The organism is Alloalcanivorax balearicus MACL04 (genome assembly GCF_025532145.1).
GTDB classification, from domain to species: Bacteria; Pseudomonadota; Gammaproteobacteria; order Pseudomonadales; family Alcanivoracaceae; genus Alloalcanivorax; species Alloalcanivorax balearicus.
Map to the genome: position 1 here is coordinate 57,672 of NZ_ARXS01000007.1, position 114,303 is coordinate 171,974.

The 114,303-nt window shown below is 61.0% G+C and carries 106 protein-coding genes and 1 tRNA gene (2 of these 107 running past the window's edge); 67 read left to right on the forward strand and 40 right to left on the reverse strand.

What is annotated here, in order from left to right; genetic code table 11:
• Together MA04_RS08035 and MA04_RS08040 are read right to left on the reverse strand one after the other, a co-directional pair.
• Positions 1–1,728, reverse strand: partial view of an alkaline phosphatase D family protein gene (locus tag MA04_RS08035; protein ID WP_262460051.1) — the 5' portion only. Its footprint begins 30 nt before the window's first position; 1,728 of the gene's 1,758 nt are visible here — the first part of the coding sequence; it begins with the start codon at positions 1,726–1,728; the stop codon falls past the left edge of the window.
• A 305-nt stretch (positions 1,729–2,033) separates the two neighbouring features.
• Positions 2,034–2,120 (reverse strand) — tRNA-Leu (locus MA04_RS08040).
• 240 nt (positions 2,121–2,360) lie between these two features.
• Between MA04_RS08040 and rnr the strand changes: the two genes are divergently transcribed.
• From rnr to MA04_RS08095, 11 genes are all read left to right on the forward strand, one after another.
• Positions 2,361–4,787, forward strand: coding sequence for a ribonuclease R (gene rnr, locus MA04_RS08045; RefSeq protein WP_262460052.1), 2,427 nt, complete (start codon positions 2,361–2,363; stop codon positions 4,785–4,787).
• Positions 4,784–5,593, forward strand: coding sequence for a 23S rRNA (guanosine(2251)-2'-O)-methyltransferase RlmB (gene rlmB / locus MA04_RS08050; RefSeq protein ID WP_394356145.1), 810 nt, complete (start codon positions 4,784–4,786; stop codon positions 5,591–5,593). Before rnr ends, rlmB begins: the two co-directional genes overlap by 4 nt.
• A 116-nt stretch (positions 5,594–5,709) precedes the next feature.
• Entirely contained in the window at positions 5,710–6,051 is a 342-nt protein-coding gene (gene rpsF, locus MA04_RS08055) for a 30S ribosomal protein S6 (protein WP_163123445.1), read from the forward strand.
• A complete protein-coding gene (gene priB / locus MA04_RS08060) occupies positions 6,051–6,362 on the forward strand; it encodes a primosomal replication protein N (RefSeq protein WP_035451201.1) in 312 nt (103 codons plus the stop codon). Before rpsF ends, priB begins: the two co-directional genes overlap by 1 nt.
• Before the next feature lie 17 nt (positions 6,363–6,379).
• Positions 6,380–6,610 carry a 30S ribosomal protein S18 gene (rpsR, locus tag MA04_RS08065; protein WP_014993157.1) on the forward strand — a complete coding sequence of 77 codons (231 nt, stop codon included), beginning with the start codon at positions 6,380–6,382 and terminating at the stop codon, positions 6,608–6,610.
• Between the two features lie 15 nt (positions 6,611–6,625).
• Positions 6,626–7,078, forward strand: coding sequence for a 50S ribosomal protein L9 (gene rplI, locus MA04_RS08070; RefSeq protein ID WP_014993158.1), 453 nt, complete (start codon positions 6,626–6,628; stop codon positions 7,076–7,078).
• A gap of 151 nt (positions 7,079–7,229) precedes the next feature.
• Positions 7,230–8,621 carry a replicative DNA helicase gene (gene dnaB, locus MA04_RS08075; RefSeq protein WP_163123447.1) on the forward strand — a complete coding sequence of 464 codons (1,392 nt, stop codon included), beginning with the start codon at positions 7,230–7,232 and terminating at the stop codon, positions 8,619–8,621.
• An 18-nt stretch (positions 8,622–8,639) separates the two neighbouring features.
• A complete protein-coding gene (gene alr / locus MA04_RS08080; protein WP_262460053.1) occupies positions 8,640–9,704 on the forward strand; it encodes an alanine racemase in 1,065 nt (354 codons plus the stop codon).
• A 46-nt stretch (positions 9,705–9,750) separates the two neighbouring features.
• The gene (radA, locus tag MA04_RS08085; RefSeq protein ID WP_262460054.1) at positions 9,751–11,118 is read left to right on the forward strand and encodes a DNA repair protein RadA; all 1,368 of its coding nucleotides are present in this window, start codon (positions 9,751–9,753) and stop codon (positions 11,116–11,118) included.
• A gap of 52 nt (positions 11,119–11,170) precedes the next feature.
• On the forward strand, positions 11,171–11,821 hold the full coding sequence (locus tag MA04_RS08090) for a potassium channel family protein (protein ID WP_163123456.1): 651 nt from the start codon (positions 11,171–11,173) through the stop codon (positions 11,819–11,821).
• Positions 11,818–13,188 carry a TrkH family potassium uptake protein gene (locus tag MA04_RS08095; RefSeq protein WP_262460055.1) on the forward strand — a complete coding sequence of 457 codons (1,371 nt, stop codon included), beginning with the start codon at positions 11,818–11,820 and terminating at the stop codon, positions 13,186–13,188. Before MA04_RS08090 ends, MA04_RS08095 begins: the two co-directional genes overlap by 4 nt.
• 57 nt (positions 13,189–13,245) lie before the next feature.
• On the opposite strand, the gene MA04_RS08100 is transcribed toward MA04_RS08095, so the two are convergent.
• From MA04_RS08100 to MA04_RS08125, 6 genes are all read right to left on the reverse strand, one after another.
• Positions 13,246–14,331 carry a PepSY-associated TM helix domain-containing protein gene (locus tag MA04_RS08100; RefSeq protein WP_262460056.1) on the reverse strand — a complete coding sequence of 362 codons (1,086 nt, stop codon included), beginning with the start codon at positions 14,329–14,331 and terminating at the stop codon, positions 13,246–13,248.
• Positions 14,332–14,346: 15 nt separating this feature from the next.
• Positions 14,347–16,470, reverse strand: coding sequence for a TonB-dependent receptor (locus MA04_RS08105; protein WP_262460057.1), 2,124 nt, complete (start codon positions 16,468–16,470; stop codon positions 14,347–14,349).
• A gap of 144 nt (positions 16,471–16,614) precedes the next feature.
• Positions 16,615–17,397 (reverse strand): DUF547 domain-containing protein, encoded by a 783-nt coding sequence (locus MA04_RS08110; protein WP_262460058.1) that lies wholly within the window; start codon positions 17,395–17,397, stop codon positions 16,615–16,617.
• A gap of 22 nt (positions 17,398–17,419) precedes the next feature.
• Positions 17,420–19,576 carry an FAD-dependent oxidoreductase gene (locus MA04_RS08115; RefSeq protein ID WP_262460059.1) on the reverse strand — a complete coding sequence of 719 codons (2,157 nt, stop codon included), beginning with the start codon at positions 19,574–19,576 and terminating at the stop codon, positions 17,420–17,422.
• Positions 19,577–19,595: 19 nt separating this feature from the next.
• Complete coding sequence (locus MA04_RS08120) at positions 19,596–20,639, reverse strand: methyltransferase domain-containing protein (protein ID WP_262460060.1); 1,044 nt, start codon at positions 20,637–20,639, stop codon at positions 19,596–19,598.
• 203 nt (positions 20,640–20,842) lie between these two features.
• Entirely contained in the window at positions 20,843–21,664 is an 822-nt protein-coding gene (locus tag MA04_RS08125; protein ID WP_262460061.1) for a YiiX/YebB-like N1pC/P60 family cysteine hydrolase, read from the reverse strand.
• Between the two features lie 58 nt (positions 21,665–21,722).
• On the opposite strand from MA04_RS08125, the gene MA04_RS08130 reads away from it, so the two are divergent.
• Positions 21,723–22,631 (forward strand): helix-turn-helix transcriptional regulator, encoded by a 909-nt coding sequence (locus MA04_RS08130; protein ID WP_262460062.1) that lies wholly within the window; start codon positions 21,723–21,725, stop codon positions 22,629–22,631.
• On the opposite strand, the gene MA04_RS08135 is transcribed toward MA04_RS08130, so the two are convergent.
• From MA04_RS08135 to ettA, 4 genes are all read right to left on the reverse strand, one after another.
• Positions 22,599–23,291, reverse strand: a complete 693-nt coding sequence (locus MA04_RS08135; RefSeq protein ID WP_262460063.1) for an HvfX family Cu-binding RiPP maturation protein — start codon at positions 23,289–23,291, stop codon at positions 22,599–22,601. The two genes, MA04_RS08130 and MA04_RS08135, sit on opposite strands and share 33 nt — an antisense overlap.
• Positions 23,292–23,361: 70 nt before the next feature.
• Positions 23,362–23,598: an anti-sigma factor family protein gene (locus tag MA04_RS08140; RefSeq protein WP_262460064.1), complete on the reverse strand. Its 237-nt coding sequence runs from the start codon at positions 23,596–23,598 to the stop codon at positions 23,362–23,364.
• Entirely contained in the window at positions 23,592–24,206 is a 615-nt protein-coding gene (locus MA04_RS08145) for an RNA polymerase sigma factor (protein WP_262460065.1), read from the reverse strand. Before MA04_RS08145 ends, MA04_RS08140 begins: the two co-directional genes overlap by 7 nt.
• A gap of 54 nt (positions 24,207–24,260) precedes the next feature.
• Entirely contained in the window at positions 24,261–25,928 is a 1,668-nt protein-coding gene (gene ettA, locus MA04_RS08150) for an energy-dependent translational throttle protein EttA (protein ID WP_163123499.1), read from the reverse strand.
• A 203-nt stretch (positions 25,929–26,131) separates the two neighbouring features.
• Here ettA and MA04_RS08155 point away from each other — a divergent pair, with 203 nt between their 5' ends.
• From MA04_RS08155 to paaZ, 13 genes are all read left to right on the forward strand, one after another.
• Complete coding sequence (locus tag MA04_RS08155; RefSeq protein WP_262460066.1) at positions 26,132–27,709, forward strand: methyl-accepting chemotaxis protein; 1,578 nt, start codon at positions 26,132–26,134, stop codon at positions 27,707–27,709.
• A 149-nt stretch (positions 27,710–27,858) separates the two neighbouring features.
• Positions 27,859–29,115 carry a serine hydroxymethyltransferase gene (gene glyA / locus MA04_RS08160; RefSeq protein WP_262460067.1) on the forward strand — a complete coding sequence of 419 codons (1,257 nt, stop codon included), beginning with the start codon at positions 27,859–27,861 and terminating at the stop codon, positions 29,113–29,115.
• A 52-nt stretch (positions 29,116–29,167) separates the two neighbouring features.
• Positions 29,168–29,524 carry a four helix bundle protein gene (locus MA04_RS08165; protein WP_262460068.1) on the forward strand — a complete coding sequence of 119 codons (357 nt, stop codon included), beginning with the start codon at positions 29,168–29,170 and terminating at the stop codon, positions 29,522–29,524.
• Between the two features lie 46 nt (positions 29,525–29,570).
• Positions 29,571–30,056, forward strand: coding sequence for a transcriptional regulator NrdR (gene nrdR / locus MA04_RS08170; RefSeq protein WP_163123511.1), 486 nt, complete (start codon positions 29,571–29,573; stop codon positions 30,054–30,056).
• Positions 30,053–31,171, forward strand: coding sequence for a bifunctional diaminohydroxyphosphoribosylaminopyrimidine deaminase/5-amino-6-(5-phosphoribosylamino)uracil reductase RibD (ribD, locus tag MA04_RS08175; protein ID WP_262460069.1), 1,119 nt, complete (start codon positions 30,053–30,055; stop codon positions 31,169–31,171). The genes nrdR and ribD overlap by 4 nt, the downstream gene beginning before the upstream one ends.
• A gap of 110 nt (positions 31,172–31,281) precedes the next feature.
• Positions 31,282–31,728, forward strand: coding sequence for a VOC family protein (locus MA04_RS08180; RefSeq protein WP_063140347.1), 447 nt, complete (start codon positions 31,282–31,284; stop codon positions 31,726–31,728).
• 131 nt (positions 31,729–31,859) lie between these two features.
• Positions 31,860–32,477, forward strand: a complete 618-nt coding sequence (locus MA04_RS08185; RefSeq protein WP_063140346.1) for a hypothetical protein — start codon at positions 31,860–31,862, stop codon at positions 32,475–32,477.
• Between the two features lie 414 nt (positions 32,478–32,891).
• On the forward strand, positions 32,892–33,887 hold the full coding sequence (paaA, locus tag MA04_RS08190; protein WP_262460070.1) for a 1,2-phenylacetyl-CoA epoxidase subunit PaaA: 996 nt from the start codon (positions 32,892–32,894) through the stop codon (positions 33,885–33,887).
• Between the two features lie 25 nt (positions 33,888–33,912).
• A complete protein-coding gene (gene paaB, locus MA04_RS08195) occupies positions 33,913–34,194 on the forward strand; it encodes a 1,2-phenylacetyl-CoA epoxidase subunit PaaB (RefSeq protein WP_262460071.1) in 282 nt (93 codons plus the stop codon).
• Positions 34,195–34,205: 11 nt separating this feature from the next.
• On the forward strand, positions 34,206–34,976 hold the full coding sequence (gene paaC, locus MA04_RS08200) for a 1,2-phenylacetyl-CoA epoxidase subunit PaaC (RefSeq protein WP_262460072.1): 771 nt from the start codon (positions 34,206–34,208) through the stop codon (positions 34,974–34,976).
• Positions 34,963–35,502: a 1,2-phenylacetyl-CoA epoxidase subunit PaaD gene (gene paaD, locus MA04_RS08205; RefSeq protein WP_262460073.1), complete on the forward strand. Its 540-nt coding sequence runs from the start codon at positions 34,963–34,965 to the stop codon at positions 35,500–35,502. The genes paaC and paaD overlap by 14 nt, the downstream gene beginning before the upstream one ends.
• 17 nt (positions 35,503–35,519) lie before the next feature.
• A complete protein-coding gene (gene paaE / locus MA04_RS08210; RefSeq protein ID WP_262460074.1) occupies positions 35,520–36,596 on the forward strand; it encodes a 1,2-phenylacetyl-CoA epoxidase subunit PaaE in 1,077 nt (358 codons plus the stop codon).
• Between the two features lie 124 nt (positions 36,597–36,720).
• Entirely contained in the window at positions 36,721–38,778 is a 2,058-nt protein-coding gene (gene paaZ / locus MA04_RS08215; RefSeq protein WP_262460075.1) for a phenylacetic acid degradation bifunctional protein PaaZ, read from the forward strand.
• Between the two features lie 274 nt (positions 38,779–39,052).
• Here paaZ and MA04_RS08220 read toward each other — a convergent pair whose 3' ends face one another.
• Positions 39,053–39,448, reverse strand: a complete 396-nt coding sequence (locus MA04_RS08220; protein WP_262460076.1) for a VOC family protein — start codon at positions 39,446–39,448, stop codon at positions 39,053–39,055.
• A 30-nt stretch (positions 39,449–39,478) separates the two neighbouring features.
• Entirely contained in the window at positions 39,479–39,679 is a 201-nt protein-coding gene (locus MA04_RS08225) for a hypothetical protein (protein WP_262460077.1), read from the reverse strand.
• A 146-nt stretch (positions 39,680–39,825) separates the two neighbouring features.
• Here MA04_RS08225 and MA04_RS08230 point away from each other — a divergent pair, with 146 nt between their 5' ends.
• The 4 genes from MA04_RS08230 (at position 39,826) to MA04_RS08245 (ending at position 44,216) form a co-directional block, all read left to right on the forward strand.
• Positions 39,826–40,710 carry an AraC family transcriptional regulator gene (locus MA04_RS08230; protein ID WP_262460078.1) on the forward strand — a complete coding sequence of 295 codons (885 nt, stop codon included), beginning with the start codon at positions 39,826–39,828 and terminating at the stop codon, positions 40,708–40,710.
• Positions 40,711–40,887: 177 nt separating this feature from the next.
• Entirely contained in the window at positions 40,888–42,597 is a 1,710-nt protein-coding gene (locus tag MA04_RS08235) for a tannase/feruloyl esterase family alpha/beta hydrolase (protein ID WP_262460079.1), read from the forward strand.
• 48 nt (positions 42,598–42,645) lie between these two features.
• Positions 42,646–43,113: an OsmC family protein gene (locus MA04_RS08240; RefSeq protein WP_262460080.1), complete on the forward strand. Its 468-nt coding sequence runs from the start codon at positions 42,646–42,648 to the stop codon at positions 43,111–43,113.
• Between the two features lie 290 nt (positions 43,114–43,403).
• Positions 43,404–44,216, forward strand: coding sequence for a helix-turn-helix transcriptional regulator (locus MA04_RS08245; RefSeq protein WP_262460081.1), 813 nt, complete (start codon positions 43,404–43,406; stop codon positions 44,214–44,216).
• 20 nt (positions 44,217–44,236) lie between these two features.
• Here the strand turns inward: MA04_RS08245 and MA04_RS08250 are convergent, their stop codons facing one another.
• Complete coding sequence (locus tag MA04_RS08250; RefSeq protein ID WP_262460082.1) at positions 44,237–44,914, reverse strand: GntR family transcriptional regulator; 678 nt, start codon at positions 44,912–44,914, stop codon at positions 44,237–44,239.
• A gap of 206 nt (positions 44,915–45,120) precedes the next feature.
• Here MA04_RS08250 and MA04_RS08255 point away from each other — a divergent pair, with 206 nt between their 5' ends.
• The 3 genes from MA04_RS08255 to MA04_RS08265 are packed head-to-tail and all read left to right on the forward strand — an operon-like array spanning position 45,121 to position 47,442.
• Positions 45,121–45,891: a glucose 1-dehydrogenase gene (locus tag MA04_RS08255; protein ID WP_262460083.1), complete on the forward strand. Its 771-nt coding sequence runs from the start codon at positions 45,121–45,123 to the stop codon at positions 45,889–45,891.
• Positions 45,892–45,936: 45 nt separating this feature from the next.
• Complete coding sequence (locus MA04_RS08260; RefSeq protein ID WP_262460084.1) at positions 45,937–46,707, forward strand: SDR family NAD(P)-dependent oxidoreductase; 771 nt, start codon at positions 45,937–45,939, stop codon at positions 46,705–46,707.
• Between the two features lie 45 nt (positions 46,708–46,752).
• Positions 46,753–47,442: a histidine phosphatase family protein gene (locus tag MA04_RS08265; RefSeq protein WP_163125472.1), complete on the forward strand. Its 690-nt coding sequence runs from the start codon at positions 46,753–46,755 to the stop codon at positions 47,440–47,442.
• Between the two features lie 73 nt (positions 47,443–47,515).
• Here MA04_RS08265 and MA04_RS08270 read toward each other — a convergent pair whose 3' ends face one another.
• The 5 genes from MA04_RS08270 to MA04_RS08290 all read right to left on the reverse strand — a co-directional run bounded on the left by MA04_RS08270 (position 47,516) and on the right by MA04_RS08290 (position 53,218).
• Positions 47,516–48,535: a phosphotransferase family protein gene (locus tag MA04_RS08270; RefSeq protein ID WP_163125470.1), complete on the reverse strand. Its 1,020-nt coding sequence runs from the start codon at positions 48,533–48,535 to the stop codon at positions 47,516–47,518.
• A gap of 22 nt (positions 48,536–48,557) precedes the next feature.
• Positions 48,558–49,766, reverse strand: a complete 1,209-nt coding sequence (locus tag MA04_RS08275; RefSeq protein ID WP_262460085.1) for an acyl-CoA dehydrogenase family protein — start codon at positions 49,764–49,766, stop codon at positions 48,558–48,560.
• Positions 49,767–49,798: 32 nt separating this feature from the next.
• A complete protein-coding gene (locus MA04_RS08280) occupies positions 49,799–50,959 on the reverse strand; it encodes a C4-dicarboxylate TRAP transporter substrate-binding protein (protein ID WP_163125466.1) in 1,161 nt (386 codons plus the stop codon).
• Between the two features lie 97 nt (positions 50,960–51,056).
• Positions 51,057–51,887 (reverse strand): SDR family NAD(P)-dependent oxidoreductase, encoded by an 831-nt coding sequence (locus MA04_RS08285; RefSeq protein WP_262460086.1) that lies wholly within the window; start codon positions 51,885–51,887, stop codon positions 51,057–51,059.
• On the reverse strand, positions 51,884–53,218 hold the full coding sequence (locus MA04_RS08290; RefSeq protein ID WP_262460087.1) for a hypothetical protein: 1,335 nt from the start codon (positions 53,216–53,218) through the stop codon (positions 51,884–51,886). Before MA04_RS08290 ends, MA04_RS08285 begins: the two co-directional genes overlap by 4 nt.
• 299 nt (positions 53,219–53,517) lie before the next feature.
• Here MA04_RS08290 and MA04_RS08295 point away from each other — a divergent pair, with 299 nt between their 5' ends.
• Positions 53,518–54,150: a hypothetical protein gene (locus MA04_RS08295; protein WP_262460088.1), complete on the forward strand. Its 633-nt coding sequence runs from the start codon at positions 53,518–53,520 to the stop codon at positions 54,148–54,150.
• Between the two features lie 43 nt (positions 54,151–54,193).
• Here MA04_RS08295 and MA04_RS08300 read toward each other — a convergent pair whose 3' ends face one another.
• Positions 54,194–56,017: a bifunctional metallophosphatase/5'-nucleotidase gene (locus MA04_RS08300; protein WP_262460089.1), complete on the reverse strand. Its 1,824-nt coding sequence runs from the start codon at positions 56,015–56,017 to the stop codon at positions 54,194–54,196.
• A gap of 219 nt (positions 56,018–56,236) precedes the next feature.
• On the opposite strand from MA04_RS08300, the gene MA04_RS08305 reads away from it, so the two are divergent.
• The 5 genes from MA04_RS08305 (at position 56,237) to lepB (ending at position 61,607) form a co-directional block, all read left to right on the forward strand.
• Entirely contained in the window at positions 56,237–56,689 is a 453-nt protein-coding gene (locus MA04_RS08305) for a GNAT family N-acetyltransferase (protein ID WP_262460090.1), read from the forward strand.
• Between the two features lie 19 nt (positions 56,690–56,708).
• The gene (locus MA04_RS08310) at positions 56,709–57,683 is read left to right on the forward strand and encodes a hypothetical protein (RefSeq protein WP_262460091.1); all 975 of its coding nucleotides are present in this window, start codon (positions 56,709–56,711) and stop codon (positions 57,681–57,683) included.
• Positions 57,683–58,750: a hypothetical protein gene (locus MA04_RS08315; protein WP_262460092.1), complete on the forward strand. Its 1,068-nt coding sequence runs from the start codon at positions 57,683–57,685 to the stop codon at positions 58,748–58,750. Before MA04_RS08310 ends, MA04_RS08315 begins: the two co-directional genes overlap by 1 nt.
• Before the next feature lie 12 nt (positions 58,751–58,762).
• Entirely contained in the window at positions 58,763–60,712 is a 1,950-nt protein-coding gene (locus tag MA04_RS08320; RefSeq protein WP_262460093.1) for a hypothetical protein, read from the forward strand.
• A gap of 70 nt (positions 60,713–60,782) precedes the next feature.
• Positions 60,783–61,607 carry a signal peptidase I gene (gene lepB, locus MA04_RS08325; protein ID WP_262460094.1) on the forward strand — a complete coding sequence of 275 codons (825 nt, stop codon included), beginning with the start codon at positions 60,783–60,785 and terminating at the stop codon, positions 61,605–61,607.
• A gap of 346 nt (positions 61,608–61,953) precedes the next feature.
• On the opposite strand, the gene MA04_RS08330 is transcribed toward lepB, so the two are convergent.
• From MA04_RS08330 to MA04_RS08350, 5 genes are all read right to left on the reverse strand, one after another.
• On the reverse strand, positions 61,954–62,700 hold the full coding sequence (locus tag MA04_RS08330; RefSeq protein WP_163125446.1) for an ABC transporter ATP-binding protein: 747 nt from the start codon (positions 62,698–62,700) through the stop codon (positions 61,954–61,956).
• Positions 62,697–63,491: an ABC transporter ATP-binding protein gene (locus tag MA04_RS08335; RefSeq protein WP_262460095.1), complete on the reverse strand. Its 795-nt coding sequence runs from the start codon at positions 63,489–63,491 to the stop codon at positions 62,697–62,699. Before MA04_RS08335 ends, MA04_RS08330 begins: the two co-directional genes overlap by 4 nt.
• Positions 63,488–64,474, reverse strand: a complete 987-nt coding sequence (locus MA04_RS08340) for a branched-chain amino acid ABC transporter permease (protein ID WP_240342732.1) — start codon at positions 64,472–64,474, stop codon at positions 63,488–63,490. The genes MA04_RS08335 and MA04_RS08340 overlap by 4 nt, the downstream gene beginning before the upstream one ends.
• A gap of 17 nt (positions 64,475–64,491) precedes the next feature.
• On the reverse strand, positions 64,492–65,367 hold the full coding sequence (locus tag MA04_RS08345) for a branched-chain amino acid ABC transporter permease (protein WP_055099762.1): 876 nt from the start codon (positions 65,365–65,367) through the stop codon (positions 64,492–64,494).
• A gap of 73 nt (positions 65,368–65,440) precedes the next feature.
• Entirely contained in the window at positions 65,441–66,598 is a 1,158-nt protein-coding gene (locus MA04_RS08350; RefSeq protein ID WP_262460097.1) for an ABC transporter substrate-binding protein, read from the reverse strand.
• A gap of 313 nt (positions 66,599–66,911) precedes the next feature.
• Here MA04_RS08350 and paaX point away from each other — a divergent pair, with 313 nt between their 5' ends.
• The 5 genes from paaX (at position 66,912) to paaK (ending at position 72,084) form a co-directional block, all read left to right on the forward strand.
• Positions 66,912–67,838 carry a phenylacetic acid degradation operon negative regulatory protein PaaX gene (gene paaX, locus MA04_RS08355; protein ID WP_163125439.1) on the forward strand — a complete coding sequence of 309 codons (927 nt, stop codon included), beginning with the start codon at positions 66,912–66,914 and terminating at the stop codon, positions 67,836–67,838.
• A 396-nt stretch (positions 67,839–68,234) separates the two neighbouring features.
• A complete protein-coding gene (gene paaG / locus MA04_RS08360; protein ID WP_262460098.1) occupies positions 68,235–69,026 on the forward strand; it encodes a 2-(1,2-epoxy-1,2-dihydrophenyl)acetyl-CoA isomerase PaaG in 792 nt (263 codons plus the stop codon).
• 26 nt (positions 69,027–69,052) lie between these two features.
• A complete protein-coding gene (gene paaI / locus MA04_RS08365) occupies positions 69,053–69,523 on the forward strand; it encodes a hydroxyphenylacetyl-CoA thioesterase PaaI (protein WP_262460099.1) in 471 nt (156 codons plus the stop codon).
• Positions 69,520–70,728, forward strand: a complete 1,209-nt coding sequence (gene pcaF / locus MA04_RS08370; protein ID WP_262460100.1) for a 3-oxoadipyl-CoA thiolase — start codon at positions 69,520–69,522, stop codon at positions 70,726–70,728. Before paaI ends, pcaF begins: the two co-directional genes overlap by 4 nt.
• Before the next feature lie 60 nt (positions 70,729–70,788).
• Positions 70,789–72,084: a phenylacetate--CoA ligase PaaK gene (gene paaK, locus MA04_RS08375; protein ID WP_262460101.1), complete on the forward strand. Its 1,296-nt coding sequence runs from the start codon at positions 70,789–70,791 to the stop codon at positions 72,082–72,084.
• 48 nt (positions 72,085–72,132) lie between these two features.
• On the opposite strand, the gene MA04_RS08380 is transcribed toward paaK, so the two are convergent.
• Entirely contained in the window at positions 72,133–73,017 is an 885-nt protein-coding gene (locus MA04_RS08380) for a LysR substrate-binding domain-containing protein (RefSeq protein WP_262460102.1), read from the reverse strand.
• Between the two features lie 137 nt (positions 73,018–73,154).
• Between MA04_RS08380 and MA04_RS08385 the strand changes: the two genes are divergently transcribed.
• The 8 genes from MA04_RS08385 (at position 73,155) to MA04_RS08420 (ending at position 79,001) form a co-directional block, all read left to right on the forward strand.
• Entirely contained in the window at positions 73,155–73,850 is a 696-nt protein-coding gene (locus tag MA04_RS08385) for an FMN-dependent NADH-azoreductase (protein WP_262460103.1), read from the forward strand.
• Positions 73,851–74,080: 230 nt separating this feature from the next.
• Positions 74,081–74,488 carry a GFA family protein gene (locus MA04_RS08390; RefSeq protein ID WP_163125425.1) on the forward strand — a complete coding sequence of 136 codons (408 nt, stop codon included), beginning with the start codon at positions 74,081–74,083 and terminating at the stop codon, positions 74,486–74,488.
• Between the two features lie 125 nt (positions 74,489–74,613).
• Positions 74,614–75,276 carry a riboflavin synthase gene (locus MA04_RS08395; protein WP_163125423.1) on the forward strand — a complete coding sequence of 221 codons (663 nt, stop codon included), beginning with the start codon at positions 74,614–74,616 and terminating at the stop codon, positions 75,274–75,276.
• 79 nt (positions 75,277–75,355) lie between these two features.
• Positions 75,356–76,468: a bifunctional 3,4-dihydroxy-2-butanone-4-phosphate synthase/GTP cyclohydrolase II gene (gene ribBA / locus MA04_RS08400; RefSeq protein ID WP_163125421.1), complete on the forward strand. Its 1,113-nt coding sequence runs from the start codon at positions 75,356–75,358 to the stop codon at positions 76,466–76,468.
• Positions 76,469–76,606: 138 nt separating this feature from the next.
• On the forward strand, positions 76,607–77,077 hold the full coding sequence (ribH, locus tag MA04_RS08405; protein ID WP_014993227.1) for a 6,7-dimethyl-8-ribityllumazine synthase: 471 nt from the start codon (positions 76,607–76,609) through the stop codon (positions 77,075–77,077).
• A complete protein-coding gene (nusB, locus tag MA04_RS08410) occupies positions 77,077–77,556 on the forward strand; it encodes a transcription antitermination factor NusB (RefSeq protein WP_055099755.1) in 480 nt (159 codons plus the stop codon). Before ribH ends, nusB begins: the two co-directional genes overlap by 1 nt.
• A 40-nt stretch (positions 77,557–77,596) precedes the next feature.
• On the forward strand, positions 77,597–78,508 hold the full coding sequence (thiL, locus tag MA04_RS08415) for a thiamine-phosphate kinase (protein ID WP_262460104.1): 912 nt from the start codon (positions 77,597–77,599) through the stop codon (positions 78,506–78,508).
• A gap of 16 nt (positions 78,509–78,524) precedes the next feature.
• The gene (locus MA04_RS08420; protein ID WP_262460105.1) at positions 78,525–79,001 is read left to right on the forward strand and encodes a phosphatidylglycerophosphatase A family protein; all 477 of its coding nucleotides are present in this window, start codon (positions 78,525–78,527) and stop codon (positions 78,999–79,001) included.
• A 139-nt stretch (positions 79,002–79,140) separates the two neighbouring features.
• Here the strand turns inward: MA04_RS08420 and dxs are convergent, their stop codons facing one another.
• The 4 genes from dxs to MA04_RS08440 all read right to left on the reverse strand — a co-directional run bounded on the left by dxs (position 79,141) and on the right by MA04_RS08440 (position 82,760).
• A complete protein-coding gene (gene dxs / locus MA04_RS08425; protein ID WP_063140328.1) occupies positions 79,141–81,063 on the reverse strand; it encodes a 1-deoxy-D-xylulose-5-phosphate synthase in 1,923 nt (640 codons plus the stop codon).
• A 98-nt stretch (positions 81,064–81,161) separates the two neighbouring features.
• Positions 81,162–82,064, reverse strand: a complete 903-nt coding sequence (locus MA04_RS08430) for a polyprenyl synthetase family protein (protein WP_063140327.1) — start codon at positions 82,062–82,064, stop codon at positions 81,162–81,164.
• Positions 82,054–82,290 carry an exodeoxyribonuclease VII small subunit gene (locus tag MA04_RS08435; RefSeq protein WP_063140326.1) on the reverse strand — a complete coding sequence of 79 codons (237 nt, stop codon included), beginning with the start codon at positions 82,288–82,290 and terminating at the stop codon, positions 82,054–82,056. Before MA04_RS08435 ends, MA04_RS08430 begins: the two co-directional genes overlap by 11 nt.
• Positions 82,291–82,328: 38 nt before the next feature.
• Entirely contained in the window at positions 82,329–82,760 is a 432-nt protein-coding gene (locus tag MA04_RS08440; RefSeq protein WP_163125414.1) for a GFA family protein, read from the reverse strand.
• Positions 82,761–83,290: 530 nt separating this feature from the next.
• On the opposite strand from MA04_RS08440, the gene MA04_RS08445 reads away from it, so the two are divergent.
• The gene (locus MA04_RS08445) at positions 83,291–83,638 is read left to right on the forward strand and encodes a hypothetical protein (RefSeq protein ID WP_163125412.1); all 348 of its coding nucleotides are present in this window, start codon (positions 83,291–83,293) and stop codon (positions 83,636–83,638) included.
• Positions 83,639–83,644: 6 nt separating this feature from the next.
• Here the strand turns inward: MA04_RS08445 and MA04_RS08450 are convergent, their stop codons facing one another.
• Positions 83,645–84,373 (reverse strand): response regulator transcription factor, encoded by a 729-nt coding sequence (locus MA04_RS08450; RefSeq protein WP_262460106.1) that lies wholly within the window; start codon positions 84,371–84,373, stop codon positions 83,645–83,647.
• 617 nt (positions 84,374–84,990) lie between these two features.
• On the opposite strand from MA04_RS08450, the gene MA04_RS08455 reads away from it, so the two are divergent.
• The 12 genes from MA04_RS08455 to MA04_RS08510 all read left to right on the forward strand — a co-directional run bounded on the left by MA04_RS08455 (position 84,991) and on the right by MA04_RS08510 (position 102,374).
• Positions 84,991–85,545, forward strand: a complete 555-nt coding sequence (locus MA04_RS08455; protein ID WP_316252590.1) for a fimbrial protein — start codon at positions 84,991–84,993, stop codon at positions 85,543–85,545.
• 77 nt (positions 85,546–85,622) lie between these two features.
• Positions 85,623–86,366: a fimbrial biogenesis chaperone gene (locus MA04_RS08460; protein ID WP_262460107.1), complete on the forward strand. Its 744-nt coding sequence runs from the start codon at positions 85,623–85,625 to the stop codon at positions 86,364–86,366.
• A 42-nt stretch (positions 86,367–86,408) separates the two neighbouring features.
• On the forward strand, positions 86,409–88,958 hold the full coding sequence (locus MA04_RS08465; protein WP_262460108.1) for a fimbria/pilus outer membrane usher protein: 2,550 nt from the start codon (positions 86,409–86,411) through the stop codon (positions 88,956–88,958).
• Positions 88,951–89,949 (forward strand): fimbrial protein, encoded by a 999-nt coding sequence (locus MA04_RS08470; protein WP_163125402.1) that lies wholly within the window; start codon positions 88,951–88,953, stop codon positions 89,947–89,949. Before MA04_RS08465 ends, MA04_RS08470 begins: the two co-directional genes overlap by 8 nt.
• Before the next feature lie 150 nt (positions 89,950–90,099).
• On the forward strand, positions 90,100–91,149 hold the full coding sequence (locus MA04_RS08475) for a FecR domain-containing protein (RefSeq protein WP_158549015.1): 1,050 nt from the start codon (positions 90,100–90,102) through the stop codon (positions 91,147–91,149).
• A 42-nt stretch (positions 91,150–91,191) separates the two neighbouring features.
• Complete coding sequence (locus tag MA04_RS08480; protein WP_262460109.1) at positions 91,192–93,528, forward strand: CHASE2 and HATPase_c domain-containing protein; 2,337 nt, start codon at positions 91,192–91,194, stop codon at positions 93,526–93,528.
• Positions 93,529–93,973: 445 nt separating this feature from the next.
• Complete coding sequence (locus MA04_RS08485; RefSeq protein WP_163125396.1) at positions 93,974–94,231, forward strand: DUF4212 domain-containing protein; 258 nt, start codon at positions 93,974–93,976, stop codon at positions 94,229–94,231.
• 29 nt (positions 94,232–94,260) lie between these two features.
• The gene (locus tag MA04_RS08490) at positions 94,261–96,057 is read left to right on the forward strand and encodes a sodium:solute symporter family protein (RefSeq protein WP_262460110.1); all 1,797 of its coding nucleotides are present in this window, start codon (positions 94,261–94,263) and stop codon (positions 96,055–96,057) included.
• Positions 96,058–96,136: 79 nt separating this feature from the next.
• Positions 96,137–97,951: a DUF294 nucleotidyltransferase-like domain-containing protein gene (locus MA04_RS08495; protein ID WP_262460111.1), complete on the forward strand. Its 1,815-nt coding sequence runs from the start codon at positions 96,137–96,139 to the stop codon at positions 97,949–97,951.
• A 45-nt stretch (positions 97,952–97,996) separates the two neighbouring features.
• The gene (locus tag MA04_RS08500) at positions 97,997–98,602 is read left to right on the forward strand and encodes a 3'-5' exonuclease (protein ID WP_163125391.1); all 606 of its coding nucleotides are present in this window, start codon (positions 97,997–97,999) and stop codon (positions 98,600–98,602) included.
• Between the two features lie 26 nt (positions 98,603–98,628).
• Positions 98,629–98,850 carry a hypothetical protein gene (locus tag MA04_RS08505; protein WP_163125389.1) on the forward strand — a complete coding sequence of 74 codons (222 nt, stop codon included), beginning with the start codon at positions 98,629–98,631 and terminating at the stop codon, positions 98,848–98,850.
• Between the two features lie 59 nt (positions 98,851–98,909).
• Positions 98,910–102,374, forward strand: coding sequence for a hybrid sensor histidine kinase/response regulator (locus MA04_RS08510; RefSeq protein ID WP_262460112.1), 3,465 nt, complete (start codon positions 98,910–98,912; stop codon positions 102,372–102,374).
• 1 nt (position 102,375) lies between these two features.
• On the opposite strand, the gene MA04_RS08515 is transcribed toward MA04_RS08510, so the two are convergent.
• The 5 genes from MA04_RS08515 to MA04_RS08535 all read right to left on the reverse strand — a co-directional run bounded on the left by MA04_RS08515 (position 102,376) and on the right by MA04_RS08535 (position 105,963).
• The gene (locus MA04_RS08515; protein WP_022993755.1) at positions 102,376–103,026 is read right to left on the reverse strand and encodes a response regulator; all 651 of its coding nucleotides are present in this window, start codon (positions 103,024–103,026) and stop codon (positions 102,376–102,378) included.
• Positions 103,027–103,106: 80 nt separating this feature from the next.
• Complete coding sequence (locus tag MA04_RS08520; RefSeq protein ID WP_262460113.1) at positions 103,107–103,505, reverse strand: ectoine synthase; 399 nt, start codon at positions 103,503–103,505, stop codon at positions 103,107–103,109.
• A gap of 65 nt (positions 103,506–103,570) precedes the next feature.
• A complete protein-coding gene (gene ectB, locus MA04_RS08525) occupies positions 103,571–104,863 on the reverse strand; it encodes a diaminobutyrate--2-oxoglutarate transaminase (RefSeq protein WP_026949823.1) in 1,293 nt (430 codons plus the stop codon).
• Between the two features lie 28 nt (positions 104,864–104,891).
• The gene (gene ectA / locus MA04_RS08530; protein ID WP_262460114.1) at positions 104,892–105,425 is read right to left on the reverse strand and encodes a diaminobutyrate acetyltransferase; all 534 of its coding nucleotides are present in this window, start codon (positions 105,423–105,425) and stop codon (positions 104,892–104,894) included.
• 4 nt (positions 105,426–105,429) lie between these two features.
• Entirely contained in the window at positions 105,430–105,963 is a 534-nt protein-coding gene (locus MA04_RS08535) for a MarR family winged helix-turn-helix transcriptional regulator (RefSeq protein ID WP_163125385.1), read from the reverse strand.
• 185 nt (positions 105,964–106,148) lie between these two features.
• Here MA04_RS08535 and MA04_RS08540 point away from each other — a divergent pair, with 185 nt between their 5' ends.
• The 3 genes from MA04_RS08540 (at position 106,149) to folE2 (ending at position 109,887) form a co-directional block, all read left to right on the forward strand.
• A complete protein-coding gene (locus tag MA04_RS08540; RefSeq protein ID WP_262460115.1) occupies positions 106,149–107,612 on the forward strand; it encodes a sodium/proline symporter in 1,464 nt (487 codons plus the stop codon).
• Positions 107,613–107,635: 23 nt separating this feature from the next.
• Complete coding sequence (locus MA04_RS08545; RefSeq protein WP_262460116.1) at positions 107,636–108,574, forward strand: tetratricopeptide repeat protein; 939 nt, start codon at positions 107,636–107,638, stop codon at positions 108,572–108,574.
• 356 nt (positions 108,575–108,930) lie between these two features.
• The gene (gene folE2 / locus MA04_RS08550; RefSeq protein ID WP_080530498.1) at positions 108,931–109,887 is read left to right on the forward strand and encodes a GTP cyclohydrolase FolE2; all 957 of its coding nucleotides are present in this window, start codon (positions 108,931–108,933) and stop codon (positions 109,885–109,887) included.
• Between the two features lie 183 nt (positions 109,888–110,070).
• On the opposite strand, the gene MA04_RS08555 is transcribed toward folE2, so the two are convergent.
• From MA04_RS08555 to MA04_RS08565, 3 genes are all read right to left on the reverse strand, one after another.
• Positions 110,071–110,589 (reverse strand): porin family protein, encoded by a 519-nt coding sequence (locus tag MA04_RS08555; protein WP_262460117.1) that lies wholly within the window; start codon positions 110,587–110,589, stop codon positions 110,071–110,073.
• 290 nt (positions 110,590–110,879) lie between these two features.
• A complete protein-coding gene (locus MA04_RS08560; protein WP_262460118.1) occupies positions 110,880–112,190 on the reverse strand; it encodes a hypothetical protein in 1,311 nt (436 codons plus the stop codon).
• Between the two features lie 87 nt (positions 112,191–112,277).
• Positions 112,278–114,303, reverse strand: the 3' portion of a protein-coding gene (locus tag MA04_RS08565) for a TonB-dependent receptor domain-containing protein (RefSeq protein WP_163125377.1). It continues 83 nt past the right edge of the window; 2,026 of the gene's 2,109 nt are visible here — the last part of the coding sequence; the start codon falls outside the window, past its right edge; it ends in the stop codon at positions 112,278–112,280.

Here is a 114,303-nt window from a genome sequence, read left to right on the forward strand (position 1 = left end):
TGCCTGCACCGTCATCGAATGCCCGCGTGCCTCGTCCACCTGATAGTCGCTGCTTTTCACCGTGGATACAAAACGCCAGTCCGCCCGGGTTTCCTCGGCGGTGAAGGTGACTCGCAGGTAGCCGCGCTGGCTGGCGTTCAAGTACTGAAGGTCATCCACCAGCAGAGTGATGGCCTGCTCCGCCTGGGGAATTGCCTCCGCCGGTAACTGCAGATAGGACTCCAGGCCCGGCGAGGACACCGAGGCGGTGGCCAGTTCCACGCCGACGCTCTGCTTGTCCTCGCCACTGCCAACGGTGAGATGGCTGGCCCAGGCATTGTGGGTGTCGCCGGCCAGTACCACCAGGTTCTTGCCCAGTTCCTTCGCCGTCCGCAGCAGCATTTCACGCTCGGCCATGTAGCCGTCCCAGGCGTCCAGGTTGTAGGGCAGGACAGTGGTGATGCGGGCGATCTCTTCCTCGGTCAGGGTCGGGTCGCCTTGCAGATAACGTCCTTTCAGGGTGGTCAGTTCGACGATCAGATCCACCAATGCCGGGTCCAGATTGAGCAGGCCCTGCAGCATTTCCGCTGGCATCAGCATGCGTCCCATCAGCACCTGTTGGCCCAGCACCTGCCAGGTGGCGCTTGAGGTGGCAAGTGCCCCGCTGAGCCAGTTCAGCTGCGTGGTGCCGAGCAGATGCCGCTCGGGATCGGTGACCGCGGCGGTGAATGCCTCGGCGTCGATGCCGGTTTCGGTCACGTAATCGGTGTAGCTGAGCTGTTTGTCCCGGCCGATGATGCGGGTGTCGAGCATGTGCAGGCTGACCAGGTCGCCGTAGTGGAAGCTGCGGTAGATGATTTCCCGATCGTTGTCGTCGAACGGCCGGATTGGCATCCACTCGAAGTAGGCTTGCAGGGCGTACTGCTTGCGCAGCAGATAGTCGCCCTCGGTGTCCGGGTCATGGTTCTCCGCGCCTCCGATCCAGGCGTCGTTGGCGATTTCGTGGTCATCCCAGACGGCGATGAACGGCGCCTTGGCGTGAAGGGCCTGCAGATCCGGGTCGGTGCGGTAGAGCGCGTAGCGGCGGCGGTAATCCACCAATTGGATCATTTCCAGGTCGTTGTTTTCCGGCAGGGTGCGGCCCATCTGCTCGGCCTGGTCGCCGTCGTAGCCGTCGGTGGCGTACTCATAGAGGTAGTCCCCCAGGTGCAGCACCGCATCCAGCTGTGCTTCCTTGGCGGCCTCGGCGTAGACATGGAAAAAGCCCGCTGGATAGTTGGAGCAGGACAGCACCGCGAAGGTGACCTGATCGACGCTGCCCTCCGGCAGAGTGCGGGTAACGCCTACCGGGGAGGTGACGCCGGCGGCATGGAAGCGATAGTAGTAGGTCTTGCCAGGCTCTAGCCCTTGTACGTCTACCTTGAGGGTGTAGTCGTAGGCTTCCCGGACTTCGGCGCTGTCCTCATTGACCAGTTGAGTGAAGTCCGCGTCACTGGCCACTTCCCAGCTCACTGATACCGGTGAGGTATCACCGTCTTCCGGGGTCACCCGGGTCCACAGAATGACGCCCTGGGTCTGCGGGTCGCCGCTGGCGACGCCATGGTGGAACGCCACTTGGCGTTCATCGCCATTGTCCGAATTGCGGTTTGATGAGGAGCCGCCACAGCCGGTCAGGCCGGTGGACACCACCACCGCGCCCATGCCCAGCGCCGAGGCACGAATAAAATCACGACGAGTAAGGCGTCTCATAGTGCTCTTCCCTGTCAGGTTGTTGGGTGGGAGCGATGCTAATGAGCCGCTATGACGGTTTTATGTTGGTAGTTGTATATGGGAAGGAGGGGGATGAGGAGGGAGCGTGGGCTGAACCTCGCCATAACGAAAAAAGGCTCCCGATTGGGAGCCTTTTTTAAATTGGTGCCGAGGAGAGGGCGGAAAGCATGGCTTTGCGCGCCCACGCCACAGCGGGATATCGCCCGCTGTGAGTCTTTGCGTGGGCCGGGAGTCCGAACCTCGCCGTAACAAAAAAGGCTCCCGTTTGGGAGCCTTTTTTAAATTGGTGCCGAGGAGAGGACTTGAACCTCCACGGGGTTGCCCCCACTAGCACCTGAAGCTAGCGTGTCTACCAATTTCACCACCTCGGCTTGGCGTGAAAGGCTGAAAAAATCAGGCCGTTCATCGCGAAAGCGCGTGCATTCTAGTATATGATGGCCCGATGTCAAACGGTTTCTGCAAAAAAGTCGTCCCATTTTCTTCATATTGGTTTCATCTCCGGCGTCCACAACGCCTTGCCAGGGAGACCGGCTTGCCACGTTTTTCCCACGAGCCAAATTGAGGCGCATTATGCGCCGGCCAACCCATACATTTGTTTTTGAGGGTATTGAATGTCATCAAAAAAACGCTACACGGATCCCCACGCGGATCGGGAAGCGGCGAAATACGAGAATCCGGTTCCCAGCCGAGAGTTGATCCTTGAAGTGTTGAATGACCAGGGCAAGCCGCTGGATCAGCGGCAACTGGCGGAACTGCTGGCGGTGGGCGAAGACGGCCTGATTGGTCTGGAGCGCCGCCTCAAGGCCATGCTCCGTGACGGCCAACTGGTGGAAAACCGCAACGGTAAACTGGGTATCGTCTCGCGCATGAATCTGGTCGCCGGCACCGTGCAGGGCCACCGCGACGGGTTCGGTTTCCTGATCCCCGATGATCGTAGCCTGTCCGACCTGTTCCTGGCGCCGCGCCAGATGGAAAAGGTCATGGACGGCGACCGGGTGCTGGTGAACGAGGCGGGTTTCAACCGCTTCGGCAAACGCGAGGCACGCATTGTCGAGATCGCCGAACGGGCGGTGACCGAAGTGGTCGGCCGTTTCCGCCGCGAGGCGGGGGTCAGTTTCATCGAGCCGGAAAACCGGCGTATCGCCAAGGAAGTTCTGGTGGAGGACCATAATGGCCTCAAGCCGAGCCCGGGCGATCACGTTCGCGGGGTCATCACCCAGTATCCTTCGCGTGACCACCATGTGCTGGTGCGCCTGGAGGAGATCATCGCCACTCCGGAACAGCCGGGGATGGAAGTGGAAGTGGCGCTGCGCCGCTTTGAGATCCCCTACCAGTGGCCGGAAGGGGTGGAAGAAGCCGCCGCCCGCTTTGGCGCGGAGGTGCCCCATGAGGCCAAGGCCCACCGGGTCGATCTGCGCGACCTGCCGCTGGTCACCATCGATGGCGAGGATGCCCGCGATTTCGACGATGCCGTTTACGTGTCCCGCCGCCGCCGTGGCGGCTGGCGCCTGATCGTCGCCATCGCCGACGTCAGCCACTATGTGCATCCCAACAGCCCGCTGGATAACGAAGCTCACAAGCGCGGCAATTCGGTGTATTTCCCCAACCGGGTGGTGCCGATGTTGCCGGAGGCGCTGTCCAACGGGTTGTGTTCACTCAACCCCCATGTGGACCGGCTGTGTCTCTATTGCGACATGCTGGTCTCCGCCAATGGCCGGGTATCGCGCTTCGTGTTCCGCGAAGGGGTGATGCGCTCCCGTCACCGTCTGACCTATACCAAGGTCGGGGCGATGATCGAGGAACCGGAATCCGAGCTGGCCCAGGAAACGGTGGCGTCGCTGGACGACGAGTCCATCGACATGGTCTGGTCCTTCCACGAGATGTTCCAGGCCCTGCGCAGCCGCCGGGAGTTACGCGGCGCCATCGACTTCGACAGTGACGAGAGCCGGATTCTCTACGATGAGAATCAGAAGATCCGCGCCATCGTGCCGGTGGTGCGCAATGTGGCGCATATCATGATCGAGGAAGCGATGCTGGCGGCCAACATCTGTGCCGCCCGCCTGCTGGAGAAGGCCGATGTGGCGACGCTCTACCGTAATCACGAGCCGCCCAAGGAAGAGCGCCTGAGCAACCTGCAGCAGTTCCTCGGTGGGCTCGGGCTGAGCCTGGCCTGGTCCGACGGGCCGATCCTGCCGAGCGTGTTCCAGGCGCTGGGCGGGGACATCGCCGATCGGCCGGACCGGCAGGTGATTCAGACCATGATGTTGCGCTCCATGAGCCAGGCCAAGTACGAGGCCGGTAACAAGGGGCACTTCGGTCTGGCCTACAACGCTTATACCCACTTTACCTCGCCGATTCGCCGTTATCCGGATCTGCTGGTGCACCGGGCCATCCGTTACTTGATCCGCTCCGGCGCCGACAGCCCCCATGTGGACAATCCCGGCGAGCTGCCGGCGATTCCGCGCGAACGCATCCTGCCTTACAGCCCGGCGGACATGGTGACCATGGGTGAGCACTGCTCGATGACCGAGCGGCGCGCCGATGATGCCACCCGTGATGTGCTGCAGTGGCTCAAGTGCCAATATATGGAGGAGCATCTGGGGCAGGAATTCGACGGGGTGATCAGCGGCGTGGCGGCCTTCGGATTGTTTGTCCAGATCAACGATCTGCATATCGACGGCCTGGTGCACGTGGCCAACCTGGATAGCGATTACTACCGCTTCGATGACGTCAACATGGTGCTGGTGGGGGAGTCCTCCGGGCGCCGTTATGGTCTCGGTGACGCGGTCTGCGTGAAGGTGGCCGGAGTGCACACCGAAGAGCGCAAGATCGATCTGGAACTGATCAGCTCCACTTCCGCGCGGCCAGGCAAGAAGGGGCGCTCCGGCAAGGCCAAGAAGGCCGCCAAGTCACCGAAGCAGGCCGCCGAGCCGGCCGCCAAGGGCGACGGCACCCGGGAAAAGCTGGCCAAGGGCGAGATTCCCAAGGACGGTAAGCGCAAGCCCAAGTCCGCCCGCCGGGGGCGCCGCCGCGGATGAGCAAGCGTCCTTCCGGCCCGCCCCGGGGCAAATCGGGGTCCCGTAAAGGTGCCATGGACAAGCCGGTGATGTACTCCGGTATCCATGCGGTGGAATCGCTGCTGCGACACCGGCCGGAAGCGGTTCTGGAGTTGTTTGTCCTGGACCGCCGGGCCGAGCGTGGTGAGACCCGCCTGGATGCGTTGATGCAGCAGGCGCTGGCCCAGGGTATAGCGGTGCAGTCCGCGCGCCGGGAATCACTGGAGAAACTGGCGGGTCCGCAGAATCAGGGTGTGGTGGCCCGGGCCCGGCCGCGCGTGCCCGGCGGGGAATCCGAATTGGCGACCTTGCTGGAGGGTCTTGAGAGGCCGCCCTTGCTGCTGATTCTGGAAGGGGTCACCGACCCTCATAATCTGGGGGCCTGCCTGCGCAGCGCCGACGCCGCCGGTGTCGATGCCGTGATTGTGCCACGCCGCCACGCCGCCGGGCTGACACCGGTGGCCTGCCGCAGCGCCGCCGGCGCCGCCGAGTCGCTACGTTACTTTGAGGTGGGCAATCTGGCCCAGCTGCTGGCAGCGCTCCAGGAACGCGGCATCCGTGTGGCCGGGGCGGCCCTGGATCAGCGCAGTGTGTCCTTGTTCGACTACCAGCCCGATCCGGGCCTGGCGGTGGTCATGGGCGCTGAAGGCGAGGGGCTGCGACGCCTGACCCTGGAGCGCTGTGATGACCTGGTGTCGATCCCCATGGCCGGTGATGTGCAGAGCCTGAACGTGTCCGTGGCCACCGGGGTGATGCTGTTCCACCTCCGTGCCCGCGGCCACTCTTGAGCCCGCGCGCCTTCTGAGCTAGAATCCCCGCCCTTCGCCTGCCGCCAACCCGGTGGCGGGCGGACTCCTTGCTTCACCGATATTCGGGAAGCTGCCCAATCCGTAAGGAGCCAACAATGCGTCACTACGAAATCGTGTTCCTGGTCCACCCGGACCAGAGCGAGCAAGTGCCCGCCATGATCGAGCGTTACAGCGCGATCGTTACCGATGGCAAAGGCACGATCCACCGTCTTGAAGACTGGGGCCGCCGTCAACTGGCTTACCCGATCAACAAGATCCACAAAGCACACTATGTGATGCTGAATATTGAATGTGACGGCGAAACCCTCGCCGAGCTGGAAAACACCTTCCGGTTCAACGATGCCGTAATCCGTCACCTCGTAATCCGTCGCGAAAAGGCCATCACCGAGCCGTCCTCGCTGGCGAAATCCAACGAGAAGGAGGAGGCCGCCAGCTGATTTCCGAGCGTAATCACTGCGAGCTCACCGGCATCATCGTCACCCTTGAAAAGGTGGCCGTAACGCCGGGTGGCGTGCCCCGCCAGCGTCTCTGGCTGGAGCACCGGTCCCGGCAGCTTGAAGACGGCCATCCCCGTGAAGTCCAGGCCCGTATCGGGCTGGTACTCGCCGGCGGCAAGACCGCCCTGGCGAAGCACCTGAAGGAAGGACAACGGGTCAGAGTCGGCGGCTTTCTCAGCCGCGCCGGCTACAAGGGCGAAGCCCGGGACCGTTTGCAGTTGATCGTGGAAACACTGGAGCCCCTGGACTAGGAATCGAGGAGAAAACCATGGCCCGTTTTTATCGCCGTCGCAAATTCTGCCGCTTCACCGCGGAAGGTGTTGAGTACATTGATTTCAAGGATCTCGACACGCTGAAAGCTTATATCACCGAAACCGGCAAGATCGTGCCCAGCCGCATCACCGGCACCAAAGCACGTTATCAGCGCCAGTTGGCCAGCGCGGTCAAGCAGGCCCGCTTCCTGGCGCTGCTGCCGTACTCCGACAGCCACGACAATTAAGCCGAGGGGACCGTCATGCAAGTGATCCTGCTGGAAACCATCAAGAACCTGGGTGATCTGGGCTCCGTGGTGGACGTTCGTCCCGGCTATGGCCGTAACTTTCTGATCCCGCAAGGCAAGGCGCTGCCGGCGACCAAGGGTAACCTGGCCGAAGTAGAAGCCCGTCGCGCGGAACTGGAAAAACAAGCTTCCGAGCAATTGGCAGCCGCTCAAGAGCGCGCTGACAAGCTGGCCGAAGCGTCCGTGACCATCGGCGCCAAATCCGGTGACGAAGGCAAGCTGTTCGGCTCCGTTGGCACCCGCGACATCGCCGACGCCATCACCGAGCAGACCGGTGTGGAAATGTCCAAGGCCGAAGTGAAGCTCCCGCATGGCGCGCTGCGTCAAACCGGCGAGTACGAAATCGACCTGGCGTTGCACGCCGATGTGACCGTGACCATCAAACTGGCGGTGGTACCGGCCGAGTAATCACGGCCGTTACTCCGCGCCGGTTTGCTCCCTTGGGAGCACGGTGACACAATCAAGGCACTGTCCGATCATCGGGCGGTGCCTTTTTGTTATATGATGTCCCGATTCGCAGCACCCTTTCCCCGAGCCTTTGAATCAAAACGGACCCACCATGAACGAGTCTCTTGCGTTGGATGATCATCTTCCCGACAGCCTGCGTATCCCTCCCAACTCCGTGGAGGCGGAACAGGCGGTATTGGGAGGGCTGCTGCTCAACAACGAGGCCTGGGACGACGTTGCCGAACGAGTCGGCGAGAAGGACTTTTACCGCAAAGAGCACCGGCTGATCTTCCAGGTCATCGGTCAGTTGGTGGAAGAAGAAAAGCCCAGCGATCTGGTTACCGTTTCCCAGGCCTTGACTCATCGTGGCGAACTGGACGACGTGGGGGGGGCCACCTATCTCTCGGAGCTGGCCCGCAATACGCCGAGTACCGCCAATATCAACGCCTATGCCGAGATCGTTCGCGAACGCAGTATTTTGCGGCAACTGATCCAGGTATCGCACAAGGTGTCGGATCTGGCGTTCAATCCCAAGGGCAAGCCTTCCCTGGAAATCCTCGATACCGCCGAGTCGTCGATTTTCGAGATCGCCGAACAGCAGAAGAAAGGCTCCGGCCCGCAGAGCATCAAATCGGTGTTGAAGAAAGCGGTGGATCGCATCGACGAACTGTACCGCACCAAGAATTCCCTGACCGGGGTCACCACCGGCTTCGAGGAAATGGACAAGATGACCGCGGGGCTACAGCCGTCGGATATGGTGGTGGTGGCGGGTCGGCCGTCCATGGGTAAGACCACCTTCGCCATGAACCTGTGCGAGAACGTGGCGATCAAGGCGGGCAAGCCGGTGCTGGTGTTCTCCATGGAAATGCCGGCCGACGCCATCGTCATGCGGATGCTGTCCTCCCTGGGCCGCATCAATCAGGGCGCGATCCGTTCCGGGCGCCTGGAACAGGATGATTGGCCGCGTATTACCTCGGCGATCCAGATGCTCAGTGAGCAAAAATTCTTCATCGACGATACCGCCGCGCTCAGCCCGCTGGAGATGCGCGCCAGGGCGCGCCGGGTGGCGCGGGAATGCGGGGGTGAGATTGGCCTGATCATGGTCGACTATCTGCAATTGATGCAGGTCCCCGGCGCCGATAACCGGGTCAACGAAATCTCGGAGATCTCCCGGAACCTCAAGGGGTTGGCCAAGGAAATGAACTGCCCGGTGCTTGCCCTGTCGCAGCTGAACCGGTCGTTGGAGCAACGTCCGAACAAAAGGCCGGTGATGTCCGATTTGCGGGAATCCGGGGCGATCGAGCAGGACGCGGATTTGATCGTGTTTCTCTATCGTGACGAGGTCTACAACAAGGACACTCCGGAGAAGGGGATCGCCGAGATCATCATCGGCAAGCACCGGAACGGGCCCATCGGTACCGTGCGGCTGGCGTTCCGCGGCGAGTTCACCCGCTTCGACGATCTGGCGCCGGAGTACTACCAGCAGTATCAGGACAACGAATAACCGGGGCGGGAGAAGACCATGCGCGGTACCCGGTTACAAATATGGCCAGCGGCTCTGGCTCATAACGCCGGCGTGGCCCGGACCCTGGCCGATGGCGCTCAGGTGTTCGCCATGATCAAGGCCAACGGCTACGGCCATGGCCTGACACTGGCCGCCGAGGCCATGGTCGGCCAGGTGGACGGCCTGGGCGTGGCGTTGATGGAAGAGGCCCAGGCGGTACGTGAGCACGGCATCGACAAGTCGATCCTGGTGGCCGAAGGTTTCTTTGATCAGGAAGAGATTGTGGAAGCCGCCCGCCTAGACGTGGAAGTGGTGGTGCACGCCGCCTGGCAGGTGGCCCTGCTGAGCAAACGCCCGGCTCCCCTACGTGTCTGGCTGAAAATCAACACCGGCATGAACCGGCTGGGCATGAGGCCTGAGCAGGCACGGGAGCAGGCGGCGTTACTGCGGGCCATCCCCGGCGTGCGGTTGGTCGGCCTGATGAGTCACTTTGCCTGTGCCGATCAGCAGGATGATCCGCTTAGCGAACAGCAACTGGCGGTGGTACTGGCGTTATCCGAGGAACTGGGGTTGCCGGTGACCGCCGCCAACTCCGCGGCCCTGATCCGCTATCCGGTGGCACGTCGTCAGCGGGTCCGTCCCGGCATCATGCTGTATGGCTCGTCGCCGTTCCCATGGCGCTCCGCCAGTGAATTGGGGCTGCGCCCGACCCAGCGTTTCAGTGCCCGTCTGATCGCCGTGAATCCCATTGGCGCCGGCCAGACGGTGGGATACGGTGCCACTTGGCGTGCGCCGGAAAACGGCACCATCGGTGTGGTGGCGGTGGGTTACGGTGACGGCTACCCGCGCCACGCTCCCAATGGCACGCCGGTGGCGGTGAACGGCCGGCGCACCGAACTGGTCGGTCGGGTCTCCATGGACATGATCACGGTGAGACTGGATGGCCTCGAGGCCCGGGTCGGTGACGAAGTGGAGCTGTGGGGCGATACCGTTTCCGTGGATGAAGTGGCCGCCGCCTGCGGCACCATCAGTTACGAGTTATTCTGTCAGGTCACCGCCCGGCCGGAACGGGTGATCGGCTGACTGTGCCGGGGGCAACGCTCCCGGATCCCGGCATCGAGGAGAGTCCGTGGCGAAGAAGAAAACCGCTTTTGTCTGCACCGAATGTGGCGGGGACTTCCCCAAATGGCAGGGCCAATGTCCGGCCTGTGGTCAATGGAACACCCTGCAGGAGTTCGTGGTGGACAGCGCCCCGTCCCGTGCCGGTGGCGCCGCCGGCCGCAGTGGCTTCAGCGGACAACTGGCGGAAGTGCGCAATCTGGATGAGATCGTTCTCGAGGAAACCCCGCGCATCAGTGCTGGCATGGGTGAACTGGATCGTGTGCTCGGCGGCGGTCTGGTGCCCGGTTCCGCCATTCTGATCGGTGGCCATCCCGGTGCCGGCAAATCCACCTTGTTGTTGCAGACACTGTGCCGGCTGGCTCATGCCCATTCCTGTCTTTATGTCACTGGTGAGGAATCCCTGTCGCAGGTGGCGATGCGCGCCGATCGTCTGAAGCTGCCCAAGGACAAACTGCGGCTGGCGGCGGAAACCGATGTGGAACGCGTCATCGAGTTGGCCCGCAAAGAGCAGCCGCGTTTGCTGGTGGTGGATTCCATTCAGGTTATGTATCTGGCCGGCCTGCAATCGGCGCCGGGTTCCGTGGCTCAGGTGCGCGAGTGCGCGGCGGCGCTGACCCGCTTTGCCAAACAGACCGGCACCGTGCTGCTGCTGGTGGGGCACGTCACCAAGGATGGCACCCTGGCCGGGCCCAAAGTATTGGAGCACATGATCGACTGCTCGCTCATGCTCGAGGGCTCCTCCGATTCCCGTTTTCGTACCCTGCGTGGTTTGAAGAATCGTTTTGGCGCGGTCAATGAGCTGGGCGTGTTCGCCATGACCGGCGAAGGGCTCAAGGAAGTGAAGAATCCGTCGGCGATTTTTCTCAACCGCGCCGAGGAGATCGCGCCGGGTTCCCTGGTCACGGTGGTGTGGGAAGGAACCCGGCCCTTACTGGTGGAACTGCAGGCGCTGGTGGACGCCAGCCATTTCGGCAACCCCCGGCGCGTCTGCGTGGGGCTGGAAGCCAACCGTTTGGCTATGTTGCTGGCGGTGTTGCACCGTCATGGCGGCATCCAGGTCGGCGACCAGGATGTGTTCGCCAATGTGGTGGGTGGCGTCAAAATAGGCGAGACCGCCGCCGACCTGGCTCTGGTGCTGTCCATTGTTTCCAGCTTCCGCGATCGGCCGTTGGGACGGGACCTGGTGGTGTTCGGGGAAATCGGTTTGTCCGGAGAGATCCGTCCGGTACCGCAAGGCCAGGAACGGCTATACGAAGCGGTCAAACATGGTTTTCGCCGCGCCGTGATCCCCAAATCCAATCAACCGCGCAACCTGCCGGACGGGGTGGAACTGATCGCCGTGAGCACTCTGGCGGAAGCGTTGGAGCAGTTGTGATGAGAAACCCGGCGTCACGCTCTGACATTGGGTCCGGGACAAGGGAGCCGTTATGAAAAAGCAATTCGCCGTGCTCGGACTGGGCAGTTTTGGCGAAGCCGTGGCGCTGGAACTGATGCGTTTGGGGCACCAGGTTCTGGGTGTCGATAATCGGGAGGGCCAGGCCAATCGTCTGGTCGACAAGCTGACTCAGACGGTGATCGCCGACGCCACCGACGAGGACGCCCTGCGTGAACTGGACCTGGCAAGTTTCGATGCCGTGCTGGTGGCCATCGGCGAGCATATCGAAGCCAGCATTCTCTGCACCATGGCGGTGAAATCCCTGGAGGCAAAGGAGGTATGGGTCAAGGCTATCTCGCCGGTCCACCACCGTATCGTCGAGAAGCTTGGCGCCGACCGTATTCTCCATCCCGAGTATGAAATGGGGTTGCGCGCCGCCCAGACCATGGCCCATCCCAATATGCTGGATTACATCAGCCTGGGGGATAACTACTTCGTTATCGAGATCCGCCCTGGCGAAGTGCTGGAGGATCGTCCGCTGTCGGACCTCAAGATCGAGGAGATCGGCGTGCGCCTGCTGGCCATCAAGCATGGCCAGAACGTGGATTTGCAACCGAGTCCGCATCAACGGCTGAAGCGCAATGACCATCTGGTGCTGCTCGGTGAAGAGCCGGCCTTGCGTCGATTCTCCGAGAGCCTATGAGAACCTGGTTTCCCGGACTCAGGGCCCGCACCGAGGCGGTTCTGTCCTTGCGTCACCCCTGGCGTTACAGTCCGCCGGCGATCCTTGCTGGCAGCTTCCTGCTGCTGATCGGGATCGGCACCGTCTTGCTGTGGCTGCCGGTTTCCGGCACGCCGTCGTTGACGTTTTTCCAAGCCTTGTTTACCGCCTGCTCGGCGGTCACCGTCACCGGCTTGGTGGTGGTGGACACCGGTTCTCATCTCAGCCCGTTTGGCCAGTCGGTGGTGTTGGGGTTGATGCAGCTGGGCGGCCTGGGCCTGATGACCTTCGCCGCGTTGACGCTGATGGCGCTGGGTGGCCGGTTGGGACTGCGCGGCCAACGTCTGGTGCGCGAGGCCACCGACCAGACCTCGCCGGCGGATATGCTGGTGCTGGTCCGGCACACCGCGTTGCTGGCGTTGGTCATGGAAGCCATTGGAGCGGGGTTGCTGAGTGTGGTCTGGATCCCGGAGCTGGGGGTGGCGCGGGGCCTGTGGTTCAGTGTTTTCCATAGTGTCTCGGCGTTCAACAACGCCGGCTTCGCTTTACTGCCGGACAGCTTGTCACGGTGGGCCGCCAATCCCATGGTCAACCTGGTGATCACCGCGCTGTTCATTATTGGCGGTCTGGGTTTCACCGTGCTGCTGGATCTGTGGCGCAAACGGCAATGGCGCACGCTTTCCTTGCACAGCAAGCTGACTCTGGCCGGTACCCTGGTTTTGTGCCTTGGCGCCTGGTTTCTGGTGATCGGCTTTGAATGGAACAATGCCCGTACGCTTGGGGAACTGCCGGAATCCGGCCGGCTCTGGGCTGCCTGGTTCACCGCGGTGACGCCCCGCACCGCCGGTTTCAACACTGTGGACATGGGCGGTTTGATGGCGCCCACGGTCTTGCTGATCATGTTTTTGATGTTCATCGGCGGCGGCAGCAACTCCACCGCTTCCGGCATCAAGGTGAGTACTTTCATGGTGATGCTGCTGGCCACCCGGGCGTTCTTGCGTGGGCGTCAGCGGCCCACGGTGTTCCGGCGCGCCATTGCCGTGGAGTCGGTGTTCCGGGCCCAGGCGGTAGTGATGCTGAGTTTGCTGGCGGTGGCGTTGAGCGGATTCCTGATGGTGGTGCTGGAGCCGGGGCTGGCGGTGATGGACGTGTTGTTCGAGGCGTTCTCAGCGTTTTCGACAGTGGGTTTGTCCCGGGGCATTACCGGGGAACTGTCCTGGCCGTCCCAGTGTGTGCTGATGATGCTGATGTTCATGGGCCGCATCGGGCCGTTGGCCCTGGCGTTCTCGTTGGCGCGGCCGCAAATACCGAAATTGCGCTACGTCGAGGACCACGTGCAAATTGGGTGATGAGGCTCTCTGCCCATCCGTATTCGCCAGCAAGCTGGCTTCCCACAGCGGTAACCTTTACCGCCGTTTCAGCCGCCGTTTACGCCACCATAAATAAACCCCGGTGACGAACAGCAGGGCGGGCAACCAGCCGGACACGAATACCAGCCAGCGTCCGGGCAGTCCCAGGGCCTCGCCATTGTGCAGCGGAAACTGCCAGGCCAGCACGGTATCGGCGGCGCCCAATTGGCGTTCGTCCCATACATCCAGCACTTTGCCGCTGTATTGATCCACCCAGACCGAGCTGGCCGCGTAGCGTTGCCAGTTGGATTCGGGCAGGACATAGGCCAGCCGGTAGCTGTCGCGCTCGGAGCGTGGCAGGTAGACCCGGCTCAACCGGGCTCCGGGGAAGACCGGGGCCGCGGCGGCGACCGCCTGATCCAGATTCACCGGAGCGGAGTCCGATGGCGTCGATTGAGGTTGAGGTGCCGGCGTCACCGTGGCCAGAGCGGCGACGGCGCCGGTGATCGGTGCGCGAAACACCATGAACACCCCGGACAGCGCCACCACTATCAACACCGGAAACAAGTACAAGCCGAGCGCGCCGTGCAGGTCGAAATAGAAACGGAAGCGGCCCTTGCCGCGTTCAATGGCGAGGACACGCCGCCAGCGGCCGCGTTTGGGCCAACGCAGATACACCCCGGTAATCGCGAACAGCGCCAGCAGAATGCCGCATACGCCGACCACGTACTTGCCGGTGGTACCCCCCAGCAGGGTGTAGTGCAGACGGTAGATCCAGGTCATCGGATACGCCCCCCAGGTCCGCACGGCGGCGACCTCGCCGGTGTAGGGATCCACGTTCACCTGCAAGGGGCCCGACGCGTCCGGTGGCGTATCGAAACGGACCAGATGGTAGTCGCCGTTGGTGCCGGGCAGGTAGAGCCGGCGAGGCTCGGCGCCGTCCACGGCATCGCTGGCCCGTGACAGAATTTCCTGTAGCGGCAAAGGGGTGGCGGTGGTGGCCGGCGTTGTCAGCGCCGGCGTCAGCCATTGATCCAGCTGTGGATAAAACACCAACAGGCTGCCGGTGACGCCGATCAGGGCGAGCAACAGGCCCGAGCCCAGACCGGCGTACAGATGCAGGGTAAAGATCAGCCTGCGCATGGGGAATAACGGTCCTTAGAAATCGAGGCTGTAGCCTACCGTAATCACGCGTCCGCGTCCCTTGAAGTACTGATCCTCGCGGTTGGTGGCACTCTGCGAGTAGTAGGTGAAATAGTCTTCGTTGAACAGATTCTCGATGCCGCCGGAGAGTTGGCCCTTGGGCAGTTGATAGACCAGGGAGAGATCCACCAGGTTGTAGCCGTCGAAGTTGGTGTTGTCGTCATCGAAATGACGGCTGAAATAATGGGAGCCCTGGACTTGGGAGCGCAGACGGCTGGTCCAGCGGGCCTGCCAACGCAGGGTCAGACGGTCCGGGGCGATATTGCGGGCATCCAGGCGGCTTTCCAAATGGCCATCGTCGTCGCCATCGTATTTGCCACTGGTGTGAGCGTAGCTGGCGCTGAGATGATGGTTTTCTTCCACCTGCCAGCCAACCTGGGCTTCCACGCCGTTGATCTCGGTTTTTTCCCGTTTGACCTCGAAAAAGCCACTGCCATTGTCGGCCAGCCGGGCGCCCAGGTCCGAGTCGGATTCAAAGTAGCTGGCTTCGAAGGTCACCGGGTGCTGATTGATGCGAATCCCCACTTCGCGATTGTCGGTGACGATGGGGCGCAGATCCAGAAAGTCATCCACTCGCGCGCCATCGTCGCCAATGGCACGCAGCACACGGCCGACGTCCGGCATGCCGAACCCTTCCGAGTAGTTGGCGAACAATTGCAAGCCCTCCGTGATCTGGTAGGTCAGACCGCCGTTGAGCAAGGTCTCGTCGAAGCTGGGGTCGCCACCAACGACGCGATTGCCCTGTTTGTGGTCATCACCGTAGTAGGCCAGGGTGGTGAAGTCATCCACATCCAGTTTGGCGTACTCATAGCGGACCCCGGCCTGGGCGGTAAGGCGGTCGGTAACGCGCCATTCCCCTTGCAAGAAAGGAGCGATGTTCTGGAACCGGGTCTCTGGTACCCATTCGCGATCGGTGTGGACCAGTACCTGACTGGTCTCGTCCTGCAGAACGTCCAGGCCGGTGGTGAGTTTGACCCGTCCGTTGAAGAGGCCGTCCCGGTTCAGGGTGATTTTGCCACCGACCTTGTCGGACTCGTTCTGGGATTGATCGTAGATCCTGTCTTCACCGAGGGCCTCCGGGTCGACCTGAAAAGTATCGAACGTGCCACCACCGTAGCGGGCGCGGAATCGCTGGGTGTAAAGCTGAACCTGGAGGTCGTTCCCGGCCAGATCCAGATTGTGATAGTTGAGGCTGGTGGTGAGCACCTCGTTACGGGTGGGTTTACCCTCCGGGTCGCCTTTCTCGGAGGTGGTGGGCGTCCGGTTTCTTCGAACGCCATTGACGGCGAGATAATCGTGATTCCCTTCCAGGAAGAAGCGGTTCACGGTCAATTGCAGGTTCTGGTTGTCGTCGAACCAGTAGCCCACTTTCACCATCACGTCATGGCTTTCGGAGTCCATGATATCGCCCTGGGTGTTGTCCACGCCGATGGCATCGCCGTTGGCGTCATAGAACAGCCCGCGGGACTGGTAGGTGACGCCGGCCAGGTAGTCCCATTTGCCATGCAGCCCCTCCACCCGATAGTCCGCTTTGTAGCCGAGGCCGTCGGACTCATAGTCGGTGGGCGCGCTGACGCTGACGCCGGCGTGCTGGCGCACACGGTCGCCTTCCGGGCGGCGGGTGACGAAGTTGATGATGCCGCCGGTGGCCCCCAGGCCGTGCTCGGCGCTGGCGCCGTGAATCACCTCGATGCGCTCCACCATGGACAGATCAATGGTGTAGCCGTCACGGCTGCCGTCACGCAATGGATTGGACTGGGGCACGCCGTCCACCAGAAACAATGGATTGCGGCCCCGGAAGCTCTCGCCGGCATTGCTCAGTTTCTGGCGGCTCGGCGCATAGCCGGGAATCAGGTTGCTGAGCACCTGAGCCTGGTCGCCGGTAATGGCCAGTTGGTCTTCCAGTTCCTGGCGGGTGATCACGGTGACTTTCTGTGGTGTTTTACCCACTTGCCCCTGGGAGCGGCTGGCGGTGACCGTGACGGCATCCAGTTTGTGAGGATCGTTTTCGGCCATGGCCAGGGGGGCCAGGATCAGTGACAGCAGAAAAACAGGCACGCCGAAGCGGAGAGGGCGCATGGGCGTTCTCCTTTTTTGTTGGTGAGAGTTATGTATCGTTTGTAAGGACGGGCGCTGACACTAAGGGAAATGAGAATCGTTGTCTATTGCGGAATAGTTAAAACAGCGGTACTAAAGTACTAGGAAAATGCATTCCCGGCGGCGTCACGGGGCGCTGTTCAGGGACCAGTCGTAGGACATGAAGCTCAGGTCCAGGGTGCCCTTCCGCAGCGCTTCGGCGGCGTCCCCGGGCAATACCAGGGCGGCATGGTATCGGGCCAGCCAGTTGCGGAGCGTGCCGGCCGCGTCGGCGAAATCGTCCCGGTACCATTTGAAAATGGAAGAGACCGCCAGGCGGTTTCGATCGGCGTCATAGCGGTTGCGTTGCCGGTCGGACAGGAAGCGGCGGGTGCTGTCCTCCAACTGCCGGTCCAGTCGCTCGGCGGTGTAGGCTTCCGGGCGCAGCGCCGGGCAGCCCACCGAAGCGCAGTTCACGGCAAAATGAATGCGCGGATCCATGAGCTCCGGATTGCCGCGAATCAGGTCATGCTCCACTTCATCCAGGGTGCGTGGAGCACCCAGTAGCTCGAAAAAGCGCTGATCCCAGGGCCCGGAGAACAGAGAGCCTATATCGCGGATGGAATCCGGGCGCGGCTTCTGATCGAGGATCAGCTTTACCGTGAAGGCATTGTAGGCGTTGATCAGGAAAGCCAGTTGTTGATCCCGGTCGAAGCGCCTGAACTGCTGTTCGGATACGGCGCTCAGGCTGTCCAGGTAGTGCTCCAGACGTTTTTTGTCGGTGGCGAGACCGTCGTAATCCACCTGTGAAGTGACGCCACCTCGCACCCATTGCACATGGGCATTGAGCAGGGCGTCCCAGGTGGCGTGTTCGAAGGCCTGGGCGATGCCGGTGAATAGCAGCAGCAGAGTGACGATCACGGGGCGCATGGGGAAATCTCCGTTGCGGCGGTCAGCGTTGCCAGGCGTGGAAACGTTCCACCCAGCGCAGCAGACGCTCCGGTTTGTGGTTCTTTTTCCATTCCCCCGCAGCGTATTTATTGGCCTCCGACAGGGTCGGGTAGATGTGAATGGTGCCGAGAATCTTGTTCAGCCCAAGGCCGTGCTTCATCGCCAGTACATATTCGCTGATCAGATCGGCAGCAGACTCGCCAACAATGGTCACGCCAAGAATACGATCCTTGCCAGGCTCGGTGAGCACCTTGACGAAGCCCTGATCCACGCCATCGGCGATGGCCCGGTCCAGATCATCAATACCGTACTTGGTCACCTCGTAGGCAATACCCTGTTGCCGGGCATCGTCCTCGTTCAGGCCGACGCGGGCCACTTCCGGGCTGGTGAAGGTGGCCCAGGGAATCACCCGATAATCCACGTTAAAGGACTTCAGCCGCCCGAACAGGGCATTCACCGCCGCATACCAGGCCTGATGAGCGGCGGTGTGGGTGAACTGATAAGGGCCGGCCACATCACCGCAGGCATAGATATTGGGGAAGCGGGTCTGCAGGCGTTCATTCACCTCTATGGTGCCGTTGGCCCGGGTGGTGATGCCCAGGGCCGACAAGCCCAGCCCCTCGGTATGGGCGCGCCGGCCCACCGCCACCAGCACCGCGTCGAAGGGCAGCACGGACTCCTGGTCCCGGTGTTCCACATGCAACTGGCTGGTGCCGTTCTCCACACTGAAACGCAGGGCCTTATGCTCCGTGAGTACGCGCACACCGCTGTCTTCCAGCGCCGCGGTGACGAACGCGGCGGCGTCTTCGTCCTCCCGGGGCATCAGGCGTGATTGCATTTCCACCTGGGTGACCTGGCTGCCGAGGCGTGAAAAAGCCTGTGCCAGTTCGCAGCCGATGGGGCCGCCGCCGAGCACCAGAAGACGCTCAGGCAAAGCTTTCAATTGCCACAGGGTGTCGGAGGTCAGCGCCTGCACCTGGTCGATGCCGGGGATCGGTGGCACCAAGGGGGCAGCGCCGGTGGCCAGGATCACCGATCGAGTGGTGAGCCGGGTGGTGCCTTCGTTACCCTCGGTCGAATTATCCACTTCCACTTCCCAGGGGGAGATCAGGCGGGCGTGGCCGTGCAGGCACTCCACTCCCAGCTCGGTGTAGCGCTCCACGGAATCGTGGGGCTCGACTTTGCTGATCACCCGCTGTACCCGGGCCATGATATCGCTGAAGTCGAATTCGTTATCAATGGAACGGAAACCGTAGTGGTGTGCCTGCTTTTCCAGATGGGCGATACGGGCACTCTTGAGCAAGGCCTTGGAGGGAACACAACCGGTGTTGAGGCAGTCGCCCCCCATGCGCTGTTGTTCCACCAGGGTGACCTTGGCCTTCACCGTGGCGCCAATGTAGGCGCTGACCAAGCCGGCGGAGCCTCCGCCGATCACCACCAGGTTACGGTCGAAATGGCGGGGCTTTTGATATCCGCGATAAATCCGCCGTGTCTGCCAAAGGCGGACAGGCAGCCGCGCCAGCCAGGGAAACAGGCCCAGCAATACAAAAGCGCCAATCAATCCCGGTGAGAGTATCCCGGAAAGGCTCTGCAACTGCCCGAGTTGGGTACCGGCGTTCACGTATACCGCCGTGCCGGCCAGCATGCCCACCTGGCTGACCCAGTAGAAGGTGCCGGTGCGAATCGGCGTGAGTCCCATTAACAGGTTGATGACGAAGAACGGAAAGACCGGGATCAGGCGCAACGTGAACAAATAGAAGGCACCGTCTTTTTCCATGCCGGCATTGACCTTTTTCAACCGATCCCCGAAGCGCTGTTGTACCGCATCCTGGAACAGGAAACGGGAAGCCAGAAACGCCAGGGTGGCGCCCAGACTGGAGGCGAACGACACCAGCAGCAACGCCCACCAGAATCCAAACAAGGCGCCGGCCGCCAGGGTCAGGATGGCGGCGCCAGGCAGGCTGAGGGCGGTGACCAGCACATACAGCACAAAAAAGCCGCCGAGTACCCGCAATGGGTGCTCTCCGGCCAGCTCCTGAAAGGCCGCCTGTTGGGACTTCAGGTAGTCCAGACTCAGATACTGGCCGAGATCGAACAGGAAAAAAGCCGCCACCAGCGCAGCAATCAGGAGCAGGAGAAAACCTTTCTTCGCTGTCATCGTCACCTCGTCGATGTCCTCAACAGCAGCTACCGCCGCTGGAGGAACTCTGCGTGTCTTCGAACGGCAGGCTCACGCCGCAGTCCTGAAAAATGCCGTAGTGGGTACTGAAATCGCCGATGTAGTCGAAGTGGGAATGGAATCGGCTTTCCGCCAGCATACGCCAGGTGTTGCCGCATACTGGAAAGACCTTGCCGGTGGGCAGGTAATGGTGCCCGTCCAGCATGAAGCCGTGCGGTTGCTCCTCCACCGTGCCCTTGTAGATCACCGCCTGGCCATAGTCCTCACAGGCGGGTTCCAGACCGTCGAGATTGAACAGACGGTAGGTGGCGGAGTAAAAACGGATATCGCCGAGCCTGGCTTCGATGGCCGGGTTGTCGATGGTCAGACGGCGTGATTCCACCAACCTGGGATCGGCAAAACCACAGTGTTTGCTCAGAGTGAGAAAATCATTCCAGTAGAGGGCACCCGACAGGCATTCACCATAGAGCATCGGGTCCCGGGTGAGCGACTCCGGCACTCGACGATCCGCGTACACGTCCGAGAAATAAAACTCGCCGCCGGGTTTCAGCAAACGTTTGACGTCGGAGATCACCTTGGCCTTGTCGGTGCTGAGGTTGATCACGCAGTTGGAGACCACCACGTCGAAACTGCCCGGCTGCAGATCCAGTTGATCCAGTTCCTCGATGTAGCCCTCAAAAAAGGCAACGTTACTATGGCTGTGGCCAAACTGATCGCGGTGAAAATCCTGATGGCGGCGGGCGACCTCCAACTGTTCCCCGGTCATATCCACGCCCACCACCGAGCCCTGCTCGCCCACCAGGGCGGAGAGCAGATAGACATCACGGCCGGAACCGCAGCCCAGATCCAGGATCCGGGCGCCGCTCAAAGCCGCCGGTGCGACCAGGCCGCAGCCGTAGTAACGACTGATCACTTCGTCGTGGAGGCGCGCCAGCAGCGGCTTGAGGTAGTCCGGAGGCGTCTGGTCGCAGCACGCATTGGTTTGCAGGTCGCCACTGCCGGAAAGGCGCTTGCCGTAATAGTCCTGAACGTCGTCTCTCATCGCTGTCTTCCTTCTTTGGTTCCGTGAATTGGATGCCCGGCGGCGGTTGTTGTTACGGACCGTCGGGCAATTTTAGTCTGTCGGATGAAGACGACCGTTACGGTTTCGTCCGGGCGAGGATGTTGCGCACCTGGGCAGGGGGGCGGCGAAGCCCTGTAAAGAAGGCTTAACCCGTTGTTTCCCCGTCTGCGGTATACAGAAAATCACAGTGGAGCGGATCGACCAAGCCTTTCATGCCGGTAAAGTCCACCGGTGGCCCCCTGACTGATGCCGGACATCGCCGCGTTTTCCGGTGACCAGTTGACCCGATAGGGATCGAACCCCCGCAGGGACGGCTTGATCACCTGAAAATAGGGTGAAATATCGAAGTCTCTTGGCGCGAACAGACTGTAGTGTCGAATATGCAGGATTTCCCGGCAGTAGCCCCGTTGGGCCGGATCGCACTGATTTACCCATTCGATCTCGGGCAGGATCGGATAGCGGACCGATTGAAAAGCCTGGGCGATCAGCGTGGAGCAGATGGCACGGGTGGGATCGCCACTGCCCAGCGCCAGCATGCGGCGGCGCCAGCGGCTGGGGGCGGGCGGTGTCTGGATCAGGTAGCGGGCCAGATCGATGATATTGCGCAGATCATAGCGGTATCCCACCCGCTCACGGGCGTAGCTCACCGCCCGCGCCAGATCCCCGGCGGTCAGCCCCACGCTGCGACAGATGCGGGTGTGAAAGCCACGGTAGTGCTCCAGCGGGACCTCGCGCACCCCCTGTTCCAGATCCGCCTCGATCAGGCGGCAGTGTTGCGGGGACGGGCCGGTGGCGACCACCAGAGCGGCGTGGGACCAGGTGGACTGGGTCAGATACTTTACCGCCGAGCTGAAACGGCTGGTGCCTTCCACCAACAGGACGTCACCCACTTGCACCGTGTCCGCCAGCCGCTGGAGCCCGGTGGCAGGCGCCAGCGACAGATGCGGCCGGGCGCGAGCCAGATAACGCACCAGACAGCGGCCTAACCACCAGCGAACACCCATGATTCACCTCTTATTCGCGTTTATTGAAACCATAACGTAATCGAACGCGGAACAGGAGATGAGCCGTGAAGAGGAGCCTGTTCTCCGGCGGTGCTGGCAGGATTTGCTGTATCGTGGCTGGAAATGGGTAGAATGGGGAGGAAGCCAACTCTGGGGATCAACAACAATTCGCTTCATGTCCAATACCGTTCGCGAGCACATTCATCGTATTTGGGATCGACTGGCCGATTTTCCCGAGCCACTGCTGGGAACGGATGGGCTGCGTTACCTGCTGGAATCCATCAGCGAGCTGATCGATGCCGATCACGGCTATTGGCTCAGTTGTTTCCTGCTTGGTCATTTGGACGCAGACAGGGATCCCATGCTGGGCTGGCGGCCTGGCCCCATGTTTTTCTACAAGGAAATGCCCGACGACAAGTCGGTGGTGAAGAACAACATGGATAAGCTCGAGGCGGGAGAATACCCGGTGGATGAAAGTACGCGTAATCATGTGCGCCAGGCAGGGCGTTTTCGCGCCACGCTGATGCGGGATCACGTCTCGGCGGATTTCTTCAGCGGGCCGCACTACCGGCATTATTATCAACGTCGCAACATCACCGACACTCTCTTCGTGGCGGCGCCGGTCAATGCCGATACCGAAGTCTATTTTTGCTTCAACCGGGTCGGCAGTGAGCAACCATTTAGCAAAGCCGAGCTGGATGTGGCCGCGGAGACGTTGCGCAGCCTGGGCTGGTTTCACAAAAAAGTGCTGCTCGGCCATGGCCTGCTGATTGCCCGCCAGCCACTCACGCCGACTGAAAAGAAGGTGATGCATCATCTGTTGACCGGTCTGGCGGAAAAGCAGATCGCGGAAAAACTGGACCAGAAAACGGACACCACCCATAAGCATGTCGGCAGTATCTACCGTAAATTCAATGTCAGGAGCCGTGCCGCTCTAACAGCTCTCTGGCTGGGGCAACGAAACTGACTCTCTGTCCGATGCCGTCAGAAAGCGGGATACCCAGTAATCCAGGCTCAGGAAGCGGCCCGCGCCATGAAAGAACAAGACCATCAGCATGAGCAGGTAAGTGGCGGCGAACTCGATGCCGTTATTGAGCACTACGAAGGTACCCTTCTCCGTTAGCCAGTCGTAGTGTCCATGTTCTTGCAACAGACCGCGGGCTTGCGCCAACCGCTCGTTGACGCCAGAGCTGTTCTCAAGGCTCGCTTTGGCGGCGGGGATGCCCAGCGCCGCCAGCGGCCGCGCCATGCTGGTTTCCGCATTGGAAGGGGCGATGGCGAACCAGCCATTGGGCCAATGCACGGCGAAGATGGCGACCAGCATGGTGGCCATCAAGGGCACGCTGATCAGGCGGGTGGCAAGGCCGAGAAGCAGCAGAACGCCGCCGATCAATTCGGTGGCGGTGGCCATGAATGCCATCAGCCAGGGAAAGGGAAGGCCCAGGCCCCAATCCGGGTTACCGAACCAGGCGACGGTGGCGTCGAAGGCGGTCAGCTTGTTGAGACCGGCACTGAAAAACACCGGCGCCAGATACAGCCGCAGTGCCAGTGGCGTCAGAAAGTCCAGGGAACGGGCGCGATCGAGCAGCGCCTGAACGCGAGAGCCTGCGAGAGCGGGGAGAGACATGCCGGCATCCTGTTTTATGGAAGGTGGAATATGGATGCGGTGGCGATGCGAATGTTACAGGTGGCGCCGGTCAGGAAGGCGGGGGTGGCAACCGGGCCAGGATGGCGTCCACCTCGCCATCGTCCAACGGCGCCACCGAAGCCTGTTGACGCAGATGTTCGGTGAGCGCGTCCAGTTGCCGTACATAGCGGCGGCAATGGCGGCAGATCATAAGATGGGTGTGCAGGGCCAGGCGTTCGCCAAAGCTCAACGGAGTGCCATCAATCAGAGCGTCGGCGCGTTGTACCACCTCTTTGCATTTCAGCATTCGCCGGTCTCCTGAAAATGATCCACCAGTTGAAACAGCCGCGCGCGGGCGCGATGCAGCAGTACCCTGACATTGGATGGGCTGATATCGAGAATGTTACAGATGACGTCGAAATCCAGGCCCTGGATATCGCGCAGCTCCAATACCAGCCGCTGATTGTCCGGCATGGCGCCTATATGCTTTTCCATGCAGTGCTTCAATTCGTCCCGGGTCAGTAACGCGTCCGGGCCGTGCAATGTCCAGGTGAGCGGCGGCGTTTGCCAGTGACCGTCGCCGCGAAAGCGGTGGGCCAGGGCGTCGCCGGCATCCTCGGTGGGATCAAACTGGATCTCGCGGCCCTGACGGCGCAGTTGCATGCGCGCCTGATTAATGACGATGCGGTTGAGCCAGGTGAGCACGGTACTGCGGCCTTCGAAGCGGGCAAGGGCGCCATGGGCGGCGATCCAGCTCTCCTGTACCGCTTCCTCGGCGTCCGCCGGCTGCAGCAGGCTGCGGGCGGTACTGAGAAGCCGGGAATGGTAGTGCTTTACCAGCAAGGCGAAGGCCGCGCGGTCGCCACCACGCAGGCGCTCGACGAAGTCGGGGGTTTCCAGTTGCGATTCGCTCATTGGCCGCGGTTTCCGCTTGAACAGGGCGCCCGGCAAAGCGGGCGCCCTTATGGGTCACACCTCGATACGTTTGTATTTCATGCGCTTGGGTTGCAGGGCGTCGTCGCCCAGCTGCTTGCGCTTGAACTCTTCGTATTCGGTGTACGAGCCCTCGAACCACTCCACCTGGGCATCGCCTTCGAAGGAGAGGATATGGGTGGCCACCCGGTCCAGGAACCAGCGGTCGTGGGAGATCACGATGGCGCAGCCGGGGAACGCCAGTAGCGCTTCCTCAAGGGCCCGCAGGGTTTCCACGTCCAGGTCGTTGGTCGGTTCGTCCAACAGCAGCACGTTGGCGCCCTGTTTGAGCAGCTTGGCCAGGTGCAGACGGTTGCGCTCGCCGCCGGACAGGTCCTTCACCCGTTTCTGCTGATCGGCGCCCTTGAAGTTGAAGCGGCCCAGGTAGGCGCGGCTGGGCACTTCGTAGTTGCCAATCCTGAGAATGTCCAGACTGTCGGAAACTTCTTCCCACACGGTCTTGTTGCCGTCCAGGTCCTCGCGGCTCTGATCCACGTAGGCCAGATCGACGGTGTCGCCGATCTCGATCTCGCCTTTGTCCGGTGTCTCCTGACCGGCGAACATGCGGAACAGCGTGGTTTTACCGGCGCCGTTAGGGCCGATGATGCCGACGATGGCGCCGCGTGGCACCGAGAAGTTCAGGTTCTCGTAGAGCATCTTGTCATCGAAATGCTTGCTGACGTCCTTCACTTCGAACACCTTTTCGCCGAGACGCTCGCCCGGCGGGATGTACAGCTCCTGGGTTTCGTTGCGCTTCTGGAATTCCTGGCTGGCCAGTTCCTCGAAAGCGGACACCCGGGCCTTGTTCTTGGCGCGGCGGCCTTTTGGATTCTGCCGTACCCATTCCAGTTCTTTTTCCACCGTCTTGCGGTGTGCGGATTCGCTCTTGGCTTCCTGCTCCAGGCGCTGTTCCTTCTGCTCCAGCCAGGAGGAATAGTTGCCTTTCCAGGGGATGCCTTCGCCACGGTCCAGTTCCAGGATCCATTCGCAGGAGTTGTCCAGGAAGTAGCGATCGTGGGTCACCGCCACCACGGTGCCGGGGAATTCGTGCAGGAAGCGCTCCAGCCAGGCCACCGATTCGGCGTCCAGGTGGTTGGTGGGCTCGTCCAGCAACAGCATGTCCGGGGCGCTCATCAGCAGCCGGCACAGTGCCACCCGGCGCTTCTCGCCCCCGGACAGGTTTTTCACCGAGGCCTCCCAGGGAGGCAAGCGCAAGGCGTCGGCGGCGATGTCCAGTTTGCGCTCCAGATTGTGGGCGTCGGCGGTTTCGATGATCGCTTCCAGCCGCGCCTGTTCCTCGGCCAGCTTGTCGAAGTCGGCATTTTCTTCCGCGTAGGCGGCATACACCTCTTCCAGCCGGGTCTGGGCGTTGCGGATCTCGGACAGCGACTCCTCAACGATCTCGCGCACGTTCTTTTCCGGATCCAGCTCCGGCTCCTGGGGAAGATAGCCGATATTAATGCCGGCCATCGGGCGGGCTTCGCCGATGAAGTCCTTGTCCACCCCGGCCATGATCTTCAGCAGGGTGGATTTCCCCGAGCCGTTGAGACCGAGCACACCGATCTTGGCACCGGGAAAGAATGACAGGGAGATGTCCTTCAGGATCTGCTTCTTCGGGGGGACCACCTTGCCCACCCGGTCCAGGGTGAAGATGTATTGAGACATAGAAAATGGCTTGCCTGACAGTGCGTTAAGGCCCCGCTAGGCGGGGGCCGGGGTGTGGCGCCTAAACTAACCGAAGGCGGGGGAGGATGAAAGCCCGGTGCGTGTCCGGACCCTCAAGAACCGGTGGGCTCCGCCGATAACACGGCCACGAAACCCGATTCCACTTTTCGAAGCGGGTGTGTTGGACCTTTCAGGAGCAGGCCGTGCTGGCAAAACTCAACCGGATCAATGTGAAGTATGGGGTCGCCTTTATCGGGGTGGCATTGGCGTTGTGGATCGTGGTGGGAGTGAACGTGTTGCTAGTGAACTCGGTGAAGCAGCGGATGCTGGAGTTCGGCGACCGGTTCACGCCGGCCATCACCGAGGTGGTCAACGCCGACCGCGACCTGTATCAGGCCCGGCTGGCGGAAATGGCTTTTCTGCGTGGCATTCCCGGTACGCCGGAAGCGCAGGCCAATCAGGCTTTCTATGAGGAGAACGCGGTCCAGGCCCAGGAGCGCATCGCGCGCATGGCGGAGCTGATGGACGGCTACATGGATACCGGCGGCAAGGCCGACGAGTACCGGCAGCTCTATGAAACCTGGCGGCGCGAATCGGCCAAGGTGTTCCAGCTTTATAATGACGAGTTGGTGGGGGAGGCCATGGACCAGTTGGATGGGCCGTCCCAGGCCAGCTTCGACGCCCTGCGCGCCTTCTATGATCAGGCCGGTGACAATGTCGCCGCGCGCATCCGGGTGTTGCAGGAAGAGACCTTGGAGAAGGTGCGTCTCCAGCAGTTGGCGATCAGCGTCTTCGCCGTGATCATCGGCGTGCTGGCGATCGCCATCGCCCTGATCGGCCCGCACCTGATGTCTCGGGCGATCCGCCAGATCACCCGGCGTATCCGTGAGATCAGCGAAGGGGATGGCGATCTGACCGCCCGCATCCACAGCCGCCGCAGCGATGAGATCGGTGAACTGGCGGATCAGTTCAACGCCTTCATCGGGCGTATCGACAGTACCTTGTCGAAAGTCCGCGACAGCGCCTTGAGCGTGAAGACCGCCGCCGAGGAAATCGCCCGAGGCAGTCAGGAACTGTCCGCCCGGACCGAGCAAACGGCGGCCAACCTGCAGGAAACCTCCGCGTCCATGGAGCAGATCACCCACACCGTCCACAACACCTCGGAAGCCACCGGCAAGGCAACGCAACTGGTCGGCGGTACCGTCGAGGTGGCCCGCCGTGGCCAGGAGGCGATGCGTGAAGTCGAGCAGACCATGGCACGCATCAATGATTCCTCCACCCGCATCGCCGATATCGTCACCCTGATCGACGGCATCGCCTTCCAGACCAACATTCTGGCGCTGAACGCCTCGGTGGAAGCGGCCCGCGCCGGTGAGCACGGCAAGGGGTTCGCGGTGGTGGCCCAGGAGGTGCGTACCCTGGCCAGCCGCTCCGGCGAGGCCTCCAAGGAGATTCGCGATCTGATCGGCACCTCGGTGAACTGGACCCGCTCCGGCGCCACCCAGGTGGAGGGAGCGGGCCGCACCATGGAGGAAATCCTTGCCGCCATCGAGAAGGTTAACGGGGTGATCGCCGAGATCAGCACCGGCGCCCAGGAGCAGAGCCTGGGCATCGGCCAGGTCAACACCGCGGTGACCGAACTGGACACCATGACCCAGCACAACGCGTCCATGGTCGAGGAAACCAACGCCGCCGCCGGCGAGATGCGCGGTCAGGCGGAGTCTCTGAGCGCGGTGATCGGTGCTTTCCGGCTCAGTGGGCGGGAGCGGACTGCCTCCTGAGGTCGCTGCTGGCGCGGGATGGCCCCGCGCCAGTGGGATTCGCCCCGGTTCAAGTCGCCATGAGCGCCATTCAAGTGCCAAAGGGCGGGGTTTTGGTTAGAATACGCGCCCCTGAATCCGCAACCAGACCGTACCGTAGAGGGTAGCCCATGTTCCCCAAATCCATGTCCATCGCCGAGTTCGACCCGGAAATCCAGGCCGCCATCGACGCCGAGCGTCTGCGCCAGGAGCAGCACATCGAGTTGATCGCCTCCGAGAACTACGCTTCTCCGCGGGTGATGGAAGCCCAAGGCTCCGTGCTCACCAACAAGTACGCCGAAGGCTACCCGGGCAAGCGCTATTACGGCGGTTGCGAGCACGTGGACGTGGTGGAGCAACTGGCTATTGATCGCGCCTGCCAGCTGTTCGGCGCGGACTGGGCCAACGTGCAGCCGCACTCCGGCTCCCAGGCCAACGCCGCCGTCTACATGGCGGTGCTCAACCCCGGTGACACCGTGCTGGGCATGAGCCTGGACGCCGGCGGTCACCTGACCCACGGTGCCAAGCCGAACTTCTCCGGCAAGATGTACAACGCCATCCAGTACGGTCTGGACAACGACACCGGCCTGATCGACTACGACCAGGTGGAAAAACTGGCCCGCGAGCACAAGCCGAAAATGATCGTCGCCGGCTTCTCCGCTTATTCCCAGGTGGTGGACTGGCAGCGTTTCCGCGCCATCGCCGATGAAGTGGGCGCGGTATTGATGGTGGACATGGCCCACGTGGCCGGTCTGGTCGCCGCCGGCGTCTACCCGAGCCCGGTGGGCATCGCCGACATCACCACCACCACCACCCACAAAACCCTGGGCGGTCCCCGTGGTGGCCTGATCATGGGCAAAGCCAACGAGGATCTGCAGAAGAAGATCAATTCCGCCGTCTTCCCCGGCGGCCAGGGCGGCCCTCTGGAGCACGTGATCGCGGCCAAGGCGATCTGCTTCAAGGAAGCCATGGACGCGTCCTTCAAGAGCTACCAGCAGAACGTTGTCAAGAACGCCCAGGCCATGGCCAAGGTGTTCATCGACCGTGGCTTCGATGTGGTCTCCAATGGCACCGAAAACCACCTGTTCCTGCTCAGCCTGATCAAGCAGGACATCACCGGTAAGGATGCCGACGCCGCCCTCGGCCGCGCCCACATCACCGTCAACAAGAACGCCGTCCCCAACGACCCGCGTTCCCCGTTCGTCACCTCCGGCCTGCGCATCGGCTCCCCCTCCATCACCCGCCGCGGCTTCAGCGAGCAGGACGCCACCGAACTTGCCGGCTGGATCTGCGACATCCTGGAAAACATGGGCAACGAGAGCGTCATCGATGAAGTGCGCGGCAAGGTCGCCGAGATCTGCGCGCGGTTGCCGGTCTATGAGCAGTAACAAAGTGAATAGTTAACAGGGAACAGTTAACAGCGAAAAACGGGGGTCATGGATGACGGACCGGCATGTGGCGCGGGGGAAATCCCGCGCTTTTGCGTTGAGGGTGGTGAAAAGCTGCCAATACCTGAGGACTCGGAAAAGCGAGTACGTACTCAGTAAACAGTTGCTGCGTAGCGGCACGGCCATTGGCGCCCTGGTTCGGGAGGCCGAGTACGCGGAGAGCCGGGCTGACTTCATACACAAGATGCATATGGCTCTGAAAGAGGCCAATGAAACGGACTACTGGATAGATCTGTTGTCGGAAGCAGGCTACTTTGGCCCGGACGCGGGTCTGTCCTTGCGCGCTGACTGTCAGGAACTGTTACGGATCTTGATCGCCATTATCAAAACCGCCAAAAGTCAGCGATAATGCGCTTGTTTCCACTATTCACTTTTAACTATCAGCTGGTCTTCCCATGTACTGTCCTTTTTGCGGCGCGCAAGATACCAAGGTGATCGATTCGCGGCTGGTGGCCGATGGCGGCCAGGTGCGGCGTCGTCGTGAGTGTCTGAGCTGCAACGAGCGGTTTACCACCTTTGAGACCGCCGAACTGGTGATGCCGAGGGTGATCAAGTCCGACGGTACCCGTCAGCCGTTCGATGAGAACAAGCTCCGTGCCGGCATGCAGCGGGCACTGGAGAAGCGTCCGGTGAGCGTGGAGGATCTGGAAGCCGCCATCAGTCGCATTTGCCATCAACTGCGGGCCACCGGTGAGCGGGAATTGCCGGCGCGGGAGCTGGGGGAATTCGTCATGGAGGCGTTGCAACAGTTGGACGACGTGGCCTATGTGCGCTTCGCCTCGGTCTACCGCAGCTTCCAGGATATTTCCGAATTCGCCGCCGAAGTGGATCGATTGCGAAGCCGGGCTGGTGATAAAAAGGACGGCAAGGACGGCGGATGAGCGATTCGGCCTTTGATCAGCACTGCATGATCCGGGCCCTGCAACTGGCCCGGCAAGGACTTTATACCACCGACCCCAACCCGCGCGTGGGCTGTGTACTGGCCAAGGGCGGGCAAATCGTCGCCGAGGGCTTCCATGCCCGTGCCGGCGAACCTCACGCGGAACGTCATGCCCTTGCCGCCGCCGGTGCCGGAGCGCGCGGCGCCACCGCCTATGTCACTCTGGAACCTTGCTCCCACACCGGCCGTACCGGGCCCTGCGCCGATGCTCTGATCGAGGCTGGCGTGATCCGGGTGGTGGCGGCCATGGAGGACCCGAATCCTCAAGTGGCCGGTAATGGTTTTAGCAAGTTGCGCGCCGCCGGCATCCAGGTGGACGTGGGTCTGCAAGAGAGTGAAGCCCGGGCACTTAACCCTGGCTTTATCCGCCGCATGCGGGGTGAACGGCCCTGGGTGCGCATCAAGGTGGCCGCCAGTGTGGACGGCCGCACCGCCATGGCCAGCGGCGAATCCCAGTGGATCACCGGCCCGGAGGCCCGCGAGGACGTGCAGAGGCTGCGCGCGCGCAGCTCGGCGGTGATCACCGGCATTGGCACGGTGCTGGCGGATCGGCCTTCCTGCACCGTACGCGCGGACCAGTGGCGATTGGGCGAATACGGCTCCGATCAGGTACGGCAACCCTTGCGGGTGATCCTCGACCGGCGCCTGCGCACGCCGGTGGACGTCCCCGTGGTCACCGCCGCCGGGCCCTGCCTGGTCGTCGGCGGCGAAGCCCATCCCGAACGGCAACGTGCCCTGGAAGCGGCCGGCGCCGAAGTCATGCACCTGCCCAGCTCCGGCTCCGGCGTGGATCTGAAAGCGTTGCTGGCGGACCTGAGCAGGCGGGAATGCAACGAAATCCTGGTGGAATGCGGCGCCACCCTGGCCGGGGCCTTCGTCCGCGAAGCGCTGTTCGACGAATTGATTGTCTACATGGCACCGGCGCTGCTCGGCACCGACGCCCGTGGCCTGCTCTCCTTGCCGCTGGTACGCATGGCGGAAAAAGTATCCCTGCGCTGGGCCGATGTGCGGCAATTGGGTAACGATCTGCGGCTGACGCTGGTGCCGGAATCTTGATTTGCCATGGCCGCCTCCTGAATTCGGGGAGATGGGTCCTATGAAATCAGAGGTCACTACAAGGCCGCTGTGGGAACCTGCCTTGGCAGCGAATAGCCTGGAGCTGATGTATGCATGAAGCCGGCGGACAAGGGGTGAATCACATAACATTCTCGGTCTCCGACCTGGACCGCTCCCTGATGTTCTACACTGATATTGTCGGCATGACCGCCATCGTACGCTGGGATGGCGGTGCTTACCTTCGCATCGGTGACAACTGGATTTGTCTGTCCCTGGACAGCCAGACCCGAGAAGACCCTTTAGCGGAATACTCCCATATTGCCTTTTCCCTTCCCGAAGCGGCGTTCCAGGAAAAGGCCAACCGGCTGAATCACTACGGCATCCCTCTCTGGAAAGACAACCGCAGCGAAGGCGACTCCCTTTATTTCCTCGATCCCGACGGCCATAAGCTGGAGTTTCATTGCGGTGATCTGGCATCCCGTTTGAGAGCGCTGAGGGGGAGGCCATATCCGGGCATGCGTTGGTTGTTGGACGATCCTCAGGGCGATTTATTCTGATTTGAATGCAGGGGCGTTTAGCGACTTATCATAAGATAGTGGGGCAGAGCGCCACGGTCGGCCCGGCCAGGTAAGTAATGGCTACGGTTTTGCGATGTTCCGAACTGTCGAAAAAAGTGGTGGGAGGGAGTATGAGCAAGCATGCATCGCGGGCCCACCCCCGGACCTGGGAAAGGGCGTTGGCTTGTTTCGCCGGTTTGTTGGCTGTCGTGGCTTCGGCTGCTCCTGCCACGGTCGCATCGGAATCGGTGAAAGCGTCGAGTGGATTTGTTTGGAGCGCGCAGAAGGCGATAGTGGATGTCGCGTCGCCGGAGGGCAAACGGCAGCTTGGTGCCTTGTTGCAGGAGGCACACGAAAAGACAATTCTCTATCTCGACTGGACCCTGCTGAATGCGGCGCAAACGAGATGGGGGCGGGCTGTTGGGCGCGACGACGAGAAAACGGTGACCGACGACACTGTTTGCGGGAATATCGAGCGCCAGGCGTCTCAGCCCGGCGGCATCGTGATATCCGGCAAGCCGGATCCAGAAAACAATCATTTGTTGTTCGAGATGACCTTGGATTTGACCCGCGGCGAGCCCTTTGCCCGTGCTCGTTGTGAATACGCGAAAAGCCAGGTCGCGCTGCGACTGAGGGGCTTCTTCTATGTCACGGATATGGGAACCGCGACAGCCAACGATCTGGAGCTCAGCCCCATCTCTGTTCCTGCTCACGCCCTGCCCGCAGCGTTTTTGTCGTATCTCAGATAAATCTAACCTCAGCGGTTCCCGACGTTGCCCACTGGCTGACTCCCTCCTCCTTCCCGGATTGATATGCGCCGGTCCGGATGCCCGGCCGGCGCTTTGCTGTGCGTGAAAAAAGTCACTGTGGACGGTGGTAATGATGATACCGCCAAAGAGTCCATGGTTTGGTTCTTTGTTGTTGGCGATGCTGTATCGGATTGAGAGGTGGATGAGGCCTGGGTGTTCATGCGGAGAGTTGGTTTTTTTGCAGATAATATATCATAACTACATGATTTATAAGAATAAAAATAATGGATAGCATAATAAGTGAGTTTTCCTGTAAAACATGACACATAAACTGATTCTTGACATAAATTTATGTGTCATATGATACTGCATCCATGGGTGGCACCACCGCCACGACGGAGCAGGGAGAACCTCATGTACGCACAGCAGGTGGATACCGGCGCCAAGCGCCTGAAAAACCTGGAGGAGATGAGTCCGGAAGAGAGGCACTTCCAGGAGAAGGTGGATGCGGAAGTGCGCATCGAGCCGAAGAACTGGATGCCCGAAGGCTACCGCAAGACGCTGATCCGGCAGATCTCGCAGCATGCGCATTCCGAGATCGTCGGCATGCTGCCGGAAGGCAACTGGCTGACCCGGGCGCCGACCTTGAAGCGCAAATTGCAGTTGATGGCGAAGATCCAGGACGAGGCCGGCCACGGTCTGTACCTGTACAGCGCCATGGAGACCCTCGGCGCCGACCGTGACGAGGAAATCGAAAAGCTGCACCGTGGCGAGGTGAAGTTCTCCTCCATCTTCACCTATCCGACGCTGACCTGGGCTGACATGGGCGCCATCGGCTGGCTGGTGGACGGCGCCGCCATCGTCAACCAGGTGCCGCTGCAACGTTGCTCCTACGGACCCTATGCCCGCGCCATGATCCGCGTGTGCAAGGAAGAGAGTTTCCACCAGCGCCAGGGCTACGAAATCCTGCTGACCATGATGCGCGAGGGCACCGACGAGCAGAAAGCCATGGTCCAGGACGCCATCAATCGTTTCTGGTGGCCGTCGCTGATGATGTTCGGTCCCTCCGACGCCAACTCGCCGAACTCCGCCCAATCCATGGCCTGGAAAATCAAACGCCACGGCAATGACGAACTGCGTCAGCGCTTTCTTGACCAGACCGTGCCGCAACTGGAGTTCCTTGGCTGCACCGCGCCGGACCCGGATCTGAAATGGAACGAGGAAACCGGCCACTACGACTTCGGCGAAATCCAGTGGCAGGAATTCTTCGACGTACTCAAGGGCCACAGCCCATGCGGTGTCGAGCGCATTCAACAGCGCAAAAGCGCCATCGACGAAGGCCAGTGGGTGCGCGACGCCGCCGTGGCTTATGCCCGGAAGCAGAAACAGAAAGCGAAAAGCGCCGCCTGAACTGAATCAACCCATCGAGACGAACATGGCTGACTGGACCCTCTACGAAGTTTTCGTGCGCAGCAAGCACGGCCTCAATCACAAACACGTGGGCAGCGTGCACGCCGCTGACGCCCAAATGGCGTTGGAAAATGCTCGTGAGCTGTACACCCGCCGAAGTGAAGGCGTGAGTCTCTGGGTGGTACCCGCCGAGCAGATCACCGCCAGCGCCGGCGACGAGAAAGAGCCCTTCTTCGACCCGACCGACGACAAGGTCTACCGCCACGCCAGCTTCTACAAGCTGCCCCCTGAAGTGGATCAGATGTGAGGAGCGCGACCATGACAAAGGCTTTCTCCGACACCCGGAACGCGCTGGCCGAATACCTGTTACGCCTGGCCGACACCGATATGGTATTGGCGCAGCGGCTCTGCGAATGGTGCGGCAACGCCCCGGCGCTGGAAGAAGAAGTGGCGATGATGAACGTGGGCCTTGATCTGCTCGGTCAGGCGCGCAACTGGTACGACTACGCCGCCGAACTGCTCGACGACGGCCGCGATGCCGATCATCTGGCGTTCCGCCGCAATGAACGGGAATACCGCAATCTGCTGATCGCGGAGCAACCGCGCGGTGATTACGCCGTCACCACCGCCAAGCAGTTCCTGTTCGACATCTGGCATCACCAGGTACTCTCCCGGCTCACCGAATCCAGTGACGAACGCATCGCCGCGGTCGCCGCCAAGGCCCTCAAGGAAGCCACCTACCACCGCCGCCGTTCCACCGAATGGATGCTGCGGCTGGGGCAGGGCACCGAGGAAAGCTATCGCCGTCTCACCGATGCGGTGCAAAACCTGTGGCGCTTCACCTATGAACTCACCGACACCGACGCCCTTGAAGATCAACTCGCTGAAGCGGGCATCGGCGCCGGCAACGTGGGCGATGCCTGGCGCACTGAGGTGGCTCGGGTGTTCAGCGAAGCCGGCCTGGAGCAGCCGGAACCGGCGCGCCACTTCTACATGGACGGCAAGAACGGCAAGCACACGGAGCACCTTGGCTTTTTGCTGGCCGAGATGCAGTACCTGCAACGGGCGTACCCCGATGCAACCTGGTGAGTTGATCTTCCGTGAGCGGGCTGCGTTCACCGGAACGCCCCTGGGTGAGGCGGATCTCGAGCGCGCCTGGGACTGTCTGGCGGAGGTAATGGACCCGGAAGTGCCGGTGGTCAGCGTCGTCGATCTCGGCATGATCCGCGCGGTGGCGTGGCAAGAAGGCCACTTGCACGTGCAAGTCTCGCCCACCTACTCCGGCTGCCCGGCCACCGAGGTGATCGAGCGCGATGTCAGAGACGCGCTGGAGCACTTTGGTTTTCACAGCCCGCGAATCGAGCGAGTGCTGGCGCCGGCCTGGACCACGGACTGGATCACCGACCAGGGCCGCGAAGCGCTCAAGGCCTATGGCATCGCGCCACCGCCGAAAGGGCAGGCCCGCGAGACATTGCGTGATCCGGGCCCGGCGGCCTGCCCGCATTGCGGCAGCGCTCGCACCGAACAACTCAGCGAATTCGGCTCCACCGCGTGCAAGGCGCTTTACCGCTGCCGTGACTGCCTGGAGCCGTTCGACTACTTCAAGTGCCTTTAAAAAGAAGAGCGCCTGACATGAACCAATTTCATTCATTAAAAATCCGCGAAGTGCGACCGGAAACCCGGGAGGCGGTGTCCATCGCTTTCGATATCCCGTCGGAACTGGCCGACGCGTTCCGTTTCACCCAGGGCCAGCACCTGATCGTTCGTACCCATATGGACGGCGAGGAAGTGCGTCGTTCTTACTCGATCTGCACCGGTGTCAACGACAGAGACCTGCGTGTGGCGGTGAAAAAAGTACCCGGCGGCCGTTTCTCCGGCTTCGCCAACGGCGAACTGAAGGAAGGCGACACTCTGGAGGTCATGCCGCCCAGTGGCCACTTCTACATCGACCTGGACCCGGAGCGGGAAGCCGAGTACCTGGCGGTGGCCGCCGGCAGCGGCATCACGCCGATTCTGTCGATCATCAAATCCACCCTGGAAACCGAACCGAAAAGCCGCTTCACGCTGCTTTATGGCAATCGCTCCAGCAACTCAACCCTGTTCCGGGAAGCGCTCAGCGACCTGAAAAATGCCTACCTCGGCCGCCTGAACATCATTTATCTGTTCAGTCGCGAGCAACAGGACGTGGATCTCTACAATGGTCGCCTCGACGCGGATAAGTGTGACGCCATCTTCTCCCGCTGGCTCGACACCCCGAAGCTGCACGCCGCCTTTCTCTGCGGCCCGCAATCCATGACCGAAACCGTGCGTAATCGTCTTGTCGCCAATGGTCTGGAAAAAAGCCGGGTGCATTTTGAATTGTTCGGTGTGGAAGGGCAGACGCAACGTCCCCATCGGCGTCCGGAAGAGGTTTCCGCGCACGAGGCCAGGACGGAAGTCACCATCATCGCCGACGGCCGCGAAGTGCGCGTTGAATTGCCCCGTGACTCCAAGAACATCCTTGATGCCGCCAACGAGCAGGGCGCGGACCTGCCGTTCTCCTGCAAGGCCGGCGTCTGCTCCACCTGCCGTTGCAAGGTGGTGCAAGGCGAAGTGGAAATGGACAACAACTTTGCTCTGGAGGACTACGAAGTCGCCGCCGGCTACGTGCTCTCCTGCCAGAGCTACCCGATCACCGACAAGGTAGTCCTCGACTTCGATCAGCCATAAGGCATCGCTGGCAGAGCCCGCTCCCACAAGAGAGCCAAGGAACTCTGTTTTTGGGAGCAGGTCTTGCCAGCGAATGAGCGGCCGAGGCCGCGAACATCCAACCGATTAAAACAGGAGCCACGCCATGACCGTTCTCCAAAGCTACCTCGCCGGCCAATGGTTCGGCAGCCAGGCCGCCAAACCCCTGGCCAGCGCCATCAACGGCGAAATCGTTGCCCACACCCACGGCGATACCCCGGACTTCGCCGCCGCCGTGCACTACGGCCGCACCACCGGCGTCAAAGAGTTGCTCAAGCTGGACTTCCAGCAACGGGCCGCCCGTCTCAAGGCCATGGCGCTTTACCTGCAAGAGCACAAAAAAGAACTCTACGCACTCTCGCGCCATACCGGCGCTACCAAAGGCGACAACGCCTTCGACATCGACGGCGGCTTCGGCACCCTGTTCGCCTACGCCAGCATGGGACGCAAGGAACTGCCCTCCGGGAATGTCCTCCATGAAGGTCCGGTGATGCCCCTCGGCAAGAACAACCACTTTGCCGGTACCCACATTCTGGTGCCACGCCGGGGTGTGGCCGTGCACATCAACGCCTTCAACTTCCCGGTCTGGGGCATGCTGGAAAAATTCGCCGGCAACTTCCTCGCCGGCATGCCCTGCATCGTCAAACCGGCCACCGCCACCAGTTACCTCACCGAAGCCTGCGTGCGCCTGATGCAGGACTCCGGCGCGCTGCCGGACGGCGCTCTGCAACTGGTCATCGGTGGCACCGGGGATCTGCTCGACCAGCTCGACGAACAGGACATGGTCACCTTCACCGGCTCGGCCAGCACCGCCCGCAAACTGCGCGCGCACCCGAACATCATTAACCGCTCCATTCCCTTCAATGCGGAAGCAGATTCTCTCAATGGTGCCATCCTCGCCCCCGACGTCACCCCGGACGACGAGGAATTCGAGTTGCTGGCCAAGGAAGTGGTCCGCGAAATGACCGTCAAAGCCGGCCAGAAATGCACCGCCATCCGCCGCATCCTGGTGCCCGAGCAGCATATAGACGCCTTCGCCGAACGCCTGATCCAGCGCCTGGAAAAAATCACCCTCGGCGACCCGGACGAAGAAGGTGTGCGCATGGGCGCGCTCGCCTCCCTGGACCAGAAAGAAGATGTGGCCGCCGCCGTCAACGAGCTGCTCAACACCAGCGAATGTATTTTTGGCGGCAACGGTGACCCGCGGCCTGTCGGCCAAGGCACCGACAAAGGCGCCTTCTTCGGTCCGCGCCTGCTGCGCAGCACCGACCCCCACGCTGACGGTGGCGCCCACGACATCGAAGCTTTCGGCCCGGTCAGCACCCTCATGGGCTACGGCGATCTCGATGAAGCCATTGCCCTGGCCGACAAAGGCAAAGGCAGCCTGGTCACCACCTTCGCCACCAAGGACCCGCGGAACGCCGCTCGCGCCATCCCCGTGCTTGCCGCTCGCCACGGCCGCCTGCAGGTGCTCAACGCCGAATCCGCCAAAGAATCCACCGGCCACGGCGCGCCCCTGCCCATGCTCAAACACGGCGGCCCTGGCCGCGCCGGCGGCGGTGAAGAACTCGGTGGCATCCGCGCCGTACACCACTACCTCCAGCGCACCGCCATTCAGGGCTCTCCGTCCATGCTCGCCGCTGTCACCGGCGAATACGTGCGCGGTGCCGAGATGCTCGAAACTGAAGTGCACCCCTTCCGCCGCCACTTCGACGACCTCGCCATCGGCGAATCCCTGCTCACCCACCGCCGCACCGTCACCGAAGCCGACATCGTCAACTTCGGCTGCCTCTCCGGCGACCACTTCTACATGCACTTCGACGAAATCGCGGCGAAGGACTCCCAGTTCGGCAAACGCATCGCCCACGGCTACTTCCTCCTCTCCGCCGCCGCCGGCCTGTTCGTCTCCCCGGCACCGGGCCCGGTCCTCGCCAACTACGGCCTCGACATCCTGCGCTTCATCAACCCCGTCGGCGCCGGCGACACCATCCGCGCCCGCCTCACCTGCAAACGCAAAATCGACCAAGGCAAAGCCGGCCCCGACGGCACGCCGCAAGGCGTGGTGGTCTGGGACGTGCAGGTCACCAACCAGAACGACGAACTGGTTGCCAGCTATGACATTTTGACGCTGGTGGCGAAGAAGAAAGGGGATGTCAAAGGCTGATTCCGGTCAGCTTTTTCCCAAGACTGATGACTTGCCGCCCCTCACGGGGCGGTTTTTTTTGATCCTCTCGGTGTTCGCGTGGCATATGCGGGCGAAGACAATGTAATGTGCAATTTTTTACTTTTATGTGTTTTTACTGACCCGCCAACGAGAAACATTCCCTGTGACATAGTTGAGGTTTTGGCGGCTAAGTTGGATCAGGCGCGCCCATTAGTGGTGGCTTGACCCTGGTATCCTGCAGAGGTCATTCGATTTCCTTCGCACGCTCCAGGGCTCAGTGTTGCCAGCTTTTGTAGACGAACTCCAGGCTGTAGCCGTCCGGGTCGAGGACATTGGCGGCGTAATAGCGCGGGTCGTAGTGCAGCCGGGCACCCGGTGCGCCGTTGTCGGTGGCGCCGGCGGCCATCGCTTCGGCGTAGGCGGTATCCACCGCTTCCTGGCTGTCAGCGACGAAACCGATGTGTGCCGCGCGGGCATCGACGGAGCCTTGGCGCAGCCAGAAGAACATGCGGCCATTGGCGCCAAAGCCTTTCAGGTCCGGGTGCCCCGAAGGGCCGTCCTGGCCGTCGTAGTCGTGCCGATTGACGATGCCCAGGGGCGCCAGCGCCCGGGTGTAGAAAGCGATGGATCGATCAAGGTCGCTGACCGATAAAAAGACATGATCCAGCATCGGATTGCTCCTGTTTTGTCGCGTATGAGATCAGATGATGTAGCCGCCGGCCACCTCAATGGACTGGGCGTTGACCTGGATCCGATGCTCACCGAATTCCTTGGCCATATAGCGGGTCGGCACTTCCCGGCCGCCCTTGAAAGTGGCGTAGGGCGCCACTCCCGCTGTGGCTACCCGGGCGGTGGCGGCGCCGATGCCGCGGCTGCCGCCGGTGATCATTACGGTGCTCATTGCAGGCTCCTTTTATATCGTGCTTGCCATTACGTGCCTGCAAGATAGGACGGTGGCGAAGAACGGGCCCATCCGTTCCTGCCGGAAACCTGCCTGTTTCTGCTTTTCGGTTTGTGCCGCTCCCGTCTCTGGCGTCCAATGAAGTCATGAAAGAAGCTCTGAACGAACTCCGGGCACTGACCGCCCATGCACAAAATCGCCGCACCGAGACCGGTATCCCTCGGGTGGCGATGGTCCAGGGCGCCATTCCCGAGCACCAGCTGGCCGCTGTGTACGATCCGATGATCAATCTGGTTTTGCAGGGCAGTAAGTCGATGACTGTGGGCGGGAAAACCTTGCACTACGATCCGGCCACTTATTTTGTCATGTCGGTAGACCTCCCCGCGGCGGGGGTGGTACGCCCGGCGCCGACCGGCGAACCTTATCTGGCCGTGAGTCTGACCCTGGATTCGCGGATCCTCGAGGGGCTGCTTTCGGATCTGCCCGATTCTGCCGGGCGGGATGGCCAGGAGACCGGCTTTTCGGTGGCGGCGGTGACGCCGGAGTTGCTGGATGCCTGGGTGCGGTTACTGCGACTGATGACGCGGCCTGATGATATCCCCGCGCTGGCGCCCGCCTACGAGCGCGAAATCCTCTATCGTGTGCTGCAAGGGCCGATGGGCTGGATGCTGCGGGATATCGCCACGCCGGACACCGCTCTGGCGCGGATGAATCGGGTGATTCAACGTTTGCGCCGGGATTACGCCCGGCCTTTGCGCATGGAAGACCTGGCCAAGGAAGCGGCCATGAGTGTGTCCGCGTTCCATCGTCATTTCAAAGCGGTGACCACACTCAGCCCGTTACAGTATCAGAAGCAGTTACGCTTGCTTCAGGCGCGCACGCTGTTGGTGGCCGCCGGCTACAGCGTCACCGCCGCCGCCCACGAAGTGGGCTATGAGAGCCCCACTCAGTTCAGCCGCGAGTATGCCCGGGTATTTGGCCAGCCTCCCTCGAAGGACACCGCGAGAATCGTCGCCGGAATACGAGGATAGCCGGGGCCTCGCCCGGTGCCTGCGGCGTTTGAGTGAACATGCGACGAAAAAGACCTATGATCCCCAGACACCCTGTTCGTGGCTTGCTGTCCGGCAGCATCATCGAATTGGCCATGCGAGGGGGAGTAAACAACACAAGTATCACCCATCAAATAATGACAAAACCGGGAGAGCAGCATGAAAACAAGAAACGGCCTGACAAGGCTGGGTATGGCGCTATTCGGGATCTCCACCGTCGCTCTTGTGAGCTGCGGGGGTGACGGTAGTGATTCACACGCGCAACGGCCGATGTCCTGTGATCAGCTGGTCGGCTTGGCGATTCCGGCCGACGCCATGGAATTATCCACCTCCGGCGGTGAGGTAACGGCGGCGGAAGTGGTCGAGGCCAGCGGTGCTGGCGCGGCGGCGGTGCCGGAGCATTGCCTGGTGTCGGGGCGCATTGCGCCGGTGGATCCGCAAGCGCCGGACATTCAATTCAAGGTGGCGTTGCCCACCGAGTGGAATTCGAAAGTGCTGATGTTTGGCGGTGGCGGTTTCAATGGCTCTATTCCGGCGATCACCGGCGATATATCCCAGGGGGCACCGGATCAGCCGACGCCGCTGGGCCGGGGCTACGCCACCTTCGCCAGCGATTCCGGGCACCAGGCCAATGAGTACGGTTCCCAAGATGGTCGCTGGGGTTTGAATGACGAGGCGGTGCGCAACTTTTCCGGCGAGGCGCTGAAGAAAACCCGTGATGCGGCTATCTTTGTGATCGAGAAGCGCTACGCCAGCGAACCAACCCAAAGCTATTTTGCCGGCGGCTCCACCGGTGGCCGTGAGGCGCTGACCAACATCCAGCGCTGGCCGGACGATTGGGATGGCGCCATCGCCTGGTATCCGGCCTGGAACAACGTGGCCGCGCTGCTTGCCGGGCAATACCTCAGCCGGGCTCTGGCGGAACCCGGTGCTTACCCGGATTCTGGCGAACGCCAGACATTACTCGATGCTTCCCTGGAAGCCTGCGATGCGTTGGATGGGGTCGAGGACGGCCTGATCAGTGACCAGCGTCAATGCAACGAGACCTTTGATCCGGCGACCGCGATGGTGGGTGGCAATGATCTGCGTTGTCCGGGTGGCGCCGACGACGGCGACCATTGCCTGTCCGACGCTCAGATTGAGGCGTTGAACGCCATGAATGACGGCGTCGACTTCAATTTTCCGCTGGCCAGCGGCGAAACCGGCTATCCCGGCAGCAACGTCTGGGGCGCGGATCTTGGCATCACCACCATCGATACGCCGGTGCAGCCCACGGTGGTCTTTCTCGCATTGGGAACCGCGCAGCCGGTGCAGCCGGATATGCCCCGCAACGCGCCTTACCTGAGCGTGCTGGTGGATCAGTGGGTGAAGTATTCGGTGGCGGGTGACGCGGATTTCAATTCCTTTGAGTTGGACCCGATCAACCCAGAGCAGCAGTACGCGGAACGGATCAGCGAACTGAGCGGTATGCTTAATTCCGGCACCGATATCTCGGCCTTCGCCGACCGGGGTGGCAAGCTGTTGCTGGCGCATGGGCTGTCGGATGTGCTGGTCAGCTCCCGGGCCACGGAAATCTACTACCAGCGGCTGTTGGAGCAGATGGGGCAGGAAAAGGTGGATTCCTTTGTGCGCTATTACGAAATCCCGGGATTCGGCCACGGCGCCAGCTCGCATTTCCACGCCACCTGGGATTCCCTGACCGCCCTGGAAAACTGGGTGGAGCAGGATGTGGAGCCTGAAAATCAGGTCACCATGGACCTGATCGGCGCACCGGGCCGCACCCGGCCGCTATGCGACTATCCGGCGTGGCCCCGTTATGTGGACGGTGGTGACCCGATGTCGGCATCGTCGTTCGAGTGTGTCGAGTAATACAGTGCAGGGTCAAAGCGAGTATCCATAATCCCGTCAGGAGGAGAGATGGCCGAATACAGCGCCACCATTCAATGGCGCCGCCAGGACCGGGAAGCCTTCAGCGATAACCATTACAGCCGCGCCCATGAATGGATGTTCGACGGCGGGGTGACGGTGCCGGCATCGGCGTCGCCGCACATCGTGCCGTTGCCGTATTCGGTGGCCGAGAACGTGGATCCGGAGGAGGCGTTCGTGGCGGCGTTGTCCAGTTGTCACATGCTGGTGTTCCTGGGCATCGCCGCCAAGCGGCGCTATGTGGTGGATCGCTACATCGACGAGGCTGTCGGTGTGATGGCGGAGAATGGGGCTGGCAAGTTGGCGGTGGCCCGGGTGACATTGCGTCCCCGGGTGGTGTTCTCCGGCGATCGCCGGCCTTCGCCGGAGCAGATCGAAAAACTGCATCATCTGGCCCATGAGGAGTGCTTCATTGCCAATTCGGTGCGCACCGAGGTGGTGACGGAGCCGCGTTTCTGAGCAAGGGGCACTCCTCGCCGGGTGCCCTTGATCCAAGCTGAATTTCCTTGCCAGTTGAGTCCCGTGAGCGGTCGCATGGGCGTAAGAGCGTGATTTCGGCTTTGCGATCACGCAATACCCCGGTGGGGCTGGCGTCGCAAGGGTATGTTTCATTTTTAAAATCGTCAGACGAAAAGGTTGACAATATTAAGAGCGGAGCCTAATTTTCAAAGTCCGAAAAAAACGTGAAGTCATCTCAGTGTGGCCAGGTCCGGCCCGTTCCTGAGTTTCTCGATGGTGGGGACGCAGATATGCAGAACAACATCGATGAAGAAAAAATCATGTTCGTCACCCAGGACAGGGTGTTCTATCTCGGCCTGGTGGGGCGCCGAATGCGCGCTCGCCGAATGGGGGCGGCCAGTCTCTATGTGGCCCCTGAAGGTGGCTTTCAGCTTAAGGTTGGCAACCAGCCCTGGGAGGACAGAGCGCTGGCGTTGCTTCCGCCTTATTGCCCCCATCAAGTGATGTCTTCGTGCGGCAAGATTATCAACATTCTAATCGAACCCGAGCATGTGTCGGCCGGTGCCCTGTCGAAAGTGATGGAGCGTTTAAACCGCCCCGGAGAGCATAACGATCTGGTGACCCGGATTCGGCAGGCGCCCCATCGGTTGCGGGCTGTGCCCGATGCGGAATCGTTGAGCCCGCAAAGGTTTGATCACTTGGTCATGGGGTACAGCATCGACGGCCGGGTTCTGGATCCTCGTATTGAGGCTGCGCTGGATGACTTCATTACAGAGGCGTGGCGAAATGAGCTGTCGGCCGCCGAATACGCACGTGGTATCGGGTTGTCAGCGTCGCGCTTTCTGCACTTGTTCAAAGAGGAAACGGGAACATCGTTTCGTAATCATCGAATGTGGAAGCGGGCGCGCGCCTTTCTCTACCATGCCAACCGCACTGGCAGTTTGACCGACCTGGCATTTGATCTGGGTTACCCTGATTCCAGTCACTTCAGCCATTCGATCCGTAAAACTTTCGGTCTGAAGCCACGCTCCATCCGGCTGGGCTCCCGGGATCTGAAGATCGTCTCCGCCTCTACGTCCGTTTCATCCTGCCCTGCCTGGTGAGCGAGGCGCATTGAGTCGGATTACTCCGGAAAAAAAGGTAGGGTGGATGACGCGATCCGGGCAATGTAATGACGGGTGATTTTTTCGGCTTTCTCGGCGTCGCCGCGAAGAACGGCGCGGGTAATACCGCGGTATCCCCGGACTCTTTCGGCGGGCGCCAGAATAGAGCGGTTCCTGATCAAATGCACTTGAAGGCGCGGCAGAATGCGGAGTATCTCTTCGTTCTCACCGATATCGACCAGGGCTCGAAAATAGCGGTTGCGGTGCTGCAAAAACGCGAAATGACCGTCGCCTTCAGAATGATTGGCGATCGCCTGGAAATGCGTTTCAAGTCGCTCCTTTTTTTCCTTGCTGTCCATGTTGGCGGCGGCCTGTCGGGCGACCAGGCCCAGCATCACTTCGGTAATAGCGAACAGATTGGAGGCCTCGCGGCGGGTCAGTTCGCGGATACGCGCGCCACGGAATGCGTAGGAGACGACGATGCCGTCCGCGGTCAATTGTTTGAGGGCCTCGCGAACGGTGCTTCTGCCCACCCCATAGTGCTTCACCAGATCCGGTTCCACCAACCGCTGGCCGGGAACGTAGCGGCCTTCATAAAGCCCCCGGATAACATCACGGACGATAGCCATGGACGCGCTGTGTGGATCCGGTTTGCTCTCCGCTGGCGTAAGGCGGGCGAGGTCTTCCTTCTTGGGCATGGGTTGAGGTCCTCTTCTATATTCTGCGCAAGGTACCTTCTTTTGCGCTTTGGCGCCAAGCAATCCCCCCTGAGCATGACAGGTCCTCCCATCAGCAACTTGAGTCGAGACGCTGACCGCTCGGCACAAGTTTGCTGATTGGCTGTAATGCTAATCTGATCCCGGTTACCGCTATCCGGGCGGTGGCTTGATACAGGAGGAAGAGCGTGACGGATCCTTCTCGAATGTTTCGTCTGGACGGCAAAGTGGCACTGATTACCGGGTCCACCAAGGGGCTCGGCCTGGCGACCGCCAAGGTGTTGGCCGGGGCCGGAGCCCATGTGGTGATCAGCAGCCGCAAACCCGATGAATGCCAGTCGGTGGTGAAGGCACTCAAGGAAGAAGGTCTGAGCGCGGAAGCGCATCCCTGCCACATAGGCAAACTGGAAGAGATCGACACCATGGAAGCCCATCTCGGTGATGTTCATGGCGGTTTGGATATTCTAGTCAACAATGCGGTACTGAGTCCTTTGCGCTCGATTGAAGACACTGATCCGGGCTTGTTCCGAAAGACAGTAGAGGTGGATCTTCAGGGGTACTGGTATATGTCCGTGGCCGCCACCCGTCTGATGAAGATGAAAAATGGCGGCAGCATCATCAACGTGGCCTCGGTGGCGGCGTTACATCCGGACAAAGGGTTGGCGCTTTACTCGACATTGAAAACAGCCCTGATCGGTATGAGCCGTTCCTTTGCCCTGGAGTACGGCGAGGACGGTATCCGCGTGAACACGATACTGCCCGGTTTGTTCGAGACTCAGCTGGCGGAAAAGTACAGCGACGAGGACAGGGGTAAAATGTATCGGACGATGTGCCTGCCCCGTCTTGGCCGGCCCGAGGAGATCGGCTATGCAGCCCTCTACCTGACATCTCCGGCCTCGGCGTTCGTAACCGGAGCCAGCCTGGTGGTAGACGGCGGCTTGTCCGTGGCTTTGATGTAGGGCGCCGTTGCGGCGTTCTTATCGTAATCGGAGCGGGAGAATTCAATGAGAATCAGTGGCGCCAATATCATTGTCACCGGGGGAGGCAGCGGTATCGGTCGGGCGTTGGCCCGAGCCTTCGCCCGGCATGGGGCTGCCAGCGTTGTCGTTGCGGACCGGGACGAATCCGCCGCCATGGCCGTGGCGGACGAAATCAACGGGCGGGCTTGTCAGGTCGATGTGGGATCCCCGGTGTCGATGGCGCGTTTGATCGAGATGGCCGAGCAGGACGGGCCGGTGGATCTGTTTTGTTCCAATGCGGGCATTACCGTGCGCGGTGGCGTCGATATTTTCGAGCAGGAGTGGCTTCGGATCTGGCAGGTAAACGTAATGGCGCATGTGGAATGCGCGAAACGGCTGCTGCCCGGCATGCTGGAAAGAGGATCAGGGTACTTCCTCAACGTGGCCTCGGCGGCGGGGTTGCTGTCCCAGTTTGATGCGCCCTACGCGGTAACCAAACACGCAGCGGTGGCCTTCGCCGAGTGGCTTTCCATAACCTACGGGGATCAGGGGATCGGCGTCAGTTGCCTGTGCCCCGGCGGCGTGGATACGCCGCTGTTTCGCGCTGAAAGCGCGGCCCGACAGGACGCCATGGGCGAAGGGCTGCTCAGCCCGGACCAGGTGGCGCAGGTGGCCATTGATGGGGTGCTGGAAGATCGCTTTCTGATACTGCCCCATAAGGCGGTCCGTGAGCAGATGGTGCGCCGGGCCCAGGATACGGACCGCTGGGTCCGCGGGATGCGAAAATTCTTCTCATCCGTGTATGACAAAGAATAACCTCATTAAACGGGCGGAATCGCCGCAATAGGGGCAGTGTATTTCATGGGACGTATTTTCATGGTTCGCCATGGACAGGCGAGCTTGCTGGATGGAGATTACGACAAGCTTTCGGAGCTCGGGGTGGCGCAAGCCGGTGAAACCGGACTGGCTCTACAGCGCCGGGGTATTTCACCCGACATCATTGTGTCCGGCAATCTGAAGCGTCAGAGCGAGACGGCTCGGTATGCCGCGGTGGCGGCACAATGGTCGACATCGTTGGAGAAAGATGGGGACTTCGATGAGTATCGCCACGAAGATATGTTCGTACCGGCGTTCCCGCAGTTCTCGAGTCATGCGTCGCTGGCGGAACATGTGTCGAAACAAGAACACCCCAGGCGGGAATTTCAGCGTCTTTTTGAGCAGGCCTTCGTGTCCTGGGTGGCAGGTCATGGTCGCGGCGAAGGGACCCGCTGGACCGACTTTCGTAGCCGTGTTCTGCAGGCAGCTTTAAGGGTCGCGAAGCGGCTCGGTGCCGGCCAGAGCGCCATGGTGGTGACATCGGGTGGGGTGATCGCCGCGATTACCCAGACGTTGCTGGATCTGCCGGATGAGCATGTTCTGCGTCTCCACAATCCGATCTACAATGCGTCGGTGACCCGCTTGATAAGCAAAGGTGAACAGCTGATTTTCAGCGGCTTCAACGATGTTACGCATCTTGAAGTACTGGGCCGCGACTGGGTGACATACCGTTAAATGGCGTTGCCCCAGCACTGAGTTCAGTATGACGGCGTTCGCCGGGTGTCATGCCCGGGCCGCCGTTCACGGATTAGCGGCCGCTTAGTGTCTCAAGGCCGAGACGGGCGAACACGTCCAGACTGTTACCGAAGGCCAGCGCTTGGTCCGAGACCGCGGTGCCGAGCAGCGCGCGCCGCCGCAGGCCGGCGGACATGGCCGCCTGCCGGAAAAGTGCGAAAGCCTTATAGAACCTCAGGTCGGTATAAGGGTGATGGGTTGCCTCGAAATAACGGGAGATCATCGACGCTTCGGAAGGAATTCCGAGAGCGGCGCGATCCAGCCCTCGCAATCCGGGTAATAAATAATCCGGAGGCAGATCCAGGACGGCGAGAAACTGGCCGAGGTCCGCCAATGGGTCGCCCAGCGTCGATAGCTCCCAGTCCAGCACGGCGAGGATCCGGTTCTCGCCGGAGAACATCAGATTGTCCAGCCGTGAATCACCGTGCAGAAGAACGGTGCTCGGGCTGTTTTGGGGTAGAAGCCGCTGCAGTTTGTCGATCAGAGCATCCAGTGTGGGGTCGCCATCGGGAAGTGCCGTCGCGACCTGTTTTGACCAGCGATACAACTGTCGTTCGAAGTAGTTGCCTTGACGGCCAAAATCGGCAAGTCCGACGGCCTTCACCTCAACACTATGGATCCGGCCGAGCATATCGATGGCGGCATCGAAAACGGCGGCGCGTTCGGCGTTTGATTTTCCGGGCAGCGCAGGATCCCGGAACACGCTTCCTTCGAGAAAATCCATCAAATAGAACTGGACGCCGATGACGTCGGGGTCATCGCATAGAACATGAACGGGCGCGACTGGAATAGCACCGTTCTGCAGTGCCGAAATGACACGGTATTCGCGATCCAGTGCATGGGCGGATTGCAGAAGCTCTCCGGCTGGCTGGGTGCGTAGAACATAAGCGCCGCTATCGGCCTGGAGCTTCCAGATCGGATTGGAGTTTCCCCCGATTATTGGTTGGGCCTCGCGCAAATTATGAAAGCCGGTGACGTGCCGTTCAAGCCAGCTTCCTAGCCGGGTAAGGTTCAGCGGCGGGGCGCTTTTCATATTGGTCTCCATATCCCGTCCGTTAGACCGCGTAGCGTTTGAGCAGAGTGCGGCCCAGCTGATTCAAATGCACTTGATCCGGCCCGTCGCCCATACGCATGAAGCGGGCATAGACGTAGGCTTCGGCGAGGAAGGTATCCTGGGTGACCCCCATGCCGCCGTGGATCTGGATGGCGCGATCAATGACGGTGCACGCCATGCTCGGTACCGCGATCTTGGCGGCGGCAATCAAATCCCGGGCCGATTTGTTGCCCACCTGATCCATTTTTTCCGCTGCCCGTAGTGTGAGCAGTCGGGCCTGTTCGATCTCGGTGAAGGAACGGCCAATGTCTTCGCGTACCGAGCCGTGGTCGGCCAGAAGCTGCCCAAACGCGGAGCGCGAATTCGCCCTTTTACACATCATTTCCAGGGCCCGCTGGGCGCAACCGATCAATCGCATGCAGTGGTGGATCCGGCCGGGGCCGAGACGCCCCTGGGCGACTTCGAAGCCGCGGCCCTCGCCCAGAATCAGATTGCTTGCGGGAACCCGGACGTTGTCATAAATGATCTCGGGGTGGCCCACCGGAGCATCGTCATAGCCGAAAACAGTGAGATCCCGAACGATATGCAGCCCCGGGGTGTCCTTGGGAACGAGAATCATGGATTGCTGCTTATGCACTTCGGCATCGGGGTCGGTCTTGCCCATGACGATCAGAATCCTGCAATCCTCGTTCATGGCGCCGGAGGTGAACCATTTTCGCCCATTGATGACATAGTGGTCGCCGTTACGACGGATCTCGCAACGAATGTTGGTGGCATCGGAAGAGGCCACTTCCGGTTCGGTCATCGAGAAACCGGAACGGATTTCGCCATTGAGAAGCGGTGTCAGCCATTCCCGTTTCTGTTCCTCGGAACCGTACATGGAAAGTACCTCCATGTTGCCGGTGTCTGGTGCCGAGCAGTTGAATACTTCGGAGGCCCAAAGCACCCGGCCCATACATTCGGCGAGAGGGGCGTATTCGAGATTGCTCAGCCCAGCGCCGTGTTCTCCAGGCAGGAACAGGTTCCATAACCCCGCGGTCTTGGCTTTGGTTTTCAGATCCTGAACGATTTGGGGCGTGCGGTAGCGGTTTTCTCCCTGGCTCTGTTCTTTATAGAGGTGCTCCACGGGGGACACTTCATCGCGCATGAACGCCTCCAGCCGCGCCAGAAGTTCGGTGCCGCTTATGCTATTTGACTGAACCTTTTCCACTGTTTTTCTCCTTTATCTCACGCGGCTTGTGCTTATTTCATGCCATAAGTGGATGGATCCACTTTTGAAAACACCTCGTTCCAGTAGAGCTCCTGATACTGCTCCAGGGAATCCACTCCCTGTGTCAGCCCAACCCATTTTTCCAGAATGGCGCGGAAATCCTTGAGCATCTTGGCACCATTTTTTACGCCATGTTTCTCCGCGTAGTACTCGGAAATGGTGTCTATGTCCTGCGCGATGAACGCCTCGGATTTGACCAGAAGAGAAGGGTCGAGATCATGTACCTTGATGCCTTTCTTCCGCAATCGGTCGAGGATCTCCTTCTCCCTTTCGTGATAGCTGTAAGGCACCATGGCGGCGGGGACGGCGGCGGCGCGTAATATGGCTCCCCGCTGATCATCGCTCAGCTTTTGCCAGACCTGGCGGTTGACGTTTTGCCCGGCGGTACTGAAGATGCCGCCGGGAGCCCCCATGGAGATATCGGTCACCGCTTCGGCAAGACCAAAATTGTCGATTTCAGGTGTGGAGAGCACGATGCAATCCACTACGCCCTGACTGAGCGCTTCCAGCATCTCATTGGCGGACATGGTGATGGGCGTACCGCCCATCTCCTTGACCCAGCGGGACCAGTTGGCGGCGCCTACCCGGAATCGTTTACCGGCCATATCGGCCTGGTTGGTAATCGGAGTGTTACAGACCAGGCCATAAGACGAGCCGCCGACCAAGCCGGTAAACACCTGATTTTGCGCCTTGAACTCTTCCAGGCATTCCTCGCAGTGTTGAAAGATGTACTCGGACAGCGCGGGAATGAAAGCCATACCTTCGCGGCCGGTAACATCCTCTTCCAGCAACTGCAGGATCATGGACGCTTCGGTCAGCATGTTGTTGTGCGGATATTCAGCCGGGAAATAGGGGGTCAGGACAAAGCCCACATCGGCGATGCCGTCACGAAGGCCGGCGGAGGTTTCCGCCATGCTCAACAGTGACAGAGCGTAAACCTTAACGGTGAGATCGCCCTCGGTGTAGTCACCCACGGCTTTGGCGAAGGCCTGACCGGCGACCACGGGCAGGGCTTTCGGGGGTTGCCCGATGGCGTAGCGGAGCTCACGGGCTTCGACATTGGAGGGTGCTGCGCCGAGGCCGAGCAGGATGCTGGTCATCACGGTGAGCAGGGCGTGTTTGAAGGTCAACATGATCGTCATCTCCTTGTTCTTATAGGACTGATTGCTGGTGGATGGTGAGCGTGTGTTTAACCGGTTATGCAGTGGTTGCGGAGAGAACCGTATCCGCTTACGCATCGGACGGACTTATGCCTCCCGATGCCAGGGCGTGACGTTCGGCGATAGCCCGCTGGCTGCCCAATACAACGGGACAAAGACGTGCTCCGCCGTCGATATCGATTTCGGCGCCGTTGATAAAACCGGCTTCGTTACTGCACAGAAAGCCCGCCAGAGCGGCGATTTCGTCTGGTTTGCCGAGGCGGCGGGCGGGGACCAGCGAAACGGTATCGTTCATGATCAGTGGCGGCATGTTGCGCACGGCGGGGGTTTCCACCAGACCGGGCAGTATCGCGTTGCAGGTAATGCCGTCGCGGGCGCACTCCAGTGCCACGTTGCGGGTTAGTCCCAGCAGGCCGGTTTTGGTGGCGGCGTAGCCGGTCTGCTGATAGAGACCTCCCCGTGCGGCCATGGACGAAATATTGACGATTCGGCCCCATTGCCGTTGCCTCATGGACGGAATGACCGCCTGGATCAGCCGCAGTGGCGCGGACAGATTTACCGTCAGTTCCTTCTGCCAGGCGTCGGATGTAATTTTCTCCAACGGCGCAATCTGGGCGGTGAGGCCGGCGTTATTGACCAGGCAATCCACGGGACCAAGACGTTCCAGGCATTGCTCCACCGCGCCAGGGATGGCGGCTTCGTCGCACAGATCAGCGGTAACCGCATGGATGTGGGTGCCGTGTTCATCAAGTTTATCGAGCAGTGCCGGCGGTGGTGCCGTTTGGTCGAATAGCGCCAGGTCCCAACCCTGTCGGGCCAGGTGCAGGGCGATGGCCCCGCCGATGCCGCCGCTGGTGCCGGTCACCAACGCCACGCCGCGGCGGTCACTGGAGTGGTTCATGACGGATTCCTTGTTTTCGCCGAGGAGGGCGGGGTCAGACCAACCTGCCGCAGTAGCGCGGGATCCACGTCGGCTCTGCGTGCCTTATGCTTATAGACATAGGTGCGGCAGGGCATGCCGGGACGCTGTTGAGCATGGCCGTCGATAACGAAGAAGAGCGGCACCTTGGCGTCGGACAGACGGCTTAACTGAGCCCGGTTGGAGGCCGCGCAGTGAGTGCAATAGGAGGGAGCGTCCTCGCGCAGGAAATTGATTCGGTGCGGATCGGACATGATGGGCGACAAAGGTCGGCCATACTGGAACATGTCCCGCCACACCGTGCCCCGGAACAGGCGTCCACCGCTGCCGCAGGGGTCCAGCGTAAAGACAAAGCGATCGTCTTCTTCGCTGAGTTGGAAGTCGGCGCAGTGGTAGTTCCAGGTGCGGGCGATCTCTCGGGCGAGAGCTTCGTCGTCGAGGGCGGCGTAGGCGGGGAAGCCAGCGACGAAGGCCGGCTCATAGGTTTCCGCCAACATTTCATCGAGGTAGTCGGCGCCACCGAGTTCCAACGCGACGGCGTAGAAATGCGCCAGCCAGACCACGCCGAAGTCATGCCAAGGCATCCATTCCTTACGTTGCCCATCAAGCAGGGCTTCTATGTCGGTGTCGCCCTGATCCAGTTTGTCTTCGGCCTGGCGGATGCGGGTTCGTGTTATGGATACCCGTTGCTCATCGGAGAACAGGGTTTGCCCACATTGGGCGCCCTTGGAAAAACGCAGCGTGCAATGTCCGTCGGACCCCTTTTCACTGGTCCACACTGGTTCGCCCAGCGCGTCGTTGAGCGCCGCCTGGTTGGCCTTGCAGGCCTGACAGAGGCTGTTGATGCCGTCACCCCAATCACCGTAGGCCTGAGGGTGACGTTCGGGCAGGCCCTGGCGGTCGAGCCGTCCTCCACTACCGCAGGGGGCGAGTTCCAGTGTTACCGTATCGGCCTCTTCCTTTATAGGAATCAACCCGGCGCCGACCTGGTGGCGGAATACGGCCACCAGATCCTGAATGGCTCCCTGAGCATCACCCTGACGCCACTGCTCGATCCAGGTGGCCATCAACTGCGTGCCAATCTCCCGTAGTGCTTCAAGGGCCCGTTGCTCGCCAAAATCCTGTCGCAACTTTCCCGCTTTGCGGGCCAGGGCATGGCAGGACAACGCGTCCAGGCCAGCATGACCACGCGCCATTTCTTTAAGGCGTACTCGGACCTCGGCAAGGTCACCGCGTCGCAATGCCTCAATAGCATGAGCTTCCGGAGGTTGGGCAATGTCTTCCAGTTCCGTATTGCTGAACAGCCGTGACATGGGGGCTCCTGGGCAGTATTGGGCCTATGCGCACCCTTCCTGGGTATCCCGAGGGAGGCGCTGCCTTTTCTGATAGTCCCGCAACATGGAGGGGTTAACTTGTGCTGAGTGGTTGCCCGCTAGTATTGAAAGACGGCACGGGGTGCTTTCGGTGGAGAAGAGCACCATTGATCAAGAAAATGGGACAAAGGTCCCATCGACGCTCTGTTGGATTGGACCCTGGCGATGTGAGTCATTGACCCGGCTATCATGGCTGGGTAGGTTGAGCCCCTCTTTTTTGGACTCCTCGGTGTAATCTCATGTTGGCGGTAGCCCGATCCCTGATCCTGTCTGTTTTTGGTATAGCGTTCATGGTGTTTGCCTTGGTGCATTGGGGCGAGCCGGCCACGGCGGAAGAGCGTACCGGTTGGTTGTATCAGCGTTTCGGCGATCAGGGCGTGGTGCTCGGCATGCTGGCGATGGGAGGATTGATGCTGCTCTCGGGTATTGTCTCCCTGGTTCGCCATCGTAGTCGCCAGAAAGCTCATCAACGGGCCATGGAAATCGCCCAGGATCCGGCCCGTCACGTGCCGGAAGCACCGGTTCAGGCGAAGACGCCGGATCCGAAAAAAGGGGCTTTGATCGTCGGGCTGGTGTTTTTGGCACTCGGGCTGGGGTGGAGCGTCTATTACGTTCGCGATACGTTGCAGGCGCTTGCCGCCGGCGCGTCCGTGGTGTCCTATTCCTGGTGGAAGACCATCGGTGGACCTTTCCTGGCGGGGATGGGGCTGTTTTACATCCTGGTGCGGCCCGGTACGTTGGAAGGCGTGCGGCATATGACGCCGGGTGAGCGGGTGAGCTTTCTGGTGTTCGTGGCGCTGGGGCTGGCTGCCGGGGTCGGCCTGCTGTTCTGGCTGTCGGCTCAGGCGGAAGCCTACGGGTATCTGTCCTGAACGACGGAGCCGGGCAGCTGGCACTCGGCTCCGGGTTTGATGCTTATTGCTGGGTTACGGACTTCAGGCAGTAAAGGTCCGGATCCAGCGCCGGCAATGTGTTGCCCGGCAGTTCCTCCCGAAAGTACTCCAGAAGTGGCACCACATAGGCCACGTCGGAATTCTCGAAGGCCTCCGGGTTGGCCTCTTGCACTTCACCGAAAGTGTCGTAGCCGTCCTTACCGAGCCCGGTGAAAGAGTTGGTGGCCACGGAATAGACAGCGCCGTTGTCGATGGGGGCCCAGGTTCCGCTTTCATCCCTTACTTCCACGTTCTGAATGCCGGTGCCGGCCGGCGCACCGAGCACCACGTCGTAGCGCAGGTTGGCGGAATAGGGGAAGGCACCGGTGGAGGCAGAGATACCCTGGGCGTAGTCGAGTGCTTCGTTGAGCACTTTGACGATGTCCGCGCCGGTCATATCGATGGTGACCACGGTGTTGGAGAACGGCAGGATATTGTAGGCGTCCGCCACGGTGAATTCCCCGTCCTCGAGCGGGGCGCGCACACCGCCGGCATTCTGGATCGCCACATCGGCCTTCGGCAGGTAAGTGAGGAAGGCGTCGGCTACTACCTGGGCGGCATAGCTGCCTGTGGGCGTTGCACCGGCAGGGAACGGCGTGGGGATACGCTCGAACGGCATATACTGGGCCACTTGTCCCAGGGTTTCCTGTTTGAAGCTCTCCATCTCCGCCTTGTATGGTGTGAGAATGTCGAGAATGGCCTGAGATTCCTCCGCGACCCGCACCGTGGCCAGTCCGTCGATCACGCTATTGATTTGCATCGCCTGTTCGCTGCTGGCCGCCACCCAGGCGTCGCTGGCATCCTTCACTTGATAATCCTTGCCGACCAGGAGTTCCACATTTCCGCTGATGTCGGTGATAACCCCATCGGCGTCGAAGTTGACTTCCAGTTTGCCCAGCCCTTTGGCGTACTCCCAAGCCTGAACGATATAAACCGGCTGCCCGTCCGGGTTGTTCACTACCGTGGGGTAGTCGCCATCCACATCCAGCCCCAGGGCTTCGAACTCGCCGGTGGCGTCGAGAATGTCGTGGGTGTCACCGCCGACGATCAGGTCGATATCACGGACGCTGGCGGCCAGTTCCTGATCGAAGTCGTAGCCCAGATGGCTGAGTACGATGAATTTGTTGATGCCTTCGTCTTTCAGAGCGTAGATGTGTTCGCGTACCGAGGTGATTTCGTCGTCGAATTCCACGGCGTCGGTGACCAGGGAGGATTCCTGTGTCTTCTCCACCTTGAGAACGCCGATGATCGCCACTTTCTCGCCGTCGATCTCCTTGACAACGTAGGGCGCGATATCGGAACCAAACAGCGGGCTGTCCGCAGTGGGGTGAACATTGCCGGCGATCACCGGGAAATTGACCGTCTTCAGCAGCTCGGCAAGATGCGCTTCACCCTCGTCGAACTCATGATTGCCCAACTCGTAGGCGTCCAGGCCGATAGCATTGAACACTTTGAAATCCACCTCGCCCTTGAACAGGCTGAAGTAGAGGGTGCCGTTCAACTCGCCGCTGTTGAGGACCAGGGTGTGATCGTCGCGGTACTCATCTATAGCGGTGGCGATGCGTGGAAAGCCGCCGAGGTCAACACGTACGGTTTCAGCACCGACCAGGGCTGAGTCGTAGTCCAGGCTCAGGTCGTAGCTCTGTCCCTCGAAATAGGAGTGATGATCATTGGTGTGCAGCACCTGCAACCGCAGTGGTTTGGTCCCCGATGCCGGGTTGTCGTTGTCACTATCACTACCACAGCCGGCTAGAAATAGAGCGAAGCCGGCCAAAACGAGGGCCGGAAGAGGTCTGGAAATAGCCACGATTCAACTCCGATTCGAATAAAGGAAAGGCAAGTCGATGCGCATCCTAGAAGCTGGTGATGACAGTCTGGTGGCCGTTTTGTGGACGGGATATGGCGGTCGCCTGTGAAAAAGGGGGCACGACATCCTTGGCATATGGCAGTTGGGAGGGCGTCGTAAAGTGTGATTTCGTTAAGGATTAAATACAATGAGGTGCTCTTTTGCGGAGGCCCTGAAAGCATGATGACCTTCCTTTCCCTGGATCCCGACTTTGTGCCGATGCCACTCTTGTTGATCGCTGATCCATCGGAACAAAATGTACGTACTTATCTGCGAGGTGCCCGGTGCATTGCTGCCAAGGATGAGGGCACTACGGTAGGTATTTGTGTTCTCAACACCATCGATGACGGCGCGTTGGAATTATTCAATATCGCCGTATCCCCCGAAGCGCAGGGGCAAGGAGTGGGCTCGACCCTGCTGCGCCATGTGATCGAATTGTGCAGGGCCGAAGGTGTACGGCGTATCGAGCTGGGTACCGGTACCTTTGGTTATCAGCTGGCATTCTATCAGCGCCAGGGGTTTCGGGTGGAAGGCGTGATTCGTGATTTCTTTCTCGATCATTATGATGAACCGGTGATGGAAATGGGGATCCAGCATAAGGACATGCTAAGGTTGGGGCTGGATCTCGGATAATCTTCCAGCACAGGATGCGATGATGGGTTTGGGTTCTATTTCTCCTCGATTTAATATTCATTGGCGACACCTTCAAACATTTCTTTTGTTCGCAACGGTGGCGGTCTGTTGTTTGGGCATGGGTGTCGTTCACGCCAAATCTGGAGAGGAGGTGCTGGATAGCGAACAGATCGCCTATTTCGTCGATTACGACATTCCATTTCCCTTTGAGCTGCGGGTCAACGATGTGATCGTGGCTGGCGGCACCCAGGCGGGGCCGGGTCCGGAGACTCTCAACGACTATATTCTTGAGAGTGGAGAGCAATCCGTCACACTCAGGGTGTGGGCGCCGGATGACTACAACGGCGGCCAGTTGCGGCCCCGGGATATTCTTGCTCTTACCGAAGCGGGGGATCGGCCACCCACGCTTTATATGGTGGACAAACGGACCGACGAATTCAAAAAGCTGCGCGCCCTGGCCTTCGCTCCCGTCGACCATAACCTTCCCTTTGTCGAACAAACCTGGCATTTCAATGCCGAGGTGCCCTACACGCTTGAAGGGTGGCGCTCATCGGAGGATCTGAGTCTCTGGGATCGGGAAGAGCTGGAACAGGCAACGGTAGCCAGATTCAGTGAACTTCGGAACCTTCTTAATAGCGGCGATGGCAAGGGGTTCGTTGATGAGCTGGCGGCGAGCAACGAGGAGCTCTTCGTCTCCAATTATTTTCCCAGGAAAAAGCGTCGAGAATTTGTGGTCAATCTGGAGGAGGTCTACGGCTCATTGAAGGGGCTGGTCCCGCCGGTCGAGAATTACCGGATTCGTATCATGGGGAGTGGCAGGGCCGTCACCCTGGAGGCGACCGGAAAGTACCAGGGGCATGGTGTGCTGACCACGGAAGACACCAAGGAGGGCACGGTTTATCTGATCTCGGTGGTACTGCATAAGCCCAAGGACTCAAAAGAGCTGGAAGTGGCGAGGATAACCGGATGGATAACCGGCATGGAGATAGAGTAGTGATCAGGGGTATTTGCTATGCCGTGTTGGTCGTTTTGTCGAGCACGGCGCCAACGGCCTGGGCTCAGGTCGCCGTCGACGAATTGTCCGCGGAACACGCGACCTTGGGTGATTACGCCAAGTTCCGTTTCCCTCTGGTGCAGGGAGAAGGGGAGGCAGCGCAACGTATCAATACCTGGCTTCAGGTGAGCTTGCTGGAGCACTTTCCCGGCGGCCCCGGCCAGACGCCTTTTGATGCGGTCTGGCCGAAGGAAGGACAATGGACGGGGGTGACATCTCTCGACTACCAGGTGGTGACCAATGCCGCCGGATTTCTCTCCATCGTTTTCAATGGGGAATACACCGGCGCTTACCCTTCTTCCTTTTCCCAAAGTTATCAATTTGAAACGCAGACCGGTCAGCCGTTGTTCCTGGCAACATTGTTCACCGAAGCCGGTGCGAGGAAACTGCAGGATCGGGTCGACGCGATGCAGATTCATGATATCGACGCTTTTTTGCAGGCCGACCAGCCGAACGGCCTGGATCAGCAGGAGGCGGAGATCCAGGCTGATCTTTACCGGGAGTGCCGCGAGAACGTCCGGGCCGGCTTGTACGATGAGAGGGAGTGGCAGTTGCGCGCCGATGCCTTGGTGATGATCCGGGGCTGCGGCTTTCCCCATGCGGTTCGGGCATTAAATGATCTCGGCGATGAGGAAAGCCGGTTCGACTATGAAGCATTGACGCCCTGGCTGAGTGAATACGGTCACTGTTTGTTGGTAGAGAAACGAGCCGACTGTCCGTTGCCGCGGCCAGGCCCCCATGGCGTCTTCATGGGAGAAATCGATGGCCGTTTCTCTGTAACGCTGGTTCTGGGGGCCTGGTCCGGCCCGGCCTGGTACGCCTACGATAAATACAAGGTACCGATACGATTGCACCAGGAAGCGAGCCGGGACGGCGCCGTGGTTCTGACCCGCCGTGCTGATGGCGAAACCACCGAGATCTTTACTTTTCAGTGGACCGATGATGGGGATTTGGTCGGGCGCTGGCAGCGACCGGGTCGGCCGCCACTGCCGGTTCATTTGCATTGATCGGGACGGGCCATGCTTGATCAAAACATCGGAAACCTGGCTGTGGCCCTGGTGGTGGTCTTATTGGCATCGCTTGCCCAAGGGGAGGAAGCCATGGAAGCGTTTCCAGAATCCGAGGGGAGCGACTGGCGGGTAGTTGAAGACGGCGTGCACCGTCATACGCCCGATGCCTTGCGTATCCCCGTGGTGGTGCTGGGGGAGCAACATGCGATGGGGGCGGAACGTGCTTGTCTTCTGGTAAGGGCTTCTTATGAGCAGGTGTGGCCAGTGGTATCCGAGGCGCTGGTGGGTAAAGTTACCTTGGTGGAGACACCCTTACCCTTGTTCACGCTGGATGAGCCTTGGCGGCGAGTGATGTTATCCCGGCATCCGCAGTGGCGGGACACGCTGGCGCGCGGTGGCGATGAACCGGATCTGGACGCGGCGGTGCGTGACGGAGCTTTGATGCCGGAAGAGCGGGACTGGCGCAGAAGCCAGGCCCTGGCCCGGTTGGATGTTTCGCCAAAGAGGCTGCTTACCCTGCCCTGGATGAAGTCCTTGTATTCCCGAGCGGAATCTTCCCGTGAATGGGCGCAAGGGTGGCGCAAGCAATATCACGTGAAGCAAACGGTGACGGTATTTGATGCCGAGCCGCTGCTGGGGTCCCCGGCGACGATGATCGATATCCACCGTCGTCAATCCTTTCCCAATCCGACGCACCGAAAGCTCCTGGTGGCGGATGGTGTGCCCACCACGCTCTCTCAGTCGCTGGTGCCCGCAGAGCTGTTTCAGGCGGTAATGAGCGCACTGGAAGAACATCTTTCTGATAGCGACTGGCAAATCAGTGAGGATCCGGCGCGTTGGCAAGCGCCGGTGAAGGCACCACCAGAGCCTCCTGCGCCACGACTTCAGCAGGCTGAGAAAGCTGGCAGTGAGGTGATCCCCGAAATTTACACTCTGACCAGTGACGATCCGCTGGACCCTCGGACGTTGCAGGTGATGTCCGATGGCAGTCTGGCCATCGGCGTGGAGCGGCCGGCTCAGGTCGATGGTGAGCGCCAGTGGATTGCCGAGGTTTGGCGACTGCAACCGGAAGAGGCTTCGCTATCGGTCTTGTGGCAGGGGCTGGACGGGGCGGACCCGATACTGCTGGACGAGAGCGCCGATACGTTGTGGTTCTGGGGGCGTCCGCTGAACGGGGGCGACGGGACATTATTCCGCTATCGCGGAAATGAGAAAGCGCCGCAGGCGGTGACTTTGGCAACGCCGTCAAGTCTGCCCGGCCCGGGCAACGTTCCACGTTGGCAACTGGATGCTCAGGGGCGTCCTCGCTTGTACAGCTATCGGGTGGACCGGATTTATCGGTATCAGCGTGAAGAAGGCGGGCGCTGGCATTACAACGCTGTCGAAGTGCCGCGCGCGGCTTTATTTTCGCAGCCGCTGCGACCGGTGCGCTGGGCTGGCGATGCCTTGTGGGTAGAGGATCTCTACGGGGTGACGGAGCTGAACCCCGCCAATGGCCGGGTACGAAAAGTGATTCAGGCACCGCAACGCTATGGCGTTTTCCCGCATGAAGGGGCGCCACCAAGTCCGGATTTGCGTCATCATCTCTCGTCCTGGACGGCGGTGGGATCTTCCCAGGGCCGATGGGTGACCAGTGGTTTCCAGTTGCGCCCAGCACCGGAGAGTGAGCGAGTGGCGGGCATGCATGTATTCGATACGGAAAAAGGGGAGTATCTGTATTCCGCGGTGCTCGATGGACGGGATCAGATCAGGGCTGCCGCGGCGTCGCCGGAAGGGCGTTGGCTGGCCATGGCGGTGGCCAACCAGGTGCAGCTTCGAGAAGCGCGTACAGGACGCACACCGGTGGCGCTCAAAGTGCCGTCCAACGTATCCGTACTGGCGCTGGCATTCTCCCCGGATGGCCGTGATCTCTATGCGCTGACACTGTCCACTGTATTGCACTGGCGTTTACCCCGGTAGCGATGATTGGTGATCGGCCCTCGATGGCAGGCCGCCGTATTTTCAAGGTACTTTTGATAAAGGAAGGATCATGCCGAACCGCTGGTTTGCCGCCGTGATTGGCGTATTGGTGCCGCCGTTGGCGTTTGTTTATCTGTCACGCTGGCGGTGGGTGCTGGTGTATTTTTTGGTGATGCTGGCGGCCGGTTGGGCGGATCTGACGCTGGCGGGCCGAGGCGCCCCTTCTGGTCTTGGCCTGCTGGTGTCCGCCGCCGCCGCGGTGCAGGCGTTTATTCTTGCGCGGCGCGTTCGTTTCGATGGCCGGCGACGCTGGTTCAACACCTGGTGGGGTACGCTCAGCTTGCCGCTGGCCTTCGTTCTGGTTGTCTTCACCACGAGAGCGTTTCTGTTCGACCTGTTCCGGATTCCGTCTTCCTCCATGGCGCCGACGCTGCGACCGGGCGGTTACGCGGTGATGCAGCGCTGGGGGTACGGGGTCTACGGTGCTTTCGGTCTGACTCTGCACGAAACTGAAGTGACTGAACGCACGCCGCCACGTCGAGGAGAGTTATTCGTGTTCCGTCCGCCGCAGATGCTGGGGCAGTTGTTCGTGATGCGAGTTATTGGCCTGCCTGGAGATCATATCCAGTATGAGAACAAACAACTGGTCCTTAATGGCGAGCCGCTGCCCACCGTATTCGGGAACGATGGCGAACAAGCCACGGAAAAGCTCAACGAACAGCGCTATTCGGTGCGGTATTCAATGACGGACGGGCCGGGACGTCGATTCGATTATGTTGTTCCGGATGGGCACTTCTTCGTTATGGGCGATAACCGCGACAACAGCCACGATAGCCGCTACCTGGGCATGATTCCCGCGAAGGATATGATCGGCAAGATCGTTCTGAACTGGTAGTGGGGAGCGAGCAAAAAAAGATTCATCGTGGAATGACGGGCATGAGTGTCTCCATCGGGGTCCCGGAAGGACTCCGAAGCCTCTGTGGGAGCTTGCCTGCAAGCGAATGGACTTCCGGGCCCTCAATTCGCTTGCAAGCAAGCTCCCACAGCGGCGTTGTAGCAGCCGCCGAATTTGTGTCTCAAGGCCAGAAGAACACCATGTTTTCCATCCGCCTCGAAGCGGGGCAGTGTTACGCTGTCCCTGATGGAGGGTTAGGACGGTTCCCACTAAACCGCGATGAACAAAAAAAGCGCCGTGCCTGCCAGCACGGCGCCTGCTCGAAAAAACTATCCACCCGGAAAACCTACCCGCCCAAGTAAGCGGCCTTGACGCTGTCGTTATCCAGCAGTGCGGAACCTTTTCCGCTGGCGACGATACGCCCGGTTTCCAGGACATAGCCGCGGTCGGCCACCGCCAGCGCTTCGGCGGCGTTCTGCTCGACCACGAACTGGGTAATGCCCTCCGCTTTCAACTCGCGCACGATGCCGAAGACCTGCTCGATGATCAGCGGCGCCAGGCCCATGCTCGGTTCGTCCAGAAGCAACAACCGTGGCCGCCCCATCAGGGCCCGGCCCATGGCCAGCATTTGCTGTTGGCCCCCGGACAGCGTGCCGGCGGTTTGGCGCCGCTTGTCCTTGAGGATGGGAAAGCGTTGATATTGCTTTTCCAGATCCTCGGCGATGGCGACTTTGTCGTTGCGGGTGTAAGCGCCCAGCATAAGATTGTCTTCCACCGACAAGCCGGAGAACACCTGGCGGCCTTCCGGTACTTGCACGATACCGCGACGAACGCGATCAGCGGCATCACTGCGTGACAGACTGCCACCATCGAAGCGGATCTCGCCGCCAGCGGGTTGCAGACCGGAGATCACCCGCAGCAAGGTGCTCTTGCCGGCACCGTTGGCACCCACCAAGGCCACGGTTTCCCCCGGGGCGATGGTCAATGCCAGCTCGTGAAGCACCTCGATTCGACCGTAGGCGCTGGTAATGTTGTTGAGTGACAGTAAAGGTGTCGGCTCGGGAGGGGGAGCGAAGGGCACGGCGCTGGTCATGCCGGAACCTCCTGTGTCCGAGGCTCGCGTGTACCACCACCCAGGTAAGCGGCGATCACCTCGGGGTGCTCGCGAATTTCCTCCGGAGTACCTTCCGCCAGTTTGCGGCCATAGCTGATGACCAGCAGGTGGTCGGATACCTTCATCACCAGTTTCATGTCGTGTTCCACCAGCACCACGGTGATGCCTTTTCCGGCGATCTTCTGAATCACCGATCTCAAGGCGTCGGTTTCGGTGGCGTTGAGACCGGCGGCGGGTTCGTCCAGCAGCAGAATGTCCGGTTCCGCCGCCAGGGCGCGGGCGATTTCAAGGCGTTTGAGCGCGCCGTAGGGCATGGCGGAAGCGGCGTGATCCTGATAATCACCGCAACCCACGAAGGCCATCAGCTCCCGGCAGTGTTCGCGACAGTCCCGGTCCGCCTTTCTCAGCCCTGGCAGTTTGAGCATGGCGGCCAGGGCGCCGCTACCGAGATGGCGATGGCGGCCGAGCATGACGTTTTCCAAGGCGCTCATATTCATGCAGATTTGCAGATTTTGAAACGTCCGCGCCATACCCATTTCGCAGAGCTTGTGGGGTGCCCGGCCAGTGATGTCGCGGCCCCCCAGGGTAACCGTGCCGGCGCTGGGCTGGTACAGGCCGGTCACCAGATTAAACAGCGTGGTTTTGCCAGCGCCGTTGGGGCCGATGATTGAATGCACATGGCCACGCTGCACATCGAAGGACAGAGCCTCGATGGCGTGCACGCCGCCGAATTCCTTGCTCAGATTAGTGACGGAAAGCAGAGCGCTCATTGGGCACCTCGCTGCAATCGCTGGAGTACGCTGGGCAGCAGACCCCGGGGCAGAAAAATCATCACCGCCATAAGAATGGCGCCGAACACCACCATCTCCAGCTCCTGGAAGTCGGTGAGAAACTGGGGGATGAGCACCAGGATCGCGGCACCAATGATGACACCGAAAGTGGAAGCCATTCCGCCAAGTACGACGATGGTGATCAGTTCGATGGAGTGCTCGAAAGAGGCCACGGTAGGGGTGATGAAGCCACTGTAGTGGCCATACAGGCTGCCGGCGACGCTGGCGTAGACGGCGGATATGACGAACACCCGAAGCTTGTACTTCGCGGTGTCCACGCCGGCTACTTGGGCGGCGATTTCCGAGCCGTGCAGGGCGCGCAAGGCCCGGCCCAGCGGAGAGTCGATGATATTCAGCGCCAGCAGTACCGCTACCACCAAGACCGCCGCGGCGAGTAGATACCACAGTTCCACTCCGGTCAACGTCAGGCCGGCGAACTGGTACTCGCCAAACACACTCAACTCATGGCCGAACAGGGACAGCGGCGGCAGACCGATGCCGTCCGGGCCACCGGTGAGTTGCTCTTCGTTGTTGAGTACGATGGCGGCGATCACGCCCAGGCCCAGGGTGGCCATGGAAAGGTAGTGGCCTTTCAGATGCAGGATTGGCCGTCCCACCAGCCAGGCCAGTACGCCGACGCCGGCGGCGGCACTGAGCAGGGCCACCATCGGGCTCAGATTGTACTGGCTGGTGAGAATGGCGCTGGCGTAGGCGCCGGCGCCATAAAACGCGGCATGGCCGAGGCTTACCTGGCCGGCGTAACCCACCAGCAGATTCAACCCCACTGCCACGGTGGCGGTGAGGCAGATCTTGGTCAGCAGGTCATAGTGGAAATCGTTACTGACCGCCAGTGGCATCAGTGCCAGGATCAGCGTCAGCAGTAGCAAGCCCCCGTATGGGGACATCAGAATGTTTTTCTTCATCGTGCCCGCTCCCTTCATCACACCCGCTCCGCGGCCCGGCTGCCGAACAAACCGTTGGGCAGGAAAAACAAGATGGCGAGGATGATCACGAACGGCACCGCGTCCTTGTAATCGGAGGAGATATAGCCGGCGGTATAGGCTTCGCTCAAGCCCAATAACAGACCGCCGACCACCGCGCCGGTGCTACTGCCCAGGCCACCGATGGCGGCGGCGACGAAGCCTTTCAGCCCCAGCATGATGCCGACGTCATAGGCGGTGAAAGTGATCGGGGTGACGATCAGGCCAGCGGCGGCGCCGAGCAGTGCGGAAATACCAAAGGCCACACCCAGGATGACCTGGGTCTTGATGCCGGCCAGCCGGGCGGCGTCCTTGTTCATGGAGGTGGCGAGAATTGCTTTGCCCAGTTTGCTGCGGCTGAAGAACACCGCTAATGCCACCACCAGCACCACGGCGATACCCAGGATCCATAGGCTTTGCGTCAACAGGGTGGCACCGCCGATGGAAAGGGACTCGGTGGCACTGAAGCGGGGCAGGGCATGATACTCCTTGCCCCAGAAAAACTGAGCCAGCCCCCGCAGGAAGATCGAAGCGCCGATGGTGATGATGATCAACGTCACCACGTCGGCGTCCCGCGCCGGAGCGATGGCCAGGCGGTGCAGTAAAATGCCCGCCACCGTGGCCAGCACCAGAGCGCCCACCATGGCCGCCGGCAACGGCAGGCCGGCTCCCACCAGTACCACCGTACCCATGCCACCGATCATCAGGAATTCGCCCTGGGCGAAATTGATCACATGACTGGCGTTGTAGATCAGGGTGAAACCCAGCGCCACCAAGGCATAAATGGCACCCAGGGTGATCCCCGAGAACGTGAACTGAAAAAACTCGCTGAACATGTTCGGTCCTGCCTGGAAAGAGGGCGGTGAGAGCAAGCATCCAGGGTGCCGTCCATGGCGCCCGGCGGGTGGATTACTCCACCAGCGTCCAGTGGCCGTCCTTCACTTCCAGAATGCGGAAGGAATCATAGGACAGCCCCATGTGATCCTTGGCGCTCAGGTTGTAAGTGCCGGTGACTCCGACATAACCCCGGATGCTTTCCAGAGCGTCGCGCACTTTCGCCGGATCGGTGGAGCCGGCCTGTTTGATCGCTTGCACGGCCAGTTGGAAGCCGTCGTAAGCGTAGCCGCCAAAGGTCGACACCGAACTGTTGTAACGGTCCTCATAGGCCTTTTTGTAGCCGGTGACCACGCCATGCTGAGGATCGCTGTCGGGGATGGTGTCGGCCACCAGCAAGGCGGTGGCGGGCAGACGCAGATCATTGGCGGCATCGCCTGCCAGTTTCAGGAAGCTGTCGGAAGCGACGCCGTGGGATTGGTAAAAGGGCAGTTCGATGCCCAGTTGCTTGTAGTTCTTGGTGACGATGGCCGGGCCCTGACCAAAGTCGAAGTTGAGTACCGCCTGCACGCCATCGGTATTGCGGATGCGAGTGAGCTGAGCGGTGACGTCGGTATCCTTCGGGTTATAGGTCTCGTCGGCCACCACCTCGATCCCCATGGCTTTGGCTTCCTCCAGGGTCACGTTACGTCCGGAGGCGCCGAAGCCGCCGGTGCCGGAGATCAGACCGATCCGGGTGAGACCGCGTTCCTTCATGTCGGTGAGTACGCGGCGGGCGGCCTGACGATCGGATTGCGGCATCTTGAACACCCATTTCTTCACCGGGGTGGAGATGGTTTCCGCGCCGGCCAGAGAGATGAACGGCACCCGCGCCTGTTCGATCACCGGCACCGCCGCCATGGTGGCGCCGGTGGTGCTGCCACCGATGATGAGATCGACCTTGTCTTGCCGCAGCAGCCGGGTAACGAAGGTGCGGGCTTTGGAGGCGTCACCGGAGTCGTCATAATGAACCAACTGGACTTCACGGCCCAGCAGGCCGCCGTTTTCGTTCAGTTGGTGTACATACAGTTCCAGGGTTTTCAGTTCCGGGTCGCCGAGAAACGCGGCCGGGCCGGTGACGGAGAGGAAGGATCCGATGCGAATGGGGTCTTCCGCCTTCGCGACCGGGGACAAGGAGGCCAGACCCAGCGCCGCCACGGCGCCCACGGCCAGGTTCTTCAGCATTGTTTTCATTATCACACCTATCTGCGTATGCCCCCGGAGGGACTTTTGTTTTTATGCGCCTGGTCGGAGTCCGGTGGCGCGGGACGTCTCATCAGCGTCCTCGTTTTTTCAGGTATAAAGCGATACGAATTTTAAGTCAAGATCAAATTTAATGTGTCACAAAGGTTGCTATATTAGCCCAAGTGCCTGTTTTATGGTGCTATTCATTGGCCTTTTATGTCTCCGGACAGGCGGGTTTGGTAGCATGTCGCGCCGCCGGAAAGGCCGGTATCACGCTGATTTGGACGCCCTGCAAAGGGCTCGGAGATAGGAAGATCGCCCAGTGGATTTGCAATGCGAGCAATTGGAACGCTTGATCGAACGTTTTCAGCAGCGCCGGCCGCTGCGTACCGGTTCTCTGATCATTACCCTGTTCGGTGACGCCATCGTACCCAGGGGCGGCGCGGTGTGGTTGGGCAGCCTGATCGATCTGCTCGAACCCATGGGCATCAATCAGCGTCTGGTGCGCACCTCGGTGTTCCGTTTGACCCGGGAGGGCTGGCTTATTGCGGAGAAAGTAGGGCGCCGCAGTTACTATGGACTCACCGCCGCCGGCCGCCGCCGTTTCGAGAAGGCTTTCAAGCGCGTTTATTCCGGTGTGCAGCCGACCTGGGACGGCGCCTGGACGCTGGTCATCCTCAACCAGCTGGATCCGGACGCTCGCCGCGATGTGCGGCAGGAACTGGAATGGATGGGGTTTGGCGGTTTGACGCCGGGCATGGTGGCTCATCCAATGGTGGATCGGGCCGAGCTGAACGCGACTCTCCAGGAACAGAACGCGCTGGAAGACACCATCATCTTCGAAACCCGGGCCCAGGACAGTTTCGCCTCGCGGCCGTTGCGTTTGCAGGTGAGAGACGCCTGGAATCTGGAGCAGCTCTCGGAAGGGTACCGGGAATTTCTTGATCAGTTTCGTCCGCTCTGGCAGGAAATGAGCAAGCTGGAGACGCCACCGCCGATGGAATGTTTTCTGGCGCGGACGTTATTGATTCACGAGTATCGCAAACTGTTGTTGCGTGATCCGCTATTACCGGAAGAGCTGTTGCCTTCGGATTGGGAAGGCCGCGCCGCACGCCAGCTTTGCCGTAATCTCTACCGCCTCACCTACCGTGGCGCGGAAGCCTGGATGAGCGAACGCACGGAAACCGCGGAGGGGCCGTTGCCTGAGCCGGGGGATGGTTTCTATCAGCGTTTTGGCGGGCTGGATTGACTAAAACGCTGCTGGCTACAAGGCCGCTGTAGGAGCTTGCCTGCAAGCGAATTGTGCTTTCGGGCCGAGGACATTCGCTTGCCGGCAAGCTCCTACAGCGGGCTTCCCGGGCCACGCTGATTCCTTATTGAGTTTTCTTTTGGGAATTTCGGTAACACAAAGGGAGGGGGCTGTGTTTTGAGTTTATCCTGCTGAAATTAAAAGAAAAAAACGCCTTATTACGGATCCTGTTCTTGTTTTGCCTCCCTAATTCGATACATAAATATCGATTTATCGTGTTGACTTGTGTCATGTCTGGGCTATGCTTTCCAACCATAGTTTGGCGTCGGAACTGCTCGGCGGGTCACTGTCCGGCAGGTCTGATCATCGATACCAAGAAAAGGGCAGGACCGGATTATGGAGTTCGCCACCATTGAGTTTGATCTGGAAGGCGGTGTCGCCACCCTGGCACTGAACCGTCCGGAACGTCTGAACAGTTTCAATGAGCAGATGCATCAGGAAGTGCGGGAAGCCCTGTCCGTGGTGGAGCGGGACGACAGCGTACGAGCCCTGCTGATCACGGGTAACGGGCGCGGCTTCTGTGCCGGCCAGGATCTGTCCGACAGGAGTGTGGTGCCCGGTGCCGAAGCGCCGGACCTGGGTTCTTCCATCGAAACCTACTACAACCCATTGATTCGCACCCTGCAGCGTTTGCCGATGCCGGTGATCGCGGCGGTCAATGGTGTTGCCGCCGGTGCCGGCGCCAACATCGCCCTGGCCTGCGACCTGGTTATCGCCGCCCGCTCCGCCAGTTTCACTCAAGCCTTCTGCAAGATCGGTCTGGTGCCGGACTCCGGTGGCACCTGGCAACTGCCGCGCCTGGTGGGTATGGCCCGCGCAAAGGGGCTGTCCATGTTGGGTGACAAGCTGAGCGCCGAGCAGGCCGCCGCCTGGGGTTTGATCTGGCAGTGCGTGGATGACGACGCGCTGCGTTCCACCGCCACGGACCTGGCTCGCCATCTGGCCACTCAGCCGACTCGGGGGCTTGCCTTGATCAAACAGGCATTGAACCAAAGCTGTGACAACGATCTGGATACGCAGCTCGACGTGGAGCGGGACCTGCAGCGTGAAGCGGGCCGTACCGAGGATTACCGCGAAGGCGTCGCCGCGTTCATGGAAAAGCGCGCACCTCAATTCAAAGGCCGCTGAGGCTGTCCCCCCGTTTGGAGATTTGCATGGCCGATCCGAATACCGCCGCCGCGGCGCTGGACAGTGTTGCTTTGGCCCGCCGTTGTGCCGAGTCCATGTACCAGCGGGATACCGCTACCCGCGAACTGGGCATGACGCTGAAAACGGTTTCTCCGGGATGCGCCGTACTGTGCATGCCGGTGCGTGATGACATGATCCAGGGGCACGGCTCCTGTCATGGAGGCTTTATTTTCGCCCTGGCGGATTCCGCCTTCGCCTTTGCCTGTAACACCTATAACGAAGCCACCGTGGCTTCCGGTTGTTCCATTGAGTATGTGTCGCCGGGATTGCCTGGTGATGTGCTTACCGCGGAAGCGCGGGAGTTGACCCGTAAAGGGCGAACCGGTGTTTACGACGTGCGTGTCACTGGCGCTGACGGCCAGTTGGTGGCCCTGTTTCGCGGCAAATCCTATCGCGTTCGCGGGCCGGTGATTCACGATGAGGAGAGTCAGGCATGAATGAAGCGCTGATTTTTGATGCCGTGCGCACCCCGGTGGGGCGCTTCGGCGGCGCTTTGGCGACGGTGCGCGCCGATGATCTCGGGGCGGTGCCCATGAAGGCGTTGATGGCGCGCCATCCGGATCTGGATTGGGCGCAGCTGGACGATGTGTTCTATGGCTGTGCCAATCAGGCCGGCGAGGACAATCGCAACGTGGCGCGAATGAGCGCGTTGCTGGCCGGTCTGCCGGTAAGTGTGCCGGGCGTGACGCTGAACCGTCTTTGCGGTTCCGGGATGGACGCGGTGGGTACCGCCGCCCGCGCTCTGCGATGCGGAGAAGGTAATTTGATGTTGGCCGGCGGGGTGGAGTCCATGTCCCGGGCGCCGTTCGTGATGGGCAAGGCGGAGCAGCCGTTCTCCCGCAAGGCGGAAATATTCGACACCACCATCGGCTGGCGTTTCGTCAACACGCTGATGAAAGAACAGTACGGCGTCGATTCGATGCCGGAAACCGCCGAGAACGTGGCGGAGCAATTCAAAATCGGCCGTGAGGATCAGGACGCTTTTGCCCTGCGCAGCCAGCAGAGAGCCGGCCGTGCCATGACCGCTGGCGTGTTCGACGCCGAGATCGTGTCGGTGAGCGTGCCGCGCCGCAAAGCCGATCCACTGATCGTCAGCGAAGATGAGCATCCGCGTCCGGATACCACGGCGGAAGCACTGGCCAGGCTGGGAACGCCGTTCCGCAAGGAAGGCGGCACGGTCACCGCCGGCAATGCCTCTGGTGTCAACGACGGCGCCTGTGCTCTGTTGCTGGGCAATGAAGTGGCGGCGCGCCGTTGGAACCTGAAGCCCCGTGCCCGGGTGGTGGGTATGGCCACCGCCGGCGTGGAACCGCGCATCATGGGTATCGGCCCGGCGCCGGCGACTCGCAAGGTATTGGCTCAGACCGGCCTGAATCTGGTCGATATGGATATCATCGAATTGAACGAGGCGTTCGCGTCACAGTCTCTGGCGGTGCTGCGGGAACTGGGGTTGCCGGACGACGCCGAACACGTGAATCCCAACGGCGGTGCCATCGCGTTGGGGCACCCGCTGGGCATGAGCGGCGCCCGTCTTATCACCACCGCTTTGTGCGAGCTGGAGCGGCGTCAGGGCCGCTATGCGCTGTGCACCATGTGTATCGGCGTGGGGCAGGGCATTGCCGTGGTGATCGAGCGGCTTTAAACGAACAGAAAGCAACGCGGACAGACTCAACGACAGAATAACGAGAGGCGGAGCATGAACATGCCATTCAACCTGGAGAATCGTTTCGATCCGGTGGAGCGGGTCAGCGTGGATGAGCTCAAGCAACTGCAAGTGGAGCGTCTGCGTTGGAGCCTCACGCATGCCTACAACAATGTGGCGTTTTATCGGAAGGCGTTCGATGACGCCGGTGTTCATCCTTACGATCTGAAATCGCTGGACGACCTGCGTCATTTCCCGTTCACCACCAAATCGGATCTGCGCGACAATTATCCGTTCGGCATGCTCGCCACGCCAATGCGGGAAGTAGTGCGGGTGCACGCTTCCAGCGGCACCACCGGAAAGCCCACGGTGGTGGCCTATACTCAGAACGATATCAATAACTGGGCGGATGTGATGGCGCGTTCCATTCGTGCCGCCGGAGGCCATGCCGGCGATAAGGTGCACGTGGCCTACGGCTATGGTCTTTTCACCGGCGGTTTGGGCGCCCATTACGGTGCCGAGCGTCTTGGTTGCACGGTGATTCCCATGTCCGGCGGCCAGACCGAAAAGCAAGTGCAGCTGATCCGCGATTTCGAGCCGGACATCATCATGGTGACACCGTCCTACATGCTCAACATCGCGGACGAAATGGAACGGCAGGGCATGAATCCGTGCGAGTCCAGCCTGCGACTGGGTATCTTCGGCGCCGAGCCGTGGACCCAGACCATGCGCGAGGAGTTGGAAAGCCGCCTCGGTATCAGTGCGTTGGACATCTACGGCTTGTCCGAAGTAATGGGGCCGGGCGTGGGCATGGAATGCATCGAAACCAAGGACGGCCCGACCATCTGGGAAGACCACTTCTATCCGGAAATCATCAATCCGGAAACCGGAGAAGTGGTGCCGGACGGCGAATACGGTGAACTGGTTTTCACCTCCCTGACCAAGGAGGCGCTGCCTATCGTGCGTTACCGGACCCGCGATCTGACCCGGCTGCTGCCCGGCCAGGCCCGCCCCATGCGACGCATCGATAAAATCACCGGCCGCAGCGACGATATGCTGATTATCCGTGGCGTGAATGTTTTCCCCACCCAGGTGGAGGAGCAGATTCTCAAGATCGAGGATTTGGCTCCGCACTATGAAATTCATGTGGAAAAGGAAGGTAATCTGGACTGTGTGACGGTGCGGGTCGAGCGCAAACCGGAGTCCTCCGCCGAAGCGGCGGATGTGGCCAGGGCGCTGCAGCAGCGGGTGAAAACCCACATCGGTATCAGCACCAAGGTGGAGGTGGCCGATACCGGCTCGCTGGCGCGTTCCGAAGGCAAGGCCAAGCATGTGTTTGATCGGCGCCCGAAATAGAGCGCGGCTAATCGCGGCCCGAACCGTGACTTGTCCGCGCTCGGTGCTTCATCTAACCAGTCCCATCACCCAGTCCCGCACCGCGGCGATACCCTGCTCCCGTAGCCGTTCCTTTGGATAGACCAGGTGGAATGGCTGCGCCAGCAGTTCCGGTCCAAACGGTTGCACCAGGCGGCCGCTGCGCAGTTCATCCCGAATCAACTCCCGGCTCATCAGCGCTATACCCTGACCGTCCAGGGCGGCGCTGACGATGTGGGTGTCGTCCGAGAGTGCCAGGCCGGCATCGATATCCAACCCCGTTACCCTGGCCAGTTTTTGCCAGGCGGGCCAGCCCAGCGCCGCTCCGGAAGCGGTGGCGGGTTGGTAATGCAGCAGAGTGTGGTGATGCAGGTCGCTGTGCTGGCTGATGCCCAGCGCCGGGCTGCAGGCGGGAACGAAGACGTTATCGAACAGCTTTTCCGATTCCAGTCCGGGCCACGGGCCGTGGCCATAGCGGATTGCCATGTCGGCGGCGATGCCGTCCAGTGGCAGTACGTCATAAGTCACCTGAAGGCTCAGATTCAGGTCGGGTTGTTCTTCTCTCAGATAACAGACATTGGGCAGCAGCCAGCGCGCCGCCACCGACGGAATGGTGGACAGGGTGACGCTTTGTCGCTGAGGTGTCTGTCTCAGTCGTGACGCCACGTCATCGATGGCGTCGAAGGCGTCGGTGCATACCGCCCGCAGCGCCTGCCCCTGGGCGGTGAGAGTCAGTTGCCGTGGGCGGCGTATAAACAGGGGGACGCCCAGATGCTCTTCCAGCTGCCGCAGTTGGTGGCTGATCGCCGTGGGCGTTACCGACAGCTCCTCGGCGGCTTTTTTGGCGCTGCGCAGGCGTGCGGTCGCTTCGAAGGCGCGCAGGGCGGACAGCGGGGGCAGGCGTCGGGCACTCATGGATGTTGCCTATATGGATGAATTTTATTTTCCGGAATCGACAAAAAAACGTCGTTTGTCGCGGTTATCAGGCTCTGGCTTTATGGGGTTCATGTCAACAGCGATTGAATTAACCTCATTCATAAAGGAGCAGGACCATGACCGCTTTATTGCATCTCGATGCCAGCCCCCGTCCCGGCCGTTCAGGGACCGACGAGCACGGCTCCCATACCCGTCGACTGACCGACCATTTCGTCTCCCAATGGCGTCACCAGCGGCCCGGAGATGCGGTGATGCGCCGGGATATCGGCGCCCGACCGCCGGCGCTGACCACGGTGGAGTGGATCCAGGCCGCGTTTACCGCTCCGGACCGTCATCAGCCCTGGATGCGGGAGGTGCTGACGGAAAGCGATGCCCTGGTTCAGGAAGTACTGGATGCGGACATTCTGGTGCTGGGTGTGCCCATGTATAACTTCAGCTATCCCGCCGCCTTCAAGGCCTGGATCGACAATATTGTGCGGGTCGGGCGTACCGTGGATTTTGACCCGTCGAATCTGGAAGACCCGTTCACTCCGCTGCTTGCCGACCGGCCCCGCCATGCGGTGATTCTGTCCTCGCGGGGTGGCTTCGGCATGAATCCCGGTGGACCGCTGGCACATGTGAACCATCTGGAAGCGAGCATTCGCACCGCGCTGGAATTCATTGGCATCGAACGTTTCCACGAGATCGCCATTGAGCACCAGGAGGAGGGCGGCGAGCGCCTGGAGGCGTCCATCGCCGATGCGCTGTCCCGGGTGGATGCCCTGGTGGATGAGCTGCGGCGAATCCGGGAGCCGGTGCCGGCCTGCGCCTGACTAAGAGAGAAGGTCCCGATGTTCTTGTATCCTCTCCTTGTGTTGTGAGCGGAGCGCGGTAACACTGGCGCCGGCCTTGGAAATAGATCTCCATGGGTTGCTACGAAGCCGCTGTGGGAACTTGCCTGCAAGCGAATTCTTGGGCCGGAACCAATTCGCTTGCAGGCAAGTTCCCACAGCGGCCTTGTAGCTGGCGATTACCAGCAACGGCCACCAGATGAGGAACGGCAATGTACACGGGACAATGTTTATGCGGCGGAGTGCGGTTTCGCATTGAGGGGGAACTGGCTCCGGTGCAGGTCTGCCATTGTTCTCAATGCCGGCACGCTCAGGGCACGCCCTTCGCCACCAATATTCCGGTTTCCATCAGTGCTTTTCACCTGGACGCCGGAGAGGCGCTGTTGAAGGGCTTTGAGTCCACTCCGGGCAAGGAGCGGGTGTTCTGCGGTCACTGTGGTTCGCCGCTGTTCAGCCGGCGTGCCGATCTGCCGGATGTGGTGCGGATCCGCGCCGGTCTGATCAACGAGCCGCTGGATGTGCGCCCGGCCTGGCACTTTTTCACCGCCTCCAAGGCCAACTGGTGGGAGATCAACGATGATCTGCCCAGCTATGCCGAAGGTTATCCCGGACGGCGTTGAGCGCGCCGGATTTGGCTCCAGCCCCCTGGACGTTTATCATTTGCCGCGCCTGAGAGCCTGTTTCGGGGCTCTACGCCTTCGCGGCGGTCTGTCCCTGTCCGCCCGGATCATTCAGAGGTACCACCATGTTTACAGGCATTATCGAGGCCCAGGGCCATATCGACGCCCTGATTCCCAGCAACGGTGACGTGACCCTGCGCATCCAGAGCGCCGACCTGGATTTTGCCGATGTGCGGTTGGGCGACTCCATCGCCGTCAATGGCGTATGTCTGACCGTGACCGAGCTGGCCGGCGGCGACACCTTTTCCGCCGACGTCTCCGGTGAGACCCTGGCGCTGACCTCGCTGCGGCAGCTCAAGGCGGGCAGCCGGGTCAATCTGGAGAAGGCGATGACCCCGTCCACACGCATGGGCGGTCATCTGGTCAGCGGTCATGTGGATGGTCTCGGCAAGGTGGTGTCCCTGACCCCCGATGCCCGATCCGTGCGCATCGACATCGAAGCGCCGGTGGAATTGGCCCGTTATATCGCCAAGAAAGGCTCGATTACCGTGGATGGCATCAGCCTCACCGTCAACGAGGTGGATGGCCGGGTGTTCTCTCTCAACATCATTCCCCACACCCAGGACGTGACCACCATTCAGGACTGGAAAGCGGGCACGCCAGTGAATCTGGAAGTTGATATCATTGCCCGTTACCTGGAGCGGTTGCTGCTCGGCGAACGGGCGGCGGAGCCCGGTTCCGGCGGCATCACCATGGCGATGCTGGCGGAACATGGATTTGTGAAGTAACACTGGTTCTCCCCGTATGCACGCGCCCTCCTGGATTCGCGTGTAAGCGTGTTGCGTGTCAGCTTGAAGGCGAATTTTTATGCAGCTCAACAGCGTTGAAGAACTGATCGAGGATATCCGTCAGGGCCGAATGGTGATCCTGATGGACGATGAAGACCGGGAAAACGAAGGCGACCTGGTGATGGCGGCCGAGCACGTGACCGCCGAGGCGATCAACTTCATGGCGAAATACGGGCGCGGGCTGATTTGCATGCCCATGTCCAAGGAGCGCTGCGAGCAACTTGATCTGCCGCTCATGGTGCGCGCCAACGGCAGTGGTTTCGGCACCAAGTTCACCGTCTCCATCGAGGCCCGTGAAGGCGTTACCACCGGTATTTCCGCCGCTGACCGGGCGCGCACCGTGCAGGCCGCCGCCGCCCGCGATGCCAAGGCGTCCGATATCGTCCAGCCCGGGCATATCTTCCCGCTGATGGCCGAGCCCGGCGGCGTGTTGCGCCGTGCCGGTCACACCGAGGCCTCCTGTGATCTGGCGATGATGGCGGGGTGCGAGCCGGCGGGGGTGATCTGCGAAGTGATGAACGAAGACGGCTCCATGGCCCGGCGGCCGGATCTGGAGGCGTTCGCCCAGGAGCATGGCCTCAAGATCGGCACCATTGCTGACCTGATCCAGTACCGCGCCCTCAATGAACAGACCGTGGAACAGGTCAGTGAGCACCCGCTGGCGACCTGGTACGGCGACTTCCGCCTGGTGGCGTTCCGCGACACGGTGGACGGGCACGTACACGTGGCGCTGGTGAAAGGCGAGATCACCGAGGACCGGGAAGTGACGGTCAGGGTGCATCAGGTGGACCCGCTGCGGGATCTGATGAGCGCCAAGATCGACGGCCGTACCGGCTGGAACATGCACCGGGTGCTGGATGCCGTGTCCCGGGCGGAGTGCGGGGTGGTGATCCTTCTTGGTCAGGACGACGAGTCGGCGGCGCCGACCCTGAATCGGATCGAGGCGTTTTTCGACGGCACCGCCACGCAGCCGAAGGGGCAGTCCCGGGCCTACCGCAACATCGGCACCGGCTCGCAGATTCTCACCGCGCTGGGGGTGCGTAAAATGCGCCTGCTCAGTTCGCCAATGAAGTTCAACGCGCTGTCCGGCTTCGGCCTGGAGATCGTGGAATACGTGGACGCGGAACAGTAGACGCTGGACGCGAGGCGCCGGACGCGAGACGCTGAACCGCAAAAGCGTCAGGCGTCGGGCGTCCAGCGTCTGGCCATCAGTAGACACCACCGTAAGCACCGGCGTTACCTGGTGCGGTGGGATTAGCAGGATGGAATCATGCAAGACATCAAAACCTTTGAAGGCACTTTGAGCAATGTGGGCGGCCGTTATGCCCTGGTGGTGGCGCGTTTCAACAGCTTCGTGGTGGAAGCGCTGCTGGCCGGCGCCGTGGACACTTTGGTGCGGCATGGCGTGGAACGCGCCGATATTGAAATCATTCGCGTGCCGGGGGCCTGGGAGTTGCCGGTGGCGGTGAAGAAAGTGCTGGAGAAGCGGGATTACGATGCCGTCATCGCCCTCGGCGCGGTGATTCGCGGTGGTACCGCGCATTTCGAGTACGTCGCTGGTGAAGCCGCCAAAGGCATCGCCGCGGTACAAAACAGCACCGGTGTGCCGGTGGCGTTCGGCGTCCTTACCGTGGACAGCATCGAACAGGCCATCGAGCGCAGTGGTACCAAGGCGGGCAACAAAGGCGCGGAAGCTGCCCTGTCCGCCCTGGAAATGGTTTCTCTGTTCAAGGCCCTTTAATGACCACTCCCGCTTCGTCCTCCACCCCCGCTGCCCGCCGCAAAGCCCGGCGTTACGCCTTGCAGGCGTTGTATCAATGGCAACTGGCGGGGACCACGCTGAGCGATATCGAGGCTCAGTTTCTGGCCCAGAACGACATGAGCAAGGTCGATCGAAGCTATTTTCATGATCTGCTCCACGGCGTGCCTGCCCGGGTCTCTGATCTGGACGAATCGCTGAGGCCCTTTCTGGACCGTCGGGTGGAAGAGTTGTCCCAGGTGGAGAAGGTGATCCTGCGGATTGGCGCCTTCGAACTGCGGGAACGCCTGGACGTGCCTTATCGGGTGGTGATCAACGAAGGTATCGAGCTGGCCAAGGTGTTCGGTGCCGATGATTCCTTCAAGTACGTCAATGGGGTTCTGGACAAGCTGGCCCGCCGGGCGCGCGCGGCGGAAACCCGGCCCGGCGGTGCCGCGCCTGACGATCAGCCGCCCTCCTGACGCTGCTTTCCTGATCTTTCGTTCATGAACAGGAGTCGGCATGGACGAGTTCGCTCTCATCCGCCGCTACTTTCATCATCGCCAGGGCGAGGACGTGGTCCTCGGCCCCGGCGATGACGCCGCCCTGCTGTCGCCCCCGACTGGTGAGCAACTGGTGATGACGCTGGACACCAGTGTCGCCGGCCGTCATTTTCCCGAGGATATGCCCGCCGCCGATATCGGCTACCGCTGCCTGGCGGTGAACCTGTCGGATCTCGCCGCCATGGGGGCCACGCCCCGCTGGTTTCTGTTGTCCCTGACCTTGCCGGAAGCCGATCCGGACTGGTTACGCGATTTCAGCGCCGGCTTGTTCGAGCTGGCCGATCAGGTCGGCATCTCTCTGGTGGGAGGTGACGTGACCCGGGGGCCCTTGAACATTGCCATTCAAGCCACCGGCTCGGTATTGCCGGGGCGCGCGTTGCGCCGCGATGGCGCGCGGCCGGGCCAAACCCTGGCGGTGACCGGCGTGCCCGGGCTGGGCGGGCTGGGGCTGCGTCACTGGCAGGCCGGTATTCGTGATTCGCAAAGTGCGCGGCATTTTGCCCGCCCGCGCCCCGCGCTGGAGTGGGGCGCGGCCCTGATGGGGCGTGCCGGCGCCGCTCTCGATCTGTCCGACGGTCTGTTGCAGGATCTGGGGCATATTCTGAGCGCCAGCGGTGATCTGGGGGCGGAGCTGGTGCTGGCGGACCTGCCGGTAAACGACGAACTGGCAGCGCTGGAGGCGGAAGACCGCTGGGCGCTGCAGCTGTCCGGCGGCGATGATTATGGGCTGTTGTTTACCTGGCCGGCCGGTGTCGCGGTCCCGGCAGGGGCCCGGGCTATCGGCCGGATCACCGATGTCCCGGGGGTGCGATTGCATTATCCCGATGGGCGAGTGAGCGATGCGGAACCCGGCGGCTGGCGTCATTTTTAGCGGTATGGATATCTAGATGGATATCACCAATCCGGTCCATTGGTTTGCTTTCGGTTTCGGCTCGGGGCTGTCGCCAGTGGCCCCGGGCACCGTCGGCAGCGCATTGGCGTTGCTATTGTGGTGGTGGCTGGCGCGTTTGCCGATGCCCTGGTACTTGCTGTTGGTATTGGCGTTGAGCCTGGCCGGAGTGTGGATCTGCGGCAGTACCAGCGGTCAGTTGGGGCTGCATGATCCGTCGGCCGTGGTCTGGGACGAATGGGCCGGCCTGTGGCTGGCGCTGGCCGGTCTGCCCCGGCGCTGGTGGTGGGGGACCGCCGGGTTTGTAGTGTTCCGTCTCTTCGATGTGATCAAGGCCGGGCCGGTGGGCTGGGCGGATCACGCTTTGCCCGGCGGTTGGGGTATTGTCGCGGATGATCTGTTCGCCGGGGTGATGGCGCTGGCGGTGCTGTGGTTGTTTCGCGCCGTATGGCAGCGGTGTTCCCCTTTGCGGTGACCGTTTGTGGGGCAAACTGTGGGAGCCAGCCTGCTGGCGAATACGGTCGCTGGCATTGGGATGCTCGCTTGCAGGCAAGCTCCTGCAGCGGCTCCGTGGCCCCTTCTGTGGGAAGCTGCCTTGGCAGCGAATGCCGCGCTTACGCCCGATTGGGCAGGGCCGCGTCCAGCCGTTGCAAGCGGTCCCGAATCCGGCGCTCGACCCCGGCGGCATCCAGGCCATGGTCGGCCAGCAACGCTTCCCGCTTGCCGTGGTGGACGAATTCATCCGGTAACGCCAGATTCAGCACCGGCATCACCACGCCTTCGTCCATCAGCAGCTCGTTAACCGCCGAACCGGCGCCGCCCATGCGTTGATGATCTTCCAAGGTGACCAGCAACGTATGGCTGGCGGCGGCCTCAAGGATCGCGTCGCGGTCCAGTGGCTTGACCCAGCGCATATCAAGAACGGTGGCGTCCAGGGCCTCGCCGGCCTCCCGGGCGGCTTCGCCCAAAGCGCCGAAGGACAGAATCGCCACCGGTCCCTTGCCTTCCCGCAGCACCCGGCTCTTGCCCAGCGGCAGCGGTGTCATGGTGTCTTCAATGACGGCGCCGGGGCCGGTGCCGCGTGGATAGCGGACCGCCGCCGGCCCCTGGTGCAGCCAGGCGGTGTAGAGCAGTTGCCGGCATTCATTTTCATCGCTGGGCGCGGCGATCACCATATTGGGCACGGTGCGCAGGTAGGCCAGATCGAAAACGCCGCCATGGGTGGCGCCGTCCTCACCGACGATGCCGGCGCGATCCAGGCCGAAGGTCACATCCAGCTCTTGCAGGGCGACATCGTGGATCAACTGGTCGTAGCCCCGTTGCAGGAAGGTGGAATAGATCGCCACCACCGGCTTCTGACCTTCGCAGGCGAGACCGGCGCCCAACGTCACCGCGTGTTGTTCGCAGATCGCCACGTCGTGATAGCGGTCCGGGAAACGGTCACGGAACGCCACCATGCCCGAGCCTTCACACATGGCCGGGGTAATCCCCACCACGCGCGGATCGCGCTCGGCCATGTCGCACAGCCACTGGCCAAACACGTCCTGATACTTCGGGCCCTTGGCCTTGGCCGGTTTGGCTACTTCCACCTTGGCTTTGGGTTCGATCTTGTTGAGCGCGTGGTAGCCCACCGGGTCCGCCTCGGCGGGAGCGAAGCCCTTGCCCTTGGTGGTGTACACGTGCAGAAGCTGCGGCCCTTCCAGGTCGCGCATGTTCTCCAGGGTGGCGGTGAGCTCGTCCAGGTCGTGGCCGTCGATGGGACCGATGTAATTGAAACCGATGGCCTCGAACAGCATGTCCGGGCTCACCATGTTCTTCATGCTCTCCTCGGTGCGACGCACGAAATCCCAGGCCGCCGGCATTGCCGACAGCACCTTCTTGCCGCCTTCGCGCAGCGCGATATAGGTCTTGGAGGCCCAGATGCGTGCGAAATAGTTGGCCAGACCGCCCACGTTGTGGCCGATGGACATGGTGTTGTCGTTGAGGATGACCAGCAGGTTGGCGCGGGTGTGCGCGGCGTGGCTGAGGGCCTCGAACGCTTGACCGGCGGTCATGGCGCCATCGCCGATCACCGCCACGGTACGCCGGTCCTTGTCCCCCTGACGGGCGCCCAGAGCCATGCCCAGCGCCGCGCTGACCGAGGTGGACGAGTGCCCCACGCCGAAGGTGTCGTAGGGGGACTCGCTACGCTTGGGAAAGCCGGACAGTCCATGTTGTTGGCGAATGGAGGTCAGTGCCTCCCGCCGGCCGGTGAGGATCTTGTGCGGATAACACTGATGGCCGACGTCCCAGACCAGACGATCATGGGGCGTATCGAACAGATAGTGCAGTGCCACGGTCAGCTCCACCACGCCGAGGCCGGCGCCGAAGTGGCCACCGCTGCGGCCCACCGCGAACAACAGGTAGGCACGCAATTCATCCACCAGTTGCTCGAGCCGGTGTGGTGCCAGCCGGCGCAAATCCGCCGGTGCGTTGATGCTGTCCAGCAGCGGCGTGGCCGGGCGGGTGAGCGGGATGTCGGTAAAGGTCTTTGGCATAACTGCCTCTGAACGGAGCTGCGATGTTCCGCCGCCAGTGGCCGGTCAAGGCCGCGGGTGCGGAAAAACGTCATTATAGCGGGGTTGAGGCGACCCCGTCAGTGACCGCGGCGGATGATGTAGTCGGCCAGATCGAGTAACGGACGGGCCGCTTCACCATGACCCTGCAAGTGCCCGCGGGCCTGCTGGCAAAGGGTTTGGGCCCGTTCGCGGCTGGCCTCCAGACCGATCAGGGCGGGGAAGGTGCTTTTACCCTGTTTTTCATCCGAGCCACTGGGTTTGCCCAACTGCGCGGTATCCACGGTGACATCAAGGATGTCGTCCTGAATCTGAAACGCCAGGCCGATGGCGTCGCCGAAGGCCAGCAGAGCCTGCTCCAGGGCCGGGTCCGGGCGGTTCGCCGCCAGATATCCCAGGTGCAGGCTGGCGGTGATCAAACGGCCGGTTTTCAGATAGTGCATGCGTTCCAGGGCGCTGACCTGCTGCAAGCGGCCCTCGGCCTCCATGTCCTGCATCTGGCCCGCTGCCATGCCGGCGGCTCCGGCGGCCCCGGCCAGGGTGCGTACCATGCCGACCCGGGTGGCGGCGGGGTAATCGCCGGCGTCGCCAAGCAGCTCGAATGCTAGCGTGAGCAGGGTGTCGCCAGCGAGAATCGCGGTGGCCTCGTCGAAGGCTCGATGGCAGGTAGGTTGGCCACGGCGCAGGTCGTCGTCGTCCATGGCTGGCAGATCATCGTGTACCAGCGAATAAGCGTGGATCAGTTCCACCGCGGTGGCGGGGGCATCGGCCTGTTCCGGTGTACCTCCGCTCAACTGGCAGGCGGCATAGACCAGCAGTGGACGGATCCGCTTGCCGCCGGCCAGGGCTGCGTAGCGCATGGCCTCGGCGAGGCGCGGCGCATCGCTGGTGGCGGGTTCCGGCAAATAGCGGCGCAGCGCCTGTTCCAGGCGGGTACGGGCGTCGTCGGCGAAAGACCCCAGGCCCAGATTGTCACTGGCCATCGGGGGCCTCGAAGGGGGCCGGTTCGGCGTCCGGGTCCTGTTCCAGGAGGATCTGTACTTTCTGTTCGGCCCGGGACAGCGCCTGTTGGCACTGGCGGGTGAGTTTTACCCCTTCCTCGAAAGCGCCCAGCGACTCTTCCAGAGTCATCTCGCCGGATTCCATGCGTTCCACCAGGGCTTCCAGATTATCCAGGGATTCTTCCAATTGCGGGACTTGCTTGGCCATCGTTTTCCTCCGTGGGCGGCGCAACGTTAACGGAGGTGTCAGGCCGGGTCAATTGGTGGTGGTGAGCCCGGTGCCGCGGAGAATCGGGGGGCTTGCAGGGTGCCGTCATACCAGGGGGCGCGGCTGTCGAAATGAATGTGGTCGTCTGGCCGCCGGTCCGGAGCCTGATCCAGGCTGCCGGCGGGGACGATGAAGCCGTTGCCGTCCCGGCTTTGATGCGGCACCGGCGTGCCGCAGTGGCGGCAGAATGCGCGCGCGAAGCGCTGCGCCTCCGGCAAGTCAAAACGTTGTATCCGCTCTTCGCCGGCCAGCCATTCGATCTGGTCATTGCCGATAAAGAGGTTGGAGGCGTGAGCACTTCCGGTGGCGTGCCGGCAGCGGCTGCAATGACAAAGATGAAACTGCTTGAACGGGCCGGAGATCCGGAAGTGGACCTGCCCGCAAAGACAGCGGCCCTGGTAGGTTGTCATGATGTTCCCCGGTGGTGGTTGATAAGCGAATTAGGGCGTATGGAACGCTTTCACGAGATCCCGTGGCAATCACTATCCCGCGCTTTCAGGTCATCCTCAAGAGGCCGCTCGGGCTTTGGTGGGAGAAGTGCTTTTTCCTTTAAATTCAAAGCAGTTGGCGACGCGCTGAAAAGCCCTGATCGGGGCCGGGAATGAGCAGGCGTCATTGATTCCAAATAGGTCTAACAGGGGGCTTCCGAGGCTCCGATGGGGCGCCTATAGTGAAATGCCCGCTGGCCGCCGCAAGCCGCTTCTTCCTCTGATCTCCTTTCCCTATGGCGTCTCGCTTGCGGTACCGGCGGGGGCTCTTTCTCCCCGCTCGTCTCACCTCAATTCCCTCTTCTCTGGACCGCAGAGGCCGGTTCATTCGGGTCATTCCAGGCTTTTTTTCTGTCCCCTTATTTCGGGCGGTTTATTTCCCTCCGCCGTTCCCTTTGGATAGGAAAGTCGGCCCGGCCGACAGCAAACAATAATAAGAGAGGGGCAGAGCGATGGTGGGCGCCAATTCCACCTACGAGATCCATGTGTTCATTGGTTGTGCTCTCGCTGTTGGTGAGGAGACGCAAGAGAACTGGGTGGGGGCCTGGCAGCCGCTGATGGTGTTCTCCCGCCAATACCGCCTCTGTGGGTACCACGATTATTCGCGCATGGAACGGGTGGCCAGGGAACATGGGTGGGTCGAGGTTCTCGTCGCCCGGGATGGGGTTCTCATCGAAGGGCAGTTGCACCAGGCCCGGCCGGCGGTGCGTGACGCGTTCGAGCGGGCGCTGACGACGGGCGGGGCGGTGCTGGTGTACACGGAGTGGGAAGGCAGCGGCTTGCCACTGTCCCAGGGCTGACAGGCGCTAAGCGGCGGAGGGGTCGGCTTCCTGCAGGCGATAACCATAGCCGTAGACAGCATTGAGCTGCCAGCCGTGTTCCGGGGTCAGCCCCAGCTTGCGGCGGACACGATAGATATGTACATCCAGTGTGCGTGACGAGAACTGCTCGTCTTTACCCCAGACATACTCGTACAGATACGCTCGGGCCAATGGGCGGCCAAGATTGCTGAATAGCAGGAAGGCCAGCCGGTATTCCTGGTGTGTCAGCTTGACCGGCTGACCCTCTCGGTGAAGGGTCTGACGATTCACATCGAACACGATGTTGCCGTGGCTGGGGTCTTCTTCTCGTCCTTTCTCCACACTCAAGGGGCCATTGCGGCGGCGTAGCACGGCGATAGCCCGTGCTTTCAGCTCCCGCGCCCGGAACGGCTTGTTGATGAAATCCTCGGCGCCACCTGTCAGGGCCTCGACCACGTCCTGTTCGCTGTTGCGCACGGTGAGCATGATCACCGGAGGGGGTGATTCCAGGTACGAAGTGAACCAGGTCAGAACTTCCAGTCCACTGCCGTCCGGTAACTCCCAGTCGAGAATGGCCAGGTCGAAGGTGTGGCGTTTTGTCGCCTGGATCAATTCCTTGCAACTGGAAAAGGTGGAAATCTTCAGTGTGATTTTATGGCGCCCCCATGGACCAGTCAGGGCCTGACTGACTTGGGCCAGTACAGCAGGCTCGTCATCCAGTATGGCGATATGCATGGTCCCTGTTCCCTCTCAAGTGACACGGTGCATTGTTATATGGAGTCATGTTTCCCTGGCGCCGACGAAATTTTCGGGCACGCCTGTACGAATTGTTATCCGACCCGGGCCGCAGCGGGGGATCAAAGCGTTATTTTTATTAATGTTTTGCATCCACGCCCTCTGGCGCACTTTGCAACAGGGCGGGATCAGGCGTGTCCGGGGCGGCTTCGCCCGGGCGGAATGTTAGGACGGTGAATCGATAAAGTCATCCACGATAAGGCAAAAATTGTTAATGCATTTTATGCTTATTTAAATAAATGGAAAGAAAGAGTCTGATGTTAAAGCATTAAATTGTTTTTCAATTGTAAGTATTTAATCGTATATTCCGTGATAAATATAAAACAACTGTCAACAGAATATGAACAATGGTTTCGGACTGTTGTTTGTTTGTTGCTCCCAACCCATTCTCCCGCCCCGCAGTCTACCGACCACGTCACATAATCGCATTTCTTGATGGCGCTTGGTACTGAACCCGCCGGGCAAAGTCCCAGGGTGGTAGGCCGCAAGGCCGCGGAACGGCTCCCGAACAGGCGTGCCGGTCCCAAAATACGTTATCAGGATGGGATGCATCTGTTATGAAAATGAATAAAACCGCTATTGCTCTGGCAGTTTTCGGCTTGGCCGGCGCTGGTTCCGCTCTCGCCGCGGACGGCACCATTACTTTCAACGGTAAAATCACCGACCAAACCTGTGAAATCACCACCCCGGGTGGCACCGACTTCACCGTGACCCTGCCGACCGTGTCGGCTCAGACGCTGGCCGCTGCCGGTGAAGTTGCTGGTCGTACGCCTTTCGCCATCAACCTGTCCAACTGCTCCGCTGGGCAAGTGGCGACCTACTTCGAACCGGGTCCCACCGTGGACTTCAACACCGGTCGTCTGAATAACCAGATCGACGCCGCCAGCAATGGTGCCACCAACGTTCAAATCCAGCTGCTGGGTGAGAACAACCTCGTCCTGCCGGTGCTGGCCGCTGGTGCCAACGGTGCGCAAACCAACTCCCAATGGGTAACGGTTGCCAACGAAGGTGACGGCGCTGACCTGAACTACTACGCCGAGTACTACGCCACCGCCGCCACCGGCGCCGGCGACGTCTCCACCAGCGTTCAGTACACCATTATCTATCAGTAATCCCCATGGTTTCCGCGGGCCGGCTTGCCGGCCCCGGATACCTTCTTGTCTGTTCTTCCAGGTTTCGGGTGGTGGCTATGAAGCGCTTTTCCCTTTGTTTGTTGTCATTCGCCTTGCTGGTCACGGGCGTTGCCTCACAGGCCGCCGTGGTGATCGGCGGTACCCGGGTGATTTATCCCGGTGGCGATCGTGAAGTCTCGGTGCAACTGACCAACGACGGCGAAAACCCGGCCCTGGTGCAAGTATGGATCGACGCCGGCGACGCCGACGCCGCTCCGGAACAAAGCGATGTGCCTTTCATCGTACTGCCGCCGATTTCCCGCGTGGAAGCCGGCAGCGGTCAGGTTCTTCGAATTTCCTTTACCGGTGGCAAGACGCCGCAGGAAGACCGTGAGTCCGTGTATTGGCTGAATGTGCTCGACATTCCGCCGGCGCCGAAGGCCGAAGAGGGGATCCCCCAGAATTTCCTGCAGTTGGCGGTTCGCTCGCGCATCAAGTTGTTTTACCGGCCCAAGGGGTTGAGCGGTAAAGCCAACGACGCTCCGGAAAAACTGCAGTGGTACCTGTCCCGTTCCGGCGGGCAAGCGGTACTCAAAGCAAAAAACCCCACGCCTTACCACATCACCGTCAGCCGTCTGGAAATTCTCCGTGGAGAAAGCGCGCTGATACCGGTGCCCGTGGACGAGGGCATGATCGCCCCCGGTAGCAGCCTGGAATTCCCCTTGCCCGCTAATGCGCCGGCCGCGATTGGCCAGGTGCGCATGACCACCATCAATGACTTCGGTGGTCGGGTGGCCCGGGATGTGCCGGTGGGCCGTTGATAGAAAAACGCCTGAACAAAAAAAATGGACGCGGGGTGTCTCATGAATCAAAAGTGCGTTGTGTCGCGCCGGATTACCGGTCGGAGTGCCGCTGCCCAACTGCTTGGTGGCCTGGCTCTGCTGACTTGGACGCCGGCCGTGCTGGCTCAAACCGAGACTCAGGTGGCGGCGGCCTCCTTCAATAGTGATTTCCTTCGCGGTGCCGCCAAGGATATGGATGTTTCCCGTTACGCCCAGGGTAACCCGACACTGGCGGGCGACTACTATCTGGATGTCTACGTCAACGGCTCCTGGAAAGGCCGTAATGAGTTGGCCTTTCGCGCCGCCCCCGGCGAAATCAACGCGCACACCTGTTTTACCCTGAGCATGCTGTCCGGCTATGGCGTGGACGTCAGCACCATTGAGGGAGTCGGTGACGCGCTGAGCGATGAGTGCCGCTCCCTGGAAGGCTGGTTGCCGGGCGCCCAGGCCCGTTTCGACAGCAGCAACATGCGTCTGGATATCAGTATCCCGCAAGCCAATATGCGCCGCAGCGCACGTGGCTATGTGGATCCGGCGTTCTGGGATCCGGGTATCAATGCCGGCTTCCTGAGTTACAACTTCAACGCGCTGCGTACCGAAACCCATTACGGCGGTAATGACAGCACCTACGACAATGCCTACTTGATGCTCAACAGCGGCATCAACATCGGTGCCTGGCAATTGCGGCATGATTCCAATGTGTCACGCCGTGATGGGCAGGGCACTGACTGGCAGAACACCGCCACCTATCTGCGCAGGCCGATTCCGTCGATCCGCGGCATGGTCACAGTGGGCGACGCCTACACTGAAGGTAACCTGTTCGATTCGATGGGATTCCGCGGTGCCCGTCTGGCGTCCGATGATCGCATGCTGCCGGATTCGCTGCGCGGCTATGCGCCCACCGTTCGTGGCGTGGCGGAAAGCAACGCGATCGTGGAAGTACGCCAGAACGGTCAGGTGATTTACCAGGCCACGGTGCCGCCGGGGCCGTTTGTTATCGATGATCTCTACCCCACCGGTTATGGCGGCGACCTGGAGGTCACCGTTACCGAAGCGGATGGTCGTATCCGCCGCTTCAGCCTGCCCTTTGCCTCCGTGCCGCAGATGTTGCGTCCGGGCATCTCCCGTTACAGCGCCACCGCCGGCAAGGTACGCGAAACCAGCCTGGACGATGATCCCTGGCTGATGCAGGCCACCTATCAAAAGGGCCTGACCAACCGGCTGACCGGTTATACCGGCGCCACGTTCAGTGATGACTATCAGGCCTGGCTGGCCGGTGTCGCGGTGGGGACGCCCGTTGGTGCCTTCTCCGCCGACGTCACCCACGCCCGTACCGGGTTCGATCGCTATGGCGATCGCAATGGTCAGAGCTACAAGCTGGGCTACAGCAAATTCATGCCCGATACCGGTACCAATGTGACGGTGGCGGCCTACCGCTATTCCACCTCCGGTTACCTGGGGTTGCGTGACGCCATCATCGCCCACGATTACGAAGATCGTCAGTTGGGCTTCGATGCGGTGCGTCGTCAGCGCAGTGAATTCCAGCTCACCGTGAATCAGACCCTGGGGGCTGGTTGGGGGGCGATGTACTTCACCGGCTCCGTTCGCGATTACTGGAAAAGCGAAGGGGAAACCACGCAATACCAAGTGGGGTACAACAACAACTACGGGCCCTTCCACTACGGTTTCTCGGCGCTGAAGACCGAGGACGAATTTGGCTACGACGACACCCAGTACAACTTCAACTTCTCGGTGCCGCTGGACAACGTGGCCGGCAACGCCAGCCTGATCGGCTCCGGAACCATGCGTGACAGCGCCTACGAGAGCAGCCGTCTGGGTGTCTCCGGCAGTACCGGCGTGGACGGCAACATGACTTATAACGTGGCGGTCAGCCACCAGGATCAAAGCGGCGCCACCGGTGAACTCAGCGGTGAATACCGGGCGCCCTATGCCACGCTGCGGGCCTCTTACAGCCATAACGACAACTTTACGCAGATGGGGGCCGGTGTCAGCGGCAGCATGGTGGCGCACAGCGGCGGCGTGACGCTGACGCCTCAGCGCGGTGAAACCATGGTGTTGGTGGAAGCGCCGGCGGCCGCTGGGGCTCGCGTGACCAACATGTCCGGTGTGCGCATCGATAAACGCGGCTACGCGGTGGTGCCGTACGTTTCGCCTTACCGCTTGAACTCGGTGACGCTGGATCCCAACGACATGTCCACCGAAGTGGAACTGAAGACCAGCAGCCAGCAAGTGGCGCCCTACGCCGGGGCCGTGGCCAAGCTCACCTTCGATACCGTCAGCGGTCAGGCGCTGCTGATCAAGGCTAAAGGACCGGATGGTGAACCGGTTCCATTCGGCGCCGAAGTGTACGACGAGGCCGGTCAGCCGGTGGGGCTGGTGGGCCAGAGCGGCCGGGTCTATCTGCGTACGGAAAAAGAGAGCGGCCGTCTGAGCGTCAAGTGGGGCGAGGAAGCGAACCAGAGCTGTGACATCGACTATCGCGTGCCGGAGTCCGATCAGGACGCAAGCGCGGCCCGCGCCTACCATCATCTGGAGGCCCGTTGTGAATAAAGTGTCCATACCTAATTGGTTCGTTGCTTCGATTGTGGTCCTGGTATTGTCGATGGTGTCCATTTCGGCCAGAGCGGCCTGTTATGTCGAAACCAGTGTCCAGAATATCAATATGCGAATGGGGCAGGTGACGATTACACCGAATGTGCCGGTCGGTACGGTTCTGGCGATGCAAGAGTTCCCCATTGGCGCCAGAGAAGATGCGGTGCGCTGTTATGGGGGGGGCGGATATATGCGTGGGCGGACCTTGATTGGTAATCCCAGCAGCTATGATCCGAATATCTATACGACCCAGGTGGATGGTATCGGGATTCGTCTTTCACGGCGCATCGCAGGCCTTAGCCAGACCGTGGTATATCCGCATGATTTGCGTCTTAACAGCTCAAGGGGCAGGTTGTCCGAAGGGTATTTTCGCGTAGAAATTATCAAGATCGCTAATCAAACCGGGTCAGGCACGCTGGCTCCCGGCCAGTACACAACTTACTACGCGGATGGGTCTGGCTCAGGGACTCCGATCCTCACCTCGTACCTGGACGCCAGCGCGATCACCATCGTCTCTTCCGCCTGCGAGGTGGATATGGGGTCCCGCAATATCGCCGTGGACTTCGGCACGGTGTCCCGTTCCGTTTTTTCCGGCGTTGGCAGTACCAATACGGAGAAGGAGTTCCAGGTGGGATTGTCCTGTGTCGGCCCCAGCAATGGCCAGGACACGGTGAAGCTGTCTTTCGGGTACACCCCGGATCCCAGTGGCGCCGCCGGAGTAATCAAGATCGATGGTGGCACCGAAGCCGCCAGTGGCGTGGGCATCCAGCTGCTGGACAACCGTACTTCCTCGCCCATCGCCAACGGCGAGCGTGTCGAACTGGGTACGGTGACGCCTGGGGACCATCAATTCCAACTGCCGCTGAAGGCCCGTTATTACCAGACCGCTCCCATCGTCAACGGCGGTGAAACCCGGGCGATCGCTACATTCACCATCGAATACAACTGACTCCAACGCCAACAGCGAGGGAACGCGCCGACTCGGCCCGAGGACAGGGCCTGCTGAAGAGGGTGGACCATGCAAGGCGTGAAAAAAAAATGCCGGGGGCAATTTTCAATGTCGCTTCAGCGGCGGCCCGGAGGATGGCCGCCACGGACGGTGGGCATAAGACATGGGGTGATCGGCGGCTTGTTCGGCGGACTGCTGTTCGCTGGCACTATGGCTGCCGCGCAACCGCAGACTGCCACGGAGCCACGGACTGCCGCGGAGTCACCGCCTTCGCCGAGATACTACATCGTTCGTCCCGGCGATACGCTTTGGGACATCGCCGAAGCCTATCTTGGGGATGCCCGGGCCTGGCGCCGTGTGCGTGACCTCAACCACCTTTCCGACCCCTACCACTTGCAACCCGACACCAAGCTGATACTGGAGGAGAACAGTCCTTTGGGTATCGATGTGCTTCACTTGGAAGGTGAGGTCTGGGCCGAGGACGTCGATGGAAATCGGCGGCCTCTGCTGACCGGCATGCAACTGGGTGCAGGTCAGTCGGTGGTTACCGGTCCTTTCGCTTTTGTATCCCTGCGTCTGGAGGACGGCTCCCAGGTGGTTTTGCCATCCAGCAGCCGGATCCGGTTCATCAAAGAGCGTGAGCAGGGTATTGTTCGCGTCCGCCTGGAACGTGGCGCGGTGGAATCCAAGGTCACCCCCCGCCCTGGTGAGGAGCATTACCAGGTGGAAACCCCGGTAGGTATCATCGGTGTGCGTGGCACCCATTTTCGTGTGCGTGAACAGGCTGGCGGCGCTACCACCAGTGTGCTGCGCGGGGCAGTGGCGATCAGCCATGATGGGCGGCCTCAAGGCCGGGTGCGTGAAGGTGAGGGGGGGCGTCTGGACAGCCGCGGCCGGCTGACCAGAGTGGCGCTGTTGCCCGCGCCCACCTTGCTGCCCGACTGGCGTGGCGCCGGCGGTGTCCTGCATGCCAGGGTCGAGCCGTTGCCGGGAGCTATCCAATACCGGCTGCAGATGTCCAGGGACAGCGATTTCATCGAGCTGGTACGTGAAGCGGTGTCGGATGATGGTGAGTTCAAAGTCGAGGACGTGCCCGCGGGGGCGTACCATGTCCGCTTGTCGGCCGTCGATGCCAATGGCATTGAAGGGCGCGAAGCGCATCATGTGTTTTTCCTGCGCGGGGTGGGTGCTCATCGTTAGGCCCTCTCGTTTTTCGATTCTCCTTTTAAGCAAGCTGTCCCGATGTCCATACTGACCAGCGAGGCGTTATTTCGCCGCCTGTTTTTTCAATGGGGCCTGTTGCTCCTGATCGCCCTGGCCGCTACTGGCTGGTTGGCGAGCCGTGACTTCGTACAACTCAACGCGTCGGTCTATGACCGCTTGATCGCTTGGTCGGACCAGCCGGTGAACGACGACATCCTCATTGTCGCCGTGGATGACCGCAGCCTTCGGGAGATAGGGCGCTGGCCCTGGAGCCGATTGGTGCACGCGGCGTTGGTGGACCGCTTGCATGAGGCCGGTGTGCAGGCCGTGATGATGGATATTCTTTTTCTGGAGGCGGAAGACGACGGCAGGGCGGACCGGCGCCTGGGCGAAGCCATGGCCCGTGCCGGCAATGTTTATGTGCCATTGGCGCGCGCTCCCATGGCGACACCGGGGGCGCCTCCCGTGGTTTATCCGCCATTGCCGGACATCGCCGATAATGCCGCCGGCATAGGCCACATTAATGTGGAGGCGGATATGGACGGCAAGGTGCGACGTCTGTATTTGTGCGAGGGCGTCATCGACCAGGTGGTGCCGCATCTTACCTGGGCGCTGTTCGATGCTCTCGTGGGCCAGGGCCTGGCCGCGGGGATGGCCATGCCGGGTGAGGAAATCCAATCGATTCACAACACGCCTTCCTGGCATCGGGACCACCTGGTTCGGGTGCCGTTTCGGGGGCCGCCCGGAGTGTTTCCCCGAGTGTCCTACAGCAGTGTGCTGCTGGGCGAGGTCCCGGACGAACTGCTGAGGGGCCGGATCGTGCTGGTCGGCGCCACCGCCTCCGGTCTGGGGGATCGCTATGCGGTACCGGTATCGGGCCGGATGGGTACCATGGCCGGCGTGGAAATCCAGGCCAACCTGCTGAACGCTTTGATGGATGGCTATGTCATTACCGAGTTGGATAAAGCCACGCGAATATTGCTGTCCATGGTGCCGGTGCTGGCATTGATGATCGCCTTGCTGGTGTCGCGTATGCGCTATGTCCATGCTCTGATGGCGTTGATGGTGGCACTGACCATGGCGGCGTGCGCGCTGGCTTTGCGGTTGGGAATCTGGTGGCCTCCGGCGGCGTCTTTAATGGGGCTGGTGCTGTTCTATCTGTTGTGGCAATGGCGTAGCCAGAGCGTGATCCTGCGCTGGTTCAGCACCGAGATCGAGTCACTGAGCAGCGAGCCGAACATGGTGCCGGAGGCCGGAGGCTCCTCCGGTATGCGTTGGGGCAGTACACTGCATCGCCGCGTCATGGCCCTGGAAGCCGGTGTGCAGCAGTTGCGTGCTTCTCGCCGGTTCGTCACTGACGTGCTGGATTCCTTACCAGTGGTGACTTTCCTGGTGGATGGCGAAGCCAAGGTGAAGGCGGCCAATCGCAAGGCGCGCTGGCTGGTGGGTAATCCCGCGGGAGTGGAGAGCTGGAAGTTGCGGGATGCGTTGCTGACGGTGGTGCCGGCGGATGCCGTGCCGGTATTCCTCTCCGAGGGAGGGCGCTTCGCCGATGTGCGTCACTGGCATGGTCAGGCTTTTTTTGATCGTTGGGGAAATCACTATCGTATTGAAGTCGCGCCGCTGTGGACGGCGATTACGCTGGATGCCGGCTGGTTGATCAGCCTGGTGGATATGACCGGCGAACGCCGCGCGGCGGAACAGCGGGCGCACATGTTGCGGTTTCTGTCCCACGACATGAAGGCGCCGCAGGCCAGCATGTTGGCCCTGCTCGATATGCAGAACGGTACCGCGGCGTTGCCGGCTCAGGAATTTCATGCGCGCCTGGAGCGCCAGGTACGATCCGCCCTGGACATGATCGAGGACTTCATGCAATTGGCCAAGGTGGAGTTTGGCGCGCTGGATTTCCGGGAGGTGCTGCTGGCCAATATCGCCATGGATGCACTGGACCGGGCCTGGCCCTTGGCCCAGGCCAAAGGCATCCGTTTGGAAAGCGACAACCTTGACGATGACGGCGGGCCGATTTGGGGAGATCAGGGGTTCCTGGTACGGGCGGTGTTCAATCTGCTCGAGAACGCGATCAAATACAGCCCGCCCCGAAGCGTGGTGACGTTGTCGGTTCTACAAAGCGGTGACCGGATCATTTGCCAGGTCAGCGATCAGGGGATCGGCATCGCCAGTCACGACATTCCCTATCTGTTTGAAAGCTATCGCCGTTTCGATGCCGACAATATGGCCACCGGCCTGGGTTTGGGATTGGCCTTCGTGAAGACGGTGATAGACAAACACAATGGCGAGATCCAGTGCCGGAGCGTGGTGCGTCAGGGCTCCACGTTCACGTTGAACTTTCCCGCCTATGCGGACGCCGGCGACTAGCGCCGCCGGCTCCGCCCTTCGACTAAAGTCATACTGTCGCGCCATCCGGCTTTGTTTAGTCTCTTATCTTAGAGCCTGTTCATGATCTCTACGCCACCGCGCCGGAGTTCCCTTCTCTCCTGGTGGAAAGTGTCGTCAGGGCGTGATTTCGATTGTGCGGTGTAGTCGTTCTACATAAACAAGCGTAATCGCGGTCTGGCGGCAAAAGGGACCCGGCCCTTCGGGTTGCGCTGGAAAAGCCGCCAGAGGACGCTGTGGCCTTTGACTTTGGCCCACCAGAGCCTGCAGTCCCCAACGCCCTCTGGCGGCTTTTCCAGCAGCAACGCGGCGGCGTATAGATCATGAACAGGCTCTTAGATGCGGACCGTCCGTGCCTGTGCGATGAAAGCCGGGCTGGCGGTGCCGCTGTCAGTGCAGTCATCGTCACTGGGAAAGGGGTTAACTAATGAGAGAAAAAAACGCCCGCGACTATTGGGCCGCCAACCTGAGATTGATCTTCTCCTATCTCGTTGTCTGGTTTGTTGTTTCTTACGGCTTCGGCATCCTGCTCGTGGATCAACTGAATGCCATCCAGTTCTTCGGCTTCAAACTCGGCTTCTGGTTTGCGCAACAGGGATCGATCTATGTGTTCCTGATACTGATCACCATGTATGCCCATTCCATGAACAAACTGGATAAGAAATTCGACGTGGACGAGCAGTAAACCAGCTCGATAACAATGAGGATAAGAGTATGGATGTCCAGCTTCTGACATATATTTTCGTGGGCGCGTCGTTCGCGCTCTATATCGGTATTGCCATCTGGTCGCGGGCCGGTTCCACCAAGGAGTTCTACGTGGCCGGCGGCGGTGTCTCCCCGGTGGCCAATGGTGCCGCCACGGCGGCGGACTGGATGTCCGCCGCGTCCTTTATTTCCATGGCCGGGATTATTGCCTACTCCGGTTACGACGCTTCCGTATACCTGATGGGGTGGACCGGCGGTTATGTCCTCCTGGCGATGCTTCTGGCGCCTTACCTGCGCAAGTTCGGCAAGTTCACCGTACCTGATTTCATCGGTGACCGTTACTACTCCAACGTTGCCCGGACGGTGGCGGTGATCTGTGTGATATTCGTATCGTTCACCTATGTAGCCGGGCAGATGCGTGGTGTTGGCATCGTGTTCGCCCGCTTCCTGGAAGTGGATGTGAACATCGGCGTGGTCATCGGCATGGCCATCGTGTTCTTCTACGCCGTGCTGGGCGGCATGAAAGGCATTACCTACACTCAGGTCGCACAGTACTGCGTGCTGATTTTCGCCTTCCTGGTGCCGGCGGTGTTCCTGTCCATCATGATGACCGGGCACGTACTGCCGCAAACCGGCTTTGGCGCCACCGTGTTGGATGCCTCCGGTAACGATACTGGCGTTTATCTGCTGGAGCGTCTGGATCAGGTGGTTCAGGATCTTGGTTTCGGCGCTTATACCGACGGCAGCAAATCCACCATCGATGTGTTCTTCATCACCGCCGCCCTGATGTGCGGGACCGCGGGTCTGCCTCACGTTATCGTGCGTTTCTTCACCGTGCCGCGTGTGCGCGATGCCCGGATCAGTGCCGGCTGGGCCCTGTTTTTCATCGCCCTGCTGTACACCTCTGCTCCGGCGGTGGGTGCCTTCGCGCGCACTAATCTGATCGAAACCGTGAATGGAACCGAATACAAGGAGTTGCCCGGCTGGTTCTACAACTGGGAGAACTCCGGTCTGATCGGCTGGATGGACAAGAATAACGATGGCCGTGTGCAGATGGCCGCGGGCGACCCCTTCCAAGGCAAGCCGACTTTCTCCGGCTCCCGCGAGGAGGCCTCCGGTGCACAGGGGGAACGCGTGCTGACCAATACCCCCACCGATAATGCCTCGGAGGTTTACATCGACCGTGACATTATCGTTCTGGCCAACCCGGAAATCGGTAACTTGCCGGCCTGGGTGATCGCCCTGGTGGCGGCCGGCGGCGTGGCCGCGGCCTTGTCGACGGCGGCCGGGTTGTTGCTGGTGATATCGTCGGCCATTTCTCATGACCTTTTGAAGAAAACGCTGGTACCCGGGATCACCGAGAAGCAGGAACTGCTGGCGGCGCGGCTCGCGGCCGTCGTCGCCATTATTATCGCCGGCTACTTCGGCATTAATCCACCGGGTTTCGTCGCCCAGGTGGTGGCCTTTGCCTTCGGGTTGGCGGCGGCCAGTTTCTTCCCGGTGATTCTGATGGGTATCTTCTATCGACGCATGAACAAGGAGGGGGCGATTGCCGGCATGCTGGTGGGGCTGGCCTTCACTTTTGCCTATATCGTCTACTTCAAGTTCATCTCACCGGAACTGAATACAGCCGATAACTGGTTGTTCGGTGTCTCTCCGGAAGGGATCGGCACCGTCGGCATGATCCTCAACTTTGTGGTGGCGTTCGCGGTATCCCGGGTTACCCAGGCACCGCCGGAGCACATCCAGCATATTGTCGAGGATATTCGAGTGCCTCGTGGCGCGGGTGCGGCGGCACAACACTGATCACAGAATCAGGAACGATAATGGGGGGCGGGGCGCAGTGCGCCTCGCCCCTTCTTTTCATAAACAGGGCAGGGCAAAGGTGGACCTGAATTTCGAGCAGTTGCCGTTTTCCCTGTTGGGTGAACAGGGTCGTAAGCGTTTGGGCCAGGCGGTGGAAATGACGTTTCTGGCCGCCGGTACCGTGATTCTCGACGCCGGTGACGCTACCGACTATGTCTATGTGGTTCACAAAGGTGTGGTGGTGGAACTGGACCCCCGTGCTCCGGAGACGTCCGCGCGGATTGCCGTCTATACCGATGATGATCTGTTCGGCGCCATCACCGTCTTCAACGGCACCAGCCGTTATCGGTTCAAGGTGGAGGAAGAAGCGCTTTGCTATTTGATTCCGGCGGAGCTGTTTCAGGCTCTGTGCAACGAAGAACCCGCCTTCGCGGATTACTTTCAGGCGAGACTGGCGGCCAAGAGCCAGTTGCTGGCGGAGCGGCGTGAAGGCGGTGTCACCCTGGCCGGCTTCATGTTGGCTCGGGTTAGTGAGTGCATGCGTGAGCCGGTATTGCTGCCCGCGGATGGCACTATCGGCGACGCGGCCACGGAGTTGACCCGGCATGGTGTCGATAGCTTGTTACTGGAAGCCAGTGGCCGGGTCGGGGTGATCACCAAAACCGATTTGCTGCGTGGCCTGGTGGAGGAGGGGCTGACTCCGCGAAGCCCGGCGGTGGGCTTGGCATCGTTTTCTCTGGTAACCGTTGATCTGGATGAATTTTTGTTCGCCGCTCTGGTGCGCATGACCCGGCACCAGGTGACCCGGGTGGTGGTGATGGCGGAGGGCCGAGCTTTGGGCGTGGTGGAATTGCCGGATGTACTCAGTTTCTTTTCCAGCCGCTCCTATGTAGTGGGCCTGGAAGTGGAACGGGCGGAGGATATGGATGCCCTGGTATTGGCCAGCGCCCGTCTGCCGGAGCTGGTGCAGGCGCTGATGGCTCAGGGCGTGCGCATGCGCTTCGCCATGGAGCTGATGGCGGCGCTCAACGGCCGTATTATTGCCCGTGCCTTTGAGTTTCTGATGCCCCGGACACGGGCGATGCAGTGTTGTCTTATGGTGTTTGGCAGCGAAGGGCGCGGCGAGCAGATACTGAAAACCGATCAGGATAACGGCCTGATTCTGGAAGAGGGCCTGAACTGGCCGGATCTGCGCGATCTTTCCCGTGCTTTCACCGACACGCTGGTGCGCCTGGGCTACCCCCGCTGCCCCGGCGGCATTATGGTGTCGAATCCGGAGTGGGTGGGTACGTTGACTGATTGGCGCCGGCGTATCCGGCGTTGGGTGGGACAAGGCGATGACGCCGCGATGATGCGGTTGGCGATTCTGGCCGATACTCATCCGGTGGCGGGGCAGGTGCGTTTGGTGGAACGTTTGCGGGACTTGCTGTTCGAGCACTGCAGCCACGATGAAATTCTGTTGTCCCGGTTTGCCCGTCCCGTTCTGCATTTCGCCACGCCGCTGACTTTGTTCGGTACGCTCAAAACCCGTGACCAGACCCTGGATATCAAGAAGGGGGGTGTTTTTCCATTGATTCATGGAGTGCGGGCGCTGAGTGTGCGTTATCGCATACGGGAAACCAGCACCTTGGGCAGAATGGCACGTCTGGTTGATGCCGGTCATCTGGAGGCGGAAGTGGCCGATGATCTTGGTGGAGCGCTGGCGGTGTTCTCGGAGCTGCGGCTGCGGCAGCAGATCAAATTCATGTCCGAACCCGGAGCCGCATTGGATTCCGGCAATCAGATCAGTGTCGCCGGTTTGTCGTCCCTGGAGCGGGATATGCTGCGCGACGCTTTACATGTGGTCAACGATTTCAAGAAGAGTCTGAGTCGGCGTTTCCATCTTGAGTACTGAATCTTGAGTACTGAATCTTGAGCACTGAATCCGGAGTAGCGAATCATGCATACCTTGAAGCGCATCTGGCAACGCCACCGGCACGGCGACGGGCCCTTCTCTCATCTGTTTGAGTTGCCGACGGATTCGGATGAGCTGGTGGCGATTGATTGCGAAACCACTGGACTGGATGTTCGCCGCGCGGAACTGGTGTCGGTGGCGGCGGTGCCCATCAGTCACGGGCGAGTGAGGGCGGGCGCTGCGTTGAATCTGCATGTTCAGGCGCCGGCCTCTCTGGATGCCACGTCGATTCGCATTCATCGTTTGCGGCCGGTGGATTTACGTGAAGGCGGCGATGTCCGCCGGGTACTGGAAGAGTTGCTCGCCTTTATTGATAACCGGCCTCTGGTAGGCTGGTGTCTGAGCTTCGATATGGCCATTCTTAATCGTTATACGAAAGCCTTGTTCGGCTTTGAACTGCCCAATCGCCGTATCGAATTGAGCAGTCTCTATCAGAAACGTCTGCGTCATCGCCAGCCCGAGCAGGTGGCGGATCTGCGTTTTGAGCAGGTGGCGGCGGATCTGGGGGTTCCGGTGATGGGCCGGCATAGCGCTCGTGGTGATGCCACCACGGCCGCGCTGATGTACACCCGGCTGGTGGAAAAGGGCTGAGCGGCGCTGGTAAGGAGCGGTAAACCATGGTGTATTTGGAAACCACATTGTTGACCCTGGGCCTGTTGATCGTCCTGGGTGCCTATGCGCACTATTGGCATCGCACCGGAGATTGGCGTGGCGTGGCCCGTTTCTGGGCCCGCGGTATGGCGCTGTCAGTGGCGGAGTTCAAGGCGCAGCGGGCGGGTGTATTGTTATTATTGCTGGCGGTGGTGATTCGCTTCGCGCGGGCCTTGATGCTGTGGTGATGCCTGGCGGAGGATAGGCCCGCCCCGGGCATCTTCCGGTATCGCGGTTCGGAGGCAAGGTGGTTTCTCTGTGGCAGTTGGGCGGCCTGGCGCTGCTGTATGTTCTGATTCTGTTTGTCATCGCCTGGTGGGGGGATCGTGCCGAGCGGCGTGGCCTGCGGGTGGTGAACAATCCCTGGAGCTACAGTCTGGCCCTGGGAGTGTACTGCACCTCATGGACGTTTTATGGCGCCGTGGGGGAGGCCGCCCAGCGTGGCTGGACCTACTTGCCTATTTACCTGGGCCCCATCATCACCGTGCTGTTCGGCGCCGCGCTGGTCTACAAGCTGGTGTCGGTGGGCAAGCAGCACCACATTACTTCCATCGCCGACTTTCTGGCCGCCCGTTACGGCAAGTCGCGCCAGTTGGCGGTGCTGGTCACGCTGGTGGCCATCATCGGCGTCTTGCCCTACATCGCTTTGCAGTTGAAGGCGGTGACCTTGTCGTTCGAGCACGTGCTGGGAGCGGAGGTGTCGCCGCCCCTGGATACGGCCTTGGTGGTCACGGCACTGATGGCGTTGTTCACCTTGTTATTCGGTACCCGTCACATCGACGCCACCGAGCACCAGTCCGGACTGATGCTGGCGGTCAGTTTCGAATCCTTCGTCAAGCTGGTGTCCTTCGTCATTATCGGACTGTTCTGTCTATTCGGTATCTACAGTGGCCCTTTCGATCTGTGGAATCGGGTCACCGCCGACGTCGCCGTTCGTGATCTGTTCGAGCCGACCCTGTTTTCCCAAGGGTTCGTCACCGCGTTACTGCTGTCGATGCTGGCCATCATTTGTCTGCCCCGGCAGTTCCACGTGGGGGTGGTGGAGAACAACGATCTCCGTCATCTGCGCAGCAGTCGCTGGGTGTTGCCGTTGTATCTCCTGCTGTTCGCGGTGTTCGTGCTGCCGATCGTGGCGGCGGGGTTGCAGATGTTGCCGCCAGGCACCAAGGAAGACATGTTTATGTTGTCGTTGCCCATGGCCACTGGCAATCATGGGCTGTTGTTGGTGTCCTTTATCGGCGGTATCGCCGCCGCCACCGGCATGGTGATTGTCTCCACCATCGCTCTGGCGATCATGTTGACCAACGAAATTCTGCTGCCGGCCTGGGTGCAATACCGGATCCAGGGCAAGGAAGAACTGTCCGATCTGAGCGGGCAGCTGCGTTTTCTTCGGCGCCTCAGTATTGTTCTTTTGCTGGTTCTGGCGTTTCTGTTCCACACCATCATTGACCGCATTCAGGGGCTGGCTCACCTGGGACTGATTTCCTTCGCCGCCGTGGCACAGTTCGCGCCGGCGCTGCTGGGGGGGCTGTACTGGCACAAAGGGCACCGCACGGGTGCCTTTATTGGCATGATCGCGGGCTTCATGCTCTGGCTGTACTGCCTGTTGTTGCCGTTGATGCTGCCGGATTCGGCGGTGGACTGGCTCAATCTCCATGGGCTGATCGGTCTTGGTGTGCTGCGGCCCCACGCCTTGTTTGGTATCGAAGGGCTGGATCCGTTGACCCATGGCGTGTTCTGGAGTCTCAGTCTGAATCTGGCCGCCTATATCTATTTTTCCCGGCGCGCTTTCCGTGAGGCGCTGGATGAAACCCAGGCCACCCGGTTTGTCGATACCCCCACCGATTGGTGGCGGGAGAAGATGGGCCATCCGCTGATCTCCACGGCGGAATTGCTGCAGGTCTGTGAGAGGGGACTGGGGCACCCGCGCGCGCGGACATTGTTCTTCGATTATCTGGAGCGGCGTCAGGTGCCGGCGGATCTGCAGTTGCCGGCACCGTTGCATCTGGTTCGCTATGTGGAGCGATTGCTGGCCGGGGCCATGGGGGCGTCCACCGCGCGTATCGTGATGGGCTCCCTGCTTAGCAAGCAGAATGTGCGCCATGATGAAATGGTGCGGATCATGGACGAAGCGTCCCAGCTGATTCAGTTCAATCATCAACTGCTGCGCACCACTATCGAGACCATCAGTCAGGGTATTTGCGTGGTGGACCGTGACCTTAACGTGGTGGCTTGGAATCAGGCCTATGTGCGCATGTTCGAGTACCCGGAGGGTTTGATTCGTCTCGGCAGGCCGATCGGGGAGGTGTATCGCTATAACGCCGGGCGTGGTTTCTACGATGGCGGCGATCTGGAGGAGGACGTCAATAAAAGGGTGCAGTTGCTGCGTGAGGGCCATGCTCACCGCTTCGAGCGGGAATTGCCCAATGGCGTGGTGGTGGAAGTGCGCGGCAACCCCATGGAAGGGGGTGGTTTCGTCAGTACCTACATGGATGTGACCGAACGTAAGCGTGACGAAATTGCGTTGCGGCAGATCAATGAAAACCTGGAGCAGATGGTGTCCGAACGGACCCGCCGGCTATCGGAATTGAATGCCAAGCTGGAGCAGGCCAATGAAGGCAAGACCCGCTTCCTGGCCGCCGCCGGCCATGACCTGATGCAGCCACTCAACGCGGCGCACTTGTTTGTTTCTTCCCTGGGACAGCGGCTGAGCCGCAAGGAAGAGGATTTTGCCTACGAAACAGAGGTGCTGGGGCATATCGACAGCTCGCTGCAGGCGGCGGAACAAATCATCTCCGCATTGCTGGAAATCAGCCGGCTGGACACTGGCACCATGCCGTCCCATCCGGCACCGGTGAGTTTGCGGCCCCTGATGCTGCAGTTGGGACAGGAGTTCGGCGTGTTGGCGAGGGATCAGGCGCTGAGCCTGCACCTGGTGGCGGCGGACGTGGAGGTACGTACCGATCCCACCCTGTTGCGACGGGTGCTGCAGAATTTGCTGTCCAATGCGGTGCGTTATACCGATCGTGGCAAGGTGTTGTTCGGCTGCCGCCGCGATGGCGACTGGGTCCGTATCGAGATCTGGGATACCGGGCCGGGTATTCCCGAGGATCAACTGACCCAGGTGTTCCGGGAATTTCTGCGCTTGCCGCAGCAGGGGCGCCGACAGGTGAAGGGGCTGGGGTTGGGGTTGGCGATCGCCGACCGTATTTGCCGGTTGCTGGAACATCCATTGACGGTGCGTTCCTGGCCGGACAAGGGCACCGTGTTCAGCGTCTCGGTGCCACGAATCCGGTCGCAAACACCGCTGGCCACGCCGGTGGATGTCATCGAGGAGCCGCAGAGGGATATTCAGGGCATGCGGGTGTTCTGCGTCGATAATGACGCCGCCTTGCTGGCCAGTCTGGAAGCGTTATTCCGTGCACTGGGGTGTGAGCCGGTGGTGGCCGGTTCCGTGGGCGAGGCGATAGAAAAGGCAAAAAATCAGCCGGCGCCGGATTTACTGGTGGTGGATTATCAACTGGACCATGGCGAGACCGGTTTTCAGGTGATCGAGGCGCTGGACGGCTACTGGGACGATGTGGTGCCGGCGGTCTTGATTACCGCTGACCGGCGCCCGGAGATCCGCACCATGGCGGAAGAGATGGGCGTGCAGTTTCTGCAGAAGCCAGTCAATCAGGATGCCTTGCTGGCGGTGCTGCGGGCGTTGTGAATCAGAGATCGCCGGGAGGCTCGATGGCCAGATCCTTGAGCGCCAGCACCGCCTGGGTCCGGTTGCGGACACCGAGTTTACGGAAGATAGCGGTCATGTGCGCCTTGACCGTGGCTTCGGAGACATCCAGTTCGTAAGCGATCACTTTGTTCTGCATGCCTTCCAGCAACATGCCCATGACCCGGAATTGTTGCGGCGTCAGGCTGGTGATGCGCTCGCGCATGGCGGTGTAGTCGGCGAGGTCCGGAGGGCGGGGGCCGCGGGCTTTTTCCGGTACCCAGCGTTCGCCGTTCATGATTCTTTCCAGCGCTTCGGTCATGGCGTCCACCGAGGCGGATTTGGGAATGAAGCCGTCGGCGCCGAAATGCAAAGCCCGTTGAATCACAGCGACCTCTTCGTTGGCGGAAATCACCGCCAGGGGCACCCGCTGATAGATATCACGCAGATAGACGAGACCGGAAAAGCCGTGCGTGCCCGGCATGTGCAGATCCAGCAGGATCAGATCGAACACGGCCTCGTCCTGGCCCAGGCGCTCCAGCGCCGCCAGGGAATCCGCTTCAATAATACGGGCATCAGCAAAACTGCTTGCCACCGCCTGGCGCAACGCGGCGCGAAACAGGGGGTGGTCGTCGGCGATCAGTATCCGGGTCATGCCCCGATTATACGCATGGCGAGGGGCAATGCCATGATTGGCGCGCGGAACCGCGCGCCGGGGTGGGGCCGGAAGGAAAGTCAGTCCAGGTCGGCGGGGTAAACACCGTTTTCGTCGTGGACTTCCTTGCCGCTCAAGGGCGGCGTGAAAGCGCAGGCCACGACCATGTCTTCGTTTTCGCCACCATACAGGTAGTGCTCGTCGTGTTGGTCGAGCAAGTAGATGGTGCCGGGGGTCAGCTCGTGGACGTCACCGCTCTCGACCATCTCGATTTTGCCCTTGCCGGACATCACATACACCGATTCCCAGTGGTTGGCGTATTTGATGTGGGTCTTGGTGCCCTTGAAGATGGTGGTGATGTTGAAGGAGTGGCCCATGCCGTCTTCCTTCAGGGACAGCCGCACGGACTGCCAGTTACCATTTTCCGCGACCACGCGGCGTTCGGTTTTCTCGGCTTCCGCCAGAGTACGTACGATCATTAAAGTAGCTCCAGAGTATGGCAGGGGAGAAAGGTGCTCCCCCGGGCGGGGGAGCACGAGTGGGATCAGCCTACGGAGTGTGCTTCACCGCGCTTGACCCGGTCGGTCATGACCTCGGTCACGCTGTCCTTGAGAATCTCCATGGCGCGGTTCAGATCTTCCTCGCTGATGATCAGCGGGCACAGGGTTTTGATCACCTGGCCGTCGGCGCCGGAGGTCTCGATCACCAGTTTGCGTTTGAAGCAGGCCTTGGTGATTTCCTCGGCCAGCTCGCCGTCGCGGCAGACCAGGCCTTGCATCATGCCGCGCCCGTTCAAGTAGAACCAATGATCATCGTAACTGCGGGCGATATCGCGGAAACGCTCGGTGATGATGTCGGCTTTCTTCTGAACTTCCTGGGCGAACTTGTCGTCGCGCCAGTAGTGATTCAGAGCGGCGGTGGCGGTCACAAACGCCAGGTTGTGGCCCCGGAACGTGCCGTTGTGCTCGCCGGGTTTCCACTGGTCCAGTTCCGGTTTCAGCAACACCATGGCGAACGGCAGGCCATAGCCGCTGAGAGACTTGGACAAAGTGATGATGTCCGGGTTGATACCCACTTCGTCGAAGCTGAAGAAGCTGCCGGTACGGCCGCAGCCGGCCTGGATGTCGTCCAGGATCAGCAGCATGTCGTGTTTGCGGCACACCTTTTCCAGATTGCGCAGCCATTCGAAGCTGGCTGCGTTGATGCCGCCCTCGCCCTGTACGGTTTCCACGATCACGGCGGCGGGGAAGTCCACGCCACTGGAAGAATCGCCCAGCACCTTGTCCAGGTACTCGGTGGTATCGAAGGCGTCGCCCAGATAGCCGTCGTAGGGCATGCGGTTGACGCCGCCCAGGGTAACGCCGGCCACGCCACGGTGGTGGCTGTTCCCGGTGGCGGCCAGGGCGCCCAGGGTGACGCCATGGAAGCCATTGGTGAACGCGATGATATTGTGACGGCCCTTGATGTTGCGGGCGATTTTCAGTGCCGCTTCCACCGCGTTGGTGCCGGTGGGACCGGTGAACTGCATGACATGGTCCATGTCGCGGGGTTTGAGGATCACCTCATAGAAGGTGTCCATGAATTCCCGTTTGGCGGCGGTGTGCATGTCCAGGCCATGGACGATGCCGTCGCGCTGGACGTATTCGAGCAGCTTTTCTTTCAGGATCGGGTTGTTGTGGCCGTAGTTGAGGGTGCCGGCCCCCGCCAGAAAGTCGATGTACTCCGCACCGGTTTCGTCGTACAGGTAGCTGCCCTTGGCCTGGTCGAAGACCACCGGGAAGCTGCGGGCATAGCTCATTACTTCCGATTCGTGGCTTTCAAAAATGTCGGTATCCATGGTTCCGTCGTCCTCTCTGAATTCGTTTTCAGGCGTCGTCCCGATTGAACGGGCCGATGCGCAACAAATGCTCATCCTGGTGCTGGCCGGCGAAATGCAGGCGCGAATCGAACAGGATGAATTCCTCGGTGGGCATGCGGCGCTCGTAGGCGAAGCTGCGGAACATGCCCCAGGAAGCTTCATTGTCCGGGGTGATGGTGGTTTCGATGTAGCGCACATCCGTGGCTTCGTCGCGCTCCAGCAGGGCGGCCAGCATACGCTTGGCCAGACCCCGGCCCCGCGCTTTCTCATGCACCGCTACTTGCCATACGAACAGGGTGTCCTGTTGCTTGGGCGGAAGGTAGCCGGAGATGAAGCCGACCAGGTCGCCATCCAGCTCCGCCGCCACCGAGGTATCGGCGAAATGGGTGCATTGCAGCAGGTTGCAGTAGACGGAGTTCTCATCCAGGGGTTTGCACTCCGCGATCAACTGATGCACCCGGGGGCCGTCCTGGCTTTCCGGCTTGCGCAGGGTCAGGTCGTCGTCCTGGTGTTCTTTGTCGGTCGTGTCGTCTGCAGGCATGGTGTCACTTCTGGTCGGTTTGGGAATGGGTGCGATGGCGGCTCCGGCGTTCCTCGGTTACCGGCTGAGCGCGATCGATGGCGCCCAGATCCAGTACCGGTGAAGCGTCGATGTCGCCCGCGTTCATCATCGCGGCGACCCGTTGCAGTGAACTGAGAATCAACGTCTGCTCCCAGTCCTGAAGCTGCTCGAAACGGGCCATGAACTCCTCCTGAAGAGGGGTGGGGGCTCGCTCTAGAATAGCGACGCCCTCGCCGGTGAGCGAGGCGTAAACGCGGCGTTTGTCCTGTTCGCCACGTTTGCGTTCGATCAGCCCCCGTTTCTCCAGGCGGTCAAGAATGGTGGTGACCGTGGCCTGGCTCACTGATACCTCATTGGCGATATCGCCCATGGTCAATTCCCCATGGGGTTCGATCGCCTGCAATACCAGCAGTTGAGGCGCGGTAAGACCGGCGACCTTGCTCAACTTCCGGGAGTACAAATCGGTGGCGCGAATAATCTGTCGTAACGCGATCAACACTTCGTCGTGTCTGGCCATGTCCGTTTATTGCCTTGATAGCGAATCAATATGACTGAAAAAAGAAAAACGCAATTTCGAGTTGAAAGGGGTTTTTGCGGCTAACCAGGCGGCAAGGCCGGGACCTCCGTGGCTCAAAGTGGTAGGCTAGTTTAGAGATATAATATTTAGATGTCAAAGTAATTGGCTGTTCGGGGAGGCGCCTGATGGTTCTGGCGAGCTTCATTGGCTTCATGTTGTTGTTTCTTCTGATCGGTTTCGCTTCGGTGCTGGTGCGTTCCCGAAGCCAGGCCGATTACCTGCTCGCCGGCTCCGGCGTGGCACCGTCCCTGACCGGACTTTCCGCTGTCGCCACCAATAATTCAGGTTTCATGTTCATCGGTGTGATCGGCTACACCTACGCCACGGGTTTGCCGGCGTTCACCATGATGGTGGGTTGGATTCTGGGCGACTGGATGGCCTCCACCCTGGTGGCCCGCCGTATCCGTGAGACCGCGGAGAAGCGGGACAGCCTTACTTTTCCGGAACTGCTGGCCAACTGGAATGGTACGGAATTCAAAGTATTGAAGACGGTGGCGGCGGTTATCGCCGTGGTGTTGCTGGGGGTTTATGCGGCGGCTCAGTTCAAGGCCGGTGGCAAGGCGCTGCATGCCCTGTTCGACTGGGATACCCGTACCGGCGCGATCATTGGCGCGGTGATGGTGTTGTTCTATGGCTTTTCCGGCGGGTTGCGTGCTTCGATCTGGACCGATGCGGCGCAATCGGTGGTGATGATCGTGGCCATGACGGTGATGCTGTGGACCGCGGTGCATATGGTGGGTGGCTGGGAGGCGGCGTGGACCGGGTTGCATGGCGTCTCCGATCACTTCTTCCGTTTCTTTTCCGAGGCGAGCCTGGCGCTGGGGTGGCAAGGGCCGGTGCTGTTTCTGGTGGGCTGGACGTTCGCCGGTGCCGCGGTGATCGGTCAGCCCCATGTCATGGTGCGCTTCATGGCGGTGGCGAACCCCCGTTCGGTGCGCCGGGCCCGTTGCTATTACTACGCCTGGTTCATCGCCTTTTACACGCTGGCGGTGGGCGTCGGGATGATGGCCCGGTTGTTGATGGATCAAGGCGTTGTTGACCCGTCGCTGGTGATGAACGCCGGCAAGCTGGACGCGGAATTGGCATTGCCGGTAATGGCCCAGGAACTGTTGCCGGATGTGGCCACCGGGCTGGTGCTGGCGGGGCTGTTCGCGGCCACCATCTCCACCGTGGATTCTCTGATTCTCAGCTGCAGTGCCTGTCTGTCCCGGGACCTGATGCCGAGCCGTTGGCACGGTTACGGGACCGCCCGTGTCATCACTCTGCTGGTGGTGGTGGCATCCCTGGGGATCGCTCTGTTCGCCAACGAGAATGTATTTGATCTGGTGTTGTTCGCCTGGGGGATTCTCGGTGCTTCGTTTGGCAGTCTGCTGGTGGTTTATGCGCTGGGTGGCCGTCCCGGTGAGCCGGTGGCGGTGAGTATGGTCGTCGCCGCGACTGTGGTGGCGGTTGGCTGGCGCCTGGCGGGGCTTAATGCGACCATGTCGGAGGTTTTCCCGGCGATGGTCGCTGCCTGGCTGGTGTTTGCCATGGGGCACCTCACCGGTTTGGGTGAACGTCGCCCATTGGAAGGTTCCCAGGGGCAATAATCAGCAAGAGGAAGAGGTGAATCGTGTTCCGCAAAGCGCTGCTTCAGCGGCTCAGCCGTGTTGGCGGAAAAGTGGGTGTGTTGATCGGTTGTCTGATGTTGCCGCTGGCGGTCCAGGCCCAAACCTCACAGGCTCCGGAAGACTCACGGAGCACGCCTCGGCCTGAGGCGCAAAGCGAGATTGAAAAGGGGCCGGTGATTTCCCAGTTCCGTGAAAACTGGATTCTCGGCGAATTGCGTTCCCTCCGTCAGGACATGATGGAATACCGCAACGAGATGACCAAGCAGGTCACCGACCGGGAACTGGAAGTGGCGGACAAGGCCATGGGCTACGCCACCAACACGGTGACTTACTTCTTTTACCTGATCGCCGGCGCCGCTTCGATTCTGGCGCTGGTGGGCTGGTCCACGATCCGGGATCTCAAGGACAACGTCCGTGTTTACGCGGAGAAGGAAATGTCCCGTTTGACCGTGGAGTACGAATCACGGCTGGCGGACCTGGAGAAGGAGTTGCGCAAGAAGTCCCTCACCATCGCCGAGAATCAGGAGGAAATCGAGCGCACCAACGAGATCCACAGCCTGTGGCTGAAGGCCTCCAAAGAGCCCAGCTATAAGGAAAAAATCGAGCTGTACGACCGCATCCTGGAACTGCGCCCGGACGACCCGGAAGCGCTGGCGTGGAAGGCCGATGCCGCGTTGGAACTGGGTGAGCAGCGTTGGGCGCTGAGTCTGTGTGACCGGGTGCTCGAGGTGGATGAAGAAAACTCCCATGCGCTCTACCAGCGTGCCTGCGCCTGGGCCGGACTGGGCGAAACCGATAACGCCCTGCGTGATCTGGAGCAGGCGGTGAATCAGTCGGACGCGCTGCGCCAGCATGCCCGGGCGGAGGAAATGTTCCAGCCGTTGCGGGACCTGCCCCGGTTCCAGGCGGTGGTCGGCGGTGAGGAGCCTTTCGACCCATAGGTCGATGCTGTCGATGCCATGAGTGAAAGCTGTTGGTCGGGCCGGAGCCGGTACTCCGGCCAACATAAGGTCTGTATTTTTCCCTTTATATTTCAATGAGATAACTGTTCAGGTGCCAATCGGTGTCGTAATCCACCGTGCGCCGGTGCGGCCATGGGCCCGTAATCAGGGCTTTTCACGGCTATTTCCACAACAGCAATAGGTCTATTTGGCTGAAGGTTTCTGCTACACTCTGCGCCCCTGAATGATTGGACGATGACAGTCGGATTGCCATCAGTGCTGATTCGTTGGGCGCCATTCTGTGTCCCGGCATCCGATTAGCGCCATCCCGCGTTCCGTCCTTATCGGAGATTTCCATGAAGCGCGAAAGCGGTGCGGACAACACCAAGGCGATGCCTGATGTGGCATCCAACTCCATGGTCGACCATATCGGCGGCACCCTCGATTGGGTCGGCATGAGTGAAATTCACTTGCCCGCACGGGTCAGTGATACCCGGGTCGGCGAGCGCCCGGTGAGCACCTCCATTCAGGCCTACGTCAATCTGGCTAATCCGGATGCCAAGGGCATCCACATGTCGCGCCTGTATTTGATGCTGGAAGAAACCTTCGGGGATCATTCAGTAAGCCCGGCTTCCATCGAACAGCTGCTCGGCAATTTCCTGGAAACCCATGAGGGGCTCAGTACCCGTGGTTTCGTGCAGTTCGATTTCGAATATTCCATGCGCCGCCCGGCGCTCAAGAGCAGTTACGCCGGCTGGAAGAGCTATACCGTGAGCATCAAGGCGTCACTGGGTGAAGAAGGGCTGTGCACCGAGATGTACGTGGAAGTGCCGTACTCTTCCACCTGCCCCTGTTCCGCGGCGCTGGCCCGACAGTTGATCCAGGAGAAATTCCGCGAGGATTTTCAGTCCGGCAAAGTGGATGTGGACGAGGTGTTCGAGTGGCTCGGTACCGAGGAAGGCATTCGTGCCACTCCCCATAGCCAGCGCAGTATCGCGCAGGTGCGGGTGCTGCTCGATAAGGCTGCTGAATCCTTCCCGATCACGGCGCTGATCGACTCCATCGAAGAGGCGCTGAAGACGCCGGTGCAGACGGCGGTCAAGCGTATTGATGAGCAGGAATTCGCGCTGTTGAATGGCCAGAATCTGATGTTCTGTGAAGACGCGGCACGTCGTCTCAAGCATGCGCTGGATCCTCAACCCTGCTATCGCGACTTCTGGCTGCGGGTGAATCACCTGGAAAGCCTGCACGCTCACAATGCGGTGGCGATTGTCACCAAGGAAGTGGAAGGCGGCTACCTGCCGATTCCCTGACGCTGATTTTCTGACAAGAAACGCGGCTCGTGAGCCACTGGTGAAAAGCACGCCGTCATCCCGGGCCTGACCCGTACGTCACCGGGCCTGACCCGGGATCTCCCTCTGGAGGGCACACCGCTTGGTAGAGGGAGATGCCGGATCAAGTCCGGCATGACGTTGCTTGGTTATCCGGTATGTCGTTCAGAACCGGCCGTTGACGCCGAACGCCAGGTTGTTCACCTCGTCGCCACTGCTGTCCACGGCGCGCAGATACTCCACACTCAGAAACACCTTGGGGCTGACGGTGAAGTCCACGCCCAGACCGAGGGAAAGGTCGCTGTAATTCTTGCTGCTGGAGCCGCCGGCGCGATAGTCATGGGTGGTTTCCACCCGGGTGACGCCTATCAGGCCATAGGGGCGGATCGGCATGGAGTTGGGGAACTGCCCGCGAAAATAAGCGCCGTACTGGCGGTCGATTTCCACCTTGGTGCCGTTGCCCAGACTGTCGTCATCCAGCCCCAGACCAATGCGTACTTCCCCGCCCAGGGTTTCGGTGCGGTTGATCCAGGTGCCCAGCTTGAACTGCAGCACCGAGGGTTTGGCGCTGCCGCCGCGATCCGGTTCCACCTTGCTGCTCACGTAGTCCAGCCCGGCGAAGCCGCTGGCGTTGGCGATCATGGGCAGGGCCAGGCCGACGGCCAAAAGCCATGTTTTCTTCATTACAACAGTCCTTTCATCACAACCACGATAGAGTGCCGTCATTGTAATGAAGTTTGCTGCGTAAGAAAGGTCGGCGGGTTGCGACACGCTCCTCCCATTTGTTATCTGTTATTCAGAGATCACTACGTAGTCGCTGTAGGAGCTTGCCTGCAAGCGAATGTGCCAACGCCGAAGGTCGTATTCGCCAGCAAGCTGGCTCCCACAGTTTGCGCCACGGAGTCGCTGTGGGCGCTTGCCAGGGTGTTGTGTATGAGCAGGCTGATCCAGTTGCGGAACAGCCCGCTTACCGTTTAATGCTCGTGATCGTGCTCGCCTTCTTCCTCTCCGTCGTGCTCGTCATGGTCTTCGGCGGCACCGGTCCAGGCCAGTCCCAACGGAGCGAAGCCGAGATCCGCCACCTCAGCGGTCACGGTCAGGGACTCCAGTTCCACGCGATGGATGGCCTGGGCCCGCGGGTCGGAGACGAACACCTCGTGGCCGTCGCCGCTGAAGGCCAAAGCCGGTGCCGGGGCACCGTCGGCCGGGACCTGGTCCAATACGGTGATCTGCCCATGGTGGTGCCACTCGGCGGTATCGATCACATGCAGAATGCCGGAATCGTCGAGCAGCACCAGGTGCTCCCCGTGCGGGTCCAGACCGTAGGCGAGCGGTTTGGCGTCGGCGGCGGTGTTCTCGCGCCACGCCACCTGCTCGGCTTCGGTGGCATCCGGGGCAATCCGGTAGAGGTTATAGCCGGGGTAGGAGAGGGCGGCGAAATCGGCCAGATCGGGACTGCCCAGGATCGTCGCCAGACGCTCCGGTGCGGTGACCTTGTGATCGTGGAAGTGGTCGCCGTGCAGCTCCGCCACCAGCGCACCGTCCTCGCAACCGAATACGGAATAGGTGGTATTGGAGGCGCCGCCGTGGAGTCCCGGGCACGCGGTGGCCAGGGTGCCCTCGGCATGGAAGTGATCGCCGTGCAGGTGATACAGCGCGATGCCGTCGGCGCCGCTTGCTCCACTGCTGACATTGCTGCTCAGTACCCACTCGCCGCGCGGTTCGGCGATGCCATGGTGCGCTTGCTCAAGAGTGTGAGAGGCGATGACGTCGTCACTTTCCAGGCTGCTGTCACTGAATAGCTGGAACTGGGAGCCGGTGGCGGCGTCGCCGTCGAAAAACACCGTGCCGAGCCCGTCGTTGCCACGGTAATGGGTGGGCTTAACGCCAAGCAGTGTCAAGGCGCTGAGCCCGGGAGTGCCGGTGTCGACATGGTCTTCGTGCCGCCAGATACCGCCATCCAGAATCTGCACCTGATCGTTGTCACGTTGCATGATCACCGCGTAGCGGCCGCCGGGGCTGGCGTGCAGTGCGGTAGCCGGATAGGTCAGAGCGAAATCGGCGATAGTGGCCTGTTGTTCCAGATCGTAAACGTAAACGCGGGAGTTATTGCCCGCGGCCTGAGTGAAGACCAGACGGCCGGCCGTCTCCTCGTGGTCATGGTCGTGATCATCGTCGCCGCCAGGCAGGGTGGTGCTGCCGGTGTCGTTGTTACAGGCGGCCAGCAGCAGGGCCAGGGTCAAGGCGCCGAGGCGGGGCAGGGCGGAGTGCAATGAGCTGTTCATGTGTCGTTCCTGAATTCGTTACGGTTTTATGACGTTATAGCGTTTCAGTAATGGATCGCACCGGACCCTCAAAGGGCCCGGCCGGTCTCAGAATTCCATGCGCATGCCGACGGTCAGATTGCGGCCTGGCTCCGGCACGGTGCGGGCCAGGAAGGAGGTGTGATTCCACACTTCCTCGCCCAGCAGGTTGCTGCCGCGCAGATAAACGCTGTAGCGCTGGGCCCCTTCCAGGGTGTAGCTGAGGGTGGCGTTGAGCATGTCGTAGCCCGGAGTGCGGCTTTCGTAGCCGGCGATGTCGTTCTGCGGGAACATCCGGTAGAACTCCAGCTCGCCGTCGAACGCCCGCCAGTAGGTGTTGACGCGGCCGCCCAAACGTTTCGCCGGAATCCGTGGCAGCTCGTTGCCGCCGCGACTGAACTGGGCTTTGACAATGTCGCCGAATACCGTGGTGGACCAACGCGGTGTCCATTGATAGCGCATCTCGGCTTCGGCGCCGGTGAACTCCACGTCGTCCTGGGTGTACTTGATCAGGCGGAATTCCTCGATCTGATCCAGGGTGCGGGCGTAGATGTAGTTGTCCACCTGGTTATGGAACAGACCGACATCGAAGGTCAGATCACCGCGAACCTTGCGCAGATTCAGGCCGATGTTGCGCGAGGTTTCCTTATGAATGGCGGAATCGTCACCCGGCGCACCGCAGGTGTAGCTGCTGGACACCAGGCCGCACTCATAGGTGTTGGTGGCTAGGTGAACCCCCCGGGCGTACATCTCCTGGGCATGGGGCATGCGCTGGGCGCGGGTGGCGGACAGCGACACGTTATAGTCCGGCAGAAACGCCCAGGTCAGCGCCGCCGACAATGAATTGGCGGAGTCGCTGTAGGAAGGCCGGTCCAGCGGATCCTCCACCGGGTCCAGACGCTGATGCTCGTGACGCGCGCCTACTTCCAGATGCCACTGTTCGGAGAAGCGGTAGTGTTCCACCGCGAATACCCCGAGGGTTTCGGTGTCGGTCTTTGGCATCAGGGCTTCGGTGCCCTGGGTGTTGAACTGGTGGTCGGCGTACTGGAAACCGACCACGCCATGCCAGCCGCCAATCGGCGCGTGCTCCGCCTCCACCCGGGTTTCATAGCCCTTGTGGCGGAAGGTGGTGCCCACTTCGCCGCCCTCGATTTCATGATGGCGATAATCGGTGTGGCTGGAGCGCACCTTGACCTTTTCGATGCCGGGCAGCGGCTGCCGGTATTCACCGCGCAGATCAATGCGGCGGGCGTCCAGGTCCACGTAAGGCGGTGCGTGCGCGCCTTCACCGTGGTCGTGATCATGGTCATGACCATCCCCATCACAGGACAATTGATCGCCATCGGCCCCGCAGCCCTCGAATTCGTGGCTGTGGCCGGGCAGGCCGTAGATGTCGCTGCGGTAGGAATACGCCATGCCCAGGTAGCCGCGCTCGCCGATCCAGGAAGCGCCGACACTGACATTGTCGCTATCGGCGTAGGTGCCATCGATGTCGGGCACGGTGAAGCCATTCACCTCATAGTCGTCGGCGCGGCGCCGGGAGCCTTCCACGTGCACCGCGAAATGGTCGCCGGCGCGGGCGGTGATGCCGGCGGCACCGGCCTTCTCGTTGGCCACCGTATTACCACGGACGGCAACGAAGCCCTCCACCGGACGGTCCGGCATGCGGGTGGGAATCTTGTCGTCCAGGACGTTGACCACGCCGCCGATGGCGCCGCCGCCATAGAGCAGGGTGGCCGGGCCGCGCAGTACCTCCACCTTGCGGGCGAGCATGGGCTCCACCGTGGTGGCGTGGTCCGGGGAGATATCGGAGGCGTCGAACAGGCGGGCGCCATCGGAGAGCACACTTACCCGTGGCGCCCCCTGGCCCCGGATCACCGGGCGGCTGGAGCCACCGCCAAAGGTGTCGGAATGAACCCCTGGCAATCCTTCCAGCGTGTTGCCGAGGGTGGCGTTGCTGCGTTGGAACAGCAGACTGTCCTCCAGCAAGCCGAACGATGAGGCGCCGCTGGCGGCGTCCTCGTCAAAAGGCAGCGCGGACACCTGGACCGCATCCAGCTGATGGGACGCTTGATCATCAGTGTTGTCGTTCTGT

Excerpts from the sequence above, each read along its gene's own strand:
- rplI (WP_014993158.1), top strand. The coding sequence starts at position 6,626 with ATGCAAGTGATCCTGCTGGAAACCATCAAGAACCTGGGTGATCTGGGC.
- MA04_RS08095 (WP_262460055.1), top strand. The coding sequence starts at position 11,818 with ATGAGAACCTGGTTTCCCGGACTCAGGGCCCGCACCGAGGCGGTTCTG.
- MA04_RS08250 (WP_262460082.1), bottom strand. The coding sequence starts at position 44,914 with ATGCCCAAGAAGGAAGACCTCGCCCGCCTTACGCCAGCGGAGAGCAAA.
- MA04_RS08105 (WP_262460057.1), bottom strand. The coding sequence starts at position 16,470 with ATGCGCCCTCTCCGCTTCGGCGTGCCTGTTTTTCTGCTGTCACTGATC.
- MA04_RS08350 (WP_262460097.1), bottom strand. The coding sequence starts at position 66,598 with ATGAAAACAATGCTGAAGAACCTGGCCGTGGGCGCCGTGGCGGCGCTG.
- MA04_RS08090 (WP_163123456.1), top strand. The coding sequence starts at position 11,171 with ATGAAAAAGCAATTCGCCGTGCTCGGACTGGGCAGTTTTGGCGAAGCC.
- MA04_RS08480 (WP_262460109.1), top strand. The coding sequence starts at position 91,192 with ATGTCCATACTGACCAGCGAGGCGTTATTTCGCCGCCTGTTTTTTCAA.
- paaK (WP_262460101.1), top strand. The coding sequence starts at position 70,789 with ATGCCATTCAACCTGGAGAATCGTTTCGATCCGGTGGAGCGGGTCAGC.
- paaA (WP_262460070.1), top strand. The coding sequence starts at position 32,892 with ATGTACGCACAGCAGGTGGATACCGGCGCCAAGCGCCTGAAAAACCTG.
- MA04_RS08225 (WP_262460077.1), bottom strand. The coding sequence starts at position 39,679 with ATGAGCACCGTAATGATCACCGGCGGCAGCCGCGGCATCGGCGCCGCC.
- MA04_RS08115 (WP_262460059.1), bottom strand. The coding sequence starts at position 19,576 with ATGACAGCGAAGAAAGGTTTTCTCCTGCTCCTGATTGCTGCGCTGGTG.
- MA04_RS08220 (WP_262460076.1), bottom strand. The coding sequence starts at position 39,448 with ATGCTGGATCATGTCTTTTTATCGGTCAGCGACCTTGATCGATCCATC.
- ribBA (WP_163125421.1), top strand. The coding sequence starts at position 75,356 with ATGCAGCTCAACAGCGTTGAAGAACTGATCGAGGATATCCGTCAGGGC.
- MA04_RS08310 (WP_262460091.1), top strand. The coding sequence starts at position 56,709 with ATGATGGGTTTGGGTTCTATTTCTCCTCGATTTAATATTCATTGGCGA.
- dnaB (WP_163123447.1), top strand. The coding sequence starts at position 7,230 with ATGAACGAGTCTCTTGCGTTGGATGATCATCTTCCCGACAGCCTGCGT.
- MA04_RS08135 (WP_262460063.1), bottom strand. The coding sequence starts at position 23,291 with ATGTCTCTCCCCGCTCTCGCAGGCTCTCGCGTTCAGGCGCTGCTCGAT.
- paaZ (WP_262460075.1), top strand. The coding sequence starts at position 36,721 with ATGACCGTTCTCCAAAGCTACCTCGCCGGCCAATGGTTCGGCAGCCAG.
- MA04_RS08230 (WP_262460078.1), top strand. The coding sequence starts at position 39,826 with ATGAAAGAAGCTCTGAACGAACTCCGGGCACTGACCGCCCATGCACAA.
- ettA (WP_163123499.1), bottom strand. The coding sequence starts at position 25,928 with ATGTCTCAATACATCTTCACCCTGGACCGGGTGGGCAAGGTGGTCCCC.
- MA04_RS08500 (WP_163125391.1), top strand. The coding sequence starts at position 97,997 with ATGCATACCTTGAAGCGCATCTGGCAACGCCACCGGCACGGCGACGGG.
- ectB (WP_026949823.1), bottom strand. The coding sequence starts at position 104,863 with ATGGATACCGACATTTTTGAAAGCCACGAATCGGAAGTAATGAGCTAT.
- MA04_RS08120 (WP_262460060.1), bottom strand. The coding sequence starts at position 20,639 with ATGAGAGACGACGTTCAGGACTATTACGGCAAGCGCCTTTCCGGCAGT.
- MA04_RS08380 (WP_262460102.1), bottom strand. The coding sequence starts at position 73,017 with ATGAGTGCCCGACGCCTGCCCCCGCTGTCCGCCCTGCGCGCCTTCGAA.
- MA04_RS08395 (WP_163125423.1), top strand. The coding sequence starts at position 74,614 with ATGTTTACAGGCATTATCGAGGCCCAGGGCCATATCGACGCCCTGATT.
- MA04_RS08110 (WP_262460058.1), bottom strand. The coding sequence starts at position 17,397 with ATGCGCCCCGTGATCGTCACTCTGCTGCTGCTATTCACCGGCATCGCC.
- MA04_RS08390 (WP_163125425.1), top strand. The coding sequence starts at position 74,081 with ATGTACACGGGACAATGTTTATGCGGCGGAGTGCGGTTTCGCATTGAG.
- MA04_RS08335 (WP_262460095.1), bottom strand. The coding sequence starts at position 63,491 with ATGAGCGCTCTGCTTTCCGTCACTAATCTGAGCAAGGAATTCGGCGGC.
- MA04_RS08485 (WP_163125396.1), top strand. The coding sequence starts at position 93,974 with ATGAGAGAAAAAAACGCCCGCGACTATTGGGCCGCCAACCTGAGATTG.
- folE2 (WP_080530498.1), top strand. The coding sequence starts at position 108,931 with ATGAAGCGCGAAAGCGGTGCGGACAACACCAAGGCGATGCCTGATGTG.
- MA04_RS08455 (WP_316252590.1), top strand. The coding sequence starts at position 84,991 with ATGAAAATGAATAAAACCGCTATTGCTCTGGCAGTTTTCGGCTTGGCC.
- paaD (WP_262460073.1), top strand. The coding sequence starts at position 34,963 with ATGCAACCTGGTGAGTTGATCTTCCGTGAGCGGGCTGCGTTCACCGGA.
- MA04_RS08505 (WP_163125389.1), top strand. The coding sequence starts at position 98,629 with ATGGTGTATTTGGAAACCACATTGTTGACCCTGGGCCTGTTGATCGTC.
- glyA (WP_262460067.1), top strand. The coding sequence starts at position 27,859 with ATGTTCCCCAAATCCATGTCCATCGCCGAGTTCGACCCGGAAATCCAG.
- rpsR (WP_014993157.1), top strand. The coding sequence starts at position 6,380 with ATGGCCCGTTTTTATCGCCGTCGCAAATTCTGCCGCTTCACCGCGGAA.
- nrdR (WP_163123511.1), top strand. The coding sequence starts at position 29,571 with ATGTACTGTCCTTTTTGCGGCGCGCAAGATACCAAGGTGATCGATTCG.
- paaE (WP_262460074.1), top strand. The coding sequence starts at position 35,520 with ATGAACCAATTTCATTCATTAAAAATCCGCGAAGTGCGACCGGAAACC.
- thiL (WP_262460104.1), top strand. The coding sequence starts at position 77,597 with ATGGACGAGTTCGCTCTCATCCGCCGCTACTTTCATCATCGCCAGGGC.
- MA04_RS08140 (WP_262460064.1), bottom strand. The coding sequence starts at position 23,598 with ATGCTGAAATGCAAAGAGGTGGTACAACGCGCCGACGCTCTGATTGAT.
- ribD (WP_262460069.1), top strand. The coding sequence starts at position 30,053 with ATGAGCGATTCGGCCTTTGATCAGCACTGCATGATCCGGGCCCTGCAA.
- MA04_RS08440 (WP_163125414.1), bottom strand. The coding sequence starts at position 82,760 with ATGACAACCTACCAGGGCCGCTGTCTTTGCGGGCAGGTCCACTTCCGG.
- paaC (WP_262460072.1), top strand. The coding sequence starts at position 34,206 with ATGACAAAGGCTTTCTCCGACACCCGGAACGCGCTGGCCGAATACCTG.
- MA04_RS08145 (WP_262460065.1), bottom strand. The coding sequence starts at position 24,206 with ATGAGCGAATCGCAACTGGAAACCCCCGACTTCGTCGAGCGCCTGCGT.
- nusB (WP_055099755.1), top strand. The coding sequence starts at position 77,077 with ATGACCACTCCCGCTTCGTCCTCCACCCCCGCTGCCCGCCGCAAAGCC.
- MA04_RS08430 (WP_063140327.1), bottom strand. The coding sequence starts at position 82,064 with ATGGCCAGTGACAATCTGGGCCTGGGGTCTTTCGCCGACGACGCCCGT.
- dxs (WP_063140328.1), bottom strand. The coding sequence starts at position 81,063 with ATGCCAAAGACCTTTACCGACATCCCGCTCACCCGCCCGGCCACGCCG.
- rlmB (WP_394356145.1), top strand. The coding sequence starts at position 4,784 with ATGAGCAAGCGTCCTTCCGGCCCGCCCCGGGGCAAATCGGGGTCCCGT.
- ribH (WP_014993227.1), top strand. The coding sequence starts at position 76,607 with ATGCAAGACATCAAAACCTTTGAAGGCACTTTGAGCAATGTGGGCGGC.
- MA04_RS08165 (WP_262460068.1), top strand. The coding sequence starts at position 29,168 with ATGACGGACCGGCATGTGGCGCGGGGGAAATCCCGCGCTTTTGCGTTG.
- MA04_RS08515 (WP_022993755.1), bottom strand. The coding sequence starts at position 103,026 with ATGACCCGGATACTGATCGCCGACGACCACCCCCTGTTTCGCGCCGCG.
- MA04_RS08435 (WP_063140326.1), bottom strand. The coding sequence starts at position 82,290 with ATGGCCAAGCAAGTCCCGCAATTGGAAGAATCCCTGGATAATCTGGAA.
- MA04_RS08450 (WP_262460106.1), bottom strand. The coding sequence starts at position 84,373 with ATGCATATCGCCATACTGGATGACGAGCCTGCTGTACTGGCCCAAGTC.
- MA04_RS08260 (WP_262460084.1), top strand. The coding sequence starts at position 45,937 with ATGAGAATCAGTGGCGCCAATATCATTGTCACCGGGGGAGGCAGCGGT.
- MA04_RS08280 (WP_163125466.1), bottom strand. The coding sequence starts at position 50,959 with ATGTTGACCTTCAAACACGCCCTGCTCACCGTGATGACCAGCATCCTG.
- paaB (WP_262460071.1), top strand. The coding sequence starts at position 33,913 with ATGGCTGACTGGACCCTCTACGAAGTTTTCGTGCGCAGCAAGCACGGC.
- MA04_RS08490 (WP_262460110.1), top strand. The coding sequence starts at position 94,261 with ATGGATGTCCAGCTTCTGACATATATTTTCGTGGGCGCGTCGTTCGCG.
- MA04_RS08130 (WP_262460062.1), top strand. The coding sequence starts at position 21,723 with ATGAGCCGTGAAGAGGAGCCTGTTCTCCGGCGGTGCTGGCAGGATTTG.
- MA04_RS08445 (WP_163125412.1), top strand. The coding sequence starts at position 83,291 with ATGGTGGGCGCCAATTCCACCTACGAGATCCATGTGTTCATTGGTTGT.
- MA04_RS08125 (WP_262460061.1), bottom strand. The coding sequence starts at position 21,664 with ATGGGTGTTCGCTGGTGGTTAGGCCGCTGTCTGGTGCGTTATCTGGCT.
- MA04_RS08265 (WP_163125472.1), top strand. The coding sequence starts at position 46,753 with ATGGGACGTATTTTCATGGTTCGCCATGGACAGGCGAGCTTGCTGGAT.
- MA04_RS08245 (WP_262460081.1), top strand. The coding sequence starts at position 43,404 with ATGCAGAACAACATCGATGAAGAAAAAATCATGTTCGTCACCCAGGAC.
- paaI (WP_262460099.1), top strand. The coding sequence starts at position 69,053 with ATGGCCGATCCGAATACCGCCGCCGCGGCGCTGGACAGTGTTGCTTTG.
- MA04_RS08560 (WP_262460118.1), bottom strand. The coding sequence starts at position 112,190 with ATGAACAGCTCATTGCACTCCGCCCTGCCCCGCCTCGGCGCCTTGACC.
- rnr (WP_262460052.1), top strand. The coding sequence starts at position 2,361 with ATGTCATCAAAAAAACGCTACACGGATCCCCACGCGGATCGGGAAGCG.
- MA04_RS08540 (WP_262460115.1), top strand. The coding sequence starts at position 106,149 with ATGGTTCTGGCGAGCTTCATTGGCTTCATGTTGTTGTTTCTTCTGATC.
- MA04_RS08340 (WP_240342732.1), bottom strand. The coding sequence starts at position 64,474 with ATGAAGAAAAACATTCTGATGTCCCCATACGGGGGCTTGCTACTGCTG.
- MA04_RS08305 (WP_262460090.1), top strand. The coding sequence starts at position 56,237 with ATGATGACCTTCCTTTCCCTGGATCCCGACTTTGTGCCGATGCCACTC.
- MA04_RS08180 (WP_063140347.1), top strand. The coding sequence starts at position 31,282 with ATGCATGAAGCCGGCGGACAAGGGGTGAATCACATAACATTCTCGGTC.
- MA04_RS08235 (WP_262460079.1), top strand. The coding sequence starts at position 40,888 with ATGAAAACAAGAAACGGCCTGACAAGGCTGGGTATGGCGCTATTCGGG.
- MA04_RS08290 (WP_262460087.1), bottom strand. The coding sequence starts at position 53,218 with ATGTCACGGCTGTTCAGCAATACGGAACTGGAAGACATTGCCCAACCT.
- MA04_RS08285 (WP_262460086.1), bottom strand. The coding sequence starts at position 51,887 with ATGAACCACTCCAGTGACCGCCGCGGCGTGGCGTTGGTGACCGGCACC.
- ectA (WP_262460114.1), bottom strand. The coding sequence starts at position 105,425 with ATGCCTGCAGACGACACGACCGACAAAGAACACCAGGACGACGACCTG.
- MA04_RS08520 (WP_262460113.1), bottom strand. The coding sequence starts at position 103,505 with ATGATCGTACGTACTCTGGCGGAAGCCGAGAAAACCGAACGCCGCGTG.
- MA04_RS08535 (WP_163125385.1), bottom strand. The coding sequence starts at position 105,963 with ATGGCCAGACACGACGAAGTGTTGATCGCGTTACGACAGATTATTCGC.
- MA04_RS08240 (WP_262460080.1), top strand. The coding sequence starts at position 42,646 with ATGGCCGAATACAGCGCCACCATTCAATGGCGCCGCCAGGACCGGGAA.
- MA04_RS08465 (WP_262460108.1), top strand. The coding sequence starts at position 86,409 with ATGAATCAAAAGTGCGTTGTGTCGCGCCGGATTACCGGTCGGAGTGCC.
- MA04_RS08185 (WP_063140346.1), top strand. The coding sequence starts at position 31,860 with ATGAGCAAGCATGCATCGCGGGCCCACCCCCGGACCTGGGAAAGGGCG.
- MA04_RS08460 (WP_262460107.1), top strand. The coding sequence starts at position 85,623 with ATGAAGCGCTTTTCCCTTTGTTTGTTGTCATTCGCCTTGCTGGTCACG.
- MA04_RS08100 (WP_262460056.1), bottom strand. The coding sequence starts at position 14,331 with ATGCGCAGGCTGATCTTTACCCTGCATCTGTACGCCGGTCTGGGCTCG.
- MA04_RS08420 (WP_262460105.1), top strand. The coding sequence starts at position 78,525 with ATGGATATCACCAATCCGGTCCATTGGTTTGCTTTCGGTTTCGGCTCG.
- alr (WP_262460053.1), top strand. The coding sequence starts at position 8,640 with ATGCGCGGTACCCGGTTACAAATATGGCCAGCGGCTCTGGCTCATAAC.
- MA04_RS08345 (WP_055099762.1), bottom strand. The coding sequence starts at position 65,367 with ATGTTCAGCGAGTTTTTTCAGTTCACGTTCTCGGGGATCACCCTGGGT.
- rpsF (WP_163123445.1), top strand. The coding sequence starts at position 5,710 with ATGCGTCACTACGAAATCGTGTTCCTGGTCCACCCGGACCAGAGCGAG.
- MA04_RS08320 (WP_262460093.1), top strand. The coding sequence starts at position 58,763 with ATGCTTGATCAAAACATCGGAAACCTGGCTGTGGCCCTGGTGGTGGTC.
- MA04_RS08555 (WP_262460117.1), bottom strand. The coding sequence starts at position 110,589 with ATGAAGAAAACATGGCTTTTGGCCGTCGGCCTGGCCCTGCCCATGATC.
- MA04_RS08295 (WP_262460088.1), top strand. The coding sequence starts at position 53,518 with ATGTTGGCGGTAGCCCGATCCCTGATCCTGTCTGTTTTTGGTATAGCG.
- lepB (WP_262460094.1), top strand. The coding sequence starts at position 60,783 with ATGCCGAACCGCTGGTTTGCCGCCGTGATTGGCGTATTGGTGCCGCCG.
- pcaF (WP_262460100.1), top strand. The coding sequence starts at position 69,520 with ATGAATGAAGCGCTGATTTTTGATGCCGTGCGCACCCCGGTGGGGCGC.
- paaG (WP_262460098.1), top strand. The coding sequence starts at position 68,235 with ATGGAGTTCGCCACCATTGAGTTTGATCTGGAAGGCGGTGTCGCCACC.
- MA04_RS08385 (WP_262460103.1), top strand. The coding sequence starts at position 73,155 with ATGACCGCTTTATTGCATCTCGATGCCAGCCCCCGTCCCGGCCGTTCA.
- MA04_RS08330 (WP_163125446.1), bottom strand. The coding sequence starts at position 62,700 with ATGACCAGCGCCGTGCCCTTCGCTCCCCCTCCCGAGCCGACACCTTTA.
- MA04_RS08270 (WP_163125470.1), bottom strand. The coding sequence starts at position 48,535 with ATGAAAAGCGCCCCGCCGCTGAACCTTACCCGGCTAGGAAGCTGGCTT.